A 115,343-nucleotide genomic window follows, 5' to 3' on the forward strand; every position below is an offset into this window, starting at 1 on the left:
AAAACAGGAAGGCCCATTTAAACTTAGGCCTCAGGAACAGAAACACCAGCGTGGTGAGCGAGAATGAAGAAGAAGCATGGCCTGAGAAAAAACTGAAACTCACAGGATTGCGAAGTATTCGTATCAGGGTATTGACCTGCTGATCATTATTGGGCCTCAGTCGGGCTACCATTTCCTTTGTAAAATCAGTGAACCAGAGCACAAAAAGCAACAGCAATACCGAGGTAATTACCATGGCCAGCCCCTCCCGGATTGGATATTTCAAAAGCAGCAATGCAAAAAATAAAAGGAATAAAGGAATCCAGGTTGTGATATCGGTAACGGCGGTCCAGAAACCGTCATACTTTTCTATACCCAGGCTGTTGAGATAGATAAACGCCTCCCGGTCCCAATGAAGCAAGCGTTCCAGCATAACAACTATTTACGGCGAATGGTACCCCCTACGTCGTCCAGGTTCTTTTTGACTTCCTTCAGATCTTTCTCAATATCTTCTGTAAAGGAGGTATCGATACCCTGCTTCTCAGCGCTTTTGTGTATTTCCCGTTTGATGTCTTCGGTGGCGTCTTTGAGTTGCCGCATCCCCTTGCCCAGGCCTTTGGCTATACCCGGGATCTTATCCGCACCAAACACCATCACCACTATAAAGAGGATAAAAAATATTTCCGCCCCGCTGATAAACAAAAACATCATACTCATGGCACAAATATACATAAGAATCTATCGCCAAATAAAAAGTCCCGAAGGAGCTTCGGGACTTTTTTTTACTTAAGTTGGCTTTATTTGCCCTTTATGTTCTCCTTAAACTGATCAAATTCTGAAGGCTGATCTTTCTTCGGCCAGCTGTTGTTGGTAGTATCGATATCGGCAGTTTCAGCTTTCGGATCTACCACGATCCCTACCAGTTCCTTCTGGGAAGAAATCACACGGCTTACCTCATCATCGTTCTTCCTCCAAATTTCAGGAGGATAAGTTACTTGCTCGGTAGTGCCATCTGCATAGGTGTATTCAACAATCAGCGGCATAGGGATGCCACCCGGCTTATCGAAAGTAACCTGATAGAAATACTTGGGTTCCTGCACCTGTGCGCGCTCCTGCTCGGTCATATTATCCATCATAAAGGCCTTGAGTGGCTGAGATATTTCTGTAGGTGATTTCCCCTTCAGTTCGGGATCGAAATCCTCGCTATCCTCTTCTGCCAAATATACCAGCGGAGGCAGTTGATCCTCAGTGATATTATTTGCAGCCATGTACTCCCGCATTTCTGCGGTTGGCTTGTCTGAAACGTAATACTTCTTAACGCCCTTAACCCCAATATCCACATAGTCGGTTGTATAGAACCAGGACCTCCAGAACCAATCCAGATCTACAGCAGAAGCGTCTTCCATGGTGCGGAAGAAATCCTCGGGGGTAGGGTGCTTAAATTTCCAGCGCTGAGCATAGGTCTTAAAGGCGTGGTCGAACAACTCCCGACCCATGACGGTTTCCCTGAGGATATTCAATGCCGTTGCCGGTTTGGCATAGGCATTAGGCCCCAGCTGATAAACGTTTTCGGGGTTGGACATGATCGGTGAGATGGTCGATTGATCTCCTGCCATGTAGGGAACTATTTTGGAAGGATCTCCCCTTCTGGAAGGGTATTTCTCGTCCGGGCTGATAGCTTCCGGGAAGGTTTCCCCGAATTCCTGCTCAGCCAGGTACTGCATAAAGGTATCCAAACCTTCATCCATCCATCCCCACTGACGCTCGTCCGAATTGACGATCATAGGGAAGAAATTATGACCTACTTCGTGGATAATTACAGAGATCATCCCATATTTAACCCGGTCCGAATAGGTTCCGTCTTCATTGGGGCGGCCATAGTTCCAGCATATCATCGGGTATTCCATCCCCTGGTTTTTAGCGTGTACGGAGATGGCCTTGTGGTAAGGGTAATCAAAAGTGTGGGATGAGTAGGTTTTCAAAGTGCTGGCAACGGCCTTGGTGGAATACTCCTCCCAAAGCGGGTTTCCTTCCTTGGGGTAAAGGGAAACAGCCATAACGTCTTTTCCGCCAATCTTAACCGCCTGCATATCCCAGATAAACTTCCTGGAAGTTGCAAAACCGTAATCGCGTACATTTTCCGCCCGGAACTTCCAGGTCTTGGTCTTCTCCGAAAATCCTTTCTCGGCTGCCTCGGCCTCCTCCTGGGTTACGATGATCACTGGCTTGTCATAAGACTTCTTCGCCTGCTCGTAACGCTTCATCATTTCCTTTGAAAAAACTTCCTTGCGGTTCTGCAACACTCCGGTGGCATCCAGCACGTGATCGGCAGGTACTGTGATGTTCACGTCGTAATTCCCGAAGGGCAGGGCAAATTCCCCACTGCCCCAGAACTGGTGGTTTTGCCAGCCTTCAACGTCGCTGTAAACAGCCATTCTCGGAAAGAACTGTGCAATCACATAGGCCCTGTTCCCGTCTTTTGGAAAGTACTCGAAACCGGAACGTGCCCGGTTTACGGTATGATCCGGGATATTGTACCACCATTTGATAGAAAAGGAAATCGAAGACCCGCTCTTCAGGGGTTCTGCGATATTCACGCGCATCATGGTCTGATTGATGGTGTAAGGGATCGGCTTCCCGGAAGCATCTCTTACATACTCAATATTGAAACCGCCATCAAAAGGTTCTGTCATGTATTCGCCCGTAAAACTTCCTGTACGGTAGGCTAAGGGAACTCCTCCGCCATTCCTCAAAGGAGATTTGGAGTCTTTGGCCCTTACATTCTGGTCCAGCTGGACCCAGAGGTATTCCAGGTCGTCCGGGGAATTATTGTAATAGGTAATGGTTTCCTCTCCATAGATACGCGCATTGCGGTCATCCAGAGTGATGTCCATTTTATAATCTGCCTGCTGTTGGTAGTAATCCGGTCCGGGGGTTCCGGAGGCCGAACGATAGGTGTTGGGGGTGGCAAATTCCTGATATAATTGCCGGAACTTGCTCTGGTTGGTATGCCCGGGCTCTTTTTTGGTCTCGGTTTCCTGCGCAAAAACAAGGGCGGAAGAAACAAAAAAGAGTGCGGCAAAAACGTACTTTATCTTCATCATTATAATTTGGTTTTTAAGGTGGCCTAAAATATAAATTTCAGCTGGTTTTCAGGGTTTCCTGCTTAGAAGTTTAACATTCCTTTATTATTCCCGCGGATCAGGACTACACTTTTCTTGCTTCCCAGGATGTTGAAGTGTACCAGATTCTTTTGTTCCTCGAAAAGGTCGGTCAAAACCTCATTTTCAATCCCCACCGATTCCAGGGCCGTTTTTTCAATCCCGCTTACTTCCATATAGCAAATCAGCAGGTCATTTTCGTATCGGGTACCCAGGAACTTGTAATCTTTTACTTTTCCATTTACCGTAAGCTTGAATTTAGCCTTAAAGTACTTTTCAATGTAGTCGTTTGCCTGGGCGGATTCATTTGGAGTTGCCAGGCGGGCCCTGAAATCGTATCGCTCTAAGAGCACCGCTTCCATATCGTCTATGAATACCCGACTGATCATTTGGATAGCCTGGTCTTTTTCTGAGTAATCTACATTGGTAACGCTTACATAAAACTTGTGCAGGCCGCTCAAGACGGAAACTGCCACCAGCAGCGCAAAAAATCCACTTTTTAGGGTTGTTATCATCACGTATCTTTTTCAGTCTTTAAGTTAACAAAAGCTATGCCAGGACTCTTATCATTTCTTTTTCCCCCTACCTCAATCCAGGGCATTGAATTTTCGATAATCCTGGCTTTTCCGTCGGAAAAATGCCCACAGTTTTAGCTGATCGCCATTATCAGTCAGGGTTTCAAAAGCGGGATCCACCTCGCAAAAATATTTGAAATCTTCCAGGCGGTCATCGGGAATTACCAGCTGTTTTAATAAGAGGCTGTCCGGATAGAGCAGCCAGGTACGCCTGGCTTTTTCATAAGACCTGTCGCGAGCCAGCCTTTTTTTAAGCATTTTGGTCCTCCCGCTGATGCCATTGATTATCGGATTTAATGGGATAAGGCCACTTCCGGTGGTCGCTTCAAACAATTTTCGTTCGGTTTGAGTCTTCACCTTTACATAGGCATTCGGCAATCCCAGGGATATTGAAGAAACAGTCTCCTCCACAGGCAGGTTCTCAAGGTCTTTATCCAAATCCCCACTGAGATTATAAGGCCTCAGGACTACTTCATCCAGTTCATTTACAAAGGGTTCCACAGGCACAAGCAATAAACCTGCCTCGAGATGTTCCTGCCTAATAATCAGCATTTTCCGCTTATATTGAACGGCAGAGAAGAGTAAGGTATCCAAAAGGCTTGCGTCAATAGAGAAATAACCGCCGGCATTTGAGATGGTGGCATCCCCGGAGGTAAGATTGATAATGTGCATATCGGGAATCCCTTCCTCCTGCTCTGTGACCCGTCCTGAGAGTTGTCTGGCGGGCAGAGGGGATTCCTGTGCGTATACCTTTCCCTGGAGGCTTAGTGTAAACAGAAGCAGGATGCAGAGAGCAGATCTAATCCTGAAGGCTGTTGCGGAAGGACTCACTGTTACTTACAAGGAAATCTATAAGTTGGAATTCGTTCTCTTTGCGGAGCAAGGTTCTGGGTGGCAACTGCTTATCACAATAGACCAGGAAGGCATCAATCTGCTCCTGGGGAATACCCAAATCCTGAACAAAAAAGCTGTCATCGTATACCTGCCGCAGCACCTCACTTACCTTCAGAGGTTCCGGTGACTGGTTTTTATCGCCAGCAATTCCCTTCGCCAGCAACTTGAAGATGCTGACAAAATTCAGTCCGTACTGCATGCCCCTGACCGTTTGGTCTTCAGCAATATTGACCACTTCGGTGGTTTGGTCCGTTTCGTAGTCGTATTCTTTGAAATCTTCATTTTTGAGCTGTAAAAAGGCCTCCTGGTTTTCGGGACTTACCACCACCTCATCCAGCTCTGTCACCTTCTCATTGACCTCAACCACCAGGCGGTTATTTTTAATAATTTCCTCTGTAATGGTAATAATTTCAAGTTGAAAATTAAGGGCCATAAAAATCAACTCGTCCCCGGCCTTAACCTCAATGGCGTAGTGGCCATCATCATCGGTAATGGTAGCCGTTTCGGCAGTAGAATTAATCACATTCTCATTGGGAACACCCCCGCCCCTGTACAAGACCGTCCCCCTGAGCAGTTTGCGGGAATCCTGAGCGGAAAGCTGCAAACACACAAGCAGAAGGCCGGTTATCAAAACAAATTTCCTCATTAGTGTTCGGAATATTACAATACTATAAATTAAGAACATCCCGACCGAAAAAAAAATACCTGCCCCTTAAACTTATGTTAATCCTGAAATATACATGCCTGTGGTTATTGGGATTAGAACCGTTTCGCCTAATTGAGAAGGATTTAGGGCTGTAACCGGTGTGCCAGCAGGCCATTATACTGTTTTCAACCACAAAAGGCGCTAATTCACAACAAATACTGGGCACCTTGAGACCATAATCTTATTTTTGTTTACAATGGAAATTCTAAATTTCCGTTAGAAATCCGGTTACCAGCCGGAGGGGTCCCTGCCAGGACCCCAACCAAATCAAACTTTGCCGTATGAAACTTAAAAGCTGTTTAATTCTGTCCATGATCTTTTTGGGAACGCTGATGCAGGCCCAGGTAAAAATCGGGGACAACCCCCAGACCATTGACCCCGCCTCCCTGCTGGAGCTGGAAAGCCGGGATAAGGTGCTGGTCATCAGCCGGCTAACCACTGCCGAAATGAATGCGCTGGTCCCGCTGCCAGGAGCCTTTATTTACAATACGGACGAAGCCTGTATCCATTACTACGACGGCGTAGAATGGATCAATGTATGCGATGCCTTTCCGCTGATCTTTTCCACGGCCCCGGTAGTAAACCCGGATACCACCATGGTACTGACCCAAATAGGCGATACCCTGCATTTTGAAGTAGGGCAGATAACCGGAAACAACATAGTGGATTTCAGTATTAACGGGATCGATATACAGAATAACTCCATCAACATCGACAAACTTGCAGACAGCTCGGTGGGGACGGATGAACTCTCAGACAATGCAGTAACCGACGAAAAAATAGACCTGATTGATGTAACCCTGGCCGATTTTATCAATGATGCCGGATACCTGATCAGTGCAGATCTCGTAAGTACGGATGCCGGAAACGACATTGTACTGGGCACTGACAATGGGGTTTACTACGATGCAGAACCCCTGGAAACGGCTATCGCAGCGCTACAGACCCAGACGGCAACCATTAACCTGACCGATAACGGGGACGGCACCTACGATTTTACCGATCCGGATGGGAATGTACAGCAGATCAATACCAACAACCTGACCGTTACGGACCTGGTGACGGGAAATGTGATTGCCACGCTGAGCCTTGCTGACGGGACCAGCTTTACGATAAATGAAACCGTGACCAGCCTGACCGATAACGGGGATGGCTTTGTCACCTATACCACCGAGGCCGGAACTACTGAAACGGTTGCCAAGGCTGCCATTACAGACAACCTGGACGGCACCTATACCTTTACCCGAAACGACGGGGCAGATGTAACCATCACAACCAACGGCCTGACCATTACCGATACCGTTGCCGGAAACCTGATTGCCACCCTAACCCAGGCAGATGGAACGACGGCCACCATCAATGAAACCATTACAAGCCTGACGGATAATGCAGACGGTTTTGTGACCTTCACCAAGGAAGATGGAACTACTGAAACGGTTGCCAAGGCTGCCATTACAGACAACCTGGATGGCACCTATACCTTTACCCGAAACGACGGGGCAGATGTAACCATCACAACCAACGGCCTGACCATTACCGATACCGTTGCCGGAAACCTGATTGCCACCCTAACCCAGGCAGATGGAACGACGGCCACCATCAATGAAACCATTACAAGCCTGACAGATAATGCAGACGGTTTTGTGACCTTTACCAAGGAAGATGGAACTTCAGAGACCGTTGCCAAGGCTGCCATTACAGACAACCTGGACGGCACCTACACCTTTACCCGAAACGACGGGGCAGATGTAACCCTGGACCTGAATGCTCTGGCCCTTCCCTATGATAATTCCACCTCAGGTTTTACAGCCACCAATGTTCAGGACGCTATTGATGAAATTGCAGGGGGCAGCAGCGATAATCAAAACCTCATTACAGACGGTACACCCGGGAATATTGAAATCGAAAGAGGGAATATCGTTACAATTAATACGGATGACGCAGACCCGGATCCCACCAATGAACTAAATACAAGTTTCCAAATAACGAATGGAATTCTGGAAATTGTTGATAACGGTGGTTCCCTGCAGGAAAATCTAATCAGCATAGACCCAAATAACAACCTCATTGCCGGAACTGATGGGCGACTTTATCTCAATGTGGATGCAGCTGCCAGTGGGGAAACTATTACTACCTTAACCGATAATACCGATGGTACATTTACCTATGTCAATGAGAACGGCGTTCCCGTCAGTTTTGACTCCAGAAGATCAACAGTTGTAGATAATTTAGACGGAACGTTTACCATTACAGATGATTCAGGAACTGCTGTTACAATTAACTCCAATGAAACTACCACTACATTAACAGATAATACCGACGGTACTTTTACGTACATAAGCGAAGATGGTACGCCAACTACTTTTGACTCCAAAAGAACAACCATAGTTGACAATTTGGATGGTACGTTTACAATTACTGATGATTCGGGAAATATTGAGACGCTTACGGGAACAGATGACCAGCAGCTAGATGATCCCAACACTACCTTTAATGCCGGTACCAACGAACTCACCATCGCTCTTGAAGATGGCGGGACTGCCACAGCTGATTTGAGCGCTCTGAATAATCCAGGTACTGATGATCAAATCGCCTCAGAAGTAAACATTACGGATGCAGGGGGAAACTTCACTGCTACGGAAGTGGAAGGCGCCTTAGCCGAACTGGCAGCAATAAGTACTGATGATCAACAACTGGACGATCCCAATACAATCTTTAATGCCGGTACCAACCAGCTCACAATAGCGCTGGAAGATGGCGGGACGGCCACTGCCGATCTGAGCGCCCTGAATAATCCAGGTACAGATGATCAAATCGCCTCAGAAGTGAACATTACCGATGCAGGGGGAAACTTCACCGCTACCGAAGTAGAAGGAGCCTTAGCCGAACTGGCAGCTAACAGTACGGATGATCAACAACTGGACGACCCCAATACTACCTTTAATGTCGGTACCAACCAGCTCACCATCGCTTTGGAAGATGGCGGAACTGCAACTGCCGATCTGAGCGCCCTGAATAATCCCGGAACTGATGATCAGACCGCATCAGAGGTGAACATTACCGATGCAGGGGGAAACTTCACCGCTACCGAAGTAGAAGGAGCCTTAGCCGAACTATCAGCTAACAGTACGGATGATCAACAACTGGACGACCCCAATACTATCTTTAATGCCGGTACCAACCAACTCACAATTGCTCTTGAGGATGGCGGGACGGCAACTGCTGATTTGAGCGCACTGGATAATCCAGGTACGGATGATCAACAGCTAGATGATCCCAATACTCTCTTTAATGCTGGCACCAACCAGCTCACCATTGCCCTGGAAGACGGTGGGACGGCTACTGCTGATTTGAGTGTACTGAATAATCCGGGTACTGATGACCAACAGCTAGATGATCCTAATACTACATTTAATGCCGGTACCAACCAACTCACAATTGCTCTTGAGGATGGCGGGACGGCCACAGCTGATTTGAGCGCTCTGAATAATCCAGGTACCGATGATCAAATCGCCTCAGAAGTAAACATTACCGATGCAGGGGGAAACTTCACTGCTACACAAGTGGAAGGCGCCTTAGCTGAACTGGCAGCTGGCAGTACTGATGATCAACAATTGGATGATCCTAATACAATCTTTAATGCCGGTACCAACCAGCTCACCATTGCTCTGGAAGATGGAGGGACCGCTACAGCCGATTTAAGCGCCCTGAATAATCCCGGAACTGACGATCAGCAATTGGACGACCCCAACACTACCTTTAATGCCGGTACCAACCAGCTCACTATTGCTCTGGAAGATGGAGGGACGGCCACAGCTGATTTGAGCGCCCTGAATAATCCAGGGACTGATGATCAAATCGCCTCAGAAGTGAATATTACCGATGCAGGGGGAAACTTCACTGCCACCGAAGTAGAAGGAGCCTTAGCTGAACTGGCAGCTAACAGTACTGATGATCAACAATTAGACGATCCCAACACTACATTTAATGCCGGTACCAACCAGCTCACTATCGCCCTCGAGGATGGCGGGACGGCTACAGCTGATTTGAGTGCCCTGAATAATCCCGGTACCGATGATCAGACCGCAACCGAAGTGAACATTGTTGATGCCGGAGGAAACTTCACCGCTACTGAAGTAGAAGGAGCCTTAGCTGAACTAGCCGCTATTGCCGGCACCAATCTGGCCAATACGGATTTAACCCAGACTGCCACTACTTATCGTACCTATGATATAAATGGTGGCGATTTGGTTTTTGCAGGTGGCATTGACGAGAATTTTGGAATTGGATCTGTTTTTAGCTTGGTAAGCCCTCCCGCAGAGAAATTGGATGTTGACGGGAATGTAAGGGCTAGACTGCGTTTTGTTTCCGGTTTCGGATCCCAAAGTGATCCAAACTTTGGATTTACTCAGGAAACCACCCGAAATACCGGTATGTTTCGTTTGGGCGAAAATCGTATTGGCTTTGCTACGGGGAGTACCCTGGCAGTTTCTATTAATGATCGTTCCGCTGAAACGACCAATACTAATTCTACCTTGGAAATAAACGGATCTTTTGCCCCTACCCTGACGACTACTACAGGTGTTTTGACCTTGAGCGATGCACACCACACAATTGTGATCGCAAGTAGTTCACATACGATAACCCTTCCAGCCGCAGGAACAGCAAACAACAGGATGTACATTATTAAAAATCCAAATGGAGCGGCTACCAGCATAAGCTCCTATATTAATGAGACTGGAGCCTCTGACAGTCAAGTAGATGCCCAATCTGTCTTATGGTTACAATCCGACGGTACCAACTGGCAGCAAATCAACTAACCCATGCAAAAACTGGCCTACATACTGTTTTTTAGCGTTGTCATGGGAATGGCACAACCCGCCCTGCAGCACTACGGCAATATGCAGCTGCACGACGGGGCCAATGTGGGCTTTCACACCAACTTTATCAATGAAGGCCCTTTTGCGGCCAATCCGTCCCTGGTAGGCTTTTATGGGGATATCCCGCTCTTTGTGGGCGGTTCGCTCTCCCCTATGGTCTACGACCTGGAGATTGCCAACCTCTTTGGGGTGGATCTTGAAACCGCTCTGACCGTTGAGAATAACGTCAATTTTATAGATGGTGATTTTCGTACCACCCGTTCCCTTTCCGACCAGTATCTTGGACTACTGCAGGATGCCTTTACGGTAGGGGCCGGGGATAACTCCAAAGTGAACGGTTTTGCGCTGGCCATCAATAAACAGGAAATCATTTTCCCCGTGGGGGATGGGACAGAATACAAGGGGCTGACCCTGCAGGGGGAAAGCGTGTATTCCCTCTCCAGATGTGCCTATTTCCGGGAAGATCCGAATAACCCCAGCATCTACCCCGCTTTTCGTACAGACCTGAGACCCAGGACCGTGGGCGCAGTGAGCACCTTCGAATTCTGGCGGCTGGAAGGCAGCAGCCCGGGTACCATAACCCTGTCCTGGACGCCTACCTCTAACATTGCGGCCCTCACCCCCAACTGGGAGGATGTGGTGCTGATGGGCTGGAACAAGCAGGGAGGACGCTGGCTGGAACTGGGCACTGCCACCGTTTCCGGTGACCTTAACAATGGTTTTGCGATTTCAGAGACCTTTGTGCCGGATGAATATGAAATTATAACCTTTGGCAGCCGGGCCCAGCCCGAGGAATTGCTTACCATCCCAAACTTCTTTATGAGTCCTGACGGGGATGGCATCAATGATTTCCTGTATATAGAAGAGCTGGAACAATCCCCGAACAACAACCTGCAGATCTACGACCGAAACGGCTTAAAGGTGTTCGAAATGGATAATTACACCAATGAATTTGTAGGTGTTGCCAATGTGGACGGTATCATCATAAACAGGGAAAAAGGCCTGCCCGAAGGGGTGTATTTTTACCTGATCCGTATGCTGGACCTGGGTCTGGAATATCAGGGTTTCCTGTATCTTGACCGATAATATCCTTTCTGTTTTTAGTCGTTCAATAACATCTTTTATCGGTATTTTACCAGGTCTTATCATTTCACCACAACCTGAGCTGCGTTCACAACATTTCCCCTTTAAACCCCTTTAGTAGCGGTATTTTTGAGTAAGAAAGAATTGACCCGCATGCTCCCAAATTCGATAAGGAAACTTCTCCTGCTTATTACCAGCCTTTTTTTGGTTGTGGCCGCCGAGGCGCAATTAAAAGTAGGCTCCAACCCAGACCGGATTGACCTGGCTTCCCTGCTGGAACTCGAAAGCAAGGATAAAGCCCTGGTCCTGACCCGGGTCAACACCCAGGAAATGAATGCCATGCAGCCTTTGCAAGGCGCCCTGGTTTACAACACGGAAGTAAAATGCCTTTATTTTTTCAATGCCACTGAATGGCGTAACCTTTGCGAAGGAGGAAGCGGTGCCGGGGACTTCCGTTTTATCGATAACAATGACGGAACTTTTACCATCATCTATCCGGACGGAAAGACTTTTACTTCTCAAGACCTTACAGGACCACAGGGACCTGCCGGAGCAGATGGTGCTGATGGTACGGTAGGACCTCAAGGACCACAGGGACCTGCCGGAGTGGATGGAGCAGTCGGACCTCAGGGACCCGCTGGACCGCAAGGGCCTGCCGGAGCGGATGGGGCTGTTGGACCGCAAGGACCTGCAGGACCACAGGGACCCGCCGGAGCTGATGGAGCTGATGGAGCTATCGGGCCGCAAGGACCTGCCGGAGAAGACGGTGCTATCGGACCGCAAGGACCCAAAGGAGACAAAGGCGACCAGGGCGACGTTGGACCGCAAGGACCCGCCGGGGCTGATGGAGCTGTTGGACCACAGGGACCCGCAGGGCCGCAAGGACCTGCCGGAGCAGATGGTGCAATGGGACCGCAGGGACCCAAAGGAGATAAAGGAGATCAGGGGGATGTTGGAGCACAAGGACCTATTGGACCCGCAGGAGTGAATGGTGCTGATGGTGCTGATGGCGCAATGGGACCTCAGGGACCAAAAGGTGATCAAGGAGATATTGGACCACAGGGACCTGCCGGAGCAGACGGAGCTGTTGGACCACAGGGACCCGCAGGGCCTCAAGGACCTGCCGGAGCTGATGGCGCAGTTGGTCCGCAAGGACCCAAAGGAGACAAAGGCGACCAGGGTGACATAGGACCGCAAGGACCCGCAGGACCACAAGGACCCGCTGGACCACAAGGACCTGCTGGAGCAGATGGAGTTGTCGGACCTCAGGGACCCAAAGGACCACAAGGACCAGCAGGAGCAGATGGCGCTATTGGACCTCAGGGACCCAAAGGAGACAAAGGTGACCAGGGAGATGCTGGACCGCAGGGACCCGTTGGCCCCGCCGGAGCTGTCGGACCTCAGGGACCAAAAGGAGATAAGGGTGACAAGGGAGACGTTGGGCCAATAGGACCTGCAGGAGCAGATGGCGCCGTGGGACCGCAAGGACCCGCAGGACCACAAGGACCAGCAGGAGCAGATGGCGCTATTGGACCTCAGGGACCCAAAGGAGACAAAGGTGACCAGGGAGATGCTGGACCGCAGGGACCCGTTGGCCCCGCCGGAGCTGTCGGACCTCAGGGACCCAAAGGAGATAAGGGTAACCAGGGAGACGTTGGGCCAATAGGACCGCAAGGACCCGTTGGACCCGCCGGAGCTGTTGGGCCGCAAGGACCTGCCGGGGCAGATGGCGCAGTTGGACCTCAGGGACCAAAAGGTAATCAGGGAGATATAGGACCGCAAGGACCCGCAGGACCACAAGGACCCGCTGGGGCAGATGGAACTGTTGGACCGCAGGGACCTACCGGACCCAAAGGAGATAAAGGAGATCAGGGTGACGTCGGGCCACAAGGACCCGCCGGAGCAGATGGAGCTGTTGGGCCTCAAGGACCTGCCGGGGCAGATGGTGCTATTGGACCTCAGGGACCCAAAGGTGACAAAGGTGACAAGGGTGACGTGGGACCACAAGGACCCGCCGGAGCAGATGGAGCTGTCGGGCCACAAGGACCCAAAGGAGACAAAGGTGACAAGGGTGATCAGGGTGACGTGGGACCACAAGGACCCGCCGGTGCAGATGGAGCCGTTGGACCGCAAGGACCCGCAGGACCACAAGGGCCAGCAGGAGCAGATGGTGCGGTTGGACCACAAGGGCCTGCCGGACCGATGGGACCTGAAAAGAACCTTGCAACAGATGATTTGACCCAGGATCCCGAAACACGGACCTACAACCTGAATAATCAGAATTTAGGATTTACCGGAGGCAAGGTCGGTATGGGCACTAATACGCCCAACTCCACCCTGCAGGTAGCAGGATCTTTTTCTTCTCCAATCCGTGCGACTTCAGTAAACACCAGTTTGACCTTAAACGATTTTACGCTGATCATGAATACCAAAGATCTCTTGATTACTATACCTGCAGCCAGCAGTTGTCAGGGAAGGATTTATATTCTCAAAAATATGTCAAATGGAGATAATTTTCTGAACATCAACTATTTGAAAGATGATGGAAGCACAGAAAATAAATTGCAAAAAAGCAAAATCTATTGGTTGCAGAGTGACGGAACCAACTGGCATCAAATATCTAGGGATTAAATTTATTCGATCGGCACTTAACTTTCAGGCTATCAGACAGCAGTATTTTGAATAGAAACAGACCCATAAAGCCAGACATTATTTTCGCCCTAATAATTATGGGGTTGGGAAGCGCATTGTACTCCCAGGAAGCGGTTCAGAATTACGGAAATGTAAAACTACATGCCACCGGGCAACTGGGTTTTCATTCAGACCTGATCAACAACGCCCGGTTTGAAAATGAAGACAACCTGGTTGGTTTCTATAGTCAAACCCGTCCGATCACCATTTCAGGCACCTTTAGTCCAATGCTGCACGATGCCGAATTTGACGCCAAACCGGGACTAATTCTTCAAGTACCCGTAGAGGTCATCAATAACGGGAATTTGATCTCCGGGGACATCCAAACCTCCAGGGAAATTAGCATTCAGTTCCTTTCCTTTACAAATGATTCTTTTTATACCGGAGAAAGCAGCGTTTCCAAAATAGATGGGTACGGAGCAGTTCGCAACAAGCAGGATTTTACATTTCCGGTTGGGGATGCCAGCCGCATCCGGCCTCTCAGTATCACCTCCATGGCTATACAACCTCAAGTCAAATGTGCCTATTTCCCAGAAGATCCCAATAGTCCGAAAAGCCTCAGCAGTAGCTTTGAGACCTCAAAAACTTCGGGGGCCCATTTACAGGTCAGCGATAAGGAATTCTGGCGCCTGGAAGGGAGTATCCCGGCTAAGGTTACCTTAAACTGGGATGTATATAGCAACGTGGCCGGCCTTGCAGAATTTCTGACGGAACTCAAGGTAGTTGGCTGGAGCAAAGCAGCACAGCAATGGGTTAATCTTGGAAATACCGAAGTTACCGGGGGCCGCGATTACGGCAGCATTACTTCTGACTATTTTGTGGCAGACGAGTATGAAATTCTGACCATAGGCGGAAACGACGATGCCATGGCAACCTATAAAACCTTTGAGCTGGATAATTACTATCTCTCTCCTAACGGGGACGGAAACAACGAAACCCTGGTAATAGAACCGGTCTTGGATGCCCCCAATAACACGCTTCAGATCTACAATCGATACGGGCTGCTGGTTTACAAAAAAGACCGTTACAACAATGATTTTGACGGAAAATCAAATTCAGATCTTGCGGTTAACAAAGATGCCGGACTGAAAGACGGTATCTATTTCTACATTATCACCTTCCACGACTTACAGGAACGACACCAGGGGTACTTTTACCTGACCAATTAAATGGCTATATGAAAGCCAGCCCTCTTTTTTTATTACCTTAGTATTGGAAAGGCTTCTCATCTATTGGAGCCAGTCAAAACAAGAGGAATGGATAGAAGAAAGTTCGTAAAGAGAACCGGGTTATGCAGCCTGGCCCTGAGCCTGCCCCAATTGCCCTTATGGAGCCAGGATAGGGAATTCAGCACAGATGAATTAACAGGAAAAGCCGTTTTGGACCTATACGGGGAAGGAATCAACCTCAGGAAGGAAGCCCATGATGCCTTTGTACGTATGAAAAAAGATGCCTATCAGGATGGCATCGATATTAAGGTAGTGAGCAGCTACCGCAGCTATGAACGGCAGCGAAGTATTTTTGAGCGCAAATACGTATCCTTTACCGAAGATATATCGGTAAGCCCCATAGAAGCCATTGATAAAATTGTGGAATATTCAACCATCCCGGGAACCAGCCGTCACCATTGGGGAACGGACGTAGACCTCATTGATGCCTCCAAACCGAGTACGGGAGATGTTTTGGTCCCAGGCAAATTTGAAGCAGGCGGGCCTTTTGAGGATTTTAAAAACTGGATGGATTTGCATAGTGAGTCTTATGGTTTTTATTTGGTTTATACCGAAAACCCAAGGCGCAGAGGCTTCAAATACGAACCCTGGCATTACAGTTATGCCCCGCTATCCGTCCCGATGCTGGCCGCAATGCGACGGTTGAATCTTCTCCGAATGCTGAAAAACGATGATTTCCTGGGAAGTGAACACCTTACCACGGGTTTTATCCAAACCTATATCCGGGACAATATCCTGGACATCAATCCTGAACTTCTATAAGAACTTATGTTTCATAAATTTTTCTAAGGGGAAATGCGAAGAGGCAGCTGGAAAATCCGCATCCTGATTGGGGTATTGATCATTGGCTTTGCCTATGTCCAAAGATGCAGCAACCAGGAAGAAAACCCTTTTACGGGCAGAGTGCAGACTATCAATATGGATTCCGAGCAGGAAATCGCCATCGGCCTGCAGGCAGCTCCTGAAATTGCCGGGCAGCACGGAGGCCTCTACCCGGATGAGCGTTTGCAGGCCGTGGTAGATGCCGTGGGAAAACGCCTGGTACAGAACAGTGTAGCCCGGGAAACTCCATATAGATATGAATTTCATCTGCTTGCCGATGAACGCACCATTAACGCTTTTGCACTGCCCGGAGGTCAGGTATTCATCACCTATGCCCTGTTTTCGAAATTAAATGAAGCGCAACTGGCCGGGGTGCTCGGACATGAGATTGGCCATGTAATCGGGCGGCATTCCGCTGAACGCATTGCAGAAACGGATTACTGGAAAACCGTTGCCATGGGTGCCTCAGTAGGAGCCGATATGGGAAGTGTGGTAGCCAGTTACGGGCAGAATACACTGCTGCAGAATGGCAGGGAAGACGAGTTGGAAAGCGATGAATTAGGCGTTTTGTGTATGATACAGGCAAATTACCCTCCGGAAGAACTCATAGCAGTTATGCAAATTCTTAAAAAAGCTGCCGGCCCGGATCGCCCGCCGGAATTTCAGAGTACCCATCCGGACCCTGACAACCGCATCCGAAGGATTAGAGATGCCATTGCCAAATACCGCTCTTAACAATTAAACTCCCTGGGCGAGATTGCTGTCATTTTTTTTGTATCTTGGCAGCATTCCCAAACTTATTATTACCTCCAATTTAACCCTTATAGCTTTGTTTTAATTCATTAAAAGAAACTATATGGGAACACTATTACACTTTAAACACGTCTATTTACACGCCTTTGATGATTGCAAACCAGCTTATCTGGTGATTTTATTGAAAGCGTATTCTATTTTTTGTGCCCTCATGCTCGTGATGGCGCTTTATGCCTTTATATACAGGGCTGCTACAGGATTTGAATTTTAACGCCTGATATCTGGCATCCAAAAACTCAATAAATCACTAAAAAAAGAAACCCCGACATACAGTCAGGGTTTTTTGATTGATGAGTAAACTCCTTCCGATTTCACAGCTTTTTTTGGATTCTTATACGATACTGAGCGACTATTAACAGTTTACTCAATATTCAATATACTCGAACCTTACATAAATATAGACCATTACGACGGCCATAAGTTCCCTCCTTAACACTTAAATAACGAAACTTTAACAGCCAAAGCAGCACATACCTTTCATTGAACCCGCTTACCCGCAGCCCGTTTCCCAATTTCCAAAAAGTATCCCAAATTACTGGCTTTTCGCTCTAATTACCAGTATTTTTGAGTATTGCAAATATTATGCAGCATGAATAAAAAAGTAATTTTAATGATACTGGATGGCTGGGGCATTTCCCCGGACCCTGAAGTATCGGCCATAGCCAGAGCTAATACACCCTTTGTAGACTCCCTTTATAAAAAATACCCCAATGCCACCCTTCAAACAGATGGGATGAATGTCGGACTGCCGGAAGGGCAAATGGGAAATTCCGAGGTGGGCCATATGAATCTTGGAGCAGGGAGGATAGTATATCAGGACCTGGCCAAGATCAATCTGGCCGTAGAAAAGAATGAGCTTGCCAAAGAACCTGTCCTGAAGGAGGCCTTTGAATATGCAAAAGCAAACCAGAAGGCTGTACACTTCCTGGGTCTTTTAAGTGATGGTGGGGTTCATTCACATATCAATCATTTAAAAGGACTCATCCGTGCTGCCGAGGATGCCGGCGTTCCTGCTTCGTTTGTACACGCCTTTACCGATGGCAGGGATGTAGACCCGAAAAGCGGAATATCATATTTTTCCGAGCTGCTGGATTTTATAAAAAACACTCATACAAAACTGGCCTCTGTGGTTGGGCGTTATTACGCTATGGACCGTGATAAACGCTGGGAACGGGTAAAAGAAGCTTATGACCTGCTGGTTAATGGAAAGGGCTCCCCTTCAAATAACATTGTTGAAAGCCTTAAAAAAAGCTATTCAGAGGAGGTAACCGATGAATTTATCAAACCCATTGTAATGATTGATGCAGACGGGGCTCCCGTAAGCACTGTCAAGGATGGGGATGTAGTGATCTTTTTCAATTTTCGCACCGACCGGGGCAGGGAACTTACTGAGGTATTGAGCCAGCAGGCCCACCATGAGCAAAATATGCACCCTTTAAAGCTTCATTATGTCACCCTTACCAATTATGACGATTCCTATAAAGGAGTCCGGGTGGTATACAATAAGGAAAATATCAGGGACACCCTGGGTGAAGTCCTTTCAAAGGCGGGTAAAAAACAGATCCGTATCGCCGAAACGGAAAAGTATCCGCATGTTACCTTTTTCTTTAACGGGGGCCGTGAAGTTCCTTTTGAAGGTGAAGAGCGCATCCTTTGTCCTTCCCCAAAAGTGGCCACCTATGACCTTAAGCCTGAAATGAGTGCCTACGAAATAAAAGATGCCATTATTCCTGAATTGAAAAAAGGAGACGCAGATTTTGTTTGCCTTAATTTTGCCAATCCGGATATGGTGGGTCATACCGGGGTGATGTCTGCCGCTATTAAAGCCTGTGAAACGGTAGACAGTTGTGCCGAAGCAGTCATTGGCGCTGGCCTTGAAAACGGCTACAGCACACTGGTGATAGCAGACCACGGAAATTGCGATACCATGATAAACCCTGATGGCAGCCCGAATACCGCGCATACAACCAATCCGGTTCCGTTGATACTGGTGGATCCGGACAGAAAAGCCATACATTCGGGGGTACTGGGAGACCTGGCACCTACCATCCTGAAAATAATAGGCATTGACCAGCCTGAATTAATGACTCAAAAGCCTTTGATATAGTATGAACCGCAGCCTTTATGCACCCATCATCCTTCTTCTCAGTATTATCCTGATCAATTGCAAGGCCCAGCCCAAAAACACTGCTGTCCGCCAGCCCGATGGGAATTCGCAGATACTGGTAGGCACAGCCAACATTGACTCCCTGCTAACCAGGCCATTTGCAGGCTGGTTTGTGCCCAACCTGGAAGATTACCAGCCCAATCCTGAAAAGATCGAAGCCCTGGAGCCCCTGCTGGAGGATGTAGATATTCTCTTATTTATGGGTACCTGGTGCAAGGACAGCAAAAGGGAGGTGCCAAGGTTTGTCAAAATCCTGCAGGAAGCAGACTATCCTGTAGAAAAAGTCAGGGTTATCATGATGACACGTGATAAAACGACTCCCCAGAACTATGAAAAAGGCTATGGGATAACTAATGTCCCAACTATAATTTTTTCAAGAGAGGGTACCGAAATCAATCGAATTGTGGAATATCCGCTTGAAGACATGGAAACGGATATGCTTAAAATCTTAAGCGGGCAAGCCTATCGCCATGCTTATGACTGGGACTGATCTTTCCTGTAGCCAAAGTGCTTACAGGCCAAAGATGTTGATTATCTTTGCCAACTATGATTATCGTTAAGACAGCTGAAGAAATTGAACTGATGCGGGAGAGCGCCCTGCTGGTTTCCAAAACCCTTGGAATGATAGCGGCGGAGATCAAACCCGGAGCCTCTGGCCTGCACCTGGATAAACTTGCCGAGGCTTTCATCCGGGACCATGGCGGTGTACCCGGTTTTTTAGGGATGTATGATTTCCCCAACACCTTGAATATAAGCCCGAATGCTCAGGTAGTACACGGCATCCCCACCGATGAACCTTTTCAGGAAGGAGATATTATCTCTGTTGATTGCGGTGTTTTAAAAAATGGTTTTTACGGGGACCATGCCTATACTTTTGAAATAGGCGAAGTGGCAACTGAAACTAAAAAGCTACTGCAGGTAACCAAAGAATCCCTGTATATAGGTATTGAAGCTTTAAAGATAGGTAACCGTGTAGGGGATGTTGGCTATGCTATACAGAATTACTGTGAGAGCCACGGGTATGGAGTGGTACGGGAATTGGTGGGCCACGGGCTTGGCAGAGATCTGCACGAATCCCCTGAAATGCCAAACTACGGCAAAAGAGGCCGTGGGAAAAAATTTGTTGAGGGGATGGTAGTGGCTATTGAACCCATGATCAACATGGGGACCCGGCGTATCAAACAACTAAAGGATGGCTGGACCATTTTAACGGCGGACGGCAAACCCAGCGCACATTTTGAGCATGATATCGCCCTGATTGACGGCAAACCCCAACTGCTCTCAACTTTTGATTACATATATGAAGCCCTGGGTATCCAATCGGATGAAGAGAATCCTTACCGGCGGGTTCAAACCGAATAATCGCCTTGTTTATTTACTTCTGTGAAGAAATTATTTAAATGGATTTTGAGCTGGGTTCCCCGGCCTCTGCTGATCCGTATGAGTTATGCGGTCAGGCCGCTGCTATCGGTTTGGCTCAGGGGAAGCACCTATCAGGATCCCATTGACGGAAAATCCTTCAGGACCTTTCTGCCGTATGGCTATGAAAACCCAAGGGAAAATGTCTTATCCCCCTCTACCCTTTCCCTGGAACGCCACCGCCTGCTCTGGCTGTACCTGAAATCGGAAACCCCTTTCTTTGAATCTGAGTTAAAGGTTTTGCATTTTGCCCCGGAACAAGCCTTTTATAAGCGTTTTAGAAAACAGAAAAACCTGGATTATATTACAACTGACCTCAATTCTCCTTTGGCTGACGTAAAGGCAGACATTTGCGATTTACCCTTTGAAGACAACAGTTTTGACGTCATCCTTTGCAATCATGTACTGGAACATATTCCGGAGCAGGAAAAGGCCCTTTCCGAACTCTACAGGGTAATGAAACCGGGGGGTTGGGGTATTTTCCAGGTGCCCCAGGACCTGAATCGGGAAAAAACCTTCGAAGATGCTTCCATAACGGATAGAAAAGAGCGGCAAAGGGTTTTTGGGCAATACGACCATGTCCGGGTATATGGGCAGGATTATTTCGATATCCTGAAGTCTGCCGGATTTAAGGTAGAGGCGGTAGACTTTAGCCGCAGCCTTAAGCCGGAACTAATTGACCGCTACCGACTCGCTCAGGGAGAGCTTATTCCCCTGGTTCGGAAGCAGCCTCTCCAAGTACCTTCATAAAACCCGGAGTCATGAACTCCCGGGTATTCCCCTCCTGATCCAGGTAGATGATATAGCCTTCCAGTTCCGGGCTGTCAGCCAGAATCATTTTGGACCGTTTCAAATCCATAGCCATGAAGGCTGTTGCATAGGCATCAGCTACCATACATTCGGGGGCCAGCACGGAAGTAGCAAGGATATTGGAATTCCGGGTGTAGCCGGTAAGCGGATCTATGGTATGAACGTACTTCTGCCCGCTTACCGAGTCAATGCGGAACTTTCTGTAATTCCCGGAGGACGCCATGGACTGGTCTGTTAGGCGGACAATCTGCTTAATGGCCCTCCCCTGCAAAACCTGGGGATCATCAATCCCTACCAGCCAGGGCTGCTTCTTGGCCTGGTTCATCCCCCGGCTGCGCAATTCGCCGCCCACTTCTATAAGGTAGTCTGAAATTCCCTGATCCTCCAGAAACACGGCTAATCTGTCAATGGCGTAGCCTTTTGCTATAGCATTGAAATCGAATCGAATGGCCGGATCAGCCTTCTCAATACGGTTATCCGGCCTGAGGGATACCTTTTTAAAGCCCACATAGCGCAACAGGCTATCGACCACCACGCTATCCATTTCCAGAGAATTCCCCGGGCCAAATCCCCAGGCATCTACGAGGATGCCTACAGTGGGATCAAAATAACCCCCGGTCTTCTTATATATGGTTTTCGAGGTATTGAATACTTCCCTGAACTGTTCATCTACTGCCACGGTTGTATCGCCATTGTTGATCCGGCTGATATCCGAATCCGGCCAGTAGGTAGACATGGACTGATTTATCACCCGGAAAACAGAATCGATCCCGGGCTGCAAGTCTGCTTGTTCTGCAGAAAACAGCTTAACAGCATAAGAAGTTCCCAGGGCTGCCCCCTGATAGGTTTGTTCCGCCAGGGGATCTGATGAACAGCTGCTAAAACATAGCCACAAGCAGCTAATTACGGTACTATATTTCCACAAGACCTTCATATTCCACCAAGTATTCTTCATTGAGATAAACCGGCAGTTTCCGGTCTGTAGCATTGGAAAGCCGAACCCCGGCATAATAGGTTTTAGCTTCAAATTTTAAAGCGTGATCCTTAACCTTTTGAAGCAATTTTAGGTCATAATCCCTTGGGTCGTCCGGAAAGGCAACCGGCCGGACTACAATAAAATGCAATTCCTTTGCTTTAAGGCATACGAACTGGGGGTTTTTACCCGGTTTACTGTTTACGGCCATAAATTCAAAACCGTCGCTTTCCAGCTCCCGCCCCACTATATTCATGGCCAGATTATGTAATTCCTGACTGCTTAATGGTTTCATGCTACTATTTAGAGTAAAAAAAACCGATATTCAGGAATATCGGTTTGGTATATGGTTTGCAGAAATCAGCCTCCGAAATCGTCAAATCGGATGTGCTCATCCGGGATGCCAAAATCTTCTCCCATTTTCTGTACGGCCTTGTTCATCAGTGGCGGTCCACAGAAATACAGCTCGATATCTTCAGGGGTTTCATGATGATTCAAATAATGTTCAATCACACAATTGTGGATAAAGCCCACAAAGCCGTCTCCTGGAGCATCCAGATTTTCCTTAACCTTCCAGTTGTCTTCCTCCAGGGGTTCTGACAAGGCCATGTAAAACTTAAAGTTCGGAAATTCTTTTTCCAGGCGTTTAAAATGGTCTATGTAGAATAATTCCCGTTTGGAGCGACCCCCATACCAATAGGTCACTTTCCGGTTGGTTTTCAGGGTCTTGAACAAATGGTACAAATGAGACCGCATTGGGGCCATCCCGGCTCCACCGCCCACGTAGAGCATTTCGGATTCCGACTCATTGATAAAGAATTCTCCGTAAGGCCCGGATATAGTTACCTTATCACCTGGTTTGCAGGCAAAAATATAGGACGAGGCAACCCCGGGATTAACGTCCATCCAGCCGTTCCTGGAACGGTCCCATGGCGGTGTTGCGATACGAACGTTCAACATGATCTCCCTTCCCTCAGCAGGGTAAGAGGCCATGGAATAGGCACGCTCAACGGTTTCCGGATTCTTCATTACCAGTGGCCATAAATTGAATTTATCCCACTCTGCCTGAAATTTGTCCGGTGTTTCGTGTTCTTCGGGGTGGGCCGTAATGTCAATATCCTTATAAGGTACTTCACAGGGCGGGATTTCAATTTGAATATACCCTCCTGCCTTGTAATTCATATCTTCCGGAATCTCCACTACGAACTCCTTGATAAAGGAAGCTACGTTAAAGTTTCTCACTACCGTTGCTTCCCATTTCTTGATCCCGAAAACCTCTTCAGGAATGGTGATCTCCATATCCTGCTTAACCTTTACCTGACAGGCAAGGCGAGCACCCTCAGTAAGTTCTCTTTTTGAAAAATGCGGGGTTTCAGTAGGCAGAGCCTCTCCTCCACCTGAAAGTACATGGCATTCACATTGAATGCAGGTTCCCCCTCCCCCGCAGGCTGAGGGGAGAAATATCTTCTTGTTTCCAAGGGTAGACAGCAGGGAACTCCCAGAAGCCACCTCCAATTGTTTCTCACCATTTATGGTAATGGTCACAGGTCCTGAAGGCGATAGCTTTTCCTTGGTAAAAAGTAAAAGAGCAACAAGGGCCATTACCAGAATCAGAAATGCGATAATGGTGATCGTTATAGTTCCAACAGTGCTTGTAGCTAATATCATTGCTTGTTGATTGTTACGTCGTTATAGGATACGGCGTCTTGTTCTGCCGTTTCCGCATCATTTTCAGTTTTTGTCAATTCCGCCTCAGGAGCCTTCTGCTCGGTTTGTACGGTTTCTTCCACTTCACCAACACCTTCATCTCCGCCTGTAAGCATCCCTCCAAAACTCTGGAAGCCAATCCCCATCAGACCGGTGATAATAAAAGTGATCCCCAGACCGCGAAGCGGAGCCGGAACATTGGAATACCGGATTTTCTCACGAATGGCCGCAATGGCAAGGATAGCCAAGAACCATCCAATACCCGAACTTACGCCGTAATTGAAGGCAAGAGCCAGATTAGGGATTTCCCGGGCCTGCATAAACAGGGAGCCTCCAAGGATTGCACAGTTTACTGCGATCAGCGGGAGGAAAATACCCAGGGAGTTGTACAGGGAAGGTGAGAATTTTTCCACTACTATCTCTACCAGCTGCACCATGGTAGCAATGGTTGCGATAAATAAGATAAAGGAAAGAAAACTCAGGTCGTATTCTGCGTACTCCGGTCCCAGCCAACTCAGGGCGCCTTCCTGCAGCAAGTACTGATCCAGTAACCAGTTCAACGGAACGGTTACCGCAAGTACGAATATTACAGCTGCACCCAGGCCAACCGCAGTTGCCACCTTCTTGGAAACAGCCAGGTAAGAGCACATTCCAAGGAATACGGCAAAGACCATATTATCTATAAAAATGGACTTAAAAAATAATTCTACATGTTCTAACATAATAGCTTTTTATAAGATTTCAGACCGCTTAGTTCTCTTCTATCAGGGCAGGGTTTCGCGACCGCTGTACCCATATAATGATCCCAACCACTATCAGGGCAGCCGGGGGGATAATCATAAAGCCGTTGTTTTCATATCCGGTGGCGTAAAGCCCGGTTTTCGCAATAGGATCTCCAAGGACGGGGAAGCCGAAAAGCGTTCCGGATCCCAGCAATTCGCGGAAAAATCCTACTATGATCAAGATAACCCCGTATCCAAGGGCATTTCCGATCCCATCCAGAAAAGACTTCCAGGGCCCGTTACCCAGGGCAAAGGCTTCAAAGCGTCCCATGATGATACAGTTGGTGATAATCAATCCGACGAAAACCGCAAGGGTTTTACTCAGTTCATAGGCAAATGCCTTGAGGACCTGGTCCACCACAATTACGAGGGTAGCTACCACTATAAGCTGCACAATGATCCGGATCTTGGACGGTATGATATTCCGCATCAGGGAAATAACCACATTCCCAGCACCCAGCACGAAGATTACCGAGAGGGCCATTACCACGGATGCTTTTAACTCAGCAGTAATCGCCAGGGCAGAACAAATTCCCAGCACCTGTATAGTAATAGGGTTGTTGTCCGCCAGGGGATCTAAAATAAGATTTGCATCTTTTTTGGAAAGCAGTGCCATATTATTGTTTTCTAATGGTTTCTAAATAATCCTTATAAAGGTTTACGCTTTGGGAAATCATTGCTGAAACCCCGTTACCGGTAATGGTTGCCCCGGCAAGGGCGTCTACTTCATTGTCTGTCTTATCTTCATTTACCGGGTCATTGTTTCCTTTGGCCACATTAATGCCTGCATAGCGTGTTCCATCCAGAATAGATTCTCCCTTGAAGTCATCCATAAAGTAGCGCTGCTTGATATTGGCTCCCAGGCCGGGTGTTTCCCCCTTGTGGTCAAAATAAACCCCCTGTACCACCATTTCATCATCCAGGGCAATAAAGCCCCAGATAGCATCCCAGAGGCCCTTTCCGTACATCGGAATGATATAAAAGGTCTCCCCGTCTTTTTCTCCTATAAACAAGGGGAGTTGCGGAGTTTCACCTGCCTTGGCGGCAGCAACCTGTTTTTTCATGTCGATCAGGTAGGCCTCATCGTTCTGGGTGATCTGATCCCCACTGATGATCAGCTGCTCCTTTATGTACTGTCCGAAGGTTTCTTCTACCCTGTCGGTAGGGACAAAGTTTACGGAACCTTCATCGACATTCTCGTTCACGCCCATGGCATAGAGGATGTTCTGCTGCTTTTCAAAGCGCTCGTTTTCCTGTATCCTGCCTTTAAGGGCAGATGCCAGGTACGCCAGCAGCGAACCTACAACTACCACCATCAGGGCTGCAAATAGAACTGTGTAGACGTTTTTGTCTGTATTTACCGCCATAATTATACTGTTTCTGCTTTAAGTTCCTGGGCCTTGCCATCCGTGGTCTTAGGCAGGATGGTGGCCGTTTTAAGTCGTTTCAGTCGTTTTTTAACGTTTGCCCGAATCACGTAATGATCAATGGTTGGTGCAAAGACGTTCATCAGGAGAATGGCCAGGAATACTCCTTCAGGATAGGCAGGGTTGAAGACCCGGATCATTACGGAAATAAACCCGATCAAAAAACCATATATCCATTTCCCGCGGTTGGTCTGAGAACCGGTAACCGGGTCGGTTGCCATATAAACAATTCCAAAAGCCAAACCACCCACAATGAGGTGCTTCCAGAAATCAAAACTCATTAATCCATAAAACCGGCTGGTTTCTGTTATCCATCCCTGGTCTACTACGCCATTGAAGATCAGCCCCATAGCCAAGGCGCCCAAAACAGCGCTGACCATAATCCTCCAGCTAGCAATTTTGCTGAAAATCAGGAACAAACCACCCAGCAAGATCAGAAAAGCCGAAGTCTCTCCCACAGAACCCGGGATAAAGCCAAAGAACATATCAGACACGCTGTAATCGTAACTGCTATTCTGTGCCAGATATCCTAAAATGGTTTCGCCTGAGATCGCATCCGGGGTGCCGGCCCGATCGACGGCCTGGTGTACCCAGACCTTATCCCCGCTCATCCAGGTAGGATAGGCGAAGAATAAAAAGGCCCGTATGGTAAGGGCAGGGTTGAGGATGTTCATTCCGGTACCCCCGAAAACCTCTTTTCCAATAACCACTCCGAATACCACGGCCACGGCAAGCATCCATAGTGGGGTATCTACCGGTACGATAAGGGGTACCAGCATCCCTGTAACCAGGTAGCCTTCCTCCACCTCATGACCCTTGATCATCGCAAAGATAAACTCAACCAAAAGCCCTACTCCATAAGATATAATTACCAGGGGCATCACCTGTATAAAGCCCAACCAGAAATTCTCCCAGGTAAGGAAATTTTCCCATAGTGCCAGTTCCCTTGGCATTCCATTAGCTGCGTCTATGGCTGCATAATGCTGATATCCGGTGTTGAAAAAGGAAAACAACAGCACCGGCAAAAGCGCCATTATTACAGTGTTCATTGTTCGTTTCAAATCGTCTGCCCCACGGATATGCGACCCTGAATGAGTTGTTTCATCCGGGGTAAACAAAAACGTATGGAAAGCATTAAATGCTGGGGCAACTTTTTTACCCCTCAGTCGATGCTTGATAATGTGCAGGCGTTTTTTAAACGTAAGTCTCTTATCGCTCATATTTATCCTATTTCTTTATAAAGTAAATCCAATCCTTCACGGATTATTTGCTGGTGAGGTTGTTTGGATATACATATGAATTCAGTGAGGGAAAAATCCTCAGGGATCACTTCGTACAACCCTAACTGTTCCATTTCGTCCAGGTCTTTAACCATACAGGCCTTCAACAATTGCATCGGGTAAATATCCAGAGGAAAAACCTCCTCGTATTTCCCGGTAACCACAAAGGCGCGGTGTTCCCCGTTGGTATTGGTAGTCAGGTCGTATTTCTTTTTGGGCTGCAGCCATGAGAAGGTAAGCGCACGGGTGGTGGAAATCTTGTCAAAGACGGGTTTATTCCATCCGAAGAACTCGTAATCATCCCCTTCCGGGATAGCTGTAACTGTATTGTTGTAATACCCAAGGTGGCCTTCCGGGCGGGTCTTACGGCCCGTAAGCACGTCCCCGTTGATCAGCCTGAAATGTTCATTGCTCACTCCGCTGGCATAAAGGAAGGTGGAAATTTCAGCTCCTATTTTTGTTTTGTAATACTGAGGAGACTTGACGCAGGAACCTGCCAGGGCTACAATACGCTCTGCATTATATTTTCCACTCAGTAAGGTTTCTCCTATCAGTACCAGATCTTGCGGGCTCAGCGTCCAGACAACCTCCCCCTTGTTGATAGGGTCGATCTTATTGATCTGGGTCCCGACCAAACCAGCTGGGTGCGGCCCACTTACGCGATGCTCCACAATACCCTGTAGTCCTGAAAACGGAGAATCTTCTCCTTTGCCCATACTCACGTGCAAACTTCCCGGACTGAGTTTCCCAAGGGCCGTTATGGCCGCCTGTAATTCTTTTTCTTTTCCTTTCAGGGTATAATTGATGTCGGCTGCAAGGGGAGCCGTCACATATGCCGATACAAAGATAGCCTTGGGAGTAGCTTCCGGATCTGCTATGCGATCGTATGGGCGTTGCTTGATAAAAGGCCAGCATCCCGTATTTAACAGGTATTCGCGAATGCTTGCAGCATCCGCTTTCTGAATATCAAGTGGCTTGTGTTCCAGATACTTCTGCTCCTTGTCCGCAAGAATTTTCACGTTTAAGATCCGCCTGCGCGCACCCCGTTCTATTTCGATCAGCTCACCGCTCACCGGGGATGCAAAAAGCATCTTTTCGTTATCCTTGCTGTAAAAAAGTGCTTCACCCGCCTTTACTTCTCCACCTTCCTTGAACAACATTTTCGGGGTGATCCCGTGAAAATCGTCCATGTTGATGGCATATACATTGCTGGAAACAGCTTTGGAAGTAGAAGGTTCTGCAGCACCGACAAGATTGATGTTCAATCCTTTTTTTATTCGGATGTCAGTTGACATATTATCGTAGACCTTAGGTTAGAAAAATACCGCCCAAAAATAGCACATCTAACAACGTTTTCATAATTATTAACCCTTTTTTTAGGCTTTATACCGGTCGGAATTTCAGGGGCATGGTTTTTGTTTACCTTTAAGCCGAAAAAAGGCTTTTAATGCGCCCAGATCTTAAACATTTTTTACTGCTTCTCTGCAGCCTGACTTCTTTCGCACAGGTACAGCTGGAAGTTGATCCTCCCGAAAACATCAAGAGCATCATTTTCAGAGGCCCCACTGAAGACCAGTTTCCCATTGTCCAGTTAGGAGAATCCATCTACCTTGAATTTGACGATTTATCGGCCAGCGAACAGGATTACTATTTCCGCCTGCAGCATTGCGACTACGACTGGCAGCCTTCGCAACTGCTGAAGTCACAGTACTTAAGCGGGGTAGATAATCAAAGGATTATCTACTATGAAAACAGCTACACCACCCTGCAGCCCTATTCCAATTATCAGCTCACCATCCCAAATAATCAGGTAAGCCTCAGGGTCAGCGGGAATTATATCCTTGAAATCTACAATGCCAACAATGTCTTACAGTTTTCGAGGCGCTTTGTGGTATATCAGGACCAGGTAAAAGTTCCCGCCATTGTCCGCCGCTCCAGGGATTTCGAATACCTGATGGAAAAACAATCGGTACAGTTTAGCGTAATTCCTGCAGGCATTCAGCTAATCAACCCCAAGAAAGAGGTTAAAATTGCCATCCTGCAAAATTATCACTGGCCCACAGCCCGGTACAACATTCCCCCTCAGTTTACCATAGGAAGTGAACTGGTATACAAGTACGACAAGGAAACAGCCTTTTTCGGCGGAAACGAATACCTGAATTTTGACAGCAGCGATCTGAGGGCCCCCACGGCCGCCATTTCCAGCATCGGGTTTAAAGACCTTTACCATCACTATCTCTTTCCAAACCGGTGGCGCTTTGACCAGGAGTACACCTATTTTCCGGATATCAACGGGGATTTTGTAATTAGAACGCTTCAGGGCCGGGACCCCTCCCGGGAAGCGGAGTATACCTGGGTACATTTCAGCCTGCCCTATACCGATGAAATCGGTTTTGATCAGGTCTACATTTTTGGAAAATACAACAATTATGCCCTTGAAGACCTCAACCGGATGGAGTACAATCCGGATACGGGATATATGGAAGCTAGCCTTTTGCTGAAGCAGGGGTTTTACAATTTCAAATACGTTATCGCCAGGGAAGATGGCCCCGTAGCCCTCAATGAAGTTTGCGGGAATTTCCATTTCACGGAAAACACTTACACCATATTGGTTTATTACCGGAATTTTGGGGATATTTACGACAGCGTTATCGGAATTGGCAGTACCAATTCCAGGAACATCAGCAACTAATCCATCTCTCCAATGGAGACCAAACCAGCCAAAACCGCGGGTCGTTACCAACTGCGTTTCAGGGGTACGGAATGCCTTAATTGTGGCCATCCCCTGGACATGAGTGACAAGTATTGCCCGAACTGTTCCCAGGCCAACAGTACCAAGAAATTAACGATGAAGGATTTCATGGACGAATTTCTCTCCAGCCTGATCGATTATGACTCAAGACTTTGGAAATCCCTTGTATCCCTTCTCACCCGCCCGGGACGTATTTCTCTGGACTACATAGCCGGCAAACGGGTATCCTATTCCAACCCTTTTCGCTTCCTTCTGAGCCTAGCTTTTATTTATTTTTTGTTGATTGGATTTGCCGGCAACTTAGGGGATCTGGACAATGTGAACCTGGACAGTAAACTCAACTCCGACCCGGACAGCGAATTCACCTGGGGTTTAGGCACAGATCAGTTCTCCGATGCCGCTCAACAAGTAATGGATTCCCTCGAAACAGAAGGAAAGATTGATTCCAAGAATCTGGCCAATTCAATTGTTGAGGCACAACGCAAAAAAGACTCCGCCATGATCGCAGACCCTAAGGGGTACCTCAGCAATTTATCAGGAAAGGGTTTTACAGAGCGGTTTATTGAAAAAAGCACCCTTTTTTTCAAGCTGATCCATGAAGACACCCTTTTCAGCTACGATGATGCCGCGAAGAAATACGAATTGGATGACAAGAACGAAAACCGCGTTGCCTTTGATATGGCCAAAAGTGTACAACGTGCCCTGCAAAGGCCGGGATCATTTCTGTCTGACTTTATGACGAAGCTGCCCTTTGCAACTTTTTTCTTCCTTCCCCTGTTTACAGTCTTTGTCTGGGGGGTGTATATCAGAAAAAACTACACCTACACCGATAATCTGATTTTTAGTTTCCACAATCAGTCGCTATTATTTATCTTGCTCATTATTAGTTTTTTAATCGACCTCTTACTGAAGATTGACAGCTCGGGGATCTTCCTGCTTGTTTTTGGATTTTACCTGTATAAAGCCATGCGGAATTTTTATAAACAGGGTCGTTTTAAAACTATCTTAAAGTTTCTCATACTGAACACAATTTTTTTTATTTTAGCCTTGATGGCCGGGGTAGCATTTTTTGTGGGCAGCGCCATTACCTATTAACAGCAAATGATCACACAGGTAACCAAAGGGATAAAAATTTCGGTAGATACCAGTTTTGAAGGGACGTTCTTCAAGAACTATAAAATGCATTTTGCTTTCGGTTATACCATTACCATTGAAAACCAGAGCAAAGACTCGGTGCAGCTCACCTCCCGACACTGGAAAATATTCGATTCCCTGAATGATTTTGAAGTACTTGACGGGGAAGGGGTTATCGGGAAAAAACCGGTCATCAAACCCGGGGAATCTCATACCTACAGCTCCGGTTGCCTGCTTGCTTCACCTATAGGAGCCATGAAAGGGCACTACAATATGGTGAACTTTTCTTCAACCGAGAAATTCAGGGTATACGTCCCCACTTTTAAATTCAGCGCGCCCTTTGCCCTGAATTAATCCCGCTTTTAAACTTCTTTTCCTTTTAAAAGGAAGACCCTTTTCGTACCTTTGATGGAATTTTTAATCAAAGAAAAAAACGCATTATGGGTAAAGGATTTTTTCAGGTCCCAACGGCGATAAACGAACCGGTTAATGAGTATGCTCCGGGTTCTCCCGAACGGGAAGCTGTACTGAAACAATACAAGGAATACTTCAACGGAAATGCAGATATCCCCATGTATATCAATGGGAAAGAAGTCCGCACCAACCAAACTAGAAAAATTGCGCCTCCACACGATCACCAGCACCAGGTAGGGCAATATCACCTGGCTTCTCAAAAGGAAGTAGATCAGGCCGTCTCCACAGCACTCGAAGCCCGTAAAAAATGGGCGGCACTTTCCTGGGAGCAACGGGCAGCCATTTTTCTAAGAGCAGCCGACCTGATTGCAGGGCCTTACCGGGCAAAAATCAATGCAGCGACCATGATCGCGCAATCCAAGACCATCCACCAGGCTGAGATTGATGCAGCCTGTGAACTGATAGATTTCCTTCGCTTTAACGTGGAGTTTATGTCCCAGATATACCAGGAGCAGCCTGAATCTGCCGAAGGCATCTGGAACCGGGTTGAATACAGGCCGCTTGAAGGCTTTGTATATGCTATTACCCCTTTTAATTTTACAGCCATCGCCGGAAACCTGCCGGCCAGTGCTGCCATGATGGGAAATGTTGTAGTCTGGAAACCCAGTGACCATCAGATTTTCTCGGCCCAGGTAATTATTGAGGTGTTCCGGGAGGCTGGCCTGCCGGATGGCGTTATCAATGTGGTTTTTGGAGATCCTGTTATGATTACCAATACGCTGCTTGCGCACCCCGATTTTTCAGGCCTGCATTTTACAGGTTCGACTCAGATTTTCCAGTCGCTCTGGAAACAAATAGGAAATAATATACACAACTATAAAACCTATCCGCGCATAGTTGGAGAAACCGGGGGAAAGGACTTTATTATTGCCCATCCTTCTGCCGTACCTCAGCAGGTTGCTACTGCTATCACCAGGGGAGCCTTTGAATTCCAGGGTCAGAAGTGCAGCGCTGCCTCCAGAGTTTATCTTCCGAAATCTTCGGCTGAAACGATTCTGGAATTGGTTAAAAAAGACATCGAGTCCCTTAAAAAACCCGGTTCTCCTGAGGATATGACTCATTTCGTTACCGCTGTAATTCACGAAGGCTCATTTGACAAACTGGCCTCATATATAGACCGGGCCAAGGAGCATCCGAGTGCCGAAATCATTGCAGGGGGATCTTACGACAAGAGCAAGGGATATTTTGTGGACCCAACGGTGATCCTCACCACCGATCCGCATTACGAAACCATGGAAACCGAATTATTCGGGCCGGTGGTTACCGTTTATGTATATGAAGACAAGAACTGGAGCAGCACCCTGGAGCTGATAGACCAAACCTCTATCTACGCCCTCACTGGGGCTGTTATTTCAAGGGACCGTTATGCCATTGAAGAGGCTACACGGGTACTTGAAAATTGTGCGGGTAACTTCTATATCAATGACAAGCCCACAGGGGCGGTTGTCGGACAACAACCCTTTGGAGGGGCCCGGGCTTCCGGAACAAATGACAAAGCCGGCTCTGCCCAGAACCTGATGCGCTGGGTTTCTCCGAGACTGATCAAAGAAACTTTTGTAAGTCCTGAAGATTACCGGTATCCTTTTTTAGGATAAGATAAAAAAGCCCCGGAAGTTCCGGGGCTTTTTTATTTATTGGGATGCCTGGGGGAGGTAAACTACTTTTTTGGTTTCAAAAAAGGGCTCCTTGAAATAGCGACTCAATTCAGTAACCTCTGCCTGGGGGAACCCTGATAATTCCTCACTGAGATCACCTCCCTTAAGGTATAGGATTCCATTGGGCACTGAATGCACAGATTTTGACTTGATTTTGCCTTCGGTCCAACGTACAAAGGTGGGCATAGCCGCCACGGCGCGGCTCACTATAAAGTCGAATTGCTCATGCAGTTGCTCCACCCGGATTTGCCTGGCCTCTGCATTTTCGAGACCCAGCCCGGCAATGACCTCCTCTACCACCCGGATTTTTTTCCCGATGGCATCCACAAGGGTAAAATGAGTTTGCGGAAAAAGAATGGCCAGGGGGATTCCGGGAAAACCCCCGCCCGTACCTACGTCCAGTACGGAAGCACCCGGCTCAAAACGCAGTACCTTGGCAATTCCAAGGGAATGCAGTACATGGCGCAGGTAAAGTTCATCGATATCCTTACGGGAAACCACATTGATCTTTGCATTCCAATCATGATATAATGCTGCCAAAGCTTCAAAGCGGGCTTTTTGGGTATCGGATAAATTGGGAAAATATTGGAATACTGTTTGGGCTGTCATGCGTATCTTTGTCCTTTAGCGGCAAAAATACTATTTTAGTTCAGGTATTAAAGTCGAAAATAAATCGTTATTACTTTATAATCAGTACGTTTACAATATGCAATCCAAAACTATCCGGTTTTCACGAACCGACTCCGCCCAATTTTTCAGAACCCTGAATAAGCGGGTGAACACCTATTTCAAAGAAAATAAACTCAAAAAAACAGGCAACTGGAAACTGTATGCGAAGACGGCAGTTATGTTTGCGCTTTTCCTCGCCCCATACTTTCTGATCCTCACCCTAAATATGCCCAACTGGGCGAATCTGCTGCTAACCATGCTAATGGGAGTAGGAATGGCAGGTGTTGGGATGAATGTGATGCACGACGGGAACCACGGCTCCTATTCGTCTAAAAAGTGGGTCAACAAACTCATGGGAAGTTCCATTTACATCCTGGCGGGAAATGTTTATAACTGGCAGGTACAGCACAATGTACTGCACCATACCTATACCAACATCCACAACCACGATGAAGATCTGGAGGCAGGAAGGATTCTTCGTTTTTCCAAACACGCCAAATGGCATCGCTTCCACAAATTCCAGCACTACTATTCCGTATTGTTATATGGCCTGCTCACTTTTAACTGGGCCATTACTACAGATTTTATGCAGATGTACCGTTATACCAAACGAAAACTGGCTTATGGGAAATTTCCTAACCCGGTTGTTAACTGGAGCGTACTGCTGATCACAAAGCTTATCTATATAACCATCTGGATTGTCATCCCCATGCTGGTGCTCGATATTGCCTGGTGGAAGGTATTATTGGGCTTCTTTATCATGCATTATGTTGCCGGGGTGATCCTTTCGGTTGTCTTTCAGTTAGCCCATGTGGTAGACCATGCCGAGACCCCCCTTCCCCAGGAGGATGGAAGTATGAAAAATACCTGGGCAATACACCAGTTACTCACTACTGTGAATTTCGGGACGAAAAACAAGATCGTTAACTGGTTTACGGGCGGGCTGAACCACCAGGTGGAACATCATATCTTTCCGAATATTTCTCATATTCACTACACAAAAATCTCCAAAATTGTGAAACAAACGGCAAAGGAGTTTAATTTGCCCTACAATGAGTATAAAACTACCCGGAAAGCTATAATTTCGCATTTTAAACATCTGAAGGAACTGGGGAAAGAACCCAACCTGCAAATACAATAACGCCTCCATTGTTATGAAGCACTATTTGTCTGACCGGATAAACAACATGTCTACTTCGGCCACCCTCGCTATGGCTGCCAAAGCCAGGGAACTCAGGCAGGCCGGTAAAGATATTATTGGCCTTAGTCTGGGAGAACCAGATTTTAACATTCCGGATTTTATTAAAGAAGCTGCCAAGAAAGCCATAGATGATAACTACAGCAGCTATTCTCCTGTAGATGGCTATGGGGATTTAAAGGATGCGATATCAAAGAAATTCAGCCGGGATAACGGGCTGGACTACGGGTTGGATCAAATCGTGGTCTCTACCGGAGCAAAACAATCCCTGGCCAACGTGGCCATGGTAATGCTCAACAAAGGGGATGAGGTCATTTTACCAGCCCCCTACTGGGTAAGTTACAGCGACATTGTAAAGCTGGCGGAAGGTGTACCGGTTGAAGTGCCGACCAGCATAGATACGGATTTTAAAATGACACCCGAACAGCTGCGCAAGGCCATAGGGCCCAAAACCAAAATGCTTTGGTTCAGCTCCCCCTGCAACCCCAGCGGATCCGTTTACAGCAAAAAGGAACTGGAAGGCCTGGCTGAAGTACTGCGCGAATACCCGGATATTTTTATCGTTTCAGATGAGATCTATGAGCATATTAATTTCAGGGAAGGTCATGTGAGCATTGCAGGTATCCCCGGCATGTATGAGCGGACCATTACGGTGAACGGGGTTTCCAAAGCCTTTGCCATGACCGGATGGCGTATCGGCTATATTGGAGCAGCCAGCTGGATCGCCAAGGCCTGTACCAAATTTCAGGGGCAGATTACCAGCGGGGCCAATGCCATCGGACAGCGAGCAACTATAGCTGCCCTGCAAGCCCCTGTTGAAAAGATCCGCTTTATGATAGATGAGTTCCACAAGCGGAGGGATATTATCCTGCAATTGCTGAGGGAAATAGAGGGGTTTCAGGTGAATGTGCCCGAAGGAGCGTTTTACGTGTTTCCGGATATCTCAGATTTCTTTGGGAAGACGCTCAGGGGCAAAACCATTAACAATGCGTCTGATTTTGCCTTGTATCTGCTGGAAGAAGCCAATGTGGCAACGGTAACCGGGGAAGCCTTCGGCAATCCGAATTGTATACGTATTTCCTACGCGGCTTCAGAAGCTGAAATTCGCGAGGCCATAGCACGCATTCGCAAAGCGGTAAATTCCTGAATCCAGGGTAACCAAAAGGCCTCAGGTGCGTTTCCAGAAGTAAGGGGTAATCAGTATCAGGACTGTAAATAATTCCAGCCGGCCAGCCAGCATCAGAAACCCACACCACCATTTTCCCAAAGCCGGAAGGCCACTGAAGTTGTTTAGCGGGCTAAGGGTTCCAAAAGCTGGCCCGACATTTCCAAGGGAAGAGGCAGCCCCTCCTATAGCCGTAACAAAATCCAGACCCAGAAAACCTAAGACCAGTGCGCCGATTATAAAGAGCAGCATGTACAGCACGAAAAATGCAATGATGTTGTAAACAATATGTTCTGTTACGGTTTTATCGTTGTAACGCACGGGAATAATAGCGCTTGGATGCAGTGTGCGTTTAAACTCCAGCAAGCCGTTTTTAATGATCAGGATATGCCGCATGATCTTTATTCCACCTGCTGTGGACCCTGCGGAGCCCCCGGCAAACATCAAACCGAAAAAACAGACGGTAAGGAAAGGGGTCCATGCGGTAAAATCAGCTGTTACAAAGCCGGTAGTGGTAACCACGGCGATCACCTGAAAGAGCGCATGCCTGAAAGAGCTCTCCAAATCCCCCAGCACCTGCGGATGGTAGGCAGATACAGCAACGTCGGCCTGAAAATAGACTACCACAGCTGCCAATAAGGCAAATAAGGCAATAAATAATGAGTAAAACCGAAACTCTTCATCCTTCAGGATTTTCTGAACCCTGCCCTTAAATGCAAAATAACTCAGTACGAAGTTGGTCCCTGCCAGGAACATAAAAAGAATGATGATGTATTGTATCACAGGCTGGTCATTCCAGAAGGCGATACTGGCATTCTTAGTTGAGAACCCCCCGGTGGAAAGGGTTGCCAGGGAATGGTTTATCGCATCGAAGAAAGACATTCCAGCCAGCCTCAAAAGCAGTGTTTCGGCAAGCGTATAACCCACGTAGATAAACCAAAGTCTTTTAGCAGTATCCGTTATCCGGGGGTGTAGTTTATCGCCGCCCGGCCCGGGGGCCTCAGCTGCAAATAATTGCATTCCCCCTATCCCCAGTAAAGGCAGAATGGCTATAGCCAGTACAATAATACCCATCCCCCCTATCCAGTGGGTAAGGCTCCTCCAGAACAGTATCCCTTTGGGCATCACTTCTATATCATTCAGTATAGAAGCCCCTGTAGTAGTATAGCCCGACATGGTTTCGAAGAAGGCATCGGTTATATTGGGGATGGCACCGGTAATTAAGTACGGCAGTACGCCTGAAGCCGCCATGATGATCCACCCGAAGGTAACAATGATATAACCTTCCTTCCGCTTAACCTCCTTCTTATGGCCACGGGTAAAGAACATGGCAATGATCCCGACAAACATTGTGGTTACTGCGGCCAGCGTAATTCCCAGGGTGGCGCCGTCTTTGTATATTCCACTGACCAGTGCCGCCAGGAGCATAAACCCCCCGTTAAAGAGCAAAAGCAGCCCCATCAGGTGAAAGATAATTCTGGAGTTCAGTCCCATACTACAGGAATAATTTTTCAACCTTTGGAATGGCCGATGGCAGGCAGCACACCACTACACGGTCTCCCTCCCTGATCTTAAAATTCCCCAGTGCAATTATACCTTCCTCCTCACGGATGACCCCTCCAATAATGGCAGACCTAGGGAAATCCAATTCTTTGATCAACTCTCCATTGACCTCAGAGGAAGCCTTTACCACAAATTCGAGTATTTCAGCATTCAGGTTGTTCAGGCGTGTAAGCGCAACTACTTCTCCCTTGCGGATGTGCCTGAATATATTATTGGCTGCCAGTAGTTTTTTATTGATAAGCGTATCGATTCCAATGGACTGGGAAAGCTGGAAATAATCCATATTCTCCACCAGGGCTATTGTTTTTTTAATGTGTTTGGACTTTGCCACCAGGCAGGACATGATATTGGTTTCGGAATTTCCGGTAACCGCAATAAAGGCATCCATGGATTCCAGGCTCTCTTCCTCAAGCAACTCCACATTGCGACAATCCCCGTTAATTACCAAAGCATTGGGCAATTGGTCTGCAATTTCAAAGGCCTTGTTTTTATCCTTTTCAATGATTTTTACATTAAACCTGCTTTCGCACAAATCCCGGGCCGCTTTGGTTCCCACCTTGCTCCCCCCGAGAATCATGACGTTTTTAATTTCCTCCCGCTTCTTACCGGTTAGCTTGTATAACTCCTCTACCCCTTTCTTATCTGTAATAAAGTAGACCTGGTCTGCTTCCATAAATACAGTATCACCCCTTGGGATGAGCGTAAACTGTGTCCCTTTGCGCTGCATGGCTATGGGCATAAAATGGAATTCAGGGAATATCTGGGCAGCCTGCTGAACTGTCTTTCCAATGAAAGGGGCTCCTTTTGGAAGGGAAACACCAACCATAATCAACAATCCCTGTTCAAACTCATAGGTGTCGTTAAAAGCAGACTGGTTTAACAATAGCTTAATTTCAACTGCCGCCAGTTCTTCCGGGGATATCAATTCGTCAATACCCAGCTCAGAGAATTCAATAGTGTCCTTATGGTCTATAAATTCGGTATTGCTGATCCTGGCAATGGTACGCTTCGAGCCCAGCTGCTTGGCCAGCATGCAAAGCGTAATGTTGGTAGTCTCTGAAGAAGTAACCCCAATTACCAGGTCCGAACTGGAAACCTTGGCCTCCGTCAACACAGAAATACTGGTGGCATCGCCTCTGAGAACACGGATATCTAGATGTCCTTCCGCATAGGAAAGGCTTTCCTTATTCGTGTCAATCAGTGTGATGTCCTGTGATTCGTATGAAAGTAATTTTGCGAGATGAAAGCCGACTTCCCCTGCTCCTGCAATAATAATCTTCATTCAGTACGTAATTGGGTTACGATAGGCGGGAAACTTTAAAAGATGTTCCCCACGCCGTTTTCAGGTCTGGATATGGGAACCAAAAACGTAGCAAAATTACGCAATTTTATGATTCCCGGGCATGTCTTTGCCAAATACTCATATCGGCAAGCTCAATACAAAACCCCTGTTTAATCCTGTCTGTTATAGTATCTTTGCGCTCAAAATCATACCCAATGGGCAAGGAGGTTCTCCCGTATAAAGATTCAGAGCTGAGCAAAAAGGAACAGGTTCGTCAAATGTTTGATACCATTTCCGGCAAATATGATGGTCTGAACCGCATCATTACCTTTGGAATTGACATCCGCTGGCGTAAAAAGGTCGTTCGTCTGGTAGGAGCAAAAAAGCCTGATTCCGTTCTGGATATAGCAACCGGTACCGGGGATCTGGCCATCGCGTTGGCCAAAACCGGGGCCAGCAGGATCGTTGGCCTGGATATCGCTAAAGGAATGCTGCAGGTAGGAGAACAAAAAATACAAAAACGCCATCTCCAAAAAACCATTGAAATGGTTGTGGGAGACAGCGAGGCTCTGGAGTTCCCGGACTCCAGCTTCGATGCCATAACAGTAGCTTTTGGCGTCCGCAATTTTGAAAGTCTCGAAAAAGGCCTATCTGAGATATACCGGGTGCTGAAACCGGGAGGCATATTGGCCATTCTGGAAACTTCAGTGCCTGAAAAACAACCCTTTAAGTGGGGTTATGGAATCTACAGCAAATACCTGCTACCGGCTTTTGGCAAACTCTTTTCAAAAGAAGCTTCTGCCTATTCCTACTTATCCGAATCTGCAGCTGTCTTTCCACATGGACAGGCTTTCAACAATATTTTGGGTAAAATAGGGTTTATAGGTATGAAACACAGGCCCCAGACTTTTGGAGTTGCCACCATATACACCGCCACAAAATAAAGGTATGAAACAGTTCCGGTTGCTTTTCATCGCGCTTGTCCTTAGCCAGCTTGCCCAGGGGCAATTCAATGAAAAGCCTATAATGAACCTGGAGAACGAAGACAAAAGGTTCCTGAACTGGGGGTATTATCTTGGTTTTAACCAGTATGATTTTAAATTTGAATACCGCAATGATCTGCCGGACGTGCTGGTAGACAAATCTTTGGGGTTTAATGTTGGCCTGATCGGGGAAATGCGCATCAATGAGTTTCTGGACCTAAGATTTGAACCCGGTCTTTTCTACTCTTCCCGTATTCTTGGGTTTCCCGGTTTTACCGAAGAATCGGATGCCTTGCGCGAGGTCAAATCTACTTATATCAGTTTTCCACTGTTGCTCAAAGCATCTACCAGAAGGATAGGAAACTGGAAGCCCTTTATTATTGGAGGCGCAGGGATGGCTCTCAACCTCGGCAGCAATGAAACGGCCCTTGATGATAATAGCAGTGGCACCTTTCGAATGAAAAAGCAGGTTTTTAATTACGAACTGGGCTTTGGTATTGATTTCTACCTGGAGTACTTTAAGTTTTCTCCCTCGATCAGAGGGGTATTTGCCATTTCGGATGAACTAGTACCCGACCGGGACCCTGCCAGCCCCTGGACCGGAAATATCCTGGCAATGAGAACCCGGGGGGTTTTTGTGAATTTTACTTTTGAGTAGCGCTCTGGTTGCCGTTTTGTATCGCATACAGGAAAATAGCTGTGGCTGTAGCCACATTAAGGCTCTCAGCCGAGCCGCCCGCGGCAGACGGAATAGATAATACTGTATTTACCTCCTTTTTAAGCTTTTCTGAAATTCCATGTGATTCACTTCCCATGACCAGGATTCCTGATTCTGGTAAAATCTCCGAAGGCAGGGGCCTCCCTTCCATACTGGCCCCGAATACAGGAATATCGATCCCTTTGAGGATAGCATCCAGTGGGCCATAAGAAACCCGGACCCGGGCAATACTCCCCATGGTTGCCTGCAGTACTTTAGGGTTATAGCAATCTACCGTATCGGGAGAACAAAGGAGTTCCGGAATCCCGAACCAATCACACAGACGGATAATCGTTCCCAGGTTCCCGGGATCCCTGACCCCATCCAGCACTACCGTCCAGCCCTGGAAACGCGGTGGTTCCGCTTCAGGGATTTTAAACACTCCCAAGACCTTGTTGGGTTGCACCAGACTGCTCATTTTTTTAAGCTGCGATTCTGAAATTTGTTCAAAATCCCCCTCGAGCAGTTCACTTTCAGTCGTAAAAAGGCGGTATGGCCTGATTTTGGATTGCAGTACCTCCGAAACGAGTTTGATTCCCTCGGCAACAAAGAGGCCTTCTCGCTGCCGATTCTTTTTTAACTGCAGGCTTCTTATAAACTTGATTTCGCTTTTAGCAACCATTCAAAAAATGTAATTTTGGATTCTATGAGAGCCCGACGGCAAGTTGTATTACCCACTGCTAAAATAGGATTATTATTTCTGGGGATTTGTATGTGTTCATGCAATGCCCTAAAACGAGTGGAAGACGACCAACTGCTGTTAAGCGATTACGAAATTCTGGCGGATGGGGAAAAGATAGGGGATCCGGCCATAAACAGCCTGGTCATTCAAAAACCCAACAGCAGGGTTTTAGGCTTCCCGCTGCGATTACACCTGTTCAACCTGGCCAAAAAAGATCCGGATTCTTCCTTTCAGAACTGGTTGAACAAAAAGGAAAAACGACAACAACGGCTGGAATCTTTGCTTTCTCGCAAACAGGTTGAAAGACTGGGGGAATCTTTCCTGGTAAAGGGGTACAGTGAATGGCTTAAGAATGTAGGAGAGCCCCCGGTGATCATTGACAGCTCCAAAGTAGAAAAGACCCTGGGGCGTTTGAGCAATTACTACAATACCCAGGGGTATTTCAACAATACGGGCCACTTTAGTATCGATAGTGTTGGAAGAAAACGGGCTGAAACACGTTACAGCCTGGACCTGGGAAAGCCCTACATTATAGACAGTTTAACCCAGGACATCGCATCTGCGGCCATAGATTCCCTGTATCAACTTAACAGGGATAATTCCCTGGTCAGGGAAGGGGAGCAATTTAATCTGGACAATTTTACCCGGGAGCGGGAGAGGCTTACTACTGTATTCCGTAATTCGGGAATCTGGAATTTTCAGGAAAGCTCCATCAGCTATGACATTATCCGGGATACGGTTAAGACCCGCGAAGATCAGCAGATGAACGTGGAACTCAATATCGATAACCTGCGATCCAGGCAAGACAGTGCCGCAAACGGCACAGAGTACAGGGTACATCGTATGGGGAACATTAACATTTTTGCAGATCATAACTTTACGGATACAACAGATAGCCTGCAAACCCTTGAATATAATAATTATACGATTTACTATAAAAATCGCTTACGGTATAAACCCAAGGCCCTGACAGATGCCATTTTCCTGCAAAAAGACAGTGTTTACCGGGATATCGACCGCCTGCGGACCTACCGGCAGATCAGCAATCTGAATACTTTCCGCTATCCGAATATTGAATTGCTGGACCGGGAAAACGATCGCCTGGATGCAAATGTCTACCTGGCGGCGCGGCCGCGGAACTCACTAAGCCTGGATTTCGATATCACCCACTCGAATATACAAAGGTTGGGGATAGGATTAGGGGCCGCCCTGATTACCCGAAACATATTCGGGGGCGCCGAAACCCTGAGTCTTTCTGCCCGCGGGAATTTTGGCCTGCTAAGCGACGAGTCCCTGCCTGAAGATTATTTTTCAGAGGTTGGGGGAGATATAAACCTGACCTTCCCCCGGATTTGGTTTCCCGGATTCGCAGCCCTTAATCCCGGCCGGCTGATCCCCTTTTACATGTTGCCGCAAACCCGGGTTTCCCTGGGTACCACCTTTCAGAAAAACCTGGGGCTGGATAAGCAGACCTTTAACAATGTACTGGCCTATAACTGGTCGCCCACAGACCATTCAAAACATCAGATAGAATTACTCAATGTACAGTTCGTTCGAAATGTGAACCCGGATCGTTTTTTTAATGTATACCAAAGTACATACCGCCGCCTGGATGACATTGCCGATAATTACGAGGCGGTTCCGGGCCTTGAAAACCTGTTTGTAACAACTGGAGATCCTGCAGACCCCCTGCGGCTCTCCATCCCGGAAGGCACAAATGGTTTTATTGACTCCGTGCTGGCCAATAACCTGATTCCTCCTTCGGATCCTGATTATGTGGATGTTTCCCGAATTGCAGAAAGGCAGGACCGCCTAACTGAAAACAACCTGATTTTCACCACCAATTATACGTATACCCGAGACAGCAAAACCGATATCAACGACAATAGTTTCTATAGTTTTCGCTGGAAAATAGAAAGCGCTGGAAATTTATTGTCCGGGATATCGCGCATTATCCCTTTTGAAGAAGATACAGACGGGAATAAACTGGTTTTTGGCGTCCCCTACTCCCAATATGTTAAAACGGAATTCGACTATATCAAGCACTGGGAGTTGTCCACTACAGATGTATTGGCTTTCCACTCTTTTATCGGGATTGCCATCCCCTACGGAAATGCTAATGACATCCCGTTTCTCAGGAGTTATTTTGCGGGAGGCTCTAACGATAACCGCGCCTGGTTCCCTTATTCTCTTGGTCCGGGAAGCAGCCAGAACATCAATGACTTCAATGAAGCAAATTTTAAAATAGCCATGAACCTGGAGTATCGTTTTCCGCTTTTTGGAAATTTCAGGGGCGCTCTTTTTGCTGACCTTGGAAATATTTGGAATATCTGGGACCGGGAAGACGACCCGGCCGCAACCTTTACAGGATTCAGCTCCCTGGCCGATATCGGACTGGGTACTGGCTTTGGACTTCGCTATGATTTTACCTATTTTGTCTTTCGGGCAGATATTGGGTTTAAGACCTACAATCCGGCCGAAATTCCATCCAAAAGATGGTTCAGGGATTACAATTTTGCAAATTCGGTACTCCAGATAGGGATTAATTATCCTTTTTAAAGGGTATTATTTATTACTTTTGCCTCATTACTAAAACTACTAACTAAGACCAGAAACATGCCCCATTCCATAAAAGCAGGAGTTGCCACAGGCGACCAGGTACAGGAAATATTTGCATACGCCAAAAAAAATAATTTTGCATTACCCGCTGTAAACGTCATCGGTTCCAATACCATTAATTCAGTACTGGAAACGGCTGCGGCCCTGAAATCGCCGGTTATCATTCAGTTTTCCAACGGAGGTGCGCAGTTCAATGCTGGTAAGGGACTTTCCAATGAGGGACAGCAGGCTGCCATACAGGGAGCTATTGCCGGTGCCAAGCACGTGCATCAGTTGGCTGAGGCCTACGGTGCCACCGTTATCCTGCATACAGACCACTGTGCCAAGAAACTGCTTCCCTGGATAGACGGACTGCTGGATGCCAGCGAGGCACATTTCATTGCGACCGGGAAATCGCTGTTCAGTTCACATATGATCGATCTTTCGGAAGAACCGCTGGAAGAGAATATCGAAATCTGCAAAGAATACCTGGCGCGAATGAGTAAAATGAACATGACCCTGGAAATTGAACTGGGTATTACCGGAGGGGAAGAAGATGGAGTGGACAATACGGATGTGGACGATTCCAAATTGTATACCCAGCCCGAAGAGGTGGCATATGCCTATGAGGAACTCTCTAAAGTGAGCCACCGCTTTACCATAGCAGCTGCCTTTGGAAATGTACACGGGGTTTATAAACCCGGAAACGTTAAGCTTACTCCCAAAATACTGAAGAATTCCCAGGAATACATCAGTAAAAAATATCAGGTGGAGGAAAACCACATCGATTTTGTTTTTCACGGTGGGTCCGGATCCACACTGGAGGAAATCCGTGAAGCTATCGGTTATGGGGTAATCAAAATGAATATCGATACGGACCTGCAGTATGCCTTTTTGGAAGGGGTGCGGGATTATATACAGGAGAAGAATGCCTACCTGCAATCCCAGATCGGGAATCCGGAAGGCGGGGATCAGCCCAATAAAAAATTCTACGACCCTCGGGTCTGGCTGCGCGAAGGGGAAAAAACCTTTGTTAGCCGTTTGAAAAAGGCCTTTGAAGATCTCAACAACGTAAACACGCTTTAGGCACTACACCATTTAAACTATAAAAGTTTTATTCTATGTCGTCTTGGTTTAAAAGAAAAGAGAAAGGAATTCAAACTGCCACGGAGGAAAAGAAAGACACCCCCAGGGGTCTTTGGTACAAATCTCCTACCGGGAAAATCGTTGAATCGGAAGAGCTTGCAAAAAATTTCTACGTAAGCCCGGAAGATGATTACCACGTCCGTATTGGCAGCAAGGAGTACTTCCAGATATTATTTGACGATAATAAATTCAAAGAGCTGGACGCCAACCTGAGTGCCAAGGACCCACTGAAGTTTGAGGACACCAAGAAATACGATGAACGCCTTAAGGCAGCCCAGAAAAAAACGGGTCTCAAAGATGCTGTTCGCACTGCGGTGGGAAAATCTATGGGCAAAGAGGTGGTGATAGCCTGTATGGATTTTAGCTTTATAGGCGGGTCTATGGGAAGCGTAGTTGGCGAGAAAATCGCAAGGGCTATAGACCATAGCATTGAGAATCAATTGCCCTTCGTCATGATTTCAAAGTCCGGAGGAGCCCGGATGATGGAAGCAGCCTTGTCTTTAATGCAACTGGCCAAAACATCTGCAAAACTTGCGCAGCTTGCAGAAGCAAAACTGCCTTATATTTCCCTTTGTACCGACCCCACCACTGGCGGTACCACGGCCTCATATGCCATGCTTGGAGATATCAATATTGCCGAACCTGGAGCACTGATAGGATTTGCAGGTCCTCGCGTGGTAAAGGAAGCTACCGGTAAGGAGTTGCCTCCCGGGTTCCAGACCTCTGAATTTGTTATGGAACATGGCTTTCTGGATTTTATCGTGCACCGCAGAGATCTGAAAAAGAAGATCAACCTCTATCTGGATCTGATTCAGAACAACCCTCTCAGAAAGTAAAACAACAAGGTATTTAATAACAAAACCCCGGATCGATCCGGGGTTTTTCGCGTACAACAATCTCCAAATTAAGGCCTGAACCTTCTTAGGGGTACTGTTTCCGTTGTACCATCAGGGTAGGTGAGCTCTCCAAAACCGTCGCAGTTTCCATCGCCAAAATCGAGGGATGCGCTGAGGTCGTTCCGGTTTATCTGCAATACACCGCTAACGATGAACCTGCAGGAAAGTTCCCTGCGCAGGGCTTCCAGGACGGTTCTGTTATAGGTATTCCCGGCACGGCTGATAAAGGTTTGGGATCCGGTAATCAAAAATACATTATCTCCCCAGAAACCACTTCCGTATCCTTCTATCCATTCCCGGGTGCGGTTACCTTCCCAGGAAGCCGTTTCCCCATCGGGCCAGGTCCCGTTAAACGCAGAACTGATATCCGATTGAGGGTTTCCGTTGGCGTTGGACCGCATGCGCAGTATTTGAGCGCCTCCCTCAACGGCGATCCCGTTGAATGTAAAATTGGAAAGGCTAAGGCTCAGGGTCTTGGTTGCCTGCTCCATGTCCTTGGAGTAGCTCAGGATTACAGCCCCGCTGATAAAATTCCCATTGGGGGTTTCACATCCTTCTCCAAAGTCAATTGTTTTTTCCACGGAAGTAGCAGTTTGAACCGTGGTAATGGTAACGCATTCAGGAATAAATCCGGATTTGGCCGTTAGTTTCCCGCTGGCAGCCAGTTCTTCGGCTGCGTAGACTTCCTCTGCCACATTAATGACTTCTTCGGAAACCCATTCGGATTCATCGGCTTGCTGCAGGGCAACTACTTCAAAGCTTTCCTGGGCATCCGGTTGCTGGAGTTCATCCTGATTTTTTTCACAGGAGGCAAGCAGGCCACCCATAAGCAGGGCGGCAATTGCGAATTGTTTGAATTGAGGCTTTTTCATAACTTGTTTTTTTTAATAGTTAACATTTCTTTGACAGCGGGCGGCCCCAAAAGGTTTAATCCATTAAAAACATTTTCGATAATCAGCAGGCGTTTTAAAATTATTTCTATCTTTGCAGCCTGATTGAAAATCAATCATATACATAAAAATCATTTACAACAATATTGGCATGTATTTAAGCAAAGAAGTAAAAGCCGAAATCTTTAAGAAACACGGCGGATCAGAGGGTAACACCGGTTCAACGGAAGGGCAGATCGCCCTTTTTACCCACAGGATTAACCACCTGACAGGACACCTTAAGAACAACCAGAAGGATTTCAACACAGAGCGATCCCTGGTGAAATTGGTAGGTAAGCGCCGTAGTCTGCTGGATTACCTTAAAAAGAAGGATATTGAAAAATATCGCGAGCTTATCAAAGAATTGAATATCCGTAAATAACAATTACAGGGAAGCCCAGGCTTCCCTGTTCTTTTTTGGGAAACCCTTTCGTTTCCCTTGCATACAAGTCCCATAATCTGGGCATCATAAAAAGCTTACTTCCGGTTTTTCATTGGTCGACCCAACACAACACACAGACCGTCCGGCGAGACGGCAGACCATTGTTTAATTTCGTCTGCAATCAATAGCAGGCAATAATTTCATTTTATGACACCAAAAATATTTAAAGAGGTCATCGACCTTGGTGACGGTAGGGAAATCTCTATCGAAACTGGAAAACTGGCCAAACAGGCCCATGGCTCCGTGGTTGTGCAATCCGGCAAATGCATGCTGCTTTGTACGGTGGTTTCCAACTACAAAGCCAGCGATGTGGATTTTCTGCCACTGACCGTAGACTATAGAGAAAAATTTGCCGCCTCCGGAAGGTATCCGGGCGGATTCTTTAAAAGGGAAGCACGTCCGAGCGACGGCGAGATCCTGACCATGCGTCTGGTAGACCGTGTGTTGCGACCCCTGTTCCCGAAAGATTACCATGCCGAGACGCAGGTAATGATACAGCTCATGTCTCACGACGATGATGTGATGCCGGATGCAATGGCCGGTCTGGCTGCTTCTGCAGCCATACAGCTTTCGGACTTTCCGTTCGAGTGTCCTATCTCTGAAGTACGCGTAGGACGCGTAGACGGAGAATTCGTCATCAACCCAACCCGGGCCCAGCTCGAAGTTTCAGATATCGATATGGTAATTGGTGCTTCTGCCGACTCCGTAATGATGGTAGAAGGCGAAATGGGAGAAATCTCAGAGGAAGACATGGTGGAAGCCATCAAGTTTGCCCATGAAGCCATAAAGGTACAGGTTGCCGCACAGGTGCGACTGGCTGAAGCTTTTGGAAGAAAAGAGGTACGGGAGTACGAAACGGAAACTGAAGACGAAGCCCTGGAGAAGAAAATCCACGACATGGCCTACGACAAGGTTTACGACATTGCCAGGGCTGGGTCTTCCAAACAGGAACGCAGTGCTGCATTCTCCGAACTGAAAGAGGAAATTCTGGCAAGTTTCAGTGAAGAAGAGCAGGAAACCCTGGGCGATCTGATCAAGAAATATTACTACAAGGCCGAAAAAGAAGCGGTCCGTAAGCTGACCCTGAAGGAAGGCTTGCGTCTGGATGGAAGAAAAACAGATGAAATACGTCCGATATGGTGCGAGGTAGACTATCTGCCATCAACCCATGGATCCTCCATCTTTACACGAGGGGAAACACAGGCCCTTGCAACGGTAACCCTGGGAACCTCCCGGGAAGCAAACCAGATAGATATGCCTTCTTATGAAGGTGAAGAAACCTTTTACCTGCATTATAACTTTCCTCCCTTTTCAACCGGAGAGGCAAGACCTATAAGAGGTACTTCCAGAAGGGAGATTGGACATGGAAACCTGGCGCAAAGGGCTCTAAAAGGGATGATCCCTAATGACTGCCCGTATACCGTACGAGTGGTTTCTGAAGTTCTGGAGAGTAACGGATCTTCCTCCATGGCCACTGTCTGTGCGGGAACCATGGCACTTATGGATGCCGGGGTACAATTAAAGAAGCCCGTTTCCGGGATCGCCATGGGCCTTATTTCCGACGGTGAAAGCGGAGATTACGCGGTACTTTCTGATATCCTGGGGGACGAAGACCACCTTGGTGACATGGACTTCAAGGTGACCGGTACAGCCGATGGGATTACAGCCTGTCAGATGGACATCAAGGTAAAGGGACTTTCCTATGAAATTCTGGTAAAGGCCCTGAAACAGGCACGCGAAGGAAGGCTTCATATCCTGGAAAAACTAATCGACACCATCAGCGAGCCTAATTCCGATGTGAAACCTCATGCCCCTAAAATGGTGAATACCACCATTCCGAATGATTACATTGGAGCATTAATTGGGCCTGGCGGAAAAGTGATTCAGGAACTCCAGAAGGAGACCAAGACTACTATTGTAATCAATGAAGATCCGGTTACCGGGGAAGGTCTTGTTGAGATTCTGGGAACTGACCAGCACGGTATTGACCAGGTTCTGGCTAAAATTGCATCCATAACGTTTACTCCGGATGAGGGTAGTGTTTACGAGGTTAAGGTGATCAAGATCCTGGACTTCGGGGCCGTAGTTGAATACATGGAAGCTCCGGGGAACGAAGTGCTGCTGCACGTGTCCGAACTGGCATGGGAGCGCACCGAAAACGTTACCGATGTTGTCAATATGGGTGACGTCTTTGACGTGAAATATCTGGGGATTGATCCCCGTACCAAAAAAGACAAGGTGTCCAGAAGGGCATTGTTGCCAAAACCGGAAGGATACGTTGAACGCCCGCCCCGCAGAAATGACCGTGGCGGCAGAAACGATCGCGGAGGAAGGAATGACAGAGGCCGTGGAGATCGCAGACAGAGTCGTTCCAGGGATTAAACAATCCTATGAAATACTAAAAACCCCTCACTGAGGGGTTTTTTTATGCCTTTTACCCGGAAAAACTAAATTTCTCCCCCCAAATGTAACATTTGAGTGATTTGTACGTATAACTTAATGCAGTAGTAGCATTACTACACTTTTATTAAGGAAGGATCGATGAGACAACTTAAGATTACAAAACAGGTAACGAACCGTGAAACCGCCTCTCTGGATAAATATCTTCAGGAGATCGGCAAGGTGGATCTGATCACCGCCGATGAAGAAGTGGAACTTGCCCAGCGGATTAAGGCCGGAGATCAGGCTGCTTTGGAAAAACTGACCAAAGCCAACCTGAGATTCGTGGTATCCGTTGCCAAACAATACCAAAACCAGGGGCTCACCCTCCCGGACCTTATCAATGAAGGAAACCTCGGACTGATTAAAGCCGCACAGCGATTTGATGAGACCCGTGGATTCAAGTTTATTTCCTATGCCGTTTGGTGGATTCGCCAGTCTATCCTGCAGGCCCTTGCGGAGCAGTCCAGGATTGTAAGGCTTCCGCTGAATAAAATCGGGTCTATCAATAAGATTAACAAGACTTTTGCTTTTCTTGAGCAGGCCCATGAACGGGTACCTTCCGCAGAAGAAATCGCGAAAGAACTGGACATGACGGTTGAAGACGTTAAACAATCCCTTAAGAACTCAGGCCGGCACGTATCCATGGATGCCCCCCTGATTGACGGGGAAGATTCCAACCTCTATGATGTTTTGCGAAGCGGGGAATCCCCCAATCCGGACAAAGAGTTGTTGCACGAGTCTTTGCGAACTGAAATCGAAAGGGCACTGGAGACACTAACCCCGAGGGAAGCGGATGTCATCCGCCTGTATTTCGGTCTTGCAGGTCAGCATTCCATGACCCTTGAAGAAATTGGAGAAACCTTTGATCTGACCCGTGAGCGCGTGCGTCAAATCAAGGAAAAAGCGATCCGGAGGCTGAAGCATACCTCCCGAAGCAAAATCCTGAAAACTTACCTCGGATAAGGAGGCGCGAATGCGGTCTTAGGCAAATTTTATATTGGAAATTTGGTATTAAAATCGTAATTTGTGAATCGCAACAGCAGTTTATCATGACTGTTCGTTTTTTGATTGATGAATAAACTCCGGCTGATTACCGGAGTTTTTTCTTTTGGGTAAACGGGAATTGAATTTTTAGAAAATTGTACGGCTCAGTCAGGCCAGACCCAGTTTAAAGTCTTTACAGGACATATTACAGGCCTGCCAAATTCTGGAAAAAAGCTACCTTTACGGATATCAAAACCCAAGCATTATGCACCGTCCGCTTATCGCCCCTTCTTTACTTGCCGCAGACTTCGGAAATCTGCAACGGGATGTTGAAATGGTCAATAACTCTGTGGCAGACTGGCATCATATAGATGTAATGGACGGGCTTTTTGTCCCCAATATTTCCTACGGAATGCCGGTGATCAAGGCAATTAAAAAACACGCCACCAAACCGCTGGATGTACATTTAATGATAGTAGACCCGGACCGCTACATACAGGCCTTTGCTGATTTAGGTGCAGACATCCTTTCAGTGCATTACGAAGCCTGTACCCACTTGCACAGAAGCCTGCAGGCCATTCATGCAGCAGGGATGAAAGCCGGTGTTGCCATAAACCCGCATACCCCGGTTTCCCTTTTGGCCGACACCCTTGAAAATATAGATCTGGTTTGTTTAATGAGTGTTAACCCCGGGTTTGGAGGACAGCGATTTATCCAGAACACCTACAGGAAAATCTCAGAACTGAAATCCATGATTGAGGAACGGAAATCTTCCACCCTCATTGAGGTGGATGGAGGGGTTACCCTCGAAAATGCCCCGGAGCTTGTTTCGGCAGGGGCAGATGTCCTTGTTGCAGGAAGTTCCGTCTTTGGCGCAGACAACCCCACAGATGCGATCCGCTCCCTGGCCGGCAATAAGTAATCAGTACTGAGCCAGTAAATATTTGATCAGGTCCGTGGTGGTAACGATCCCCACCAACTCATCATTATCCACTACCGGAAGGGCATGAAACTCCTCTTCCGAAAGTATTTTCGCAACCTCCCTTATGGTAGTATCGGAAGTGACCGTCTTTACATTCTTCGCCATGACCTGGGAAATGCTGAACATATCGTAGACAATAGACTCTATTTCCTCTTCTTCCTCATAGGCCCCGTCTGCAAAACTGATCCGCAGCAGGTCCGTCAGGCTCAGCATCCCCACAATTCCCTTGCCTTTAATAACCGGGATATGGCGGATATGGTGCTTTTTGAACAAATGCTCTGCCTTCTCCAGACCATCCGTGGTATTTAAAACGACTAACTGGGTGCTCATGATAGAGGAAATCGGAATGCGGTCCTGAACAGTCATAATCAATAGCTTTAATAATGTATTTAAAGTTCCTCCAAACTGTCTTTTAAAAAGATGATTTTTATCATAAGCATCCGCAATTTCAGGCGCCATTTAAAGATTCATGAATATTGGCTAGCTTTGCAGGGATTGCTGAAAGAAAATAAAGGAATATATGGAGCTGATCATTATTGGCGGAGGACCTATAGGAATAGCCTGTGGTCTGGAAGCCAAAAAAAAAGGAATACCCTATGTGATAATTGAAAAAGGTACGATTGTAAATTCCCTTTTTAATTATCCGGTCAACATGCAATTTTTCTCTTCCTCCGAGCGGTTGGAAATTGATGAAATCCCTTTTATAAGCAAGGAAGCCAAACCCAAACGCAACGAGGCCCTGGAATACTACAGGAGAATTGTGACCTCAAACAAGCTCAATATCCATCTTTTTGAGGAGGTTTCAGAAATCGCAAAGGAAGAGGACAGCTTTACGGTCCAAACAAACAAAGCCTCCTACAGGGCCAAAAATGTGATCATAGCTACCGGATTTTACGACCTTCCCAACCCCCTGGACGTCCCAGGAGAAGACCTGCCTAAAGTATCGCATTACTACAAAGACCCCCACTATTACGCCAGTCAGAAACTGGCAGTTATAGGGGCTAGCAATTCGGCTGTGGATGCCGCCCTTGAATGCTGGAGGAAAGGGGCTGAGGTGAGCATGATTATCAGGGGGCCTGAAGTAGGCCAGCGCGTTAAGTACTGGGTACGCCCGGACATCCTGAACCGGATTGAAGAAGGGAGTATTACCGCTTATTACAATAGTACGGTTGCCGAAATACGGGAAAATGAACTGCTGATCCGTACCCCTGAGGGCGAACAAACGCTTGAAAATGATTTCGTACTGGCCCTCACCGGCTATCAACCCAACTTTAAATTTCTGGAATCAGCCGGGATTCGCTTATCGGACGACCCCAGAAGATTACCTGACTATAATCCGGAAACAATGGAAACCAATATTAAGGGACTTTATCTGGCAGGTGTTATTTGTGGCGGTATGGAAACACATAAATGGTTTATAGAAAATTCCCGGGAGCACGCCCAATTGATTTTACAGCATATTGTAGCGAAGCATAAAGATCCGGCCTCGGTATAATGCACTTTCCATTTGCCCTTTGAAGGGTATCCGTTTAGATTTTCATTATCTACCCCTTAACAAGGACTTATGTACGAGATAAGTTACTTTTAAAATTTTGTTTAATCTTTAACAGTATTTATTAAACATTATAAGTAATTTGGATGCTCATTCAAATACTAAATAATGTACGGAATATTTAAAAAGAAGACTCCTCTCGAAAAATTACAGCAACGCTATGAGAAACTGCTGAAGGAAGCGCACAAGCTCTCACAGGTAAACCGCAGTAAAGGAGACTCGAAATATGCCGAAGCCGAGTCTTTACTCAATGAAATAAAACAACTGGAGGAACAAAATTAGGATCTCCGCCTTAACATAATTCAGTACTTAGAAACCCGAGGAAAATGCTTGATAATTTATTTAAAGAAAAGAAAGGGCTCAATGGGCATGCCCATGAGGAAATAGGCAATGAGCATCTCTTAACAGGGATGGAAACACCTATGACAGCGAATGCTTTTCAAATGAGCGATCCTGAAAAAAAGGAGCAAATCGCCTTTTACTTTGAAAAAATAATGGGGGTTCTGGGACTGGATCTTAAAGACGATTCCCTGAAGGGTACGCCGGAGCGGGTGGCTAAAATGTATGTAGAAGAAATATTCTCTGGCCTCAACCCTGCTAATAAGCCATCGATAACGCTATTTGAAAACAAATACCGCTACAACCAGATGCTGGTGGAAAAAAATATCACTTTTTATTCTAACTGCGAGCATCACTTTGTTCCCATATTTGGAAAGGCCCACGTAGCGTATATCTCATCAGGAAAGGTTATTGGCCTGTCAAAACTCAACAGGATAGTACAGTACTTCGCCAAACGCCCACAAGTTCAGGAGCGCCTCACCAACCAGATTGGTACAGAATTGCAGCAGATTTTACAGACAAAGGACGTGGCTGTAATAATGGATGCCAAACATATGTGCGTCTGCTCCCGGGGAATACAGGACGACAGCTCAACAACCGTAACAGCTTTCTATGGCGGAGTCTTTAACAAGCCGGAAAAATTAAACGAATTACACAACTATTTAAAAGATTATTCGTAACCACTAAAACGATGTAATCAGGCTATTGTAAACCCTGTCGCTCCGGCTTAAAAGCTATATAAAGCTCATGATACAACTTCTGGAGTTTGCAACCCTGCTAACTGACGCTGCAATGTGCTTACTCATCTGCTGCGTTCAGTTGATTATCTACCCGAGCTTCCTGTATTATTCCAAAGAGCAGTTGCAAAGCTGGCATTACAGCTATACGTTTCGCATCAGCTATCTGGTGGTGCCCCTGATGATCAGTCAATTGATCGGGTCACTCCTACGGGTATTCCAACTGGCAGACCTTCACAATCTGGTCTACTGCGGGGGAGTGCTCCTGAGCTGGTTACTTACATTTTCCATTTTTGTCCCCTTGCATAATAAGATCTCAAATGGGGAAGCACGGCTGACGGATCTTCAAAAGCTTGTAAAATGGAATGCCAGCAGGACTATTCTATGGACATTTCTGTTTTTATGGAACCTGGCCTTCTGGTTCTGGTAGATCGTATGGAAAATTGCCTGCAGAGGCAGGGCCAGACATAAAATCACCTCAGTTTTCAGCTGTTTTACAACAAAATCGGGATTGATCCACTAAATTCAGTCCTCTCAGCGTTTAAAAGCCAAACTTTAATTATGAAAAAACTATTCATCTGTTTGACTTTTGTACTTCTTTCAACTTCCTTATTTGCCCAGCAAGGGTTTAAACTCGGTTTACACGGAGCTCTGCCAATGAGCAGTGAGGCCAATGATGCAGTTAGTTTGGTCGTAGGACTGGATGCCGGTTATATGCATGCCCTGGGAGAAGTTGTGGATGTGGGAGTTGCAACCAGTTTTATTAATGGTTTTCCGGAAAAATTTGACAACCAGGTGGTTGGTGTAGATTTACCCAATGTACAATTCCTGCCCCTGGCCGTATCTTTTCGTATCTGGCTTTCCAATTCATTTTCATTTGGGGCAGATGGTGGTTATGCTGTGGGCATCAATGAAGGAAATGACGGAGGTCTGTATTACCGACCCCTGATCGGCTACCTGATGGGGGCCCAAACAGAGGTTAACATTTCTTATGTGGGAATAGACGTAGACGGGAGTCCCTGGGCCACCGTGAATCTGGGAATCCTCTATACCTTTCCTCAGAAAATCGGGAGATAATTTAATTTCAGGGATCTGCTAATCGACAGTCTTGTAAACCGACTCTATTAACTGAGCCGGGCCTATAAAGCCCTGGCCCTTTTCAGCATCCCATTCTGCGGATAAGCCCATTTGCAGTACTTCCTCAAGGCTTCCCCCCTCATCTTTGGCTTTTTTGACCCGCGTCCGGATGGTCATCAGCATATTGCGGTATGCCTCTATATCCGTGCGGCTAACCACAGGGCCGTGTCCGGGAATGATACGGGTCTCATAATTTACCATAAAGAGTACCATATTCAGATTTTTAATCAACCCGTCTATATCACCTCCTGAATTCAGGTCAATAAAGGGATATCCGTTTGTCATGTTGTCTCCCATATGAAGTACATTATCCTGCGGAAAATAGATATAGGAATCCCCATCGGTATGGGCATTGTTCACATGCATGATATACATAGCCCGCTCCGGGTCCAGGTGAAGGGTCATCCGGTCTGTATATGTTATTTCGGGTAATGCGCCAATGTTTCTGCCCCCTCCCCTGCCCTGGGGTTCCTTCATGCGGCTGTGCACGTTCTGATGTGCGATAATGATCCCTCCCCTGGCCGACAGGTTTTCATTTCCGCCCGTATGATCCCCGTGCAAATGCGTATTTACAATAAACTTTACGGGTTTGGTGGTAATGGAAGATATCGCTGCCAGGATTTTGTCTGTAAGCGGAGCGAACTGGTCATCAATCAGGTAAGCCGTATCATCGCCCACAGCCAATCCCATATTGCCGCCCGAACCAAAAAGCACATAGATTCCATCTGCCAGTTTTTCAGAAGTAATCTCAACCTTATCCCAGTCGCGTTGTCCATAGGCAAAGGGCAGACTTAAAATACAGATTAACAAAAGAGCGGTTCTCATAGCTTTCGGTTTGTGTTTGAACAGAATACCTAAGATACAAAATTAAATGCCTGGTGAGAGCACCGTAAAACTCACATTAAGTCCTTCAGGAGTCCTGACTGTAATGGAAAGGGGAACAGCAATTCCCCTCCCCGTTCATAAGTTAGCCCCCTGGGGTGAAAAGGGCTTGCAGCCTGCAACTATTTGATATACCGGCTTAAAAAATTAGGGAGGGTTTACCCTTCATTATTCAATACTGGCTTTAACAGAGAGGGGCCAGGTGGTGGGCGGGCATTGATTTTTATTTGCCCTCAAAAAAGCTTAGAATGCTTTATAGGATTACTCCCTCCGGTCGTGATCCTCAATGCAGCCGCTCCTGCAAATGCTAAGTCCACAACGCCTGTCGGCGTTGTGCTTTTTTTTCCTTCGAAACATAAACAAACTTAAAATGTTCTAGAGGATTATTCGCTTCGCTCCTGATCCTCAATACACTCACTACTGCAAATGCTAAGTCCACAACGCCTGTCGGCGTTGTGCCTTTTGTTTGTTTGAAATGCCAGAGCAAGCTCCGCATTTCCACAAAACAAAAAGTCCCACAATTTTCATTGTGGGACTTAGCGCTTGATGTGACCGCGGGAGGATTCGAACCCCCAACCCTCAGAGCCGAAATCTGATATTCTATCCAGTTGAACTACGCGGCCGGTGACATTAAATGCCTGATTATTTGAGGGCGCAATTTACGTAAAAACTACTTTCCGGAACTAATAAAATGTGCTCAATTGGTATTTCTTTTTAGCGCCCCCTTCAGTGTTCCAAAATTGGAGGTTCCCAGAAATACTAAATTCAGGACGTCAGTTGTGCCTTAACAATACCAGCAATGGTCTTGCCATCTGCCTTTCCGGCCAGTTCTTTGGAGACCATTCCCATCACCTTGCCCATATCCTTCATGCCATCTGCTCCCACTTTTTGGATCGTTGAGGCAACTACCGCTTCTATTTCGGCTTCGGATAATTGCTCTGGCAAGAATTTTTCAAGGACAGCAATCTGCGCCAATTCCGGGTCCGCCAGGTCTTTCCGCCCTTGTTGGGTATATATTTCCGCACTGTCTCTGCGTTGTTTTACCAATTTCTGCACCAGCGAAATCTCATCTGCCTCAGACAGTCCTGCTGCCCCGCCCTTTTCAGTTTTGGCAAGCAAAAGAGCAGATTTAATGGCCCTCAGGGATTCCAAAGTCACTGAATCCTTGGCTTTCATAGCAGCTTTCATCTCTGTCATTACCCGTGTTTCCAGACTCATATTCCTGTATTTTAAAGGACAGCAAAGATAAAAAAATAAACCCGAAAAGCGATAGCTTCCCGGGCTTGCATACATTAAGGCCTGTAGGACCCGCTGCTTCTAATCTACATTATCATGCAGGAAAGAGTTGTTAGATCGCAAACGCATTTCATCGTTACTGTCTTCACTTAAAGTCGTACGCGATACTTTCGCATCCTTATCTGTATTCTTATTAAGGTCTACTCCCTGTCTTTTGTAAGCTGGTTCCTTTTCAATTTCCTCTATACTGGAACGGTTATGCTGAAACTTGTAATTGAAATCCTTCAGCTTCCGACGTCTTTCATCGGCACGTTCCCGCAATATTTCATCAATGGGCCGGTCTGTAGGGTCTGCAGACTCGTCCTGGGCAGGGGTGGCCGGTTTGTCTATGGTTTTCTTCTCAAAAACCAGATCGTCTTCCACCAATTTAGGCTCGTATTGTTCAGCTTTGGAGGTGGCCCCTGTCAGCTTTCGCTCCAACTCCATATAGTCATCGAGGCTATACCGGGTCTCCCCCTCTTTTTTATATTCCAGAACAGGAGTAATTTCAATATGTTCCCTGACATTTAAATCGCGGATGTCATCATCATTCAGGTCAAAGGTGATCACATTTTCTGCTTCCTCGTTTTCGTCGCTTTCGGTTTCCTGATCAAGGGGCATATCAAAGCGGAGTGCGAACTGGTCTTCCTGCTCAGTAGCAGAAACGATCTGAGGGTCTATTACTTCAATATCGTTGATCAGATCTTTGGAATCAATAATGATAAAACCATCTTCTTCCACAGCTTCGGCTACCACTTCCTCGTAAAAAACATTGAAATTTTTAATATAGCTGGTAGTCGGGATCAGGTCCATTGCTGTTTGCTGAACCGGTTTTGCCTTTTCCTCGGGAAGCACTTCAGGGTCTTCACTCAGATCCAGGGTGTGCACCACCCGTGTATCCGTATTTTCCTCCTTGGGCTCCATCAGGTTTTGCTGGGCCTTTTGCTCATCCTCAAGGGTATGTATGATCTTTTTGGACTCGGTATTTACAATCTCGTCCTGCTGGTCCACATTAAAGCCAGTGGCAATAACCGTTACCGCTATGGCCTCACCAAGGTCCTGATCCTCGCCAACTCCCATAATGATATTCGCCCCATGGCCGGCTTCTATCTGAATATGGTCATTGATCTCCCCGATTTCATCAATGGTGATTTCCTGTGAACCAGAAACGATCAGCAGTAAGACATTTTTAGCCCCTGTAATCTTATTGTCGTTAAGCAAAGGAGAATCCAGTGCCTTCATAATGGCCTCCTGGGCCCGTGCGCCCCCGGTAGCAGTTGCAGAACCCATGATGGCAGTACCGGAATTGGAGAGTACTGTTTTGGCATCCCTCAGGTCAATGTTCTGAGTGTAGTGGTGGGTAATTACCTCCGCAATTCCGCGGGCTGCGGTTGCCAGAACCTCATCTGCCTTTGAAAAGCCGGCTTTAAATCCGAGGTTTCCGTAAACTTCCCTTAATTTATTATTATTGATAACAATCAACGAATCAACATTGCCGCGAAGTTTCTCAATACCCTTCTGGGCCTGCTGACAACGCATTTTCCCCTCAAACTGAAATGGAATGGTAACGATCCCAACGGTTAAAATGTCCATTTCCTTTGCCTGCTTGGCGATTACGGGGGCAGCTCCGGTGCCCGTGCCTCCGCCCATTCCGGCAGTGATAAATACCATCTTGGTAGTGGTGGACAGCATCCGCTTGATCTCCTCCATGCTTTCCAGGGCCGCCTGCTCCCCAACCTCCGGGTTTGCTCCGGCACCTAACCCCTCTGTAAGGGATACCCCGAGTTGTATTTTATTGGGTACCGAACTGTTTTGAAGCGCCTGGGCATCTGTATTGCAAATCACAAAGTCCACCCCATTGATTCCTGCCTGGAACATGTGGTTAATTGCGTTGCTACCTCCTCCGCCTACACCGATAACCTTGATCACATTGCTTTGATTTTTGGGCAGATCGAAGGTGATGTTATCCATTTCCATGTGTTTGTTTTTTCGTTGGGTTACTATATTCTGTTCGTTGTCGTTATCAATTTTAGCTATTCTGCATTGTCCAGAAATTCCTTCAGCTTGTCGGCCCATTTATCCAGAACCGATTTGCGTTCTTTTTTACGGCCATCAATTGGCTGGCCCGAGTTCTCAACTTCCTCCAATACCATTTCCGGGTCTTCCTGAAGCGTTTTTTCATCTCCACGGAAAGAATTGCGATGCTTGTTCTCCACTGCATTCATAAGCAGACCCACGGCTGTGGCATAGGTTGGGCTGGCGATCTCAGCCTCAGAATCACCGGCCAGATGTTCATTGGGGTAGCCAATACGCGTATCCATTCCGGTGATGTATTCCACCAGTTGCTTCAGGTGCTTTAACTGACTTCCACCTCCAGTGAGGACGATGCCTGCAATCAGCTTTTTCTTTTGTTCCTCGTGCCCGTAATTTTTTATTTCCAGGTATACCTGTTCGATAATTTCCACAACCCTGGCGTGGATGATCTTTGAAAGGTTTTTCAGGGTAATCTCTTTGGGCTCCCTTCCCCTAAGGCCAGGGATGGAAACAATCTCATTGTCTTTGTTCTCGCCGGGCCAGGCAGATCCAAATTTGATCTTGAGCAATTCAGCCTGCTTCTCGATTATAGAACAGCCCTCTTTGATGTCTTCAGTAATCACATTGCCCCCAAAAGGGATAACAGCTGTGTGACGTATGATCCCGTCCTTAAAGATGGCCAGGTCTGTAGTACCACCCCCTATATCGATCAGGGCAACCCCGGCTTCCTTTTCCTCCTGGCTCAACACAGCATTGGCAGAGGCCAGGGGCTCCAGGGTAATATTATCCAGATCCAGGCCGGCACTTTTTATACACCTTCCAATATTTTTGATGGAAGAGACCTGTCCGACCACTACATGGAAATTAGCTTCCAGGCGCCCGCCATACATCCCAATGGGTTGTTTGATTTCGGCCTGTCCGTCCACTTTGTACTCCTGCGGCAATACGTGGATAATCTCTTCTCCTGGCAGCATAACCAGTTTATAGACCTGGTTGCATAATTTTTCGAGATCTTCTTCCCCTATAACTTCTTCAGAATTGGCCCGGGTAATGTAGTCGCTGTGCTGCAGGGAACGGATATGCTGCCCTGCTATGCCAACGGTTACCGTATTGATCTTTAAGCCCGAATTTGCTTCTGCCTGTTCAACTGCCTGTTGTATGGATTGGATGGTTTGGGTAATGTTATTGACCACCCCGCGATGGACACCCAGGCTCCGGGACCGTCCGATGCCGAGCACCTCGATTTTTCCATACTCATTTTCTTTCCCGATGATCGCCACAATCTTTGTGGTTCCGATATCGAGGCCAACAGAATATTTCGTTTCTTCCATGATCATTTAAATTTTAGTGCACACTACCTGATTTTCAAATTCAAGGCTCACTACCTGATAGTGCGCCAGTGTTTTGTCCTGTACGGCTTTGGCGTAAAACGCCTTAAAGTTGCTGAATTTTGCAGGCAGGTCGGTGACGTCTCCCAGCCGCACCACAAAATTCTCAAGACGAAATTTCAAGCGATAATCCGAAACAGATTCTATGTGAATTCCGATTACGTTTTTGCTCAAAAAGGGATCTTCATTAATGTATTTCAAGATCACATAGACATCCTCCAGACTTTCGCCTGTTATATTACCCGTAATGATAGGAACGCGCGCAGAATGATTTCGGGAAAGTGGCATTTTCACACCTTCGTCATCCAGATAAAACTGGGTATTTCCCGCTACGCGCCCGATTGGCTGCCTTTGCTTTATTCTGGTGTTAAGTTTACCGTCAATCGTAAGATACACCTGGGCATTTTTCACCATATCATGGGTCTGAAGGACCGATTCTATAGTATTCAAAACTACTTCTTCTTTGGGTGCATTACGGAGGGGGCCATAATTTTGTATTAACAATTTATTAACCATACTCTCGGTCATATATAAATTGTCGGAACCCTCGAAATGAACTGCTACCTCGTTTATTTTTCGTTTTGTGCTCCTGTGCTCAGAAAAAGCGTACATGCTTATTATACAGACACTTAATCCGAATAATTTTAAACTATTCCAACTAACTCGCATGGCTTAATGCATTTTTTATAGCGTTTACTTCATTTCCTATATCACCCGCTCCCATGGTTATCAGGATTTGGGGTTTGAGCCTGTTGATTTCCGAAATCAATTCGGCTTTTTCAATTAATTTTTTGTTGGGGTTGGCAATGCGGTCTATCAGCCAGGCTGAATTAATTCCCTCTATTGGTTTTTCCCTTGCCGGATAGATTTCCAAGAGAAGGATCTGGTCAAAATGACCCAGGCTTTTACCAAAAGCTTCTCCAAAATCCCTGGTCCTGGAAAACAAATGCGGTTGGAAAACAGCTAGTACTTTTTTATCGGGATGCATTTCCCGGACTGCCTGGTGAACCGCGTCTATTTCCGAAGGATGATGGGCATAGTCATCTATAAATATGAGATCGTCCGTCTTGATCTGGTATGAAAAACGGCGTTGCACCCCTTTGAAACTCCCCAAAGCATTTACCAGGCGGTCCGTCTGATCCGTAACCTGAACCGCCATGGCAAAAGCAGCTAATCCATTCATTAAATTGTGCCTCCCGGGTTTTTGAAATCGGACGGCATCAAATCGTTCTGAGGGGGTATGCAGATCAAAAAGGTAAGCTCCCGATTCTATTCTCAGATTACGGATACAGAAATCCGAATCATCTTCTATTCCATAGGTAATTCCCTGTAGAGGCAATCCCTTCGGGACTATAAGTTTCCCTCCCGCTTTAAGTTGCCCGGCAAAGGCACGGAAAGTTTCCTCAAGCGCTTCCTTAGTCCCGTAAATATCCAAATGGTCTGCATCCATGGAGGTGATACAGGCTATCTCCGGCTTCAGCCACAAAAAGGAACGATCAAATTCATCTGCCTCCACCACAGAAAATTCCGTTCCGTTCATCACAAAGTTACTTCCGAGGTCTTCCGATACCCCTCCCAGAAAAGCCATAAGGGGCAGCCCTGCCTCTTGAAGCAGGTGTGCCAGAATACAACTGGTAGTGGTTTTTCCGTGGGTCCCGGCCACAGCCATACAGCGGGTGTGATTGCTGATCATCCCCAAAACTTCCGCTCTTTTCTTAAGGGTAAAACCATTTTCCCTGAAAAACTGCAATTCTCCCAGGTCGGCAGGTATGGCAGGAGTGTAGACAACCAGCGTCCCTTCCGGCCTTGAAAACGCCCCTGGGATTCCCTTGCCCAAATCCATAAAATGGACGGGGATTCCTTCTTTTTCCAAGGCATCGGTAACCGCTCCCCGGGTTCTGTCATAGCCGCGTACGTTTTTCCCCAATCTTTTGAAATACCGGGCCAGGGCAGACATTCCTATCCCCCCTATTCCAATAAAATATACCCGTTGTATCTCGTTCATCTCCATTATTTCCCGCCCAGTAATTCAGTTATTTCATCCACTATTTGCTCTGTTGCCTTTGGCCTGGCCAGTTTTTTAATGCGTTCCCCCATTAATTGCCTTTGTTCTTTGTTCTCCCAAAGCGCTTTAAAGGAGTCTTCAAATGCTGCCTCCAATTCCGCTTCTCTTATCAGTAGGGCTGCACCTTCGGCAGCAATGGCTTCTGCATTTTTTGTTTGATGGTCTTCTGCCACATTGGGGGAAGGAATAAAGATTACCGGTTTTCCAACCAGGCTTAATTCGGATACTGATCCGGCTCCTGCCCTTGAGATTATCAGGTCTGCTGCGGCATAGGCAGCCGGCATTTCACGAATAAAATCGCATACCCGAACCTGCTTATCATCATAGTGTTTGTATTTTTCAAAATATCCTTTGCCACATTGCCAGAGCAACTGTACCCCGCATGCTTTAAAAAATTCCAGTTCCGCTTCAATCAGTTGATTGATCCGCCGGGCTCCCAGGCTTCCACCCAGTATCAGCAGGGTCTGCCGCTGTGGGTTCAGTCCGAATTGCTTCAGGGCAGCCTCCTTTTCAGGCAATGCCTGTGAAAGGTTGCCCCGAACGGGGTTTCCTGTAAAAACCAGGCTTTCTTCAGGGAAAAAGCGCTGCATTCCCTTGTAGGCCACAAATATTTTTGCAGCCCTTTTTGCCAGCCACTTATTGGTGATACCCGCATAGGAATTCTGTTCCTGAAGCACCACGGGAATTTGTCTGGCAGCCGCCATCCTGAGGGTTGGACCACTGGCGAAGCCCCCTGTTCCTATTACCAGGTGCGGTTTAAATTCCCTTATGATTTTCCTCGCCTGCATCAGACTGCTTATTAGTTTTAATGGAAAAACCAGGTTCTTCCAGCTTAGTTTTCTCTCAAGGCCGCTGATCCAGAGACCTTTTATTTTATAACCGGCCTCCGGGACCCGTTGCATTTCCATCCGGTCTTTGGCTCCCACAAAAAGGAATTCTGCTCCCGGATACCGCTTTTTCAGCTCATCAGCAATCGCAATTGCCGGATATATATGTCCTCCGGTTCCTCCCCCGGAGAGTAAAAACCTATAGTTGTCCACTTAATACTTCCAAAGGATGTTCATCATTTTTTAGCTCCATTTCAGCAGATTCCTGCTGCTTCCTGCTTGCACTTAATACAACCCCTATTGCCAGGCATGTCATCCATATGGAAGTTCCGCCACTGCTTATCAGTGGTAGGGTCTGGCCTGTTACCGGGAATAATTCAACGGCTACCGCCATATTGATCAGGGCCTGAAATACAATAGGCAGACCCACGCCCATTACCACTAACTTTCCAAAGACACTGCTGCTTGCATTGGCAACCACCACAATCCTGAATAGCAACAACAGGTAAAAGAACATCAGGCTAAAACCGCCTACCAGTCCGTATTCCTCTATAATAATGGCGTATATAAAATCTGACGAGCTCTGTGGCAGGAAATTCTTCATAACGCTTTTACCAGCCCCGTTGCCGACCAGGCCTCCGCTCGCAATGGCTATTTTCGCTTTTTCGATCTGGTAATCTCCCTCACTGTCGGTTCCGTCCCAGAAACTCTCGATCCGGCTGGCCCAGGTATCTATCCGATTGGGGAAAACCCCTGGCATCGCTTTTGCCAGTAAAATAAATAGCAAGAGTGAAACCATTCCGGCCCCCACTATACCCGAAAGATATTTTAGCGGGTAACCTCCCAGAAAACACAGTATCAGCACCATGGCGAATAAAATAGCAGCCGTGGAAAAATTTGCAGGGAGAATCAGAATAAGTACCAGGAAAACAGGGAGCCAAAGGGGTATAAGGCTTTCGGAGAAGCGAATCTTCCTGTCTTTTATCTTGCTCAGGTACCTCGCGGTATATATCATCAGGACAACGGCAGCCAGATTGGAGGTCTGGAAGGTGATCCCTACCAGAGGCAGGCGAATCCATCTGCTGGCATTAGCCCCATCTATTGTTGTACCCTGTGCCAGGGTATAAATCAAAAGCAGCAATACCACCGGTAAAGCAATGATGGAAAGCCCCTTAAAAAAATGAGTGGGTATTTTATGAACCCCGTAAATAATCCCGAATCCAAGGAACAGCAGGAGTCCGTGCTTTAGCAGGTGGCCCATGGTGGTCCCATTGCCTACCACGTAAACCAGATTGCTGCTGGCGCTGTATACCGGCAGGAATGAAAACAGGGCGAGCAGGGCGGATACCGCCCAAATCGCCTTATCTCCTTCCAGGTTTTTCAGGATTGTTTTCACTGTTATAATGATTTTACACAGGCCTTAAACTGATCCCCGCGGTCTTCGTAATTTTTAAATAAATCAAAGCTCGCACAGGCAGGAGAAAGCAGCACGGTATCTCCCCGTTCCGCAATCTTATAGGCTACCTTTACGGCTTCGGACATGGCATAGGTTTCAACAACTAGGTCCACCGCATTACCAAAGGCTTCCACAATCTTGGAATTGTCCATCCCCAGGCAGACTATGGCCTTTACTTTTTCCCGTACCAGTGGCATTAATGGCTTGTAGTCATTTCCTTTATCGATGCCTCCCACAATCCAGACCGTAGGAGTGCTCATGCTGTCCAGGGCAAAATAAGTGGCATTCACATTGGTAGCCTTGGAATCGTTGATATACTGAACATGATGGATTTTCAGCACTTTTTCCAAGCGGTGCGGGGCACCCTGAAAGGTTGCCACACTCTGGCGAATACTTTCCTTTCGAATCCCCAACAGGCGGGCAACGGTAGCTGCCGCCATGGTATTCTTCAAATTGTGACGACCCTCTAGGGCAACGCTGTCCGTTTTCATTTTCATAGTTTCGTTATCTGTAATAATTTTTATTTTATTTCCTTCAAGACTGGCTCCTGCTTCCAGTGGTTTTTCCAGGGATCCGGGCCATAACCGGGACGGGATCTGCTCTCTATTGATCCGCTCCGCGAGGATAGGGTCATCCAGGTCGTAGACCATGTGATCCGTTGGCCGCTGGTTCTCAGCAATCCGCAACTTTGCGCGGATATAGTTTTCCATCTGGTATCCGTACCGATCCAGATGGTCTTCGGTTATATTGGTGATCACCGCAATATCCGGTCTGAAACAACAGATACCATCCAGCTGAAAACTGCTGATCTCCAGCACATAGCAGGCATGCTTTTCAGTAGCCACTACCCGGGCAAAACTATCCCCGATATTCCCTGCCAGTGCTACATCCAGGCCCCCTTCCTTTAAAAGGTGATAGGTAAGCATGGCAGTAGTGGTTTTTCCGTTGCTCCCTGTAATACCAATGAGTTTCGCATCGGTAAACCAGGAGGCAAATTCAATTTCGGATATTACGGGTATCCCTTTTTGCCGAAGCTGCACCACCAGGGGAACCGTATCTGGTATCCCCGGGCTTTTCACGCACAGGTCTGCCTCCAGAATACGCCCAACAGAGTGGCCGTTTTCTTCCCACTGTATTCCAGTCTTTGTAAGAACGTCTTTATACTTTGTTGCTACTTCGCCTTTGTCCGAGACAAAAACTTCGTATCCTTTTTTTTTCCCCAATAGGGCCGCACCTGCACCACTTTCTCCTGCTCCCAGTACTACCAGCCGGCCTCCTGCTTTCCACTGGGCTACCAGCTCTGGTCTGCACCGCATATCCCCAGTCTCCATTTTAGCGCACTTTTAAGGTTACAATGGTTACGATAGCCAGCAGGATTCCAACAATCCAGAAACGGGTTACGATTTTACTTTCATGGTATCCCTTCTTCTGGTAGTGGTGGTGCAATGGCGACATCAGAAATATGCGTTTTCCCTCTCCGTATTTGCGACGGGTATATTTGAAATAACTCACCTGCAGCATTACCGAAATGGATTCGGCGAAAAAGATGCCACACAGCAGGGGAATCAATAATTCTTTTCGAACGATAAGGGCGATAACCGCAATCACCCCGCCTATGGTGAGACTGCCGGTATCTCCCATAAATATTTGGGCCGGAAAGGCGTTGTACCATAGAAAACCTACCAAAGCTCCTACAAAGGCGGCTATAAAAATGACCATTTCCCCTGCACGCGGAATAAAGAATATGTCCAGGTAATCGGAGAAAATGACATTACCCGAGACCCAGGCAAATATCCCCAGGGTTAGTACGATAATCGCGGAAGTTCCGGCGGCCAGGCCGTCTACCCCATCGGTGAGGTTGGCTCCGTTGGAAACTGCGGTTACGATAAAGATTACAATGGGGATAAAAAGCAGCCAGGCGTACTTTTCGGCTCCCTCTCCAATCCAGGATACCCATCGGCTGTAATCCAGTTCATTATTTTTAAAAAAAGGAATGTTCGTTTTCAGGGACTTTACTTCCCTGCCTTCAACCTGTTCCACTTCATAAGACTGGGTAATGACCGTGGTACTCTTTTCCTTCATGGTAACCTCCGGGTGAAAATACAGTACTGCCCCGACCATCAGGCCCAGGACTACCTGGCCCAGGACTTTGAAGCGACCTTTGAGACCTTGTTTGTTCTTCCTGAAAATCTTGATATAATCATCAATAAACCCAATGGTCCCCATCCATAGTGTAGTGATAATCAGCAGGATTATATAGATGTTGTCCAACCGGGCAAAAAGCAGGGTGGGGATAAGCGTTGATAAGATGATGATAATGCCCCCCATGGTCGGGGTTCCTGTTTTTTCCTTCTGACCTTCCAGCCCAAGGTCCCGGACGGTCTCGCCAATTTGCTTGCGCCGGAGAAACAGGATAATGCGTTTTCCATAGACGGTTGCCAGGACAAGCGATAACAGCACTGACATGGCTGCCCGGAAAGTCAGGAACTGGAACAGACTCGCACCGGGAAACTGGTATTGCTTTTCCAGATATTCAAATAAGTAATACAACATTTTGTCTCTCTTATTCCTTGTTTATATATCTCCTTTTATCCCTTCAGACTTTTTCCGAAGACTGGCTGTCCAGAATACCTTTTACAATTTTGAAATCATCAAAATCCCTGCGCTCTCCCATTATCTCCTGATAGGTCTCGTGTCCCTTCCCGGCTACCAGAATAATATCATCGGGCCGGGCCAGTTTACAGGCGGTGCGAATGGCCTGTTCCCGATCCACTATGGAAAGCACTTTTTTTGTGTGCTGTGGTTCAACTCCAGCCTCCATATCCCGGATAATACCCTCAGCAGACTCCGTCCTCGGATTGTCTGAGGTGAAAATGGCGGTGTTGCTCAATTCGGTTGCGATATGCCCCATTACCGGACGCTTAGACTTGTCACGATCACCACCACACCCCACTACGGTGATGACGTTTTCATTTCCAGTCCTCAATGCACTGATTGTAACCAGTACATTTTTTAAGGCGTCCGGCGTATGGGCATAATCAACAATAGCTGTTATGCGTTGTTTTGAGATAAAATACTGAAAGCGGCCATCCACGGTTTGCAGGCTGCTGATCCCTTTCAGGATCTCTAATTTTTCAAGCCCCAGTAAACGGGCGGTGGCGTAGATAGCCAGTATATTGTAAGCGTTAAATTCCCCGATCAGTTTGGTCCAGACCTCCTGGTCCTCAATCTTCAGCAGTTGTCCGTCCAGCTGCTGTTCCATGATCTGGGCCCTGTAATCGGCATAGGTTTTCAGGGCGTAGGTATATTTTTTGGCAGCCGTATTTTGCAGCATAACCAGGCCGTTCTTATCATCTGTATTGACCAGTGCAAAAGCCTGCTTATGAAGCCCGTCAAAAAGCAATTTTTTGGTATCCCTGTAATTCGCAAAACTCCCATGGTAGTCCAGGTGGTCATGGGTCAGGTTTGTAAATACGGCCCCCGTAAATTCCAACCCAAGGCTTCTTTTCTGAGCTAGCCCGTGGGAACTCACTTCCATAAAACAATACTCCACCCCGGCCTCGTTCATTTTTGCGAGATACTTATTGATTGTCAGGGAATCTGGGGTAGTGTGCCGGGTTTGGTAAGACTGCTTGTCCACCATGATGCGGATTGTAGAGATAAGGCCTACCTTATATCCTGCTTTTTGAAACAACTGATATAAAAGACTGCAAACCGTGGTCTTTCCATTGGTACCCGTAACGCCAACCAGTTTGAGGTTTCGCGACGGCTTATTGTAAAAATTGGAAGCCATTATGGCCAGGGCTTCCTGGGCATCGGCCACTTCCACATAGGTTATCCCGTCTTCCAGGGTATCCGGAAGCTCTTCACAAATGATAGCCATGGCCCCTGATGCAATTGCCTGTCCGATAAAACGGTGTCCGTCAGAAATGGTACCCCGAATAGCCACAAAAACATCTCCATTACCTGCTTCTCTGGAGTCAAAACATATCCCGCCTACCGGGATAGCGGTTTGCCCGCTTACCGCCCGAAGGGAAACTCCAAACAAAAGGTCTTTCAATGGTCTCATGAGAGCTCCAGTATTATTTTCTTTACTTTTTTCAGGGCGGTTCCTTTCCCTACAGATTGTTTTTTCACTTTCCCATTTCCCCTTATTTCTACTTCGATCCCAAGGTTTTCAAGGATGGAAACCGCATCCATCCCACTCATTCCCCGTAAATCAGGAATGGCCTTGATATCGTCCCGGGAAACCTCAAAATAGGCCTCATAGTCCTGGCTTATATTGCCCTCTTCGATTTCGGTTGTTGCCAAATGCTCTACCATGGGCCGGTTAGCTAAAATTTTCTGCGCCACCGATTTGAAGACCGGTCCGGAAACATCGGCTCCGTAATAGCCCACGCTTTTATCCGGTTCATGGATCACTACAATACAGGAATATTCAGGCTTTTCTGCCGGGAAGTAGCCCGCAAATGTGGAGATGTACCCAAGCTTATCCGGGTCTTTTGAAGCGTAATTTTTCTGGGCGGTCCCGGTTTTCCCGGCCATCGAGAAATTGGGAGAATACAGGCGGTGGCCTGTACCGTGCTGCTCACTGACAACATTTCGCAGCAACGCCTGCACCTTGCTTACCGTTTGAGGGGAACAAATAGCAGGGTTCAGCACCTCTTTTTCAAAATGTTCAACGGTCTGGTCCCACTCCCGCACTTCTTTAATCAACCTGGGCCTCAGCAATTCGCCATTGTTGGCAATTGCATTATAGAAGGCCAGTGTCTGCAAAGGCGTAAGGGACACCTCATATCCGTGAGACATCCAGGCCAGAGAAATACCAGACCAGCCTTTGTCCCCGGGGCTTCGCAATACCGGCTTCCCTTCACCCTTTATGGGCATCCCCAGTTCTTTGTGAAGACCCATCTGCATCAGGCGGTTTACAAATTGCTGTGGGCGATCCTTGTAATTTTCATGGATGATTTTGGCAAAAGCTGTATTGGAGGACACCTCAAAGGCCCTTCCGACACTTATTTTCCCATATCCGCCGTGTTTGGAATCCCTCACTACCCGATCGTATATTTTCCAGCGCCCCTTTTCGGTATCCACTACGGTGCTGGTATCTACCAGCCCGTCTTCAAGGGCGGCAATTAAAGACATCAGCTTAAAGGTGGAGCCCGGTTCGTGCGATTCGCCAATGGCATAGTTCAGGCGTTCGTAATAGGTCCCTTCACTGGTGCGACCCAGGTTGCTGATCGCCTTGATCTCCCCGGTACTGCTCTCCATAACAATCACGGTCCCGTGTTCGGCCTTATAATGTTCCAGCTGCTTTAACAAGGCATGGTGGGCAATGTCCTGTATGTTGATATCTATAGTGGATATAACATCGTAACCGTCCTTGGGTTCAATAATATTATCCAGTCCGATAGGTTTCCATTGCCCTTTGGCAATCTTTTGTTTGAGCCGTTTGCCTTCAACCCCCCTTAAATAACTCCCGAAGGCACCTTCCAGACCTACCCGGGTGGCGTACCCTTCCTGGTCGAAACGTTCATAGCCCACGCTGCGTTCGGCAATCTTTCCCAGGGGGTGCTCCCGAACCGTGCGCTGCTCCACAATCATACCTCCTTTGTAGGGGCCTTTTTCAAAAAGCGGGAATTCCTTAACTGCCGTAAATGATGAATAATCCAGGTCTCGGGCTACCAGGGTATATCTGTTTTTGTTGATCCGCGCCTTTCTGAAGAGTCGCTCGTAATGGTCCGGGCTCTTATCCAGCAACTGGGCCAGGGACCTGGACAAGGGACCCACCCCTGCTTCAAAATCCTCTTCAGATACGGTCATAGCGTCAAAACGAATGGTATACCTGGAAACGGAAGTAGCCAGCAAACTCCCGTCATCGGAATAGAGGTTTCCGCGGTTTGGGGCAATGGTGAACATTTTTTCCGTCCGCTGCAGGGCCAGTTCGCGGTATTTATCCCCGTCCACAGTCTGTATATTGACAAGTTTAAACATCACCGCAACTGCAAAGAAGAACAGGCTTCCTGCAACTATATATAAACGGATCATGATGTTCTTTGGGGTGACGGCCATGTTTATTTATTTGCGGCTACAATTATTTTCCTTGGGGGTGTTTCCGCCGGAAGCAATCCGGCCTGCGCAACGGCTTCACGGATTGCAGATTCCAGTTTCAGGCGCTGTGCCTGTGAGCGTATCTCCACAAACTCACTCCTGAGCTGCTTTACTTCTTCACTAAGGGCGGCAATCTGATGCACTTTTCGGTCTGCTGCGTGCGAACTGGCAATCATTACGGTTGCCAGCAGGGAGAAAAACACGATAAGCATCCAATTGCGCGTGGCATCCCCGCTAACCAGGAAGGTCCCTTTCAAAATGGCTACTAATCCTTTTTTCATCTTTCTATTTGTCCTTTTTAATTACTTCTATCCGCTCGGCAATCCGAAGCTTGGCTGAACGCGATCTGGGATTGCGTTCTATTTCCTCAGGTGACGGAGTAATGAGCTTTCCGATACTCTTAAAAGGAGCCAGCGGATTGCCGTAAAAATCCTTTTCCACTTCCCCTTCAAATTTCCCGCTTCGCATATATCGCTTCACCAGCCGGTCTTCCAGGGAATGATAGCTGATCAAACTAAGCCTTCCTCCGATCCTCAATAACTGCTCGGCCTGCTGCAATAGTTCTTTCAGTGCCGGTAATTCCTGGTTTACTTCCATTCGAATCGCCTGGTATACCTGAGCAAGCCCTTTGAATTCCTTTCCCTTCTGCAGGTAATCCATGATTACTTCATTCAATTCAACCGTGCTTTCTATCGGGCGCTTGTCTCGCGCCCTTACGATTGCCCCTGCCATAGGACCTGCTTTGCGCAGTTCCCCGTATTCAGATAAAATCCTGCGCAAATCTTCAAAAGAATAGGAGTTTACCACTTCCCTGGCAGAAAGGGCATCTTTCCGTCGCATCCGCATATCCAGGGCCCCTTCGAAACGCGTGGAAAAACCACGCTCGGGCTGATCAAACTGGTGGGAAGACACTCCCAGGTCAGCCAATATTCCATCTACCTTCAAAATGCCATAGAACTTCAAAAACCGCTTTATAAACCGGAAGTTTTCTTCGATCAGCAAAAACCGATCGTCATCCGGTTGGTTGGCCCGGGCATCCTCATCCTGATCAAATGCGATCAGCCTGCCCCCGGGGCCCAGTTGTTTCAAAATTTCCCTGCTGTGTCCGCCACCTCCGAAGGTGACATCCACATAAACGCCGTCCTGGCGGATATTGAGCCCTGCTACGGACTCCTTTAAAAGGACGGGGCTATGATAATTCATCCCCGTCATCGCCCATCACCTCTTCTGCCAGATCGGCAAAGTCTACTGCTGTCTCTTCCAGCACTTCTTCATAGCTATCCTTATCCCATATCTCGACAATGTTGATGGCAGAACTGAGCACTACCTCCTTTTCTATACCGGCAACCGACATCAGGTTTTTTGGGATCAGCAAACGACCCGTTCCATCAATTTCAACCATCTTTACGCCGGCTGTGAACCGGCGGATAAAATCATTGTTTTTTTTGCGGAATCGATTCTTTTTGTGCATTTGCTGCATCAGCTGGTTCCATTCTGCCATTGGATATAATTCCAGGCAGGAACGGAAAACCGAACGCTTGATCACAAAACCATCTTTGAGGATAGGGACCATTTGGTTCTTGAGGGCCACAGGGATCATGATACGCCCCTTGGTATCGGCCTTACATTCATATGTCCCAATGAAACTAATCACAAAAAAAGCTGGTTGATTCTATTTATAAACTCAAATATATAGAAATTATTACCACAATTTACCACAAATTACCACTTTGTTGATAAAATGCTGCTCTTCACCAGTTAAATTGCCTTATAATTATTGGGCCTGTATGGGTTTGAAAGGTGGGAAGAAGTATTCCACAACCCCCAAAAAAGTAATTTATTCAGCCTGCATCAGTTAATTGAGATCTCTTAGGGTATTGGGTGGAATTACCTATATTTGCCAACTGATAAGCAGTATTACCTGTATGGAAGAGCATATCGTTACCGACGGAAAGTACCGGTATATAGAGAAAGGAGAGGGCACGCCCATGATCATCCTTCATGGATTAATGGGCGGATTGAGCAATTTTCAAGGGGTCACCAATTACTTCCCGGAAAAGGGTTATAAAGTACTGGTGCCGGAATTGCCCATTTACGATATGCCTCTGATCAAAACCAATGTCAAGAACTTTGCCAAATACCTGGAGGGTTTTATCGAATACAAGGGTTTTAAAGATGTTATTCTGCTTGGAAATTCGCTGGGGGGGCACATAGGTCTGCTACACACCAAACTATATCCCAAAATGGTACGGGCCCTTGTTATTACAGGCAGTTCAGGTCTGTATGAAAGTGCAATGGGGGACGGCTATCCCAAAAGGGGGGATTATGATTTCATAAAGAAAAAAGCCCAGGATGTTTTCTACGATCCGGAAGTGGCGACCAAGGAAATTGTGGATGAGGTTTTCGCCACGGTTAACGACCGTATGAAACTGGTAAAAACCCTGGCTATTGCCAAGAGTGCCATCCGACATAATATGTCCAAGGATCTGCCAAAAATGAAAACGCCTACCTGTATTATCTGGGGTGAGAACGATTCGGTGACCCCTCCGAAGGTAGCCAAGGAATTTCATGAATTATTGCCGGATTCCGATCTGTTCTGGATTCCAAAGTGCGGACATGCCCCAATGATGGAGCACCCCAACGATTTTAACAGCATCCTGGCTGCCTGGCTCGAAAAGCGGAAATTTTAAGCGTCACCGTTTCCTGCGGGTGACTACCTCATAGCATGAAAATAAAATCAGCTGAATTCATTACCAGCAACACCGATGTTTCGCGTTGCCCTTCCGAGCCCATCCCGGAATACGCCTTTATCGGGCGGTCGAATGTGGGGAAGTCTTCCCTTATCAATATGCTGACCGAACGCAAACATCTGGCGAAAATATCAGGCAGACCGGGCAAGACCCAGCTTATCAATCATTTTAAGATCAATAATAACTGGTATTTGGTAGACCTGCCGGGTTATGGGTATGCCAAGGTTTCCAAAAAGGATAAAAAAGAGTTTCAGGCCCTTATCCAAAAATATTTTACCAAAAGACAACAATTGATTTCTGCCTTTGTCCTGATCGACATCCGGCATAATCCTCAGCCAATAGATCTGGATTTTATGGCATGGCTGGTCGGCAAGGAGATTCCTTTCAGCATTGTTTTTACCAAGGCCGACAAACTCAAACCAAAAGCCCGTGAACATCAGGTGGAAAACTATCTGCAGGCGATGCTTGAGGAAGGCTGGCAAGCTGCCCCTCCTTATTTTATTACCTCCTCCTCCCACAGGTTGGGCAGGGAGGAACTGTTGACTTACATCGATTCGGTTAACGAGGCCTTCCGTCAGTCGCGGCCCAATGGGTAGCAACAGAACTTAGCTCTGGATTTTCGCCCGCAGGGACCGGATCAGCTCCTCAATATCTTTAAAGGAATTCAAAAGTTCCGGCCCCATAAGCAACTCGGCCTTACCCTGCCCTAAATGGTAAATTGCCGGCAGCTCCCGGGGCGCAGCAAGGCCTTCTGGTCCCTTTTGAGGCCATTCGTCCCGGTGGAGAAAGCGGACCGGCAAATCGAGTTCATCGATAAAATCCTGCCAGACTTTTCGGCTGCCGAAGGCCCCATGGGTGAGGCGGCAAAGACTACAGCTGTAGGTTTCCGGGCGTATCCATTTATGAAGGCTGTCCCAAAGGGCGTTTCCCCATCCTGAATCGGCATTGTAAATAAAGAGTAGTTCAGAAGATTTCATTATCCAGAAGATATACCCGCATTAATCAGTAGATAAGATAGTCATATCCTTACAGCTTACCAGGAGCCGCCGGAATAATTTCAATCCAGGCTTTAACCTTTCCTTAAAACCCAAAAGGGGCATTGTTTTGTATTTTCGTCAGGCCTTAAAAACGCTGAGGGTATGAAAAAAGAACTTCACCCTGCCACCTCCAGAGGGCGTGCAGACCACGGATGGCTGAAAAGCCATCACAGTTTCAGTTTTGCAAACTACTATAACCCGGAACGGATGCATTTTGGAGTGCTCCGGGTACTTAATGATGACTGGGTAGCCCCCGGCATGGGTTTTGGGACCCACCCCCACCAGAATATGGAAATCATTTCCATACCGCTTGAAGGGAACCTGGAGCACAAGGACAGCATGGGGAATACGGCTGTCATCAGACAGGGTGACGTACAGGTTATGAGTGCTGGTACAGGAGTACGCCACAGCGAATACAACAAGAACAGAGAAAAGGCAGTGGCTTTCCTCCAGATTTGGATCATCCCGGATACCGCTAATGTTAGCCCGCGATACGACCAGATAAGCCTGGACCCAAGCGACCTGAAAAACAATTGGCATACCCTGCTGGGGCCCAAAGACAAACATTCCGGATTGTGGATTCATCAGCAGGCCTGGTTCCATTTGGGGCAATTTGATGCGGATACGGAACATAGCTATTCGATAAGGGAATCCGGAAACGGCCTGTATGTTTTCGTTTTGAATGGAAATGTTCAGGTAGGCGGGGAACAACTCGGGAAACGTGATGCCCTGGGAATTTGGGAAACTTCCGAGGTTCTTTTTCAATTCGGTGAAAAAAGTGAGGTTTTACTGATGGAAGTACCCATGAGTAATTAAGTGATTTGCAATTGTTCAAATGGATTCATCCGGTTATTATATAAAGAATTAAGGCTTTTGACTGTGATTTTAAAGTTCTAGGATGTAGTTTTATGGGATGAATACTTAAATGCATTCCATGGAACGAATCGCTTCTATCCTAATTCCCTACAATTTTTCGGAACCCTCTGAAAAAGCACTGCAATACGCTTTTGAATTTGCCGGCAGGCACAGCAGCATGCACCTAAAAATCTGTTTTATCGGGGCCGATGAGAAACACCCGGATTTCGAGTTAGCCTTTACCGACATCAAAGCCTCTTTAAACAAGGCCTTTGTGGCTAAGCTCAGCTGGACCTCCCTTCCGGAACCCACCGTAGAGGCATTATTGCAGAAACAGCTGGAATTGAAAAGCGATCTCGTTATTATGGGCACTTCGGGCTCTGATGATCCCACGGCCACAACCCATACTTCCCAAATGGTATTGGAGGCAACCTGTCCTGTTCTGGTAATCCCGGGGGAAATAACGGAAGAATTCAGGCTTAAAAAGATAGCGCTGATCCTCGGCCAGAGAGAAATTGACGATAAGCGAGACCTGGCAACCCTCCTGGATGTCTGCCGGAAGTTTAATGCCGTGGTACACGTTCTTACAGTAGCCGGGCATGAAGGTGGCTACGGATACTCGGAGGAAGAAGAAACCAATGAGGAATTACTGGAATACTATCTGGAATCTTTTTACTCCAACCACGTATTTATCGAAAAAGATGATGTAGTGGCTGCCATTTTTGACTATGTTGAAGAACATGAAATGGATATAATCGCTATTTTCCCCAACAACCATACCCTCAAAGGAACCCCTTCTGAAGGCAGGCTTACCCGTATTCTGAGCCTGCAGTCCAAAACCCCGTTGCTGGCCATAGAAAACTAACCCCTGGCTTATGACGGTATTACTCCTCATCCTGGGCGGTACGATCCTGCTTTTTATTTGGGGCAAATGGCCCCCCGATGTAGTGGCCCTGATGGCCATGTTGTCATTATTTTTCAGTGGGATCCTGAATCTTGAGGAAACCCTTAGTGGGTTCAGCAACCCAACCGTTATCATGATTGCAGCCCTCTTTATCCTGGGCGAGGCGCTTTCCAGAACCGGATGGACTGCCCTGGCAGGACAGCTTTTTGTTTCCTGGGCCCGGAATAAGGTGAGGCGATTGCTGCTGATTGTCAGTGCCGGATCCAGCATCCTATCTGGTTTTGTAAGCAATACGGGTACAGTAGCCGCTTTATTGCCGGTAACAGTGGCAGCTGCCTGGAGTGCAGGGACCTTTCCCTCTAAACTGCTGATGCCACTGGCTTTTGGCTCCAATACCGGGGGATTGCTCACCCTGACCGGTACCCCTCCCAATATCATTGTGAGTAACGCTTTGCTGCAGGAAGGCCTGCCGGGCTTCTCCTTCTTCGAGTTTTCCCTTATCGGCCTGCCCCTGCTGATCATTTCACTGCTGTATTTCCGCTTTGTGGGGTTTCGCCTGTTACCGCAGCGGGAAACACGTAATAAGCCCGTTAATATTGATGCGGAGATGCACAGCTGGATCTCCGGTTACAGTATCGGCAACGATGTGTACCGACTCAGGATACGCTCTATGTCTCCCATGCTCAATACTACCCTTGGGCAATGGAAACTGGAAGGGAATTACGGGATTTCGGTCTTACGCCTGAGAAGGCGGCATCCCAAACTTACGGAACAAGCCTCCAGTTATGTGGAATTCCCAAAAAATGACACCGAACTGAGATATCACGACATTATTACGGTAAAGGGCAGTGCTGAGTCGGTAGATCGCCTTATTCTGGAATGTAAACTGGGGCTGATTCCACAGGAGTTCGATAAGGAAGAACTTAAAAAAGAATTTATTAACCAGGAGGTGGGAATGGCTCAAATCCTGATTTCTCCCAAATCTGATTTTGTGGGACGTACCCTGTCGATGGGAACCTACCTGGGCAATTACGGAATACAACTGCTTGGGGCTTCCCGGAATAACAAACCGCTTACAGACCACCAGATTAATGTTAAGGCAGGAGATGCTTTTATCATAAGGGGTTCCTGGGAAAATATGGAAAACCTTAAAAAGACCTACCGGAATATCGTAATTACCGGCAGCCCTGAAGCCATGTCTAAAGAAGTTACGCAACTAACCGCCAGGTCTTATATTGCCCTGGGCAGTCTGCTGCTGCTGATTTTATTGCTGGTATTCAACTGGCTCCCCGGAGCCATAGCTGCCCTGCTTTGTGCCGGCCTGGTTTTGCTCACGGGTTGTATCCCTATTTCCAAAGCGTATAACCGCATTAGCTGGGGTAGCGTAATTATGATCGCTGCCATGATCCCCATGGGCCTGGCGCTACAGAAAACAGGGCTGGCGGCAGCAACCGCCAATTCCCTGGTAACATACCTGGGTAACTGGCACCCTACCCTGCTGCTGGGGGGTATCTTTATCCTGACTACCGCCTTCAGCCAAACCATCAACAACTCTGCAACGGCAGTGTTGATGGCGCCAATAGCGTTGATGGCTGCACAGTCCCTGGGGCTGGATCCGAAACCCTTTATGATTGCCGTTGCGGTAAGCGCCTCCACGGCATTCCTGACGCCTGTTGGGACTACTACGAATGCCATGGTAATTTCGGCGGGCGGATATAGCTTTACAGACTACTTTAAAGTGGGTTTTCCCCTTTTGATCCTTTTCCTGCTGACCACCCTGCTGCTGGTTCCAATCATATGGACCTATTAACTGGTATTTTTACCGAGTAGCAATTAAAAACCAATATGCCGAACATATTAATCCGTATTTTCGGGACCTTATAATGCACACCAACAGATGAATATCGCTTCAAAATACGGTAGCTGGTACCATCCCTACCGCCCCGCAAAAAAATACAGTAAAAGGGTAGCCTATTTCAGTATGGAATTTGGGATACACCAGGGCCTGAAAATATACTCCGGTGGTCTGGGTTTTTTGGCCGGCTCACATATGCGGTCTGCTTATGATCTGCGTCAGAATATGATTGGAATCGGGATGCTTTGGAAGTACGGCTATTATGACCAATTCCGATATTCCGACCAGACCCTGAGGGTAGACTGGATTGAAAAGCAATACAGTTTTCTAGAAGACAGCGGCCTGGATATCCGGGTAAGGATAAATGACAATCCGGATATCCGGGTAAAGGCATATGTACTCAAGCCTGAAATTTTCGGGACCGTCCCAATCTATCTGTTGAGTACGGACCTGCCGGAAAACGACTATTTGTCCCGCACCATTACGGACAAACTGTATGACTCCAATGAGGAGACCCGAATTTCCCAGAATATTGTGCTGGGTATTGGAGGGGCCAAGGTGGTTGAAGCCCTGGGTGGAGCAGACATCTATCATCTGAACGAAGGACATGCGCTTCCGGCTTTTTACTACCTGAAGAATAAGGGGGTTTCCTCTTCCCAAATGGTCTTTACAACTCATACTCCTGAAGCCGGCGGGAATATGGTGCGTAACGGAGAAAATCTGAACAACAGAGGTTTTTTTGCGAGGACTTTGAACCATCAGGAATTACAACAAGAGTGCATCGATGGAAACCTCAACTATACAGTAGCTGGCCTGCGGGCTGTAAAAAAGGCCAATGCGGTTTCCAAATTACATGCCAGGGTGGCCAGGGAAATGTGGCGCCCCTATGGCCTGGACCACAAGATATTCCCAATAACCAATGCGCAGCATCCCGGTTTCTGGACAGATAAACCCCTGAGGGCTGCCTTTGAGAAAAAGCAGTCAAAGGCTTATTGGAAACGTAAAGAAACCCTTAAGAAAGAGTTATTTGAAGTAGTACTGGACCAGACCGGAAAACTATTTGACCCCAAAGTCCTGACCATAGTCTGGGCACGCCGATTTGCGGGTTACAAAAGAGCAGACCTGCTCCTCAGGGATTTTGAACGCTTTAGAAGACTTCTGGACAGACCGGATCAACCCCTGCAAATAATCTGGGCCGGAAAACCCTATCCGGAAGATTACCACGCCATCAATACATTTAACCAGCTGGTAGAAATCAGCCGGGAATTTCCAAACCTTGCGGTATTGACAGGCTATGAAATGGCCTTATCAGCCCTTTTGAAAAAGGGATCCGATGTTTGGCTGAATACCCCGAGAATTACAAGGGAAGCCTCAGGAACCAGTGGGATGACAGCTGCCATGAATGGCTCCGTTAACCTGTCGGTAAACGACGGGTGGATACCCGAGTTTGCCAGGCATGGTGAAAATGCCTTTGTGCTCCCCGAGGCAGATCACAACCAACCTCACAGTGTACAGGACGAGCGGGACAGCCAGGAATTATACCGTATTCTGGAAACAGAGGTAGTTCCAATCTATTATGAAAGCCCCGATCAATGGTTGCAAATCGTATTTAATGCTATGCAGGAAGTAGATCCTGCTTTCTCCAGCCATCGCATGGCTGAGGATTATTACCAGCAGCTTTTTCAGTCTTAGCCGATACGATAGGGTTGCCCGGTGCTTTGCAGCGCCGCAAACCAGAATTCGCCTTCCAGATCGATCTTTTTGCGTTGGTTGACCACCGTGTCTATCGGAAGGTATACCAGTTTATTGTGCAGCAATCCGACAACAAAACGCGTTTTGCCAGCCATCGCGCCATGAACGGCCTGATAAGCCAGTCTGTTGCAGAAAACACTGTCACTGGCATTGGCAGGAGCAGAGCGAATGATATAGCTGGGGTCTATATATTTGATGGTATGTTCTGTATTGCGTGATTCAAAATAGGATGATATCCGCTCTTTTAACAAGATACCGATATCCCTGTGTTTGATGTTCCCTGAGGCATCCTTCACCGATGAGCCTTCTTCAAAAAGGTGCTGGCCGGCTCCCTCAGCCACAACGATTACCGCATGGTGTTTTTGCGCAAGGCGCTTTTCCAGCAATTCTAAGAACCCGTTTTCCCCTTCGAGGGTAAAAGGCATCTCGGGGATAAGTACAAAATTGACCACAGGCATGGACATAGCGGCTGAAGCTGCTATAAAACCACTGTCCCTCCCCATGAGCTTTACAATCGCTATCCCGTTAAAGGCACCGGTAGCCTCGTTGTGGGCGTCACGAATAATCGGGGAAGCCACATCGAATGAAGTTTCAAAACCAAATGACTTATCGATCAGGTCAATATCATTGTCTATGGTTTTGGGAATTCCGATAACTGATATATTCAATCCCCGGCGGCCGATCTCTTTCCCGATGGCATCTGCCCCTTTCAGAGTACCGTCCCCTCCTATGGTAAAGAGCATATCTATTTTATGGGAAACCAAATAATCTACCATCTCCCCTACATCCTGGGCACCCCTGGACGATCCGAGGATGGTGCCGCCAAACTGGTGGATATCCCTTACTACATCAGGGGTAAGGTGATGGACCGGATGCGGGCAGTCCATCGTAAGACCTTCGTATCCGTAGGGAATACCATAAATGGTTTTTACTCCATAGAAATAATGGAGGCCCATGACCAGGCTGCGGATCACATTATTGATTCCAGGGCACAAGCCCCCGCAGGTAACAATGGCAGCGCGGGACTTTCCGGGTTCAAAAAATATATTTTGCCTGGGCCCGGCTTTTTCAAGGGCAAGCGGATATTTTTTCTGGTTCAGACAACGTGTGAATTCCCCAATGGAAGTGTCGAAAAGGATTTTTTCTGCCTCATCCACAAAATTGAATAACATATCGCCTTCCCTGCTGCCCAGGTGAAGCGGGGACGTTCTCTCCGGTTTTCCCAGTTGCGCTATGCTGAAAGGGTTATCTGAATTCATAAATAGTCTGTTTAGAAGTTAGCGGGACAGGCTTGGAATTTCCGTTCAGGCCCCTTAATCCCCTTTAAGTTCAAGCTTTTCTGCGAAATAATCGCAAAAATCTTTCATGGTCGCCGTCATCTTTTCGTCCTGAGTAGCTTTCATAAAGGTATCTGACAGGGCTACAAGGGTCTGGTGGAAAAATATTTTCATCTCCTCAACGGGCATGTCCTTGGTCCAGAGGTCAATCTTCAGGGATTCCCGGTTCTTACTGTCCCAGACTGAAAGCAACATTGCTTTGGCTTCCTCGTCCGAGATGCCCCCGTCTTCAGCCGACCAGTTCAGTTTTTCAGGTACCCGGTTTTCATCCAGGGTCACTTTCAGGGTAATTTCAGAAGTATGTGTTTTAGCCATTTATTTAGGGGGTTTGTAATTTGAATTCTTAAAAAGTTCCTCCCCGCTGAGCCTCAGCATTTTTTCCAGGGGAACCTCGTTTGCTTCCATATAGGACCGAACGATCTGCCAGCCCATATAGCGACCCAGCCTGCCCGGGGATTCATTGTCCAGCAACAATCGGAATTTACTGAAGGGCGCAGGGTCCAGAAAGCGGGGCGCCAGTTCCCGGTCTGTATTGTAGAGCAGTTCGCGCTCTATAAAATAGCGCCAGATTTGTCCTTCGTTATCCCGGGCCCATTGCAGTTCCGCATCCTCGTAGCCTATCTTTACAGCATCTGATGCAAGGGGGAGCAGCAGGTCCTTCAGGTACAGTATTTTCCCGTAATAAATCATTTGGGCAATAAAACTACGCTCTGCCGGAAAGGGAACCCGACGCCTGGCAAATGCTGAAGCCACATCGCTGCTCAGGTAACGGGGATCCAGTTCTTTGGCGATATAGCGATCCATATTGGCATAAAACCTGTGATCGGCTCCCAGGTAGTTATCCAGGCCAATAAGTAACAGGCTGTCTGTAAGGATCACCCGGTTCTGGTAGTCCACATCGTTGGTGAGGGTGGTTATTTCCGGCAGGCTTTCATCGGGAAAATAATAACGGAGATGTTTAAAGAGCAACTCCAGTTCTGCCGTTAGCGGTTTGAAATTGGAGAAGGCTTGCCGGACCTCTGCCCGGATTTCTCTTTGCAGGCTGTCCCTGTGTTTTGCCAACCAGATACTATCCGGGTACTGCTCAGGGAAAAGGTAAGGGTAATTGGCTTTCAGGACAGGCAGCTCTTCTGTCTCCATCTGGTCAAAGGCCACATCAAAGCGGTTGAGCCTGATTTCCACAGGGGTGTTTAATACCGCATCTGAAACCTGCTTCCCGTTTTCCTCACAACCTGCTGAAAGCACATAAATAAAAAGCAGTATCAGGGGTTTGCAGTCAAAATCAACTAATCTTCTCAAGGTTTCCTTATTACGGTTCAAGGTGCTATTTTTACGGGACAAAGTTAATGGTTTTCGAATTGATTCAGTATTGACATGCACACAGAAAAGGTAATTAATCATATAGTAAATTGGCTTAAGGATTACGCAACCGATGCAGAAATGAAAGGTTTTGTAGTCGGGGTTTCAGGGGGTATCGATTCTGCCCTGACCAGTACACTGTGCGCTATGACAGGGATGGAGGTACTCTGCCTGGAAATGCCCATACACCAATCCAAGAATCAGGTAACCCGTGCCGCCAATCATATTTTCTGGTTAAAACAGCAGTATCCCAATGTGCGTTCAGAGTGGATTGACCTTACTCCCGTATTTGACGAGCTGATTGAGGCTTTCCCGGATGTTGAGGATGAGGAAGACCGACTGATGTCCCTTGCCAATACGAGAGCCCGTGTACGCATGACATCCCTTTATTATTTTGCTGCTCTCAAAAGACTGCTGGTAGCAGGTACCGGCAATAAGGTTGAAGATTTCGGGGTAGGCTTTTACACTAAGTACGGGGACGGTGGTGTAGACCTCAGCCCAATCGCCGACCTTTTAAAGACTGAAGTTTATGCCCTGGCTGAACATCTGGGTATCAATGAAGAAATTCTCAAAGCACCCCCAACAGATGGGTTGTGGGGAGATGACCGGACGGATGAAGATCAGATAGGGGCATCCTACCCGGAACTGGAATGGGCCATGGATATGCATTCAAAAGGAAGAACCATTGATGATTTCAGTGGCAGGGAACAGGAGGTGTTTCGTATTTACAAACGCTACAATACCGTTAATCGACATAAAATGCTTCCCATCCCGGTGTGTGAAATTCCTTCGGATCTGAAATAAACCTCTTAGCTAACAATCAGGGTATTACCTCGAATAAATGTGTGGAAAATGCGCTTTCTACTGCAAAAATTGACAATTTTGTAACTTAACATTTCAAATTTAACCTTACATTGCATGTCAGTCTTTAGAGACAAGCGTGCTTTCAAGGCGAAAACCAACTAACAATGACAAAAGTTATTATTGCAGACAACCACCCCATTGTCAGGCTTGGAATTAATCAATTGTTAAATGAACATTCTGATTTCCAAATCATTTCAGATGTTGCAACTACCAATGAATTATTCCAGCAACTCAGCGCCCAGCAACCGGACGTTGTTATCCTTGAAATGGATATTCCTGAAATAAATGGGATAGCCACCTTAAGGAAAATGAAACAGGAGTATCCGGATGTAAAAGTATTGATATACAGCGGGCAATCTGAGGACGTTTACGCCCTGAGCACTATACGTGCGGGAGCCAGCGGCTATCTTTCCAAGAGTGCCAATCCGTCATACATTATTGATGCCATTGAAAAAATCAGTCAGGGAGGCATGTTTATTACCAACGAACTGGCACAACGCCTGGCCTTTGATGAAGGCAGCCAGAAACCCAGAAGGTTTTTCAGGAAATTATCTACAAGAGAGGTGGAAGTGCTTAAAATGCTTGCCAGTGGCAAACGAAACAAAGAAGTGGCCGAAGGCCTGCACCTGAATGAGAAAACCGTGAGTACTTATAAGGCCCGGTTGATGAAAAAACTCAATGTGGATAATATGGTGGATCTTTTGCAGCAGGCAAAAGCCCTTGAATTGTATTAAAACATTAACACTTTAAAGTAGTATAAACCACGCCAAAGCGTGGTTTTTTTCTTTTAAGAGAGGACCCGGTTCAGTTTCTTGTTGAGCAGTTTGTTCAGATGCAGGTAGCTCATAATTTCGTCCAGCAATTCAGGATTGCTCTCTGAAAGCTGTTCTCCGGTTTTTTCCTGAAGGGCAGCTATTCGCTTCTTGATCAGGAAACAGCGAAGTGACAGTATTGTTTCACTGACCAGCTGTGCTATGGAATGTTCTTTCCCTTTTGGGTAAATATCTTTTCGTTCCCAATGGTGCAGCTGGTATCTTTCCTCTTCCATCAGAATAGATGAAATTTCCTGTACCAGTTCCTGGTCCGGTTCGTTGAGCAGTTCCCGGATTTCAAAATCGGCTTCGGCATTTAAGCGCTCGATAAGCCGGTAATAAATATGCCTGAAGTGGCTGTTGGCCAGTTCTATTTCGTCATCCTGTAAATCCAGATAGACCTTCTCAAAAACCTTTACCTGAACCCGTTCGGGTTCCAATACCAGTTCGCCTGCCTCATTCTCCTTTAACACCAGGTCTTCAAACTCCTCAGACTGCTTTCCGTATAACAACAGCATTTCTATGATCTTCCGCTCCAGTTCGTATTGCACATCCACACGAGTCTCAGGTGGTTCCTTGTGCATTTGAACGCTTCCCTGCGGCAGTGTTTTTTTTGTGGCATCCCGCTGCTGCTTCCGATCCATCTGCGCCAGGGTATTATACAATACCGCCTCGGATATCCCCATCAGAGAGGCACATTGTTGTATGTAAATCTCCCTTTTAATGCGATCCGGGATTTTTGAAATGCTCCCGACTATATCCCTTACCGTTTCTGCTTTCTTAATTGGATCGTTGGCAGCTTCCTGCTGTAGCAGCGCTGTTTTGAATTGTATAAAATCCTGGGAGTGCTCTTTCAAATACGCCTCTATTGCGTCCCTGGAATTCTTTCGGGCAAAACTATCGGGGTCCTCCCCAGGCGGAAAGGTACATACCTTAACATTCATCCCTTCTTCCAGAATAAGGTCTATACCCCTGAGGGAAGCCCTCAATCCGGCAGCATCCCCATCAAAAAGGACTACGATATTTGAACTGAGCCTGCGGATCAGGCGGATCTGATCGGGGGTCAGGGCTGTCCCGCTGGATGCAACTACGTTTTCAATGCCTGCCTGATACATTTGTATGACATCCGTATAGCCTTCGACCAGATAACAAACATCTTCCCGGGCAATAGCTTTTTTAGCGTGGTAGATTCCATAAAGAACCTTGCTCTTGTGGTAGATATCACTTTCGGGGGAATTCAGGTACTTTGCCTGTTTCTTGTCGTTGCTGAGCGTCCTTCCCCCAAAGCCCAGCACCCGCCCGCTCATTGAATGAATCGGAAAAAGTACCCGGCCTTTAAAACGGTCGAACCTGCGCTCTTTTTCCCCCGGGCTTGCCGCGGGCTTTACGATTGTCAGCCCGGTGGCCTCAAGGTACTTTAACTGGTATCCTTTTTCCAGGGCAGCTTCTGTAAAGACGTCCCATTGATCCGGATTATACCCCAGCTTAAAGGTTTTGATGGTGTCTTCGCTAAACCCGCGTTCTTTAAAGTAGGACAGTCCTATCGCCTTTCCTTTTTCCGTGTTCCATAAACAATCCTCATAAAATTCACTGGCATACTCAGTAACAAGGAACATGCTCTCCCGTTCACTGGCCTTTTCCTTTTCTTCATCAGATTGCTGGGTCTCTTCAATTTCAATCTGATATTTCCGTGCCAGGTAACGGATAGCATCCGGATAGGAAAGGTGCTCGTGTTCCATTAAAAAGGCCACAACATTCCCGCCCTTCCCACTACTGAAATCCTTCCAGATCTGTTTTACGGGCGATACCATAAAACTGGGGGTGCGCTCATCCGTAAACGGACTCAGCCCCTTAAAATTAGAACCTGATTTTTTCAGGTTGACAAAATCCCCGATGACCTCCTCGACCCGGGCGGCTTCGTAAACTTTGTCTATTGTACTCCTGGCTATCAATTTAGTTGATTTGGTGTTGGGTAAAAATAAGAAAAGGATCTGCCCCGGAAAAGGGATATATGGATTAGGTCTTTATGAATGCATCTTTTTACCTTTGATATTGCAAACCACCGTTTCCGCAATGATTTTATTCTTCGGCACCCGAACCGGAAAGGAAAAACAGATGGCCCTGCAGGGCCTGAGTTGTCCTTTTTGTCATTGCAAAGGCACTCTCAAAGCATCTGTAATACCCCATTATGTCCATCTTTTCTGGCTGCCGGTGTACCGTCTGCAGCCCTTTAAACAAGTGAGCTGCAGCCATTGCAAAAAAGTGTATGCAGGCCAGGAACTCAATCCGGAAATGAACCAGGCCCTGGCAGAAATGGAATAGAAAAAGGCGCCGAAGCGCCTTTGTCGTATTTGCCATTTAGCTATTAAAGGTCTAATCGCAGGCCCAGCGATACATTGCGCTGTTCTACCAGGGCATCTTTAAAAATCGGATTCAGGTCATATTTGGCATATAAAAGGACTCCGTCCACCCCAATGTAAGCACTGAGGCCATAGATGAGATCACTGGCATTATATCCCCGCTTTAGCTTATCCTTTACGCTTTCCCCGTTTCTGTTGTACTTTAATTTCTGGCGGGTACCCAGGTTGAATCCGCCGTACCCCCCAAATCCGATACGAAACTGATTCCTGAGTGAATAACGGAATTTATCTGAATAGTCCCGCCTTTTGGAAGGCCCGAATTCCAGATGAACCGGAAAGACCAGATTATCCATGCGGAATTTGGATTTCTTCAGTTCAAATTCAAAATCCTGCAATTCGGTTTGTCCATTTTCGGTGACAAAATATTGGTTGCCTTCCGGCTTCAGACCGTTAAACTGAAAGGAGAAACCATAATTTAAACGCATAAAATTGGTGTTCTTAAAAACACGGGTCCTCCAGACCCAACCCAATTCAAAAAACCGGCTACCCCCTATTTTATAGGGTGAATCACTAAGGGAAGACCCTTCTATTATAGCATTGTTCAGGCCCACGGCAACCACCAGGTCAGAATAGGTGCGGCGGTCGTATTTTACAGGACGTTCCTCCCAGTTCTCGTCAAAACGAATTCCGAAAACCCGCATGTCATCTTCTTCCTGCCCCCACCCTACACGGATTCGGGTCTTGTAAGAAAGTGTATCCGACAGGGTGAGGGTATCCTCCCCATTGCGTTCCAGTAGCTCAATTTTATTATCTATTATCCGCTGGCGGTTTTCAATATTGAGCGCCCTCTTTTGAGCAGCAGCAGTTTTCAAATCCTTGGCCTCTTCAGCGGATATTTCCCCCTTTTGGAACCGCTCATCTATTTCAGCTACTTCCAATTTCAAAGCCTCCTTTTCCTGCTTTTCCACCAGCTCTCGTTGCGACTTTAATTTGGCAATTTCAGATGTGTAATTTTGCTCCTGTGCATTGACCTTGGTAATGCAGAGCACTAAAGTGAAGATGATGATTACTTTTGTAATGGTGTTCATTTGATTTGATTTTAATGATTGATGAATAAACCGCTCCCTCCTCCTTGTTCGGGAGTCCTTTAAAATTTCAATGGTTTTATGGGTTCCTTATTCGTTGCGATCCGCAACAGCAGTCCGCACTTTATTGAAGCCTTTCCTCAGTTTGTTGAATAGCTGCTCCCTGAAAGTCTGGTCCATTTCAGATTCCGCTTCACTGAGCAAGGCCATGGCATCCACAGAATCAGGCGCCATTTGGCTTTGCATGCTGATCAGGGCCTGTGCCTCGCGAAGTAGTGAGTCTATCTCAGTATCACTAACCTCCCCAGATGCAGCCTCCATGCCTTCCACCTGCAACAAAACGGCATCTAGCTGAAGGGCCACCAAGCCGTCCAGGCTATTCAAACCAACCGAATCCACGACTACTTTTGAACTGGGATCAGAAAGACTAGCCTCTTTAAAGGCCAGTGAACGGGAATGCTCCTGTAGCGGAATCGGCTCCGGTAAGGATTGCCTTAGGGGTGTTTCAGGTTCCTCATTTGGAGGTGCCGCTGCCCAGTCTTCTGAATACTGCCCGTTCAATGGTACTTCTGCAGCATTTTTCGGTTGCTCGCCTTTTATCTTTTCCACGGGGCTTTCCACTACGGCAGGTTCCTGGGAATTTTCGGAGAACAAGCCCCAATAAACCGGAAGTCCTATTAAAACAATTAGCGAGGCAGCTACCAACAGGATTCTGTAGGAGTTGTTTTGTCGCTTGCCCAGCCGCTCGGCGTCAAGCCTTGATTCCAGCCGTTCCCATGCAGCCTCGCTTGGCTGAATCTTACGGGAGCTCAGGGCTTTTTGTAGTTTCTTTTCAAATTCAACGGGTGCCATATCTGCTTAATTCATTTGCTTGTATCTGTTCCTGTAAAATCCTTCGCGCTTTAAACAGCTGCGATTTAGAAGTACCTTCAGTTATCTCCAGCATTTGAGCGATTTCCGCATGTTTGTAGCCTTCTATTGCATAAAGGACAAAAACCAGGCGGTAACCCTCCGGTAATTGATCTATCAGTTCTTCCAGATGCTCCAACTCAAAGGAGTCACCCGACTGATAGGAACTGCTCTGAAATGCATATTGTTCCTGATCGAAGACAACAAATTGTCGCTTTCTTAGAAAATCTATGGCCTCACGGATCATAATCCTCCGAATCCAACCCTCAAAACTGCCTTGCCAGCGAAAACTGTGGAGGTTCTGGAACACCTTTACAAACCCTTCAATCATTACGTCTTCGGCGAAATGAAGGTCTTTTATGTAGCGCCTGCAGGTTGCCAGCATCAGTGGCGCATACTGGTCATAAAGGGCCTTTTGCGCCTCCCTATTCCCGGATTTCGCCTTGCGTACCAATGCTTTTTCAGACTGAAACAATGAAATAATCTTCATTTTCATACAGGGTTCTATTATGCCAGACGGAATAAATCCTCAAAAGGTTGCCTGGGCCGGAAAATTTTTTTTCCGTATGCTCTAAAACTTCAAATTTTATGCCAGTAAAATGCAGGGGGGTCGATTATCTTGAAGCCGGGGTGGGGAGGGGTATTCCCCATTTAAGATACCTTTTCCACTGTCCAAAAGAGTTGTATTAGATAATAACGGCAAAACACAAATACCTGCGAAGCTTAAGCAAGAATTGTTTATTGCTTACGGTCCACAACGTAGTTTACCATCAACTCAAGGGCTTCCCGATAGTCCGAACGGGGATAAGACGCGAGTATCTCCAGGGCCTCATTTTTAAATTCCATCATTTTAGACTCGGCATATTCCAGGCCACCACTGTCTTTGACATAAGCGATTACCTCCTTAACACGCCCGCGGTTTTTATTGTAGTTCTTCACGGAATTAATGAGCCATTTGCGATCCCCGGGTTCTGCCTGGTTCAGGGCATAAATAAGGGGCAAAGTCATTTTTTGTTCTTTGATGTCAATTCCGGTGGGCTTCCCGATGCGATTTTCTCCATAATCAAACAGGTCATCTTTTATCTGAAAGGCCATCCCGCAGCGCTCCCCGAATTTTCTAAAAGTTTCAACATGTTCCGAGTCTGGCCGCACAGAGCAGGCTCCTAAACTGCAGCAGGCCGCAATAAGAGTGGCTGTCTTTTGTCTGATTATTTCATAATAGACATCTTCGGTTATATCCAGGCGCCTTGCCTTTTCAATCTGCAGTAACTCCCCTTCGCTTATTTCCCTCATGGCAACGGAAATAATCCGTAACAGGTCAAAGTCTCCATTGTCCACCGAGAGTAACATGCCGCGGGCCAGTAGGAAGTCTCCCACCAAAACAGCAATCTTGTTTTTCCAGAGGGCATTGATGGAAAAAAAACCTCTGCGCTTGTAGCTGTCATCTACCACATCATCATGTACCAGGCTTGCAGTGTGGATCAGTTCGATTACCGATGCCCCTCTGTAGGTTCGCTCGTTAACCTTCCCATCATTGAGTAGTTTGGCAGTCAGGAATACAAACATGGGGCGCATCTGTTTTCCCTTCCGATTTACTATGTAGTAAGTTATCCGATTGAGTAGCGGCACCTTAGAAGCCATGGATTCATGGAACTTCTTTTCAAAAAGTTCCATTTCCCGCTCGATAGGTTCCTTGATCAGGGAGGCTGTTTTCAAAAGTTAAGCGTTTATGGCCGTTGGTGTTCAGTAAATGTAAAAGTAACGAAAATGGGACTCTTTCACATCCTAATTACGCTGATTCTGACTGAATCCAAAAGTGACGATAATGACTTTTCAAACGGAATACGTACCTTATTGGTCATTCGCATAAAAACTAATCATTCCAACCTATTCGTAATGAAACACAGACTTATTTTGCTTTTATTGCCAATGGCCTTGCTTTTTTTAAACTGCAAACCAGCAGATAAAGGGCCTCAGGACACCGAAAAAGATGTAGCATCAGTTTATTGGGCCCACCGTTTTTCTTCCGCCCTGAATATACAATACGGTGAGCATCCCGAGCAACGCCTGGATATTTATAGCCAGGGTTCACGCGTTGGAGAGCCTGATTGGTGGATTCCCGATTCTGAGGTACATCCCACATTGGTATTTATCCACGGAGGCGGTTGGGTCGGAGGCCGTAAGGAAGGTAGTGTTCTGGACTTTATACCCTACCTCCAAAAGGGCTGGAATGTCGTTAACGTGGAATACCGCAAAGGAGAAAATACAGCCCCGGAGGCAGTGCAGGACGTACTCTGCGCCTTAAAATGGATTGGGGAACATCCTGACAGGTTTAATATTGATCTGGAAAACATTGTACTTAGCGGAGATTCCGCTGGCGGGCATCTGGCCCTGATTGTCGGACTACTTAACAGTAAACAGGATAATTTCCCGTGTTATGCCGGTGGGCTAATGACTGTAAAAGCCATTGTGAACTGGTATGGAATCACGGATATAAAAGAGGTGGAAAACTATCTGAAAACCTATAAGCCCGAATGGAACTACGCATCCAGCTGGTTACGGGATAGCTTGCAGACCGATAGCATCTCAAGGAAGTATTCTCCTGTAAACCATATTTCAAAAGCCTCACCTCCCATTATAAGTATTCATGGAAAACTGGATTCTGTGGTACCCTATTCTCAGGCTGTTGCCCTTCATGAACTACTGAATCAGCAGGGTGTTAAAAATATGCTGGTAACGGATCCCGAAGGTAAACATGTGGGGTTCAGTGAAACCCAGTACCAAAAGAATTACAATGAAATCTTTGATTTCCTTCAGGAGGTTGGCCTTCCTGATTAATCGTAGTGTAAATTAACCATATGGCTACCCATTCGGAATGAAATGAAGAAAGGAACAGGAAAAAACAACTGAAGTTCCCATAGGCCTCCTGCCTGATCCGGCCCAATCAAATATTAAAAGATGGAAAAATTAAAATTAAACCGTACGGATTTACTGGCTGTTGAACGAACCCGCCTGGCAAACGAGCGCACCTTCCTGGCTTATTTCAGAACTTTTATCGTATTTCTTAGTTCTGGCTTTGCCATCCTGAAAATAGAAGTGTTACAGGAAATTGTGGCTGTGGGTTATTTCCTTACCGCCCTTTCACCAGTTATGCTAACCATAGGAATTGCCCGTTTTCTCTATGTTAAACGGCAGTTGCGCAAGCATTACTACCTCCCCGCAGAAGAGCTGTAACAGACTACTTTGCTTTTGCGCTATTCGCTAAAAGTAATTCAGGCGGTTTCCTTATTTGCAAGTTGTCCGCAGGCAGCATCTATATCCTTACCCCGGGACCTTCTTACCGTTACCGTAATCCCGGCAGCTTCCAGGTGGCGTATGTAGTTCTCCACGGCCGAATCTGAAGCCTGCTGGAATTCCCCGCCCTCAATTGGGTTGTATTCAATTAGATTGACTTTACAGGGGGCTGCCTTACAAAAATCCAGGAGGGCCTCTATGTCCTCGGGCCCATCATTGATCCCCTTCCAGACAACATATTCATAAGTAACCCTGCTTTTTGTTTTTTCATACCAGTAGGAAACCGCCTGACGGAGATCTTTAAGAGGAAAAGTGCTGTTAAAAGGCATAATGGAGGTGCGGGTTTCCTCTATTGCTGAATGCAAAGAAACGGCCAGCCTGAACCTGGGCTGTTCATTCGCCATTTTACGAATTATCTTGGGAACTCCCGATGTGGATACTGTTATGCGTTTGGGAGACATCCCCAGGCCATCCGGGGAGGTTATTTTATCGATGGCCTTCATCACGTTCGGGTAGTTCATCAAAGGCTCTCCCATCCCCATAAAAACTATATTACTCAGGGGTCTGTTAAAATAGAGCCGGCTCTGCCGGTCTATCACCATAACCTGGTCGTATATTTCATCTGCATTGAGGTTTCTCATCCGCTTCAAGCGGGCGGTTGCACAGAAACGGCAGTCAAGGCTGCAGCCCACCTGGCTGGAAACACAGGCAGTAGTTCTGTTTTCAGCAGGGATCAGAACAGACTCTACCACCAGGCCATCATGCAGTTTCACCGCATTTTTAACCGTGCCGTCCTTGCTTCGCTGCATCTTATCTACAGCAATATGGTTGATAGTAAAATGGGTATCGAGGTGCTGGCGGAGCTCCAGTGACAGGTTGGTCATATCGGAAAAAGAATGAGCCCCTTTCTGCCACAACCATTCGTAAACCTGATTTCCCCTGAAGGCCTTTTCCCCTACAGACACAAAAAAAGCACGCAGGTCTTCCCGGCTCATGGCCCTGATATCCCGCTTCTCACTTCCTTTCATATCCTTGGGTTCTTTTATGGGCTGCCCGGGCCCGGTTCGGGCGCTTAAAGGATCAGCATGGCATCCCCGTAGGAATAAAAGCGATACCCTTCCAGTATGGCCTCTTTATAAGCCCGCTTCATCAGGTCGTGCCCCATAAAGGCAGATACCATCATCAGCAGGGTAGATTTCGGCAGGTGGAAATTAGTCACCATAGCCGTTGCTATACTGAATTCGTAAGGGGGGAAAATAAATTTATTGGTCCAGCCTTCGTGCGTATTGAGCATATGCTCAGACGAGACTGCACTTTCCAACCCTCTCATAACGGTAGTTCCCACAGCTATTACATGTCTTTTTTCCCGTTTTGCCTTGTTTACGATCTCTGTTGCCTTCTCGTCAATGATCAGTTCCTCGCTATCCATCTTGTGTTTGGAAAGGTCTTCTACCTCTACCGGATTGAAGGTCCCCAGCCCCACATGCAGGGTGAGTTCCGCAAATTCCAGGCCCTTTATTTCAAGACGTTTCAGCAGGTGTTTGGAAAAATGCAGGCCAGCCGTCGGAGCGGCAACAGCCCCTTCGTGCTTGGCGTAGATGGTCTGGTAGCGCGATTCGTCTTCCGGCTCCACATCCCTTTTGATATATTTAGGCAGCGGGGTTTGCCCCAGCTCCCGTAGTTTCCTCCTGAAATCCGTATAGGAACCATCGTAGAGGAAACGCAGGGTACGCCCCCTTGAAGTGGTATTGTCGATTACCTCAGCCACCAGGGATTCATCCTCCCCAAAATATAATTTATTCCCGATACGGATCTTCCGCGCAGGGTCTACCAACACATCCCAAAGGCGCTGCTCTTCATTGAGTTCGCGGAGCAGGAATACTTCAATACGAGCCCCGGTCTTTTCCTTGTTCCCAAAAAGCCTGGCCGGAAATACCTTGGTATTATTGAGTACCATTACATCCCCCTCATCAAAATAATCGATCAGGTCCTTAAATAACTTGTGCTCAATTTTCCCTGTTTCACGGTGGATTACCATTAATTTGGATTCATCCCTGTTTTCTGCAGGATATTCAGCCAGTAATTCTTTAGGAAGTTCAAAATTAAAGTGGGATAGTTTCATGCGCGTATAGCTATTTTCTGGATTAGCAGCTGCAAATATACTACCCTGAAGGAGGGGAAGTCAAGTAAATGATGTAATTAGTTCCCTAAAAGCTTGTATGCCCGACTGCTGACCGCTTCCTGAAAAAGGCTTGTATACCCGTTTTCCCTTAGCATTGGCGAAGGTGCAGGCCAAGGCCCTCCATATCTTCCCAAAACCCCGGGTAGGACTTGGAAACGACCCCGGCATCCGCTATAATCAAACGGGTTTTCAGTGCCAGGGGAGCAAAAGCCATTGCCATACGGTGGTCGTTAAAGGTTTCTATTTGCTGACCTTCAAGAATGTTTGTAGCCGGTTCCAGGTGGAGCGAATGCGTTGTAACAGAAATTTCTGCGCCCAGTTTGGTCAATTCCGATTTCAAGGCCTCCAACCGATCCGTCTCTTTTATTTTCAAAGTGTGTAAGCCATCAAGGTCGCATCCTACCCCCAGGCCAAAACAACAAACAGCTATGGTTTGTGCGAGGTCCGGGCATTTTACCATGTTTAACTGAAAACGATCCTTATCTGCGGCCTGCGTATGCTTCAGGAAAATACCTCCTTCAGTAAATTCTGTAGCTACGCCCAGGTTTCTAAAGATTTCAGGCAGCACACTATCCCCCTGAAGGGAATCTTCCCGGAAAGCTGAAAGCCGGACACTGCTTCCCACTGCACTGAGCGCCATAAGGGAGTAGTAATAAGAAGCAGAGCTCCAGTCAGACTCCACCGTCAGCGCTATAGGGGAGAGCTGTTGTTTTGGCAACACTTCAACCGTGTTTCCGGTAAAACTATTCTGGATTCCCAGCCGGCTTAATAAGCCCAGTGTCATTTGAATATAAGGCACGGAGGTAATGGTGCCCTTTAAATGCAGCCTGAGTCCTTCAGGAAGGGAAGGGGCAATCAGTAATAAGGCAGATATATACTGGCTGCTGACATCGGCCGGCAAAGTGACTCTGGATTCTTTCAGTGCCACCCCTTTAATCCGAAGGGGCGGGCAACCCTCAGTCTCCAGATAGGAAATGTCTGCACCCATGGAGCGCAGTGCCTCCACTAAAACGTGAATGGGTCGTTCTTTCATACGAGCCGAGCCTGTAAGCACAACTTCTGTTCCTTCCCTGCTGGCAAAATATGCTGTCAGAAAGCGCATGGCGGTACCGGCATGATGAATATCCACCACACCCCCACTACTGGCCAATCCCTGCTGCATCGCCCGGGCATCGTCCGAATTGGAGATATTCTCAATTGTAATCTCCGGATAGAGCGCCTGCAGCAACAAAAGGCGGTTTGTTTCACTTTTGGAACCCGTAATTTGCACGGACTGCTGTATCCTCAGGTCGGTAGGGGCGGAAAGTTCTAAGTTCAAAATACCAGCAGATTACAGATAAAAGCCCAGGGGCAATTATTTTAGTTTTTGATTGTTCTGGTGCCGGCTGTGATCGCGCCGGGCCTTTAAATCCAGTTTTTTTCGAAAAGCCTCTTCCAGGTCAATCCCGGTCTGATTGGCCAGGCACAATACCACAAATACGACATCGGCCAATTCTTCCCCGAGATCCTTTTCCCGATCCGATTCCTTTTCGCTTTGCTCCCCGTACCGCCTCGCAATAATCCGGGCTACCTCCCCCACTTCTTCCGTTAGCTGTGCCATGTTGGTCAGCTCGTTGAAGTAACGGACCCCGTGTGCTTTAATCCATTTATCTACCTCCTCCTGGGCGTTGTGCAGATCCATCCGAAGTCGTTTTTGCCAAAACTACTTGTTCCGATCCTTTTTGCATAATATTTTTAAACAATTCTAAACAGCTAATACGGATTGCTGTTAGCTAATCACCTTTTACCTACTCCTTCCTTTTAGTGTCTATCCAGATGGTAACCGGGCCATCATTGAGCAGGGACACCTTCATATCTGCCCCAAAAATACCTGTTCCCACTTTCTTTTCCAGGCGGGTTTCCATCTGCTTCACAAAAGCCTCATACAGGGGAACGGCCTGCTCGGGCCTGGCTGCGCGAATATAGGACGGGCGATTGCCTTTTTTAGTTTGTGCATGCAGCGTAAACTGGCTCACTACAATAAGGCCGCCCTGAACATCCAGCAGGGAGCGATTCATTACGCCCTTGTCATCATTAAATATCCTCAGATTAGCAATCTTCGGGGCCAGCCAGGCTACATCGGAAGGGGAATCCTCCGTTTCCACCCCCAAAAACACAAGCAGCCCGGTCCCGATATGGGCCACTACTTTTCCTTCCACCGTAACGGAAGCTTCCGAAACCCTTTGAACGAGTGCCCTCATGATTCCTGATATGGGTCCATGCGGTAAGTGTCTTCCTCCCCGGTTACCATCTGCAGGTAAGAGCGATAACGGCTCCAGGAAATACGGTCTTCTTCCAAAGCCTTCTTAATGGCGCAGTTGGGCTCATCCAGGTGCAGGCAATTGTTGAATTTACACTCTGATTTAAGGGCGAAGAATTCCGGGAAATAATCTCCGATCTCTTCTTTTTCCATATCCACCAGGCCAAATCCCTTGATCCCCGGGGTATCTATGATACGGGCGCCAAAAGACAGGTCATACATCTGTGCAAAAGTGGTAGTATGCTGCCCCTGCCCGTGCTGCTCTGAAATTTCAGCCGTTTTTAAATCAAGTTCCGGGGCAATACGGTTGATAAGGGTAGACTTGCCTACCCCGGAATGACCGGCAAACATACAGGTTTTACCCTTCATTAATTCCCTTACTTTTTCCACGTTTTTGCCCTTCTTGGCTGAAATGCCCAGGCAGGTATAACCGATTTCCCGGTAAAGGGCAGCCAGGTATTTGGTTTCATCCAGCATATCAGGACCGTAAAGGTCTGTTTTATTGAAGAGTAGCACACAGGGCACTTCATAGGCCTCGGTTGTGGCCAGAAACCGGTCTATAAAGGTGGTGTAGGTTTTGGGGTTTTCCATGGTGATCATCAGAAAAACCAGGTCAATGTTTGCTGCAATTATATGGGTCTGCTTGGAGAGGTTCACCGATTTCCGAACCACGTAATTCCTGCGTTCCAGGATTTCATGTATCAAACCCACCGTTTCGTCCCCAAGAGTTTCCAGATCAAAAAGCACCTGGTCTCCCACGGCAATGGGATTGGTGCTTTTAATACCCTGAATGCGGAATTTGCCTTTGATACGGCATTCGTGAAAATGACCTGCTTCATCCTTTACCGTATACCAGCTTCCTGTGGATTTATAAACCGTTCCTTTCATAAAACATCTACTGCCTTGCAAAATAACAATTAAACAGTCACGTTGTATTGAAAGCAAAACATTAGTTTAACACGCAAATAAACCTATAACAGTATCTTATGAAAAACGTTCTATTAATTGCCATTTGCCTGCTGGCTTTCCAGCTGGACCTCAGTGCCCAGCAGTACCGAGTTGTAACCAGTGTTGAATCCATCGTGCCTAACGGACTGGGAAGGTCCCGAATCATCAACGCCCTGGAAGAAAAAGATTATCGTGAATTTACCAGTGTGCAGACCGAAGACGACAATACCCGGAACAAGTCCGACAGAAGTGAGATTCGCGTCAAGAACTTTGAAGAAACCAAACTGCTGAACTTCTACAACATCGGGGGAATCCGCTTTCAGAATATTGCTGCAAATGATGCTCTGATTACCTCTATGATCAATGACATGACCGCCAATGGCTGGGAACTGACATTTGTGAGCAGTGCTGTAGAAAGCGAAGGAGGTAAAGGAGACGGACAGGGGATTTTCATCACCCGCTATATTTTTAAGAAATAATACGGTTCCTTAACGGATATAAAAAACCCCTGAAATTTCAGGGGTTTTTTTATTTTAGAATTATATGGGGTTAATCCTGAATATAAATGCGTCCCCCCATCATTTTCTTCTTGTTTACCCGCTGCGGGTTGCCGTATACATAGACATCCCCACCGGCGCGGATCTGTATATCCACCTGGTCTGAGGCAAACAATTCTGCTTCTCCCCCGGCGGATATTTTTACACTGCTATAACCTGTTTTCAAGTCTCTTCCCTCGAAAATACCACCGGTATTCAGAACAACTACCTGGTTACTGGCCAGGCCGGATGCCCTGACTATACCCCCGGTCACTGCCCGGATATCCGCATCGGTTACCTCCAGGCCCACCTCTATCTGAGCCCCTTCCTGGGCCTTGAGTTCAATGCGGTCCTGGGAAATTAATTCATTTCCCACGATCCTGGCTCCTTCATTGGCGTCAATGGTACGGATATCAGTGTAATACACCTCTATAAAAGTGTCCTCCCCCTGAAATTTCTTCTCAAGAGCCATCCGAAGTTTCAGGACCCCGTCTCTGTTTACAAAGATGATATCATCTACGTGATCTCCCTTGATCAGGATCCGGTTCTGGTCTGATTTGATAAGATTGACTTCGATCAGGTCGAATACTTTCAGCTCGTGAAACGCTCCTACTTCACGGTCTACCATGTGCTGCGCCCAGGCCTGGGCAGAGCAAATTGCCAGGATTGCAATCAAAAATGTTCTCATAGTGTCTTGTTTAATGGAATATCTAAAAGACAAGACCCGGGCCGAATAGTTACAGTAGCCACCTATCTTTTTAACAAATTTGCAATATCAGATCAGGCATTGATGATTTTTTCCTGATGGTTGATGGATTCCTGGTGGATAGCCTTGAACATTTTCAACACAAATTCCTCACTCAAACCATGGGCCTCCCCTTCCAGGATCATTTTACCCAGGATGGCATTCCAGCGATTGGTCTGCAATACTGCCACATTTTTTTGTTTTTTCAGGGTTCCGATCGAATCTGCAACCTTCATCCGTTTGCCCAGGGTATCGATCAATTGGTTATCAATAATGTCGATTTGTGCCCTCAGATTACTCAGTTTAGAGGTGTATTCGGCCTCCTCATCGGTCTCCTTCCGAATCTTCAGGTCTTCCATAATTTTTATCAGGCGGGTTGGAGTAACCTGCTGGGCCGCATCAGACCAGGCGTTGTCCGGATCCCAGTGGGTTTCTATCATCAATCCATCAAAATTCAAATCCAGGGCCGTCTGGGATACGTCGAAGATCAGGTCCCTGCGACCACTGATATGGGAAGGATCATTGATCAGTGGAAGGTCCGGAAAACGGGTTTGCAACTCGATAGCCAATTGCCACTCCGGAATATTCCTGTATTTCGTCTTTTCATAGGTGGAAAACCCGCGGTGTATTACGCCAAGTTTTTCAATATTGGCAGAATACAGGCGCTCCACAGCCCCCAGCCATAAGGATAGGTCCGGGTTGACAGGGTTTTTTACCAGGACGATCTTATCCGTTCCTTCCAGGGCATCGGCAATTTCCTGAACGATAAAAGGGCTTACCGTAGAGCGGGCTCCGATCCACAGCAAATCGATATCGTGCTCCAGGGCCAGATCTACGTGGGCTCTGTTTGCCACCTCGGTCGCGGTTTTCAACCCGGTCTCAGATTTCACTTTTTGCAGCCATTTCAGCCCGATGGCCCCTACTCCCTCAAAATTTCCGGGTCGTGTTCTGGGTTTCCAGATGCCTGCCCGGTAATAATTTACATCGGTATCTTTCAGCTCATGTGCTATTTTCAATACCTGCTCTTCCGTTTCGGCACTACAGGGCCCGGCAATTACCAGCGGGTGTGGCAGTGCCATATCATCCAGCCATTTACGCATCTGTCTTGAATTTTCCATAGTCTATTCTGATATTTTATTGGGTTGTATTCCTTTTAAGATTTCTTTTATTCTGTTGGTATGATCCATCTCGGCATATAGTTCCGAATAGGCATCATTCTGTAATTTATCCCTGAAGTCCTTCAGGTTATTGATGTATTCATCCAGGGTTTCCAGCACATTCTCTTTGTTCTGTTCGAAAATGGGTGTCCACATATCCGGAGAGCTTTTGGCGAGCCGTACCGTACTTTCAAAGCCACTGCCGGCCATGTCAAAAATATCCCGTTCATTCTTTTCCTTTTCAATTACCGTTTTACCCAGCATAAAGGAGCTGATGTGGGACAGATGAGATACATAGGCGATGTGTTTATCATGGGCTACAGGGTTCATATAGCGTATACGCATCCCCAGGGTCCTGAACACCTCCAAAGCGCGCTCCTGAATTTTAAATGCCGTTTGTTCTACCTCGCATATGATATTGGTCTTTCCCTGATACAGCCCATTTACAGCTGCCGCAGGCCCTGTGAACTCGGTCCCGGCAATTGGGTGACAGGCCAGGAAATTGCGGCGCTTCGGATGGGCCTCAACGCTTTTGCAGATCAGGGATTTAGTGGATCCGGCATCCAGCACCAGGGCCTCATCGGCCACCTGTTCCAGAATGGCTGGGAGCTCAGTGATCAGTGCATTAACGGGAATACTAACCATAATTATATCGGCCTTTTTCAGGTCGGAATCACCCGCCTGAGCCGAGATCAGCCCCAGTTCCAGGGCCTGTTTTATATGATCCGGATTTTTGTCCATCCCCAGCACTTCCGCTTCGGGATAGTGTGCTTTAATATCCCTTGCAAAAGATCCTCCGATCAGGCCAATTCCCACTACAATTACTTTCATTCTGATCTCATTATTTGATTCCCGCCGGGCACATATTCCCGAACGCGTTCAATGGCTTCCCGTATCTTCTCTTCAGGGACGCAGAGCGAAAAGCGGATATAGCCCGCCCCCTGAGAGCCAAAAATGGTACCCGGTGCCACAAAAAGGTGTTTTTTATACAGCAGCTGGTCAATAAAAGTTTCTGAATCCGCACTCCCTTCCGGCAATTTGGCCCAAACGAACATTCCCACGGCTTCCCGGTCGAATGAACAGCCCAAAAGCCCGGCCAGTTCAAAAACGGCCTGCCGCCTCTTGCGATAGGTTGCATCCAGGGTATCAAACCACTGCTGTCCGCTTTTCAGGGCGGCAATAGCACCCTTTTGAATACCGTAGAACATTCCGGAATCCATATTGCTTTTGACCTTCAGAACCGCATTCAGCAAAGGGGCTGCCCCCAATAACATCCCCACGCGCCATCCGGCCATATTAAAGGTTTTGCTCAGGGAATTCAATTCCAGGGCATTACCTGCGGCTCCCCGGGCACTAAGGATGCTGAGGGGTTCCTTACTGAGCACAAAACTATAGGGGTTATCATTTACCACCAGAATTTGGTGGGCCCTTGCGAAAGCCAGTAATTCCTCGAACTGCTCAAGAGAGGCCATTGCTCCGGTTGGCATATGCGGATAGCTCACCCACATCAGCTTTACGCGGCTCAAATCAGAATTGCCAAGGGCTTCCAGGTCAGGGAACCAGTTTGCTTTGCCTTCTAGCTCATAAAACCTGGGGATAGCCCCAACAAGGCGGGTAACTGAGGCATAGGTAGGATAGCCCGGATTGGGAATCAATACCTCATCGCCCTCATTTAGAAAAGCCATGCTGATATGCATAATGCCCTCCTTGGACCCCATCAGTGGGAGCACCTCAGATTCCGGTTTCAGCTCCACACCGAATTTCTTCAGATAAAAGTCTGCAATTGTAGCGCGAAGTTCTGGCAAGCCCTGGTAACTCTGGTACTGGTGCGCGCCCGAATCCCTAACTGCCTCGGTAAGCATTTCCAGCACCGCATCCGAAGGAGCAAGGTCCGGACTGCCAATCCCCAGATTGATTACCGGATGGCCCTGTGCAACCAAACCCCGAACTTCCCTCAGTTTCCTGGAAAAATAATATTCCTGTACCTGCCCTAACCGATCTGCTTCCGGTATCATAATCTTGCGTTTTTATATTCCCCCAACACCCTGAAATCTTCGGTCATTATCTCAAGTAAAGACTTGGCCTTTTCAAAATGCACGTACTGCTCAAAGGTAACATCCACAAAAAAGGAATACTTCCAGGGAGTTTCAATAACGGGTAGTGACTGAATCTTCGTAAGGTTTAAATTGCAATCGCTCATAACGTTGAGCACCGTGGCCAGACTACCCCTTTTATGGTCTGTCAGAAACCGGATGGATGCCTTGTTGAAAGCTTCCCTGGGAATTGCCTTGTTTTTGGTTTTTACAATGATAAAACGGGTGGCGTTGTTCTTTATGGTTTGTATTTCGCTTGCCAGGATATCCAGGCCGTAGAGTTCGGCAGCCATAGCCGGGGCAATTGCTGCAAGCCCTTTTATCTTCCCATTCTGGATCCTCCTGGCGGTTTCGGCTGTGTCTACATCCTCCACCATTTTGATATGTGGCTGGGTTTTAAGGTATTCCCTGCATTGTAAAAGGGCCATTGGATGACTGTGGACTTCCGTAATATCAGCTATTTGCTGCCCGGGCCATGCCATTAAATGATGGTGTATATTCAGATAATGTTCCCCGATTATGTGCAGGCCGCTTTCACAAACCAGGGCATAGTTCGGAATAATAGAGCCGGCAATGGAATTTTCTATGGCCATCACCCCCTTATCTGCTACCCCTTCTGTGAGCTGGTCCACAAGGGCATGAAAGGACATACATTCGAGCAAATCAATCTCCTCCCCGAAATATTCCCTTGCCACCGCATGGTGATTGCTTCCTTTAATTCCCTGAATGGCGATTTTTAATGATTTCATATACAACTGATATCCCGGAGTTAAGACCAGGATAAACACTGGTTAAAAAAAAAGTCCCGTTTAGAACGGGACCTGTTTTGTACATTGACGTATGCCTAAAATGGTCCCTTTTCCCTTTTAAAAAAGAAGTAGAAATAAAAACCATTCCAGAAATAGGCCTGCATAACTTTAATTATATCGGCTAATGTAGCCATTCATTTTTGAATGCCTGAAAGATCAGTATATTTTTTTGTTTTATCCAACAATTTGCCGGAGTTGCTGTAATATCGATACGAATTATTATTTTTTTTTGCGAATACACTACAATTTAAACCAACCGGCTTCTTTTAACTGCTGCTATATTGTCTGCAGCAAATCTCCCGGCTTTGTGTATTTTTACGCAAAAACCGGTTCTATGTCCATTCTGGTTCAGGATATCACAAAAACATTTGGCAGTCAAAAGGCGCTTGATACTGTTAGCTTCACCATCAAGAAAGGGGAAATTGTCGGGTTTTTAGGGCCGAATGGGGCTGGAAAATCTACCCTGATGAAAATCCTGACCACCTATTACAAGGCAGATTCGGGCTCTGCTGCAGTAAATGGCTTTGATGTGGTTAAGCAAGCACCTCAGGTACAACGCAGCCTGGGTTATTTGCCGGAACACAATCCGCTTTATTTAGAACTTTATGTTAAGGAGTACCTCTCCTTTTGTGCATCTGTATACGGAATGCCAAAAGAAAGGATGGATTTGGTCATCGAACAGACCGGCCTGGGACCCGAGGCAGGTAAAAAAATCGGGCAACTTTCAAAAGGGTACAGACAACGGGTAGGCCTGGCAGCCGCCCTGATCCACGATCCTCCCGTATTGATCCTTGATGAGCCCACTACCGGGCTGGATCCCAATCAGCTGATGGAAATCAGAAGGCTGATCCGGCAGATCGGGGAAGAAAAAACCATCCTCTTATCTACCCACATCATGAAGGAAGTGGAGGCAGTATGTGACCGGGTCCTGATTATCAATAAAGGGAGACTGGTAGCTGACACCTCCCTTGAACGCCTGAGAAAGGACGATGTTCAGATCATTGAGGTGGAATTTGATTATCGTGTGGAAGAAGTACTGCTGCAACGGTTGCCCAACCTGGAATCTGTGCGCAATACCGGAGGATTTGTCTATGAACTGCAGTTTAGCACCTCCAAAGATATGCGACCTGCCGTTTTTGACTTTGCGCACGACAATCAATTGAAAACGCTGCAACTGAGCCGGAAAACCAAAAACCTGGAGAGTCTCTTTACAGAGTTAACGGCTTCCTGAGCTGCACACTACCGTCCTATTCCAGCAATTGAAATTCAAGGGTGGATACTACGCGAACCCGCTTAACCTGAGGCGTATTCGCATCCCGGTCCGCAACGGAAAACAGCCCCTGACGGGCGGTCCTGATCGCACCCACGCGGGCCTCTGAGTCCCTGGCGAATTTTTCTGCTACTTCCCTGGCATTTCGGGTGGCCTCCTCGACCATTTCCGGTTTGATTTCGTTCAATCCGGTGAAGATATATTCCACAGGTTGCCATTCATTTTTTGAACCCAGCAATATCCCCTTGGAAAGCAATTCCAGGGAAGCCCCTAAGGCTTTTTGCAGTTTGGGTATATTGGAGGTCCTTACGGTAAATTCAGATTTGGCCACATACCGGAATGCCGCGTACTGGGCGTTGCTGTTATATATATTGGCCCTCGCATCGCTAATGTTTACAGTACCCTGGGTGATCTCTGCCGCTTCAAAGCCCTGAGCTGTAAAAAAATTATAGACCTCCTGGTTCTGATCTGCAATTTTACGCTGGAGTTCTGCCAGGTCATTCCCGGTCAGCATAATATTGATAGGCCATACAGCCAGGTCTGCAGGTACTTCCCTTTCCGATAAGCCCTTTACACTTACAAACCGATCAAAACTCCTTCCCTTCAAATAGGTATTACCAATAAAATAACCGGCCAGGGCAAGGGCAAATGCGATTATTAAAGCAGGGAGTAAATTCTTGTTTTTCATATCCTATTGTTTATGTGTAAACTTCTCTCAACGCGGGGTATACTATTTACGGTTAAGAAGCGGGCTGCAGATGGGCTGTTTTGATCATTTATATTTTTTTTTAAGAGGCCAGCTCGGGGTAAACTACTTCTTCACTGATTCCGGGATGGTTCCCGCTGTATTCCTTTCCCCTGAGCCTGGAAACGGTGTGGGCCTGAAGCAAGTCTTCCGGAAAAGCGTGTATCAGCTCCTGCAACTGCTGCTGATCCAGTTCATCCTCAATGGGCTCAAGCCATTTTTCTTCCAGGGCCTCGGGAAGGATCAGTGGCATTCTCGGTCCCTTTAGTTTGGGGTTATTGTGAATTTTAGCCATCATGGGGTTGCCTTCAGTGGTTACAATTGAAAAAGTGGTAAGGGGCTGCCCGGATTCGGAATCCCTCCATTCACTGTACAAACAGGCCAGGGCCATGGGCTTGCCGTCTTTTCGATAGATAAAGTAAGGATAGGTCTTGCCTTTATGATGGTGGTGCTCGTAGAAGCCATCAATATATAAAAGGCAGCGATTGGAGCGGGCAGCCCGGCGAAAAGACGGTTTCTCAAAGATACTCTCCCCCCGCGCATTGAGGGTCTGGTTCCATAATTTCCGCCGCTGCTCCTGGTCTTTTACCCAGTGTGGTACCAGACCCCAGGTGGCTACCATGGGGAAATCCGGATCAAAATCCGGATAGATCAGCAGCCTGGGGTGGCTGAATCCGGATGCATGGTGTACAGGCAGGTCCGTAAAGGGAATCAACTGCTGTTCAATCTGCTCTGCAGCCTCAGCATCACCCCGGCGAAGCGCCCTTTTGAGCTGGGTTTCCAGGCTGGCTTTGATGTCGTAGCACATAATTTGATCTTAAGCACGTTTTTAGGGGAAATACCCCCAACTTTTCCCCTGTCAAACAAATTACAAACGCTCCCTGTAATAAGCAAGCGGTTTAATTTACCAGGCGTATAAACCAGCAATAACATCTACCTGCTAATACCGTCCTTTTTCTATTTCCCTCCTGCGCATGGGCATACTGTCTATAAGGGCAAACAACTCCTGTGGAGTGACCATTTTTTCAGAATACAGTTTCCGGCCGCCGTCCAGTCCGATCAGTTCAAGGGCGAAGACAGTTACCGGCCGGCTGCTGACCTGCTTTTTTTAGTTGACTGCAAACCTTTTATGTAATAATCGGGCAGCACTCTATATACCACCACCTTTCGCTCTGCAAGTCCTTTGGCTGCCTTGCTGACTTCCTCCAATTGCTGCAGGTAGCTTTTATTCTGTTGATCCGGGCTGTAAAGGATAAGCAGCCGCTCCTTCCAGCGGTGGCACTCCAGATCGTGGGCTATTGCATTAACAGTCATAAAACAGAGACAAATTAATATGGTTTTATGCATCTTTTCCCGCTTATTCCAAGAGGAACTTCAACTGTACAATTGCCTCCACCCGGATCTTTTTAAATTCAGAAGCTATAGGCGTGTAGGCTTCTTTGGTATTGGCCATTCCTGTCATAACTACTTCCTGCAGGCCTCTCTGCACATTGCCATAGATCATGGGCTCGTTATCCGAAATATAAATGGCCTTCCCAAGGGGTTGGCCAAGGGCATTTGTCATAACTTCAGCCTGTTGCCGGGCCCGGCTCACGGCCAGTGCCCTGAGGCTGAGTTTGAGCTCCTCCATTTTGGAATATTCTGTCTTAAACAGATTGATGTTAGATATCCCGATTTGCTCGAGCTCATATAAGGCCTGCCCTGCCTGGGCGGCAGTATAGACCACCAGTTGAAAAGCTTTTTCCTTGAGGATGTCCTGCTTGCGCAGAAAATACTTCCTGAAATCACTGGAGAGATCTGCCACCTCCAGTTGTTTTTGCAAATCAATCCCAATAGCCGTTAAGCGTTGTGCCATTTTTTGTTCCAGTTCTTCAAGGCTGACCCGCCCCTTGGTATCGCTTTCCTGAAGGAGGATTGAAAAATAGAGACGGTCCGGGGTAACCAGGCTGTCCTTTCGGGCCGATGTTTCCAGATAGGGCTGGTCCAGGAAATTCTTCTGCTGGGCATGAGTATAGGCTATTGTTGTCAACAAAAAAACTGAGATAAAAAGTGGTTTCATATCTTTTGAAATTTGAAATTAAAAGTAATAAGAAATGTCCGGGAACCTCTTTGAGATGCGTTAAAATTGGAGCTGCAATTAGGGAATCTGATATCCCACTGAGGGATCTCTGGTAATGAAATGCTTCATTGAATCAGGAGGATCCAGGAGGAGTCCACGGTATAAGCGTATCCGAATATCCCCAAATCTGTCCATGTTTGGGATTTCCTGAAGCAGAGAGCGAGCCCACATAGAAGGATTGCAGGCTGTAGGTGTCCAGAAAAACGTATACGGCTGTTTTCAGCTTCTCGTACTCCGCTTTCAGTCCAAGCGGAGGATTCCCCCAGGCCAGAATACCATAATCGGATGTCTTTATGGCATGTTCCACCCTTTTCATATTTTCTGTATCCTCAATTTTAAAAGGCAGCTTGCGCAGCTTCCTGGAATCGGTAAGATAGTAAGGGATCAGGTTAAGGAATACCAAATTACCAACCTCCTTTAGCTGTGGATACAAGTCTTTGTTTCGATTGCAATAATGAAGGACACGGTTAACGGTATGGTCAGAGATACTACTGTTGGCCCTGCTGGGGTTTTTCTGTATCACCAGGAGCTTTTTCTTTCCATTGCCCTTTAATCTAATTTGCAGTGCAAGGCGTTTATTGGGCACCTCATCAATTTGAATGCGAGTCACAAAATCAGGATAGGTATAGGGCATGCCGGCTGATCTTTACGCTTCCAAGATAGCACTTATACCGGATATGAAAGCCGATAATTCCGGGGGTTTTGAAAGATTATTCTGAATATAAAATATTTAACTAACTTAGTATGTGTAACTTAAACATTCAACGAGATGAAAAAATTACTGCTTTCCCTTCTTGCCATTGTGGCTTTCAACGGCCTGCAGGCACAGGGTGTATTTAAAATTGGCGCGGTAGCCGGTATCCCCACGGCCGATGCTGCAGACATCTCCAACTTCATGCTGGGGGCGGATGTGTACTACATGTTCGAAAGTGAAGATGCGATTGTGAACTTTGGGCCAACCGTAGGTATCCGCAATTATTTCGGGGATGAAATCTCTCCGGGCATTTCAATTGACGATGGTACTTTCCTTCCTATTGGGGGTGCTGCCCGTTTAACCCTTTTCGGGGTTCTGACCGGTGGGGTGGATGCCGGATATGCCGTTGGGATTTCTGATTTTCTCGACGGTGGTTTCTATTTTCGTCCCTTGGTGGGGATAGACATCCTGGATATCCTGGAGTTGAATGCCTCCTATGAAACGGTACTGGATGCCGCTACCTGGGGGAATATCAATGTTGGGCTGCTGCTGGCACTTTAGGTAAATAAAAGTTTTATTATAGGGGGCTAATAGGCCCCCTATTTTTTGTCATTTTCGGAATCCAGCTGGAGTACCGGAACGCGAACAATTTCAAAGGTAGCGGAGGCAAGGACCACCTTGCCGCCGGTCTGTTCAATGGCTTTTGCGATCAACTCATTGAGGCGGTGTTTGGTAATACGGCGCTTTTTATAATCTACAATATACCGGAGGTTAAACTGAATCCAGTTATCCGTAAGGGTTATAGCCAGGCTGGGAGCCACCTTTGCATCTTCTATATAATAGCGTCCAACTACCGCTTTCCATTGCTCTTCAGACTGATGTACATAAGAAGACAATTCCTCTGAAGCTATTTTGAGGATGAGTTTCTTGGCCAGTTCCCGGTCCGAACCATAACGTATGGGCAGGTTGAATTCATCCCAGATAAAGGGAAAATCGCGGGAATAGTTGTATACTGGACCGCGGAATACAAAGGCATTGCTGAGTTTTACGATCCGTCCACTGTAATTATCGCTGCTTACCCACTCCCCGATTTCCATCATGGTGGTGTAAATACTGTCGATATCAATCACATCTCCCTTTATTTTATTTATCTCAATACGGTCTCCGGGCTGGTATACCTTTACAAGGAAGATGTAAACCGAACCGGCAATACTGAGGATCAATTCCTGCAGGGTGATGGTGATGCCCGCTGTAAAAAGTCCTATAGCCAGGGCAACATCCTTAATGTTCCCCGTAAAATAAGAAACGGTCAGGATCAGGAGCAAGAGATATCCAAAAACCTCTACACCCTTCTGAGATTTATAACGGACATTGGAATCTGTTATATTTTTCCGCAGCAACATCCGTAAATACTGGATTAGACCGAGTACTACAACGACCCAAAAAACGTACTTGATCAGGGCTGCTGCAGTAGGATGCGATTCCATCCATTGAAAGAGGTATTCCAGGTTTTCCATTGTGAAGGGATTGCACTGCGTGTTAGGCAACTCTCTAAATTAGTCAATCCGCAACTTAGAAAAACTGATTAATGTTAGTTGGGGGCCGGCCGCATAAAAGCCTGTCCTCAAACGTGCTGGTCTATTAGGATGGTATTGCCATCGGGGTCCTGTATCGCAAAACTTCCCGGGCCTTGCGGGTTTTCCAGCTTTTCCTGTTGGGTCGGGATTCCGGCCTTTTTAAGATGTCCGTGAATTTCCCGGACATCCTCGAATTGTTTTAAGGCAGCCGCATCCTGGTCCCAGCCCGGGTTGAAGGTCAGTATATTTTGCTCAAACATGCCCTGAAACAAGCCTATTAGTGTCTGACCATTTTTCATGATCAGGTAATGGTGTTCTGCCTGCCCGGCAAATACGGAAAAACCCAGTTGTTCATAAAAGGCTTTTGAGGCCTGCAGGTCCGTTACCGCCAGGCTGATTTAAAATGCTCCCAGTTTCATTTTGATTTAATTTACGTTCCAATTAAATGTAGGTAATCCTTACAACTTATGGACCATCTTATCCTGACCAATGCCTGATACTCAATACCCCCTGTTAATTTTCCAGGCCAGTTCCTTGAGGAGTTTAACCGCCACATAAGCTGTTTGCATTCCGTTGTCCCTGTCCGGATTGTATTCCACTATGTCGGCTCCCACTACTTCGGCATCAAGGCCCTGAATCAGATTAATGAGTTGTCGGGAGGAGAATCCTCCCGGCTCCTGGTGGGAAACCCCGGGGGCGTATGCGGGGTCCAGGGCATCCAGGTCCAGGGAAATATAAAGCGGGTAATTAAACGGGCCTAATTTTCCCTGCATCCAGTCTTTCATCTCAATAATTTCTGTTCCGTATTTTACGGCCTGATTTCGTTGATGTGGGTTAAAACAGCGCAGGCCTACCTGAACCAAACGGGCACAGAGTTTATTTTCCATTATACGGGCAAAAGGGCAGGCGTGGGAATGCGGGTCGCCCTCGTAATGGTCGTAGAGGTCCGGATGCGCATCGATTTGCAATATGGCCAGTTTGGGATATTTTTCGGCGTAAGCCTTCATAATGGGATAAGTAATGGAATGGTCCCCTCCCAGAGTGATCAGCTTCTTCATCTTTTTGAGGTGTTCCGCCGTTCGGGTGTAAATATCCATGTAGTTTTTGGGATGCGTATCTCCGAGTTCCTCTATGCTGTTTGAGCCAAACTCAAATCCTTTTTCTGAATAATGGTTCATGGCACCAGACTGCAGGGCCTTCCTGATCAGCGGCGGTGCTTTGGCAGGCCCTTGCTGAAAGGAAGAACCCGCATCGTAGCAAATTCCCTGAATTCCGATTTTCTCCATATGCTGCTTTTGTTATTCCTTTCCGATTTCCCGGTCGATAATGCGGTTGATTTTTTCAATAACTTCCAGGCCGTTTTCCATATAATCGATACTCCCCTGATAATTGTCGATATTCATGATCAGTATATTCCTCAAATCCCCCGCTTCGGTAAACTCTTGCATGTCTTCCAAAACTAAATAATGCCCGAACTTAAAATCTACAATATCTTCTTTCATGACCGGTAACCAATCAATCTTAAAAGTGTATTTAATATCCTCATTGGCATCCCGGATAGCGTAAACCATATTATCGTAATAAGTCCCCAGGAGCAACCTAAGCTCCTTATTGGAGACCTGGTCCAGCCCTTTGGATTTTAGGACCTCATAGGCATTGGTCAGGGGAAGGAACCGACCAAACTGCGCAATCTCACCCAGCCAGTATTTAAGGCTGTCAGGGGGGTTGCTGTTGGGTTCAAGCGCCAGGATCTTGTTGCTGGAGCGGATAGCCCTTCGGGCATTTGTAATGATCCCGCTCAGGTTGTCCCGGTCTATGACGAGGTTGCTTCGGACCTGGGCCAGCATTTCCCTCTCAAATTCCCACGCTTTTCGGTCCTCGTTCCAATTGCTGATCCAAAGGGCGATCAGGATCCCGAAAACTACCAGGACTATCTCGCCAAGGGCGTAACCCAGATACTGTGTGGTTTTTTGGCCTTCCATAAGTTGTTTCCTGATATTTCTAAAAATCCTGAACATGCCTTTACCCTGGTCACTTGCTTATTTATTCTGCTGTTAAAAACTGGCGGATATCTATTATGAGCTTTTCAAAATCCGGCTGGTGGGTGTACATCATATGTCCGGCTTCATAATACCTCATCTCTACTTTTTCCGGGTCAATCCCATTACGGGAAAAGGTATACTCTGCGTCGAAAAAGGGGCAGATCAGATCATAGTACCCATTAGCCACCATAATCTTCATATCAGGATTACGCCGCATGGTCTCCCCCAATTGCGGGGCCACATTAACCATAGAAGGTTCCCAGTAGCGCCCTTCCGGTACCGGCCGCCATTTCCACTTCTGCCCGATCGCCCCATTGGAGGTAAGGTAGGGACGGTCCATTTCCACCCCTAACTCCTTTGCCAGATAGTGGTTCAGGGAAGCCGTATAGGCAGCTCCAATTTGGTAACTCGCCGGGTCCCCCAGATGCGGACCGTCTGAATAGGGGTCTATTTCCGGGCCCATAAAACGGCCATCCAGCCGGCCTACTGCCAGGTTTTGATCAGCCAGCAGGGCTTTCTGAAAACGCGGCATCAGGATACGGAGGTTTCCAGTTTCGATATAGCCGGCATCCAGACCGGTGAAATAAGCCAGTTTTTCCGCAACAGCCCTGGATTCTGCCTCGGAGAGCAGGGCTCCTTTGTACAGGGCCGGGATATAAGAGTTATAGGTAAAATCCCGGCATTCGGAAATAAATTCCTCCAGGCTTTTGCCAGAACCTGCCTTCTTATGGTACCAGGCCGTGGCAGCCATACTGGGCAGGTAGGTGATGTAGGAAGTAATATTATTATGGGTGGAGGTAGAGCCGCCGTAGTCCAGGGCCTGGGAAATTAAAACAAGCCCGTTGAGCGCCATATTTTGCCCGCCTCCTTCCAGAACATTGGCAACTGCCGCCGCCCGGGTAGTCCCAAAACTTTCACCTGCAATGTACTTGGGAGAAAACCACCTTTTATGGGTGGTGATCCACTGCCGCATAAAAGAGGCAATGGAACGCGCATCTTCCATCAGGCCCCAGTAATCCTCAACCTTTCCCTTTCCGATTACCCGGCTGTAACCGGTACCTACAGGATCGATAAAGACCAGGTCTGTCACGTCCAGGATCCCCATGGTATTCTCCACTACCGGATAGGGTGCAGCCCCGTCATCTTCGGAAGCGTCTGAAACTACTTTAACGAGTTTTGGCCCGAAAAGGCCCATATGCAACCATACCGAGGCAGAGCCCGGCCCGCCGTTGAAGATAAAGGTTACCGGGCGGGTGGAGGGATCGGTCACACCGGTTTTGGTATAAGCCACAGACCATATGGAGGCAACCGCCTCCCCTTTATCATCCTTCAGGTAGGTCTCCGCCGCCGTTGCTTTGTATCGGATGGTTTTTCCACCATTTACAATCTGGTGTTCCGTAATAAAGGATTTGGGGTCCGGGACCGGTGCAATTTCTTTTTCGGATTCCTGGGCTTGTAGCAGGAAAGACATTAAAAGGAGTAATACTAAAAATGCGCTTGATCTGTTGGCTTTCATCTTGGGTTGGTTTATAGAGAAAAAGATTCAAAGCCTTAATTTAGTACAATGCCTTTAAACCGTAATCAATTAAGGCTGAAAAGAATAAAAATCGTGCAAGGCCCCAATTGCTTCATTGAGTTCCGGCTGCACTTTGGGGTCTGTACAATTGATCAAAATACTCACCACCATTTTTTGTTGCGGATAGACAAAAAAATTGCTGTAGGCTCCTACCCCGTTGCCAATATGACCGTAATAGGGAGCCCCGGGGATATCCTCACCCAATTGCCAACCCAGGCCGTACCAGGTAGATTTTCCTTTTATCATTTGGGCTGAAGTAAACTTGCTTTGCAGCGCCTGCGGTACAATCCGCCCATTCAGACATGCCTCCCCCAGACGGCACAGATCCCCAACGGTGGAAAGGTATCCCCCTCCTGCCAGTTTATATCGGTTGTCTACAGGGGTAGCCTGTCGAAAGCCTCCGGCAAAACGGGTATAGCAAATGGCCTGCCCGGGAACGGGTTGCCCGGGGACCTCAACAAAAGTATTATCCATTCCGAGGGGTTGCAGCACTTCCCTTTCGACCAAAACGCCAAAGGACATACCGGCGGCCCGTTGCATAGCCAGAGACAGCAATACCGAGTCAAAACTGTTGTAGAGATACCCTTTTCCCGGCTTGAATACCAGCGGATCATTCAGGAACAATTGTATGCCCTCTTCTATATCCAGGGGTTTATTAAGCGCATATTCCTTCCCTTTATACCCCCGGATACCGGCCGTATGTGCTGCCAGGTGGCGGATTTGGATGCCTTTGTGGGGATATTCGGGCACGTATTTTTGTAAGGGGTCTTCCAAATCAATCAATCCGTTTGCCACCATCCGGGCCAGGGCCGTAGCCGTAATGGGTTTAGATACACTGGCAATCCGGAAAACAGTCTTTGCTGCCTCAACAGGGATTTTATTTTCCAGCTTGGCCATCCCGATCCCATAATTCAGAACAGGAGTTCCCTCCCGGTTTACCTGTATAGCGAGGCCGGGTATTTTCTGCTGCAGGTATAGTTGTTCTAAAATTTCCTCAGCCCGTTCCGGGCCAATAACTTTAGGGTTGCTACTAGTGGCCTTTTCGTTTTTAAAAAGTCGTTTAAGCAGTTTCTGAATGAAGTTCATGTTTAATCGACAAAAATGAGCCTTCCCCTGAAGGTTTCTTCAACTGAAATTTCAGGCGGACGCGAATAACTCAGCACATCCCCGTACCCACTGATAATCCCGGAAATCCGGTTTTGCGGATTTACCAGTATCTCGTTACTGCCCCGATGGTTAATACTTACATTGCCCGCCTCAAGGTTCTCTGCCTCCACCCTGGAGTCTCCTGCTGCAATGGTTACGTTCAGGGAGGCGGTTTGGCCGGATAAGTTGTAATAAGAAATGCCATTGGCCACGATGCTTACGGCCTCAGTATCCAGGGTTAACTCAAAAGAACCGTCAGTGGTCTCTGCCTCCGGTAAATTAAAACTCTCCGAAATCA

At 47.2% G+C, this 115,343-nt stretch carries 112 protein-coding genes, 1 tRNA gene and 1 pseudogene (2 of these 114 only partly in view); 45 read left to right on the top strand and 69 right to left on the bottom strand.

The genetic code is table 11. The features are described 5' to 3' along the window. The 6 genes from ACT6NV_RS01920 to ACT6NV_RS01945 form a co-directional block, all read right to left on the bottom strand. A protein-coding gene (locus ACT6NV_RS01920; protein ID WP_445385588.1) for a phosphatase PAP2 family protein crosses the window boundary here: on the bottom strand, positions 1-412 show its 5' portion. 149 nt of this gene lie to the left of the window's left edge; the window shows 412 of its 561 coding nt (coding positions 1-412); the start codon lies at positions 410-412; the stop codon falls past the left edge of the window. A 5-nt stretch (positions 413-417) separates the two neighbouring features. Beyond that, positions 418-690, bottom strand: a complete 273-nt coding sequence (locus ACT6NV_RS01925; RefSeq protein ID WP_445383820.1) for a Sec-independent protein translocase subunit TatA/TatB — start codon at positions 688-690, stop codon at positions 418-420. Positions 691-776: 86 nt separating this feature from the next. After that, complete coding sequence (locus tag ACT6NV_RS01930; protein ID WP_445385589.1) at positions 777-3,083, bottom strand: M1 family metallopeptidase; 2,307 nt, start codon at positions 3,081-3,083, stop codon at positions 777-779. 62 nt (positions 3,084-3,145) lie between these two features. Continuing rightward, entirely contained in the window at positions 3,146-3,655 is a 510-nt protein-coding gene (locus ACT6NV_RS01935) for a DUF6702 family protein (RefSeq protein WP_445385590.1), read from the bottom strand. A 72-nt stretch (positions 3,656-3,727) separates the two neighbouring features. Then, positions 3,728-4,546, bottom strand: coding sequence for a hypothetical protein (locus tag ACT6NV_RS01940; protein WP_445385591.1), 819 nt, complete (start codon positions 4,544-4,546; stop codon positions 3,728-3,730). Beyond that, positions 4,515-5,255, bottom strand: a complete 741-nt coding sequence (locus ACT6NV_RS01945) for a hypothetical protein (RefSeq protein WP_445385592.1) — start codon at positions 5,253-5,255, stop codon at positions 4,515-4,517. The genes ACT6NV_RS01940 and ACT6NV_RS01945 overlap by 32 nt, the downstream gene beginning before the upstream one ends. 341 nt (positions 5,256-5,596) lie before the next feature. On the opposite strand from ACT6NV_RS01945, the gene ACT6NV_RS01950 reads away from it, so the two are divergent. The 11 genes from ACT6NV_RS01950 (at position 5,597) to ACT6NV_RS02000 (ending at position 21,169) form a co-directional block, all read left to right on the top strand. Further along, the gene (locus tag ACT6NV_RS01950; RefSeq protein ID WP_445385593.1) at positions 5,597-10,135 is read left to right on the top strand and encodes a beta strand repeat-containing protein; all 4,539 of its coding nucleotides are present in this window, start codon (positions 5,597-5,599) and stop codon (positions 10,133-10,135) included. Positions 10,136-10,138: 3 nt separating this feature from the next. Then, positions 10,139-11,281 (top strand): gliding motility-associated C-terminal domain-containing protein, encoded by a 1,143-nt coding sequence (locus ACT6NV_RS01955; protein ID WP_445385594.1) that lies wholly within the window; start codon positions 10,139-10,141, stop codon positions 11,279-11,281. Positions 11,282-11,431: 150 nt separating this feature from the next. Beyond that, positions 11,432-13,909, top strand: a complete 2,478-nt coding sequence (locus tag ACT6NV_RS01960; RefSeq protein WP_445385595.1) for a hypothetical protein — start codon at positions 11,432-11,434, stop codon at positions 13,907-13,909. Between the two features lie 47 nt (positions 13,910-13,956). After that, positions 13,957-15,138 carry a gliding motility-associated C-terminal domain-containing protein gene (locus tag ACT6NV_RS01965; protein ID WP_445385596.1) on the top strand — a complete coding sequence of 394 codons (1,182 nt, stop codon included), beginning with the start codon at positions 13,957-13,959 and terminating at the stop codon, positions 15,136-15,138. A gap of 87 nt (positions 15,139-15,225) precedes the next feature. Beyond that, positions 15,226-15,960 carry a M15 family metallopeptidase gene (locus ACT6NV_RS01970; protein WP_445385597.1) on the top strand — a complete coding sequence of 245 codons (735 nt, stop codon included), beginning with the start codon at positions 15,226-15,228 and terminating at the stop codon, positions 15,958-15,960. A 33-nt stretch (positions 15,961-15,993) separates the two neighbouring features. Beyond that, complete coding sequence (locus ACT6NV_RS01975) at positions 15,994-16,755, top strand: M48 family metalloprotease (protein ID WP_445385598.1); 762 nt, start codon at positions 15,994-15,996, stop codon at positions 16,753-16,755. A 121-nt stretch (positions 16,756-16,876) separates the two neighbouring features. Then, positions 16,877-17,044: a DUF6747 family protein gene (locus tag ACT6NV_RS01980; protein WP_445385599.1), complete on the top strand. Its 168-nt coding sequence runs from the start codon at positions 16,877-16,879 to the stop codon at positions 17,042-17,044. A gap of 378 nt (positions 17,045-17,422) precedes the next feature. After that, positions 17,423-18,940: a 2,3-bisphosphoglycerate-independent phosphoglycerate mutase gene (gene gpmI, locus ACT6NV_RS01985; protein ID WP_445385600.1), complete on the top strand. Its 1,518-nt coding sequence runs from the start codon at positions 17,423-17,425 to the stop codon at positions 18,938-18,940. 1 nt (position 18,941) lies between these two features. Beyond that, positions 18,942-19,490, top strand: coding sequence for a thioredoxin family protein (locus tag ACT6NV_RS01990; protein WP_445385601.1), 549 nt, complete (start codon positions 18,942-18,944; stop codon positions 19,488-19,490). 56 nt (positions 19,491-19,546) lie between these two features. Further along, on the top strand, positions 19,547-20,362 hold the full coding sequence (gene map, locus ACT6NV_RS01995) for a type I methionyl aminopeptidase (RefSeq protein ID WP_445385602.1): 816 nt from the start codon (positions 19,547-19,549) through the stop codon (positions 20,360-20,362). A 21-nt stretch (positions 20,363-20,383) separates the two neighbouring features. After that, positions 20,384-21,169 (top strand): class I SAM-dependent methyltransferase, encoded by a 786-nt coding sequence (locus ACT6NV_RS02000; protein ID WP_445385603.1) that lies wholly within the window; start codon positions 20,384-20,386, stop codon positions 21,167-21,169. On the opposite strand, the gene ACT6NV_RS02005 is transcribed toward ACT6NV_RS02000, so the two are convergent. From ACT6NV_RS02005 to ACT6NV_RS02040, 8 genes are all read right to left on the bottom strand, one after another. Then, entirely contained in the window at positions 21,126-22,184 is a 1,059-nt protein-coding gene (locus ACT6NV_RS02005; protein ID WP_445385604.1) for an FAD:protein FMN transferase, read from the bottom strand. The two genes, ACT6NV_RS02000 and ACT6NV_RS02005, sit on opposite strands and share 44 nt — an antisense overlap. Next, complete coding sequence (locus tag ACT6NV_RS02010) at positions 22,141-22,497, bottom strand: Na(+)-translocating NADH-quinone reductase subunit F (RefSeq protein ID WP_445385605.1); 357 nt, start codon at positions 22,495-22,497, stop codon at positions 22,141-22,143. The genes ACT6NV_RS02005 and ACT6NV_RS02010 overlap by 44 nt, the downstream gene beginning before the upstream one ends. A 65-nt stretch (positions 22,498-22,562) precedes the next feature. Beyond that, the gene (gene nqrF, locus ACT6NV_RS02015; protein ID WP_445385606.1) at positions 22,563-23,870 is read right to left on the bottom strand and encodes an NADH:ubiquinone reductase (Na(+)-transporting) subunit F; all 1,308 of its coding nucleotides are present in this window, start codon (positions 23,868-23,870) and stop codon (positions 22,563-22,565) included. Beyond that, the gene (gene nqrE, locus ACT6NV_RS02020; RefSeq protein ID WP_445385607.1) at positions 23,867-24,631 is read right to left on the bottom strand and encodes an NADH:ubiquinone reductase (Na(+)-transporting) subunit E; all 765 of its coding nucleotides are present in this window, start codon (positions 24,629-24,631) and stop codon (positions 23,867-23,869) included. Before nqrE ends, nqrF begins: the two co-directional genes overlap by 4 nt. 28 nt (positions 24,632-24,659) lie before the next feature. Further along, positions 24,660-25,307 (bottom strand): NADH:ubiquinone reductase (Na(+)-transporting) subunit D, encoded by a 648-nt coding sequence (locus tag ACT6NV_RS02025; protein ID WP_445385608.1) that lies wholly within the window; start codon positions 25,305-25,307, stop codon positions 24,660-24,662. Between the two features lies 1 nt (position 25,308). Next, on the bottom strand, positions 25,309-26,058 hold the full coding sequence (locus ACT6NV_RS02030) for a Na(+)-translocating NADH-quinone reductase subunit C (RefSeq protein WP_445385609.1): 750 nt from the start codon (positions 26,056-26,058) through the stop codon (positions 25,309-25,311). Positions 26,059-26,060: 2 nt separating this feature from the next. Next, a complete protein-coding gene (locus tag ACT6NV_RS02035; protein ID WP_445385610.1) occupies positions 26,061-27,338 on the bottom strand; it encodes an NADH:ubiquinone reductase (Na(+)-transporting) subunit B in 1,278 nt (425 codons plus the stop codon). Positions 27,339-27,340: 2 nt separating this feature from the next. Beyond that, complete coding sequence (locus tag ACT6NV_RS02040; protein ID WP_445385611.1) at positions 27,341-28,693, bottom strand: Na(+)-translocating NADH-quinone reductase subunit A; 1,353 nt, start codon at positions 28,691-28,693, stop codon at positions 27,341-27,343. A 152-nt stretch (positions 28,694-28,845) separates the two neighbouring features. Here ACT6NV_RS02040 and ACT6NV_RS02045 point away from each other — a divergent pair, with 152 nt between their 5' ends. From ACT6NV_RS02045 to pruA, 4 genes are all read left to right on the top strand, one after another. Continuing rightward, the gene (locus tag ACT6NV_RS02045) at positions 28,846-30,090 is read left to right on the top strand and encodes a type IX secretion system plug protein (protein ID WP_445385612.1); all 1,245 of its coding nucleotides are present in this window, start codon (positions 28,846-28,848) and stop codon (positions 30,088-30,090) included. A gap of 12 nt (positions 30,091-30,102) precedes the next feature. Then, the gene (locus ACT6NV_RS02050; protein ID WP_445385613.1) at positions 30,103-31,245 is read left to right on the top strand and encodes a DUF3667 domain-containing protein; all 1,143 of its coding nucleotides are present in this window, start codon (positions 30,103-30,105) and stop codon (positions 31,243-31,245) included. Positions 31,246-31,251: 6 nt separating this feature from the next. Continuing rightward, positions 31,252-31,638 carry a Co2+/Mg2+ efflux protein ApaG gene (gene apaG, locus ACT6NV_RS02055; protein ID WP_445382818.1) on the top strand — a complete coding sequence of 129 codons (387 nt, stop codon included), beginning with the start codon at positions 31,252-31,254 and terminating at the stop codon, positions 31,636-31,638. An 86-nt stretch (positions 31,639-31,724) separates the two neighbouring features. Continuing rightward, the gene (pruA, locus tag ACT6NV_RS02060) at positions 31,725-33,353 is read left to right on the top strand and encodes an L-glutamate gamma-semialdehyde dehydrogenase (RefSeq protein WP_445385614.1); all 1,629 of its coding nucleotides are present in this window, start codon (positions 31,725-31,727) and stop codon (positions 33,351-33,353) included. A 36-nt stretch (positions 33,354-33,389) separates the two neighbouring features. Here the strand turns inward: pruA and rsmG are convergent, their stop codons facing one another. Beyond that, positions 33,390-34,022 carry a 16S rRNA (guanine(527)-N(7))-methyltransferase RsmG gene (rsmG, locus tag ACT6NV_RS02065; RefSeq protein WP_445385615.1) on the bottom strand — a complete coding sequence of 211 codons (633 nt, stop codon included), beginning with the start codon at positions 34,020-34,022 and terminating at the stop codon, positions 33,390-33,392. Positions 34,023-34,119: 97 nt separating this feature from the next. Between rsmG and ACT6NV_RS02070 the strand changes: the two genes are divergently transcribed. Next, positions 34,120-35,223, top strand: coding sequence for a fatty acid desaturase family protein (locus ACT6NV_RS02070; RefSeq protein ID WP_445385616.1), 1,104 nt, complete (start codon positions 34,120-34,122; stop codon positions 35,221-35,223). A gap of 13 nt (positions 35,224-35,236) precedes the next feature. Then, positions 35,237-36,427, top strand: a complete 1,191-nt coding sequence (locus tag ACT6NV_RS02075) for a pyridoxal phosphate-dependent aminotransferase (protein WP_445385617.1) — start codon at positions 35,237-35,239, stop codon at positions 36,425-36,427. A gap of 21 nt (positions 36,428-36,448) precedes the next feature. Here ACT6NV_RS02075 and ACT6NV_RS02080 read toward each other — a convergent pair whose 3' ends face one another. Then, entirely contained in the window at positions 36,449-37,939 is a 1,491-nt protein-coding gene (locus ACT6NV_RS02080; protein WP_445385618.1) for a TrkH family potassium uptake protein, read from the bottom strand. A 1-nt stretch (position 37,940) separates the two neighbouring features. Then, positions 37,941-39,290 carry a Trk system potassium transporter TrkA gene (trkA, locus tag ACT6NV_RS02085; RefSeq protein WP_445385619.1) on the bottom strand — a complete coding sequence of 450 codons (1,350 nt, stop codon included), beginning with the start codon at positions 39,288-39,290 and terminating at the stop codon, positions 37,941-37,943. 215 nt (positions 39,291-39,505) lie between these two features. Between trkA and ubiE the strand changes: the two genes are divergently transcribed. Both ubiE and porT read left to right on the top strand, forming a co-directional pair. Further along, positions 39,506-40,234 (top strand): bifunctional demethylmenaquinone methyltransferase/2-methoxy-6-polyprenyl-1,4-benzoquinol methylase UbiE, encoded by a 729-nt coding sequence (gene ubiE, locus ACT6NV_RS02090; RefSeq protein ID WP_445385620.1) that lies wholly within the window; start codon positions 39,506-39,508, stop codon positions 40,232-40,234. 4 nt (positions 40,235-40,238) lie between these two features. After that, positions 40,239-40,931 carry a type IX secretion/gliding motility protein PorT/SprT gene (gene porT, locus ACT6NV_RS02095; RefSeq protein WP_445385621.1) on the top strand — a complete coding sequence of 231 codons (693 nt, stop codon included), beginning with the start codon at positions 40,239-40,241 and terminating at the stop codon, positions 40,929-40,931. Here the strand turns inward: porT and ACT6NV_RS02100 are convergent. Continuing rightward, a complete protein-coding gene (locus tag ACT6NV_RS02100; RefSeq protein WP_445385622.1) occupies positions 40,918-41,652 on the bottom strand; it encodes a TrmH family RNA methyltransferase in 735 nt (244 codons plus the stop codon). The two genes, porT and ACT6NV_RS02100, sit on opposite strands and share 14 nt — an antisense overlap. A gap of 24 nt (positions 41,653-41,676) precedes the next feature. Between ACT6NV_RS02100 and tamL the strand changes: the two genes are divergently transcribed. Genes tamL through accD form a run of 3 tightly spaced genes read left to right on the top strand, consistent with a single transcriptional unit; the run spans position 41,677 to position 46,292 of the window. Continuing rightward, positions 41,677-44,271: a translocation and assembly module lipoprotein TamL gene (gene tamL, locus ACT6NV_RS02105; RefSeq protein ID WP_445385623.1), complete on the top strand. Its 2,595-nt coding sequence runs from the start codon at positions 41,677-41,679 to the stop codon at positions 44,269-44,271. 57 nt (positions 44,272-44,328) lie between these two features. Continuing rightward, a complete protein-coding gene (fbaA, locus tag ACT6NV_RS02110; RefSeq protein WP_445385624.1) occupies positions 44,329-45,396 on the top strand; it encodes a class II fructose-bisphosphate aldolase in 1,068 nt (355 codons plus the stop codon). 35 nt (positions 45,397-45,431) lie between these two features. Beyond that, positions 45,432-46,292 (top strand): acetyl-CoA carboxylase, carboxyltransferase subunit beta, encoded by an 861-nt coding sequence (accD, locus tag ACT6NV_RS02115; protein WP_445385625.1) that lies wholly within the window; start codon positions 45,432-45,434, stop codon positions 46,290-46,292. A gap of 68 nt (positions 46,293-46,360) precedes the next feature. Here the strand turns inward: accD and ACT6NV_RS02120 are convergent, their stop codons facing one another. Continuing rightward, a complete protein-coding gene (locus ACT6NV_RS02120; RefSeq protein WP_445385626.1) occupies positions 46,361-47,224 on the bottom strand; it encodes a hypothetical protein in 864 nt (287 codons plus the stop codon). A gap of 169 nt (positions 47,225-47,393) precedes the next feature. On the opposite strand from ACT6NV_RS02120, the gene rpsO reads away from it, so the two are divergent. The 4 genes from rpsO (at position 47,394) to rpe (ending at position 52,071) form a co-directional block, all read left to right on the top strand. Next, on the top strand, positions 47,394-47,663 hold the full coding sequence (rpsO, locus tag ACT6NV_RS02125) for a 30S ribosomal protein S15 (RefSeq protein WP_445382832.1): 270 nt from the start codon (positions 47,394-47,396) through the stop codon (positions 47,661-47,663). A 207-nt stretch (positions 47,664-47,870) separates the two neighbouring features. Further along, a complete protein-coding gene (locus ACT6NV_RS02130; protein WP_445385627.1) occupies positions 47,871-50,105 on the top strand; it encodes a polyribonucleotide nucleotidyltransferase in 2,235 nt (744 codons plus the stop codon). Positions 50,106-50,264: 159 nt separating this feature from the next. Further along, positions 50,265-51,128: a sigma-70 family RNA polymerase sigma factor gene (locus ACT6NV_RS02135; RefSeq protein ID WP_015755741.1), complete on the top strand. Its 864-nt coding sequence runs from the start codon at positions 50,265-50,267 to the stop codon at positions 51,126-51,128. 286 nt (positions 51,129-51,414) lie between these two features. Beyond that, complete coding sequence (gene rpe, locus ACT6NV_RS02140) at positions 51,415-52,071, top strand: ribulose-phosphate 3-epimerase (protein WP_445385628.1); 657 nt, start codon at positions 51,415-51,417, stop codon at positions 52,069-52,071. Here the strand turns inward: rpe and ACT6NV_RS02145 are convergent, their stop codons facing one another. Beyond that, positions 52,072-52,497 (bottom strand): CBS domain-containing protein, encoded by a 426-nt coding sequence (locus ACT6NV_RS02145; RefSeq protein ID WP_445385629.1) that lies wholly within the window; start codon positions 52,495-52,497, stop codon positions 52,072-52,074. A 154-nt stretch (positions 52,498-52,651) separates the two neighbouring features. Between ACT6NV_RS02145 and ACT6NV_RS02150 the strand changes: the two genes are divergently transcribed. The 5 genes from ACT6NV_RS02150 (at position 52,652) to ACT6NV_RS02170 (ending at position 55,836) form a co-directional block, all read left to right on the top strand. Next, positions 52,652-53,626: a YpdA family putative bacillithiol disulfide reductase gene (locus tag ACT6NV_RS02150; RefSeq protein WP_445385630.1), complete on the top strand. Its 975-nt coding sequence runs from the start codon at positions 52,652-52,654 to the stop codon at positions 53,624-53,626. Between the two features lie 165 nt (positions 53,627-53,791). Then, entirely contained in the window at positions 53,792-53,965 is a 174-nt protein-coding gene (locus tag ACT6NV_RS02155) for a Lacal_2735 family protein (protein ID WP_445385631.1), read from the top strand. Positions 53,966-54,009: 44 nt separating this feature from the next. After that, positions 54,010-54,702: a GTP cyclohydrolase I FolE gene (gene folE, locus ACT6NV_RS02160; RefSeq protein ID WP_445385632.1), complete on the top strand. Its 693-nt coding sequence runs from the start codon at positions 54,010-54,012 to the stop codon at positions 54,700-54,702. 67 nt (positions 54,703-54,769) lie between these two features. Further along, complete coding sequence (locus tag ACT6NV_RS02165; RefSeq protein WP_445385633.1) at positions 54,770-55,189, top strand: hypothetical protein; 420 nt, start codon at positions 54,770-54,772, stop codon at positions 55,187-55,189. 131 nt (positions 55,190-55,320) lie between these two features. Beyond that, entirely contained in the window at positions 55,321-55,836 is a 516-nt protein-coding gene (locus ACT6NV_RS02170; protein WP_445385634.1) for a hypothetical protein, read from the top strand. Between the two features lie 18 nt (positions 55,837-55,854). On the opposite strand, the gene ACT6NV_RS02175 is transcribed toward ACT6NV_RS02170, so the two are convergent. From ACT6NV_RS02175 to mraZ, 16 genes are all read right to left on the bottom strand, one after another. Continuing rightward, entirely contained in the window at positions 55,855-56,721 is an 867-nt protein-coding gene (locus ACT6NV_RS02175; RefSeq protein ID WP_445385635.1) for an MBL fold metallo-hydrolase, read from the bottom strand. 606 nt (positions 56,722-57,327) lie between these two features. Beyond that, positions 57,328-57,401: transfer RNA gene (locus tag ACT6NV_RS02180), tRNA-Arg, on the bottom strand. Positions 57,402-57,543: 142 nt separating this feature from the next. Continuing rightward, positions 57,544-57,996 carry a GatB/YqeY domain-containing protein gene (locus ACT6NV_RS02185; protein WP_445385636.1) on the bottom strand — a complete coding sequence of 151 codons (453 nt, stop codon included), beginning with the start codon at positions 57,994-57,996 and terminating at the stop codon, positions 57,544-57,546. Between the two features lie 99 nt (positions 57,997-58,095). Beyond that, a complete protein-coding gene (ftsZ, locus tag ACT6NV_RS02190; RefSeq protein ID WP_445385637.1) occupies positions 58,096-60,030 on the bottom strand; it encodes a cell division protein FtsZ in 1,935 nt (644 codons plus the stop codon). 56 nt (positions 60,031-60,086) lie between these two features. Beyond that, on the bottom strand, positions 60,087-61,418 hold the full coding sequence (gene ftsA, locus ACT6NV_RS02195; protein ID WP_445385638.1) for a cell division protein FtsA: 1,332 nt from the start codon (positions 61,416-61,418) through the stop codon (positions 60,087-60,089). 6 nt (positions 61,419-61,424) lie between these two features. Then, positions 61,425-61,925 carry a cell division protein FtsQ/DivIB gene (locus ACT6NV_RS02200; protein WP_445385639.1) on the bottom strand — a complete coding sequence of 167 codons (501 nt, stop codon included), beginning with the start codon at positions 61,923-61,925 and terminating at the stop codon, positions 61,425-61,427. A gap of 208 nt (positions 61,926-62,133) precedes the next feature. Further along, entirely contained in the window at positions 62,134-63,486 is a 1,353-nt protein-coding gene (gene murC, locus ACT6NV_RS02205; protein WP_445385640.1) for a UDP-N-acetylmuramate--L-alanine ligase, read from the bottom strand. After that, positions 63,486-64,580: an undecaprenyldiphospho-muramoylpentapeptide beta-N-acetylglucosaminyltransferase gene (murG, locus tag ACT6NV_RS02210; protein ID WP_445385641.1), complete on the bottom strand. Its 1,095-nt coding sequence runs from the start codon at positions 64,578-64,580 to the stop codon at positions 63,486-63,488. The genes murC and murG overlap by 1 nt, the downstream gene beginning before the upstream one ends. Next, positions 64,567-65,763 carry an FtsW/RodA/SpoVE family cell cycle protein gene (locus ACT6NV_RS02215; RefSeq protein WP_445385642.1) on the bottom strand — a complete coding sequence of 399 codons (1,197 nt, stop codon included), beginning with the start codon at positions 65,761-65,763 and terminating at the stop codon, positions 64,567-64,569. Before ACT6NV_RS02215 ends, murG begins: the two co-directional genes overlap by 14 nt. A gap of 2 nt (positions 65,764-65,765) precedes the next feature. Then, on the bottom strand, positions 65,766-67,154 hold the full coding sequence (gene murD, locus ACT6NV_RS02220) for a UDP-N-acetylmuramoyl-L-alanine--D-glutamate ligase (protein ID WP_445385643.1): 1,389 nt from the start codon (positions 67,152-67,154) through the stop codon (positions 65,766-65,768). A 1-nt stretch (position 67,155) separates the two neighbouring features. Further along, positions 67,156-68,376 (bottom strand): phospho-N-acetylmuramoyl-pentapeptide-transferase, encoded by a 1,221-nt coding sequence (gene mraY, locus ACT6NV_RS02225; protein WP_445385644.1) that lies wholly within the window; start codon positions 68,374-68,376, stop codon positions 67,156-67,158. A 43-nt stretch (positions 68,377-68,419) separates the two neighbouring features. Then, a complete protein-coding gene (locus ACT6NV_RS02230; protein WP_445385645.1) occupies positions 68,420-69,892 on the bottom strand; it encodes a UDP-N-acetylmuramoyl-L-alanyl-D-glutamate--2,6-diaminopimelate ligase in 1,473 nt (490 codons plus the stop codon). Beyond that, positions 69,889-71,895: a penicillin-binding protein gene (locus ACT6NV_RS02235; protein ID WP_445385646.1), complete on the bottom strand. Its 2,007-nt coding sequence runs from the start codon at positions 71,893-71,895 to the stop codon at positions 69,889-69,891. Before ACT6NV_RS02235 ends, ACT6NV_RS02230 begins: the two co-directional genes overlap by 4 nt. 2 nt (positions 71,896-71,897) lie before the next feature. Further along, entirely contained in the window at positions 71,898-72,215 is a 318-nt protein-coding gene (locus ACT6NV_RS02240; RefSeq protein WP_445385647.1) for an FtsL-like putative cell division protein, read from the bottom strand. 4 nt (positions 72,216-72,219) lie between these two features. Continuing rightward, on the bottom strand, positions 72,220-73,146 hold the full coding sequence (rsmH, locus tag ACT6NV_RS02245; protein WP_445385648.1) for a 16S rRNA (cytosine(1402)-N(4))-methyltransferase RsmH: 927 nt from the start codon (positions 73,144-73,146) through the stop codon (positions 72,220-72,222). Then, positions 73,124-73,588: a division/cell wall cluster transcriptional repressor MraZ gene (gene mraZ, locus ACT6NV_RS02250; RefSeq protein ID WP_445385649.1), complete on the bottom strand. Its 465-nt coding sequence runs from the start codon at positions 73,586-73,588 to the stop codon at positions 73,124-73,126. The genes rsmH and mraZ overlap by 23 nt, the downstream gene beginning before the upstream one ends. A gap of 271 nt (positions 73,589-73,859) precedes the next feature. Between mraZ and ACT6NV_RS02255 the strand changes: the two genes are divergently transcribed. After that, complete coding sequence (locus tag ACT6NV_RS02255; RefSeq protein ID WP_445385650.1) at positions 73,860-74,624, top strand: alpha/beta fold hydrolase; 765 nt, start codon at positions 73,860-73,862, stop codon at positions 74,622-74,624. Between the two features lie 35 nt (positions 74,625-74,659). Beyond that, the gene (gene yihA / locus ACT6NV_RS02260; RefSeq protein ID WP_445385651.1) at positions 74,660-75,280 is read left to right on the top strand and encodes a ribosome biogenesis GTP-binding protein YihA/YsxC; all 621 of its coding nucleotides are present in this window, start codon (positions 74,660-74,662) and stop codon (positions 75,278-75,280) included. Between the two features lie 9 nt (positions 75,281-75,289). Here yihA and ACT6NV_RS02265 read toward each other — a convergent pair whose 3' ends face one another. Further along, on the bottom strand, positions 75,290-75,661 hold the full coding sequence (locus ACT6NV_RS02265; RefSeq protein WP_445385652.1) for a GTPase: 372 nt from the start codon (positions 75,659-75,661) through the stop codon (positions 75,290-75,292). Positions 75,662-75,823: 162 nt separating this feature from the next. Between ACT6NV_RS02265 and ACT6NV_RS02270 the strand changes: the two genes are divergently transcribed. From ACT6NV_RS02270 to glgP, 4 genes are all read left to right on the top strand, one after another. Continuing rightward, positions 75,824-76,537 carry a pirin family protein gene (locus ACT6NV_RS02270; protein WP_445385653.1) on the top strand — a complete coding sequence of 238 codons (714 nt, stop codon included), beginning with the start codon at positions 75,824-75,826 and terminating at the stop codon, positions 76,535-76,537. 118 nt (positions 76,538-76,655) lie between these two features. Next, the gene (locus ACT6NV_RS02275; RefSeq protein WP_445385654.1) at positions 76,656-77,441 is read left to right on the top strand and encodes a universal stress protein; all 786 of its coding nucleotides are present in this window, start codon (positions 76,656-76,658) and stop codon (positions 77,439-77,441) included. A 10-nt stretch (positions 77,442-77,451) separates the two neighbouring features. Further along, positions 77,452-79,290 carry an SLC13 family permease gene (locus ACT6NV_RS02280; RefSeq protein ID WP_445385655.1) on the top strand — a complete coding sequence of 613 codons (1,839 nt, stop codon included), beginning with the start codon at positions 77,452-77,454 and terminating at the stop codon, positions 79,288-79,290. An 87-nt stretch (positions 79,291-79,377) separates the two neighbouring features. Then, positions 79,378-81,027 (top strand): alpha-glucan family phosphorylase, encoded by a 1,650-nt coding sequence (gene glgP, locus ACT6NV_RS02285; protein ID WP_445385656.1) that lies wholly within the window; start codon positions 79,378-79,380, stop codon positions 81,025-81,027. On the opposite strand, the gene ACT6NV_RS02290 is transcribed toward glgP, so the two are convergent. From ACT6NV_RS02290 to gldB, 3 genes are read right to left on the bottom strand one after another with little or no spacing between them, the layout of a single operon-like run. After that, the gene (locus ACT6NV_RS02290; protein ID WP_445385657.1) at positions 81,024-82,346 is read right to left on the bottom strand and encodes an ATP-dependent 6-phosphofructokinase; all 1,323 of its coding nucleotides are present in this window, start codon (positions 82,344-82,346) and stop codon (positions 81,024-81,026) included. The two genes, glgP and ACT6NV_RS02290, sit on opposite strands and share 4 nt — an antisense overlap. Positions 82,347-82,400: 54 nt before the next feature. Beyond that, on the bottom strand, positions 82,401-82,739 hold the full coding sequence (gene gldC, locus ACT6NV_RS02295; RefSeq protein WP_445385658.1) for a gliding motility protein GldC: 339 nt from the start codon (positions 82,737-82,739) through the stop codon (positions 82,401-82,403). Next, positions 82,740-83,723, bottom strand: a complete 984-nt coding sequence (gene gldB / locus ACT6NV_RS02300; protein ID WP_445385659.1) for a gliding motility lipoprotein GldB — start codon at positions 83,721-83,723, stop codon at positions 82,740-82,742. It lies immediately after the preceding gene. A 75-nt stretch (positions 83,724-83,798) separates the two neighbouring features. Between gldB and nadE the strand changes: the two genes are divergently transcribed. After that, on the top strand, positions 83,799-84,587 hold the full coding sequence (gene nadE / locus ACT6NV_RS02305) for an NAD(+) synthase (protein WP_445385660.1): 789 nt from the start codon (positions 83,799-83,801) through the stop codon (positions 84,585-84,587). 164 nt (positions 84,588-84,751) lie between these two features. After that, positions 84,752-85,381: a response regulator gene (locus ACT6NV_RS02310; protein ID WP_445385661.1), complete on the top strand. Its 630-nt coding sequence runs from the start codon at positions 84,752-84,754 to the stop codon at positions 85,379-85,381. Between the two features lie 53 nt (positions 85,382-85,434). Here the strand turns inward: ACT6NV_RS02310 and dnaG are convergent, their stop codons facing one another. Then, positions 85,435-87,411, bottom strand: coding sequence for a DNA primase (gene dnaG, locus ACT6NV_RS02315; protein WP_445385662.1), 1,977 nt, complete (start codon positions 87,409-87,411; stop codon positions 85,435-85,437). Between the two features lie 121 nt (positions 87,412-87,532). Between dnaG and ACT6NV_RS02320 the strand changes: the two genes are divergently transcribed. Continuing rightward, a complete protein-coding gene (locus ACT6NV_RS02320) occupies positions 87,533-87,781 on the top strand; it encodes a zinc-ribbon domain-containing protein (protein ID WP_445385663.1) in 249 nt (82 codons plus the stop codon). A 43-nt stretch (positions 87,782-87,824) separates the two neighbouring features. Here the strand turns inward: ACT6NV_RS02320 and ACT6NV_RS02325 are convergent, their stop codons facing one another. The 4 genes from ACT6NV_RS02325 to ACT6NV_RS02340 form a co-directional block, all read right to left on the bottom strand. Further along, entirely contained in the window at positions 87,825-88,907 is a 1,083-nt protein-coding gene (locus ACT6NV_RS02325; RefSeq protein ID WP_445385664.1) for a hypothetical protein, read from the bottom strand. Positions 88,908-88,994: 87 nt separating this feature from the next. Further along, positions 88,995-89,756 carry a hypothetical protein gene (locus ACT6NV_RS02330; protein WP_445385665.1) on the bottom strand — a complete coding sequence of 254 codons (762 nt, stop codon included), beginning with the start codon at positions 89,754-89,756 and terminating at the stop codon, positions 88,995-88,997. Continuing rightward, positions 89,743-90,309: an RNA polymerase sigma factor gene (locus ACT6NV_RS02335; RefSeq protein ID WP_445385666.1), complete on the bottom strand. Its 567-nt coding sequence runs from the start codon at positions 90,307-90,309 to the stop codon at positions 89,743-89,745. Before ACT6NV_RS02335 ends, ACT6NV_RS02330 begins: the two co-directional genes overlap by 14 nt. A gap of 242 nt (positions 90,310-90,551) precedes the next feature. Continuing rightward, complete coding sequence (locus tag ACT6NV_RS02340) at positions 90,552-91,529, bottom strand: polyprenyl synthetase family protein (protein ID WP_445385667.1); 978 nt, start codon at positions 91,527-91,529, stop codon at positions 90,552-90,554. 180 nt (positions 91,530-91,709) lie between these two features. Between ACT6NV_RS02340 and ACT6NV_RS02345 the strand changes: the two genes are divergently transcribed. After that, complete coding sequence (locus tag ACT6NV_RS02345; protein WP_445385668.1) at positions 91,710-92,651, top strand: alpha/beta hydrolase fold domain-containing protein; 942 nt, start codon at positions 91,710-91,712, stop codon at positions 92,649-92,651. A 120-nt stretch (positions 92,652-92,771) separates the two neighbouring features. Beyond that, positions 92,772-93,047 carry a DUF202 domain-containing protein gene (locus ACT6NV_RS02350; RefSeq protein WP_445385669.1) on the top strand — a complete coding sequence of 92 codons (276 nt, stop codon included), beginning with the start codon at positions 92,772-92,774 and terminating at the stop codon, positions 93,045-93,047. 38 nt (positions 93,048-93,085) lie between these two features. On the opposite strand, the gene rlmN is transcribed toward ACT6NV_RS02350, so the two are convergent. The 6 genes from rlmN to rsgA all read right to left on the bottom strand — a co-directional run bounded on the left by rlmN (position 93,086) and on the right by rsgA (position 98,476). Continuing rightward, a complete protein-coding gene (rlmN, locus tag ACT6NV_RS02355) occupies positions 93,086-94,135 on the bottom strand; it encodes a 23S rRNA (adenine(2503)-C(2))-methyltransferase RlmN (protein ID WP_445385670.1) in 1,050 nt (349 codons plus the stop codon). Positions 94,136-94,179: 44 nt separating this feature from the next. Continuing rightward, on the bottom strand, positions 94,180-95,229 hold the full coding sequence (gene queA / locus ACT6NV_RS02360; protein WP_445385671.1) for a tRNA preQ1(34) S-adenosylmethionine ribosyltransferase-isomerase QueA: 1,050 nt from the start codon (positions 95,227-95,229) through the stop codon (positions 94,180-94,182). A gap of 148 nt (positions 95,230-95,377) precedes the next feature. Beyond that, positions 95,378-96,607: a 3-phosphoshikimate 1-carboxyvinyltransferase gene (locus ACT6NV_RS02365; protein ID WP_445385672.1), complete on the bottom strand. Its 1,230-nt coding sequence runs from the start codon at positions 96,605-96,607 to the stop codon at positions 95,378-95,380. Positions 96,608-96,643: 36 nt separating this feature from the next. Next, positions 96,644-96,970: a nucleotide pyrophosphohydrolase gene (locus ACT6NV_RS02370; RefSeq protein WP_445382877.1), complete on the bottom strand. Its 327-nt coding sequence runs from the start codon at positions 96,968-96,970 to the stop codon at positions 96,644-96,646. Positions 96,971-97,076: 106 nt separating this feature from the next. Further along, complete coding sequence (dtd, locus tag ACT6NV_RS02375) at positions 97,077-97,529, bottom strand: D-aminoacyl-tRNA deacylase (RefSeq protein ID WP_445385673.1); 453 nt, start codon at positions 97,527-97,529, stop codon at positions 97,077-97,079. Beyond that, the gene (gene rsgA, locus ACT6NV_RS02380) at positions 97,526-98,476 is read right to left on the bottom strand and encodes a ribosome small subunit-dependent GTPase A (protein WP_445385674.1); all 951 of its coding nucleotides are present in this window, start codon (positions 98,474-98,476) and stop codon (positions 97,526-97,528) included. Before rsgA ends, dtd begins: the two co-directional genes overlap by 4 nt. A gap of 98 nt (positions 98,477-98,574) precedes the next feature. Here rsgA and ACT6NV_RS02385 point away from each other — a divergent pair, with 98 nt between their 5' ends. Then, on the top strand, positions 98,575-99,015 hold the full coding sequence (locus ACT6NV_RS02385; protein WP_445385675.1) for a hypothetical protein: 441 nt from the start codon (positions 98,575-98,577) through the stop codon (positions 99,013-99,015). A 70-nt stretch (positions 99,016-99,085) separates the two neighbouring features. Here ACT6NV_RS02385 and ACT6NV_RS02390 read toward each other — a convergent pair whose 3' ends face one another. The 5 genes from ACT6NV_RS02390 to ACT6NV_RS02410 all read right to left on the bottom strand — a co-directional run bounded on the left by ACT6NV_RS02390 (position 99,086) and on the right by ACT6NV_RS02410 (position 103,816). After that, the gene (locus ACT6NV_RS02390; RefSeq protein WP_445385676.1) at positions 99,086-99,760 is read right to left on the bottom strand and encodes a head GIN domain-containing protein; all 675 of its coding nucleotides are present in this window, start codon (positions 99,758-99,760) and stop codon (positions 99,086-99,088) included. Positions 99,761-99,852: 92 nt separating this feature from the next. Then, a complete protein-coding gene (locus ACT6NV_RS02395; RefSeq protein ID WP_445385677.1) occupies positions 99,853-100,935 on the bottom strand; it encodes a chorismate mutase in 1,083 nt (360 codons plus the stop codon). Between the two features lie 3 nt (positions 100,936-100,938). Next, positions 100,939-101,805 carry a prephenate dehydrogenase gene (locus ACT6NV_RS02400; RefSeq protein ID WP_445385678.1) on the bottom strand — a complete coding sequence of 289 codons (867 nt, stop codon included), beginning with the start codon at positions 101,803-101,805 and terminating at the stop codon, positions 100,939-100,941. Further along, positions 101,802-102,989, bottom strand: coding sequence for a pyridoxal phosphate-dependent aminotransferase (locus tag ACT6NV_RS02405; protein WP_445385679.1), 1,188 nt, complete (start codon positions 102,987-102,989; stop codon positions 101,802-101,804). Before ACT6NV_RS02405 ends, ACT6NV_RS02400 begins: the two co-directional genes overlap by 4 nt. Further along, positions 102,986-103,816, bottom strand: a complete 831-nt coding sequence (locus ACT6NV_RS02410; protein ID WP_445385680.1) for a prephenate dehydratase — start codon at positions 103,814-103,816, stop codon at positions 102,986-102,988. Before ACT6NV_RS02410 ends, ACT6NV_RS02405 begins: the two co-directional genes overlap by 4 nt. Before the next feature lie 394 nt (positions 103,817-104,210). On the opposite strand from ACT6NV_RS02410, the gene gldA reads away from it, so the two are divergent. Then, positions 104,211-105,107 carry a gliding motility-associated ABC transporter ATP-binding subunit GldA gene (gldA, locus tag ACT6NV_RS02415; protein ID WP_445385681.1) on the top strand — a complete coding sequence of 299 codons (897 nt, stop codon included), beginning with the start codon at positions 104,211-104,213 and terminating at the stop codon, positions 105,105-105,107. A 16-nt stretch (positions 105,108-105,123) separates the two neighbouring features. Here gldA and ACT6NV_RS02420 read toward each other — a convergent pair whose 3' ends face one another. From ACT6NV_RS02420 to ACT6NV_RS02445, 6 genes and pseudogenes are all read right to left on the bottom strand, one after another. Next, complete coding sequence (locus ACT6NV_RS02420) at positions 105,124-105,834, bottom strand: SIMPL domain-containing protein (protein ID WP_445385682.1); 711 nt, start codon at positions 105,832-105,834, stop codon at positions 105,124-105,126. Positions 105,835-105,934: 100 nt separating this feature from the next. Further along, entirely contained in the window at positions 105,935-106,699 is a 765-nt protein-coding gene (locus ACT6NV_RS02425; protein ID WP_445385683.1) for an SOS response-associated peptidase, read from the bottom strand. Positions 106,700-106,831: 132 nt separating this feature from the next. Continuing rightward, positions 106,832-106,960: pseudogene (locus ACT6NV_RS02430) on the bottom strand (DUF4174 domain-containing protein); the annotation flags it as partial. A gap of 11 nt (positions 106,961-106,971) precedes the next feature. Then, entirely contained in the window at positions 106,972-107,205 is a 234-nt protein-coding gene (locus tag ACT6NV_RS02435) for a DUF4174 domain-containing protein (protein WP_445385684.1), read from the bottom strand. Positions 107,206-107,248: 43 nt separating this feature from the next. Continuing rightward, on the bottom strand, positions 107,249-107,950 hold the full coding sequence (locus ACT6NV_RS02440; RefSeq protein WP_445385685.1) for an SIMPL domain-containing protein: 702 nt from the start codon (positions 107,948-107,950) through the stop codon (positions 107,249-107,251). Between the two features lie 133 nt (positions 107,951-108,083). Beyond that, complete coding sequence (locus tag ACT6NV_RS02445) at positions 108,084-108,644, bottom strand: DUF1643 domain-containing protein (RefSeq protein WP_445385686.1); 561 nt, start codon at positions 108,642-108,644, stop codon at positions 108,084-108,086. Between the two features lie 135 nt (positions 108,645-108,779). Between ACT6NV_RS02445 and ACT6NV_RS02450 the strand changes: the two genes are divergently transcribed. After that, entirely contained in the window at positions 108,780-109,265 is a 486-nt protein-coding gene (locus ACT6NV_RS02450) for a hypothetical protein (RefSeq protein WP_445385687.1), read from the top strand. A gap of 38 nt (positions 109,266-109,303) precedes the next feature. On the opposite strand, the gene ACT6NV_RS02455 is transcribed toward ACT6NV_RS02450, so the two are convergent. The 7 genes from ACT6NV_RS02455 to ACT6NV_RS02485 all read right to left on the bottom strand — a co-directional run. Next, positions 109,304-110,221 carry a mechanosensitive ion channel family protein gene (locus ACT6NV_RS02455; protein ID WP_445385688.1) on the bottom strand — a complete coding sequence of 306 codons (918 nt, stop codon included), beginning with the start codon at positions 110,219-110,221 and terminating at the stop codon, positions 109,304-109,306. Positions 110,222-110,328: 107 nt separating this feature from the next. Next, positions 110,329-110,679 carry a VOC family protein gene (locus ACT6NV_RS02460; RefSeq protein ID WP_445386657.1) on the bottom strand — a complete coding sequence of 117 codons (351 nt, stop codon included), beginning with the start codon at positions 110,677-110,679 and terminating at the stop codon, positions 110,329-110,331. Between the two features lie 102 nt (positions 110,680-110,781). Continuing rightward, a complete protein-coding gene (speB, locus tag ACT6NV_RS02465; protein WP_445385689.1) occupies positions 110,782-111,567 on the bottom strand; it encodes an agmatinase in 786 nt (261 codons plus the stop codon). A gap of 12 nt (positions 111,568-111,579) precedes the next feature. Continuing rightward, entirely contained in the window at positions 111,580-112,263 is a 684-nt protein-coding gene (locus ACT6NV_RS02470; protein ID WP_445385690.1) for a DUF6090 family protein, read from the bottom strand. A gap of 61 nt (positions 112,264-112,324) precedes the next feature. Further along, complete coding sequence (locus tag ACT6NV_RS02475; protein ID WP_445385691.1) at positions 112,325-113,839, bottom strand: S10 family peptidase; 1,515 nt, start codon at positions 113,837-113,839, stop codon at positions 112,325-112,327. A gap of 69 nt (positions 113,840-113,908) precedes the next feature. After that, positions 113,909-114,985, bottom strand: coding sequence for a serine hydrolase domain-containing protein (locus tag ACT6NV_RS02480; protein ID WP_445385692.1), 1,077 nt, complete (start codon positions 114,983-114,985; stop codon positions 113,909-113,911). 2 nt (positions 114,986-114,987) lie between these two features. Beyond that, positions 114,988-115,343: the 3' end of a head GIN domain-containing protein gene (locus ACT6NV_RS02485; protein WP_445385693.1), read on the bottom strand. 370 nt of this gene lie beyond the right edge of the window; only the last 356 of its 726 coding nucleotides appear in the window; its start codon lies beyond the right edge, outside the window; it ends in the stop codon at positions 114,988-114,990.

It is taken from the genome of Robiginitalea insularis, assembly GCF_052497835.1.

Bases quoted from the DNA above. Each gene is read 5' to 3' on its own strand.
- ACT6NV_RS01925 (WP_445383820.1), bottom strand. From the start codon at position 690: ATGATGTTTTTGTTTATCAGCGGGGCGGAAATATTTTTTATCCTCTTT.
- ACT6NV_RS01930 (WP_445385589.1), bottom strand. From the start codon at position 3,083: ATGATGAAGATAAAGTACGTTTTTGCCGCACTCTTTTTTGTTTCTTCC.
- ACT6NV_RS01935 (WP_445385590.1), bottom strand. From the start codon at position 3,655: ATGATAACAACCCTAAAAAGTGGATTTTTTGCGCTGCTGGTGGCAGTT.
- ACT6NV_RS01945 (WP_445385592.1), bottom strand. From the start codon at position 5,255: ATGAGGAAATTTGTTTTGATAACCGGCCTTCTGCTTGTGTGTTTGCAG.
- ACT6NV_RS01950 (WP_445385593.1), top strand. From the start codon at position 5,597: ATGAAACTTAAAAGCTGTTTAATTCTGTCCATGATCTTTTTGGGAACG.
- ACT6NV_RS01955 (WP_445385594.1), top strand. From the start codon at position 10,139: ATGCAAAAACTGGCCTACATACTGTTTTTTAGCGTTGTCATGGGAATG.
- ACT6NV_RS01960 (WP_445385595.1), top strand. From the start codon at position 11,432: ATGCTCCCAAATTCGATAAGGAAACTTCTCCTGCTTATTACCAGCCTT.
- ACT6NV_RS01970 (WP_445385597.1), top strand. From the start codon at position 15,226: ATGGATAGAAGAAAGTTCGTAAAGAGAACCGGGTTATGCAGCCTGGCC.
- ACT6NV_RS01975 (WP_445385598.1), top strand. From the start codon at position 15,994: ATGCGAAGAGGCAGCTGGAAAATCCGCATCCTGATTGGGGTATTGATC.
- ACT6NV_RS01980 (WP_445385599.1), top strand. From the start codon at position 16,877: ATGGGAACACTATTACACTTTAAACACGTCTATTTACACGCCTTTGAT.
- gpmI (WP_445385600.1), top strand. From the start codon at position 17,423: ATGAATAAAAAAGTAATTTTAATGATACTGGATGGCTGGGGCATTTCC.
- ACT6NV_RS01990 (WP_445385601.1), top strand. From the start codon at position 18,942: ATGAACCGCAGCCTTTATGCACCCATCATCCTTCTTCTCAGTATTATC.
- map (WP_445385602.1), top strand. From the start codon at position 19,547: ATGATTATCGTTAAGACAGCTGAAGAAATTGAACTGATGCGGGAGAGC.
- ACT6NV_RS02005 (WP_445385604.1), bottom strand. From the start codon at position 22,184: ATGAAGAATACTTGGTGGAATATGAAGGTCTTGTGGAAATATAGTACC.
- ACT6NV_RS02010 (WP_445385605.1), bottom strand. From the start codon at position 22,497: ATGAAACCATTAAGCAGTCAGGAATTACATAATCTGGCCATGAATATA.
- nqrF (WP_445385606.1), bottom strand. From the start codon at position 23,870: ATGATATTAGCTACAAGCACTGTTGGAACTATAACGATCACCATTATC.
- nqrE (WP_445385607.1), bottom strand. From the start codon at position 24,631: ATGTTAGAACATGTAGAATTATTTTTTAAGTCCATTTTTATAGATAAT.
- ACT6NV_RS02025 (WP_445385608.1), bottom strand. From the start codon at position 25,307: ATGGCACTGCTTTCCAAAAAAGATGCAAATCTTATTTTAGATCCCCTG.
- ACT6NV_RS02030 (WP_445385609.1), bottom strand. From the start codon at position 26,058: ATGGCGGTAAATACAGACAAAAACGTCTACACAGTTCTATTTGCAGCC.
- ACT6NV_RS02035 (WP_445385610.1), bottom strand. From the start codon at position 27,338: ATGAGCGATAAGAGACTTACGTTTAAAAAACGCCTGCACATTATCAAG.
- ACT6NV_RS02040 (WP_445385611.1), bottom strand. From the start codon at position 28,693: ATGTCAACTGACATCCGAATAAAAAAAGGATTGAACATCAATCTTGTC.
- ACT6NV_RS02045 (WP_445385612.1), top strand. From the start codon at position 28,846: ATGCGCCCAGATCTTAAACATTTTTTACTGCTTCTCTGCAGCCTGACT.
- ACT6NV_RS02050 (WP_445385613.1), top strand. From the start codon at position 30,103: ATGGAGACCAAACCAGCCAAAACCGCGGGTCGTTACCAACTGCGTTTC.
- apaG (WP_445382818.1), top strand. From the start codon at position 31,252: ATGATCACACAGGTAACCAAAGGGATAAAAATTTCGGTAGATACCAGT.
- pruA (WP_445385614.1), top strand. From the start codon at position 31,725: ATGGGTAAAGGATTTTTTCAGGTCCCAACGGCGATAAACGAACCGGTT.
- rsmG (WP_445385615.1), bottom strand. From the start codon at position 34,022: ATGACAGCCCAAACAGTATTCCAATATTTTCCCAATTTATCCGATACC.
- ACT6NV_RS02070 (WP_445385616.1), top strand. From the start codon at position 34,120: ATGCAATCCAAAACTATCCGGTTTTCACGAACCGACTCCGCCCAATTT.
- ACT6NV_RS02075 (WP_445385617.1), top strand. From the start codon at position 35,237: ATGAAGCACTATTTGTCTGACCGGATAAACAACATGTCTACTTCGGCC.
- ACT6NV_RS02080 (WP_445385618.1), bottom strand. From the start codon at position 37,939: ATGGGACTGAACTCCAGAATTATCTTTCACCTGATGGGGCTGCTTTTG.
- trkA (WP_445385619.1), bottom strand. From the start codon at position 39,290: ATGAAGATTATTATTGCAGGAGCAGGGGAAGTCGGCTTTCATCTCGCA.
- ubiE (WP_445385620.1), top strand. From the start codon at position 39,506: ATGGGCAAGGAGGTTCTCCCGTATAAAGATTCAGAGCTGAGCAAAAAG.
- porT (WP_445385621.1), top strand. From the start codon at position 40,239: ATGAAACAGTTCCGGTTGCTTTTCATCGCGCTTGTCCTTAGCCAGCTT.
- ACT6NV_RS02100 (WP_445385622.1), bottom strand. From the start codon at position 41,652: ATGGTTGCTAAAAGCGAAATCAAGTTTATAAGAAGCCTGCAGTTAAAA.
- tamL (WP_445385623.1), top strand. From the start codon at position 41,677: ATGAGAGCCCGACGGCAAGTTGTATTACCCACTGCTAAAATAGGATTA.
- fbaA (WP_445385624.1), top strand. From the start codon at position 44,329: ATGCCCCATTCCATAAAAGCAGGAGTTGCCACAGGCGACCAGGTACAG.
- accD (WP_445385625.1), top strand. From the start codon at position 45,432: ATGTCGTCTTGGTTTAAAAGAAAAGAGAAAGGAATTCAAACTGCCACG.
- ACT6NV_RS02120 (WP_445385626.1), bottom strand. From the start codon at position 47,224: ATGAAAAAGCCTCAATTCAAACAATTCGCAATTGCCGCCCTGCTTATG.
- rpsO (WP_445382832.1), top strand. From the start codon at position 47,394: ATGTATTTAAGCAAAGAAGTAAAAGCCGAAATCTTTAAGAAACACGGC.
- ACT6NV_RS02130 (WP_445385627.1), top strand. From the start codon at position 47,871: ATGACACCAAAAATATTTAAAGAGGTCATCGACCTTGGTGACGGTAGG.
- ACT6NV_RS02135 (WP_015755741.1), top strand. From the start codon at position 50,265: ATGAGACAACTTAAGATTACAAAACAGGTAACGAACCGTGAAACCGCC.
- rpe (WP_445385628.1), top strand. From the start codon at position 51,415: ATGCACCGTCCGCTTATCGCCCCTTCTTTACTTGCCGCAGACTTCGGA.
- ACT6NV_RS02145 (WP_445385629.1), bottom strand. From the start codon at position 52,497: ATGACTGTTCAGGACCGCATTCCGATTTCCTCTATCATGAGCACCCAG.
- ACT6NV_RS02150 (WP_445385630.1), top strand. From the start codon at position 52,652: ATGGAGCTGATCATTATTGGCGGAGGACCTATAGGAATAGCCTGTGGT.
- ACT6NV_RS02155 (WP_445385631.1), top strand. From the start codon at position 53,792: ATGTACGGAATATTTAAAAAGAAGACTCCTCTCGAAAAATTACAGCAA.
- folE (WP_445385632.1), top strand. From the start codon at position 54,010: ATGCTTGATAATTTATTTAAAGAAAAGAAAGGGCTCAATGGGCATGCC.
- ACT6NV_RS02165 (WP_445385633.1), top strand. From the start codon at position 54,770: ATGATACAACTTCTGGAGTTTGCAACCCTGCTAACTGACGCTGCAATG.
- ACT6NV_RS02170 (WP_445385634.1), top strand. From the start codon at position 55,321: ATGAAAAAACTATTCATCTGTTTGACTTTTGTACTTCTTTCAACTTCC.
- ACT6NV_RS02175 (WP_445385635.1), bottom strand. From the start codon at position 56,721: ATGAGAACCGCTCTTTTGTTAATCTGTATTTTAAGTCTGCCCTTTGCC.
- ACT6NV_RS02185 (WP_445385636.1), bottom strand. From the start codon at position 57,996: ATGAGTCTGGAAACACGGGTAATGACAGAGATGAAAGCTGCTATGAAA.
- ftsZ (WP_445385637.1), bottom strand. From the start codon at position 60,030: ATGGAAATGGATAACATCACCTTCGATCTGCCCAAAAATCAAAGCAAT.
- ftsA (WP_445385638.1), bottom strand. From the start codon at position 61,418: ATGGAAGAAACGAAATATTCTGTTGGCCTCGATATCGGAACCACAAAG.
- murC (WP_445385640.1), bottom strand. From the start codon at position 63,486: ATGGAGATGAACGAGATACAACGGGTATATTTTATTGGAATAGGGGGG.
- murD (WP_445385643.1), bottom strand. From the start codon at position 67,154: ATGGAGACTGGGGATATGCGGTGCAGACCAGAGCTGGTAGCCCAGTGG.
- mraY (WP_445385644.1), bottom strand. From the start codon at position 68,376: ATGTTGTATTACTTATTTGAATATCTGGAAAAGCAATACCAGTTTCCC.
- ACT6NV_RS02230 (WP_445385645.1), bottom strand. From the start codon at position 69,892: ATGAGACCATTGAAAGACCTTTTGTTTGGAGTTTCCCTTCGGGCGGTA.
- ACT6NV_RS02235 (WP_445385646.1), bottom strand. From the start codon at position 71,895: ATGGCCGTCACCCCAAAGAACATCATGATCCGTTTATATATAGTTGCA.
- ACT6NV_RS02240 (WP_445385647.1), bottom strand. From the start codon at position 72,215: ATGAAAAAAGGATTAGTAGCCATTTTGAAAGGGACCTTCCTGGTTAGC.
- rsmH (WP_445385648.1), bottom strand. From the start codon at position 73,146: ATGACGGGGATGAATTATCATAGCCCCGTCCTTTTAAAGGAGTCCGTA.
- ACT6NV_RS02255 (WP_445385650.1), top strand. From the start codon at position 73,860: ATGGAAGAGCATATCGTTACCGACGGAAAGTACCGGTATATAGAGAAA.
- yihA (WP_445385651.1), top strand. From the start codon at position 74,660: ATGAAAATAAAATCAGCTGAATTCATTACCAGCAACACCGATGTTTCG.
- ACT6NV_RS02265 (WP_445385652.1), bottom strand. From the start codon at position 75,661: ATGAAATCTTCTGAACTACTCTTTATTTACAATGCCGATTCAGGATGG.
- ACT6NV_RS02270 (WP_445385653.1), top strand. From the start codon at position 75,824: ATGAAAAAAGAACTTCACCCTGCCACCTCCAGAGGGCGTGCAGACCAC.
- ACT6NV_RS02275 (WP_445385654.1), top strand. From the start codon at position 76,656: ATGGAACGAATCGCTTCTATCCTAATTCCCTACAATTTTTCGGAACCC.
- ACT6NV_RS02280 (WP_445385655.1), top strand. From the start codon at position 77,452: ATGACGGTATTACTCCTCATCCTGGGCGGTACGATCCTGCTTTTTATT.
- glgP (WP_445385656.1), top strand. From the start codon at position 79,378: ATGAATATCGCTTCAAAATACGGTAGCTGGTACCATCCCTACCGCCCC.
- ACT6NV_RS02290 (WP_445385657.1), bottom strand. From the start codon at position 82,346: ATGAATTCAGATAACCCTTTCAGCATAGCGCAACTGGGAAAACCGGAG.
- gldC (WP_445385658.1), bottom strand. From the start codon at position 82,739: ATGGCTAAAACACATACTTCTGAAATTACCCTGAAAGTGACCCTGGAT.
- nadE (WP_445385660.1), top strand. From the start codon at position 83,799: ATGCACACAGAAAAGGTAATTAATCATATAGTAAATTGGCTTAAGGAT.
- ACT6NV_RS02310 (WP_445385661.1), top strand. From the start codon at position 84,752: ATGACAAAAGTTATTATTGCAGACAACCACCCCATTGTCAGGCTTGGA.
- ACT6NV_RS02320 (WP_445385663.1), top strand. From the start codon at position 87,533: ATGATTTTATTCTTCGGCACCCGAACCGGAAAGGAAAAACAGATGGCC.
- ACT6NV_RS02325 (WP_445385664.1), bottom strand. From the start codon at position 88,907: ATGAACACCATTACAAAAGTAATCATCATCTTCACTTTAGTGCTCTGC.
- ACT6NV_RS02330 (WP_445385665.1), bottom strand. From the start codon at position 89,756: ATGGCACCCGTTGAATTTGAAAAGAAACTACAAAAAGCCCTGAGCTCC.
- ACT6NV_RS02335 (WP_445385666.1), bottom strand. From the start codon at position 90,309: ATGAAAATGAAGATTATTTCATTGTTTCAGTCTGAAAAAGCATTGGTA.
- ACT6NV_RS02345 (WP_445385668.1), top strand. From the start codon at position 91,710: ATGAAACACAGACTTATTTTGCTTTTATTGCCAATGGCCTTGCTTTTT.
- ACT6NV_RS02350 (WP_445385669.1), top strand. From the start codon at position 92,772: ATGGAAAAATTAAAATTAAACCGTACGGATTTACTGGCTGTTGAACGA.
- rlmN (WP_445385670.1), bottom strand. From the start codon at position 94,135: ATGAAAGGAAGTGAGAAGCGGGATATCAGGGCCATGAGCCGGGAAGAC.
- queA (WP_445385671.1), bottom strand. From the start codon at position 95,229: ATGAAACTATCCCACTTTAATTTTGAACTTCCTAAAGAATTACTGGCT.
- ACT6NV_RS02370 (WP_445382877.1), bottom strand. From the start codon at position 96,970: ATGGATCTGCACAACGCCCAGGAGGAGGTAGATAAATGGATTAAAGCA.
- dtd (WP_445385673.1), bottom strand. From the start codon at position 97,529: ATGAGGGCACTCGTTCAAAGGGTTTCGGAAGCTTCCGTTACGGTGGAA.
- rsgA (WP_445385674.1), bottom strand. From the start codon at position 98,476: ATGAAAGGAACGGTTTATAAATCCACAGGAAGCTGGTATACGGTAAAG.
- ACT6NV_RS02385 (WP_445385675.1), top strand. From the start codon at position 98,575: ATGAAAAACGTTCTATTAATTGCCATTTGCCTGCTGGCTTTCCAGCTG.
- ACT6NV_RS02390 (WP_445385676.1), bottom strand. From the start codon at position 99,760: ATGAGAACATTTTTGATTGCAATCCTGGCAATTTGCTCTGCCCAGGCC.
- ACT6NV_RS02395 (WP_445385677.1), bottom strand. From the start codon at position 100,935: ATGGAAAATTCAAGACAGATGCGTAAATGGCTGGATGATATGGCACTG.
- ACT6NV_RS02400 (WP_445385678.1), bottom strand. From the start codon at position 101,805: ATGAAAGTAATTGTAGTGGGAATTGGCCTGATCGGAGGATCTTTTGCA.
- ACT6NV_RS02405 (WP_445385679.1), bottom strand. From the start codon at position 102,989: ATGATACCGGAAGCAGATCGGTTAGGGCAGGTACAGGAATATTATTTT.
- ACT6NV_RS02410 (WP_445385680.1), bottom strand. From the start codon at position 103,816: ATGAAATCATTAAAAATCGCCATTCAGGGAATTAAAGGAAGCAATCAC.
- gldA (WP_445385681.1), top strand. From the start codon at position 104,211: ATGTCCATTCTGGTTCAGGATATCACAAAAACATTTGGCAGTCAAAAG.
- ACT6NV_RS02420 (WP_445385682.1), bottom strand. From the start codon at position 105,834: ATGAAAAACAAGAATTTACTCCCTGCTTTAATAATCGCATTTGCCCTT.
- ACT6NV_RS02425 (WP_445385683.1), bottom strand. From the start codon at position 106,699: ATGTGCTACGACATCAAAGCCAGCCTGGAAACCCAGCTCAAAAGGGCG.
- ACT6NV_RS02435 (WP_445385684.1), bottom strand. From the start codon at position 107,205: ATGACTGTTAATGCAATAGCCCACGATCTGGAGTGCCACCGCTGGAAG.
- ACT6NV_RS02440 (WP_445385685.1), bottom strand. From the start codon at position 107,950: ATGAAACCACTTTTTATCTCAGTTTTTTTGTTGACAACAATAGCCTAT.
- ACT6NV_RS02445 (WP_445385686.1), bottom strand. From the start codon at position 108,644: ATGCCCTATACCTATCCTGATTTTGTGACTCGCATTCAAATTGATGAG.
- ACT6NV_RS02450 (WP_445385687.1), top strand. From the start codon at position 108,780: ATGAAAAAATTACTGCTTTCCCTTCTTGCCATTGTGGCTTTCAACGGC.
- ACT6NV_RS02455 (WP_445385688.1), bottom strand. From the start codon at position 110,221: ATGGAAAACCTGGAATACCTCTTTCAATGGATGGAATCGCATCCTACT.
- speB (WP_445385689.1), bottom strand. From the start codon at position 111,567: ATGGAGAAAATCGGAATTCAGGGAATTTGCTACGATGCGGGTTCTTCC.
- ACT6NV_RS02470 (WP_445385690.1), bottom strand. From the start codon at position 112,263: ATGGAAGGCCAAAAAACCACACAGTATCTGGGTTACGCCCTTGGCGAG.
- ACT6NV_RS02475 (WP_445385691.1), bottom strand. From the start codon at position 113,839: ATGAAAGCCAACAGATCAAGCGCATTTTTAGTATTACTCCTTTTAATG.
- ACT6NV_RS02480 (WP_445385692.1), bottom strand. From the start codon at position 114,985: ATGAACTTCATTCAGAAACTGCTTAAACGACTTTTTAAAAACGAAAAG.